Consider the following 114,592-nt stretch of genomic DNA (forward strand, 5'->3'; position numbering starts at 1 on the left):
GGTGCTCGGCGGCGAGCCGCCAGGCGAGCCGGGCCGGCCCGCGGCCGAGCGCCGCCGACGCCTCGCGAAGGGCCGGGCTGGGCGTGCGCGCGGCGAGCGCGGCCTGCACCGGGCCGTAGTCGGCGGGGGCGGAGCGGGCCGCATGGAGCGCGGCGACCGCGGCGGCCGCCTCGGTGACCGCGATCGAGGCGAGCCGACCCCGCAGGTACTCCGGGATCCGCTCTTCGGACAGGCCCGCCTCCAGGGCGGCCTCCAGCGTCGCGGAGTGCGCGTGGCCGCCCGTGGGCAGCCGCGCGTCGGCCAGCAGCAGGGTGCCGAGCGCTCCGGTATCGGCGGGGCGGGCCGTGCCGTCGGTGCCCACGGGTGCTCCTTTCTCTTCGGTCGGCGGGCGCACAGCCCCGGCCCGGGTGCCGCCGATGGCGGCTGTCCCCCGGGCCGAGCGGGCGAGGCTGCGCGGAAACCGCGGCGCGGGGGCGGCCCCGCGCCGTCGTGCCGGGCGGGTTCCGTGCGCGGCAGGGGGCTGCCGGTGCGGGGCGCGGCCCCGGTCAGAACAGCGAGTAGCGCTGCGCCAGCGGCAGCTCGGAGACGGGCCCGTCGGCGCCGTCCGGGTCGACATCGCGGCCGTCGATGGCCACCCGGAAGGTCTCCGGGTCCACCGTGATCTCCGGGCACGCCGTGTTGTTGGGCATGTCCGCCTTGGTCAGGCCGCGGGTGTCGGCCAGCGGAACGAGCCGCCGGCGCAGCCCGAGCCGGTCGGCGAGGCCCGCGTCCAGGGCGGCGGGCGCCGCGAAGGAGACCGACAGGTCGGCTGCGGCACCGGCGGCGATGCCGGGCCGCAGCAGCATCGGCTGGCCGGTGGGGATGGAGGCGTTGAGGTCGCCCTGGGGGGCGATGAGCACCGCACCGCCCTTCACCACCGCGGCCGGGCGGATGCCGAAGTAGGCGCGGTCCCACAGCACCAGGTCGGCGAGCTTGCCCGGCTCGATCGAGCCGACCTCGTCGCCGATGCCCGCTGCCACGGCCGGGCAGACGGTGTACTTGGCGACGTAGCGGCGGGCCCGCTCGTTGTCGGCCGGCAGCGGCGAGCCGGCCCGGCCGTGCCGCGCCTTCATCACGTGGGCGACCTGCCAGGTGCGGGTCACGACCTCGCCGGACCGGCCCATCGCCAGGGCGTCGGAGGAGGTCATGGAGATCGCGCCGAGGTCCTGGAGAAGGTCTTCGGCGGCCATGGTCGTGTCCCGGATTCGGGAGTCGGCGAACTGGACGTCGGCCTCGACGTCGGGGTTGAGGTGGTGGCAGACCATGAGCATGTCGTGGTGCTCGGCCACGGTGTTCACGGTGAACGGCAGGGTGGGGTTGGTCGAAGAGGGCAGGATGTTGTCCTCGCCCGCCACGACGATCATGTCCGGTGCGTGCCCGCCGCCGGCGCCCTCGGAGTGGAAGATGTGGATGCCGCGGCCGCGGATCGCCCCGAGGGTGTCGCCGACGTAGCCGGCCTCGTTGAGGCTGTCGGCGTGCAGCGAGACCTGGATGCCGAAGGCGTCGGCGGCGCGGAGCGCTGCGTCGATCGCGGCGGGCGTGGCGCCCCAGTCCTCGTGCACCTTGAATCCGCCGGCGCCGGCCATGACCTGCTCGCGCAGCGCCGGGAAGCCGACGGTGTTGCCCTTGCCGAGGATGACCGCGTTGACCGGCACGTCGTCCAGGGCGCGGTGCACCAGCTCCAGGTTCCACGGCCCCGGGGTGACGGTGGTGGCCTTGCTGCCTTCGGCCGGTCCGGTACCGCCGCCGATCACGGTGGTGACGCCGCTCGCGAGGCCCTCGATGAGCGCCTCGGGGTTGAGGAAGTGCACGTGGGAGTCGATGCCGCCGGCGGTGAGGATCCGGCCTTCGCCGGCCAGAACCTCGGTGCCGGGGCCGATCACCAGGTCGGGGTGGATGCCGTCGGCGGTGTCGGGGTTGCCGGCCTTGCCGACCGCGGTGATGCGGCCGCCGCGCACCCCCACGTCGGCGCGGACGATGCCCCAGTGGTCGAGCACCACGACGTTGGTGATGACCATGTCGAGGGCGCCCTCGGCGCGGGTGGCGGCGGACTGCAGCATGGATTCGCGGATCGACTTGCCGCCGCCGAAGACGGCTTCGTCGCCGCCGGCGCAGCGGTCCTCCTCGACCTCGATCCACAGGTCGGTGTCGCCCAAGCGCACCCGGTCGCCGGTGGTGGGGCCGTACAGCGCCGCATACTCGGTGCGGGGGATGCCGGTCACAGGCTGCCGCCTTCCGCTGCTGCGGCGGCGACTGCGCCGTCGGCGGCGATCACCTCTCCGGCGCTGCGCACCCGGATGCCGGGCACCATGCCGCGGCCGCCCAGGCGGACCGCCTGGACCATGCGCTCGTCGCCGGGCTGGAGGCGCAGCGAGGTGCCGGCCGGGATGTCCAACCGGAAGCCGGTGGCCAGCGAGCGGTCGCCGTCCGACCCTGCCCCGTCGGTGCTGGTGACGGCGACGGCGCCGTTGATGTCGGCGAGGTGGATGTGCGACCCGATCTGCACCGGCCGGTCTCCGTCGTTGCGCAGGACCACCGTGCGCACCTCGCGCCCGGTGTTGATGGGCACGTCGCCCTCGCCGAGGTGCAGGGCGCCGGGGGCGTCGGCGGGGTCCCCCGCCTCCGTGCCGTCCGCCGGGCGGATGGCGTGGCTGAGCGTCACGAGCTTGCGGCCGTCCGGGAAGGTGGCCTCCACCTGGACGTGGTCCACCATCTCGGGCACCCCGGGCATGACGCGGTCGGCGGTCAGCACGTGCTGGCCGTCGGCCATCAGCTGCTCGACGGTCGCGCCCTCGCGGGCGCGCTCCACCGCCCAGCAGGACAGCAGGGCGACGGCTTCGGGGTAGTTGAGCAGCACCCCGCGCTCCATCCGGTCCCGCGCAACCATTCCGGCCACGCTCAGTAGCAGTTTCTCCCGATCTGACGGGGTCAAGAACATCGATCCTCCACAGCGCACGAATAGCGCACAACGACACAGCGCACAACGAAGGCAGCCGTCGGCCAGGATGGCCGACGGAGGCGATACGGCGTTTCGAGCCGATGACAGCGGTGTGAAGACTCGTCGGAGCACGGGTACGGCTCGTCCGAGGCGTGCGGGCGTAGTGGCGGCGGCGGCACAGATCGGCGCGCGAACGGCCACGTCACAGCGGGCACGCGGGTCATCGGATCATCGGCTGATACGGAAGATAGCATGACGCCCGCGCGTGCGCGCCCCTGACCGTGTGTGACACGGCGCCGGCCACACACGACGGCGCCCCGCACACCGGTGCGGGGCGCCGTGGCCGGGTTCGGGCGGGTCGTCTCAGTCCAGGCCGAGCAGCGGCTCCAGGCCGAGGGTGAGCTGCTCGGGCAGGTCGGCCACGCGGCGCACGCCGAGCAGGACACCGGGCATGAACGAGGCCCGGTTCATCGAATCGTGGCGGATCTTCAGCGTCTCGCCGTGCGTGCCGAACACCACTTCCTGGTGCGCGATCAGGCCGGTCATCCGCAGCGCGTGCACCCGCACGCCGTCGACGTCGGCGCCGCGGGCGCCGGCGATCTCGGAGGTGGTGGCGTCGGGCATCGGTTCCGCCCCGGCGTCGGCGCGCGCCTGGGCGACCAGCTGCGCCGTGCGGTAGGCGGTTCCGCTGGGCGCGTCCGCCTTGTTCGGGTGGTGCAGCTCCACGATCTCGGCGGACTCGAAGTAGGGGGCCGCCTTGGCCGCGAAGTTCATCATCAGCACCGCGGCGATGCCGAAGTTCGGCGCGATCAGCACATGCACGCCGGGGTGCGCGGCGAGGATGTCACGCACCTCGCTGATCCGCTCCTCGTCGAAGCCGCTGGTGCCGACGACGGCGTGGATGCCGTTCTCAGCGAGCCAGCGGAGGTTGCCCATCACCGCGTCGGGGTGGGTGAAGTCGACGACGACCTCGGCTCCGCGGACCGCGTCGCGCTCGCCGGCCGCGTCGGCCATGCCGGCGAGCTCGGTGTCGGCGGCCTCGTCGACCGCCCGGACGATTTCAGACCCCATGCGCCCGCGGGCGCCGAATACTCCTACCTTGATCACGCGCCCAGCCTAGAGGACCGGCCCGCTCTGCTCAGCGGCTCCGCCGGGCGCGTGCCCTGTTGCCCTCCTCCCACTCGGCTGCGGCGGCCCCGGCGGCGCAGCCGGGGCCGGCTTGGGCGCGGCGGCACCCGTTCCGGCCGGTCCCGCTGACAAGATCCCAGGTGGAGGCATGCGGGGGCGGCCCGCGGCAGGCGAGCGAACGGAGGAGTGTCGATGCTGCAGGGGCACGGGGCGCTGCGGTCCGGTCCGACCGCGGCGGTGGCCGGCGCGCTGGTTCTGGCCGCCGCGGGCTGTTCGGGCGCGGGCGGCGGAAGCGCCGGGGGCGCGCAGGACGCCGCGATGGACGCGTCCCCTTCCGCGGGCGGCGGAAGCGGGATGGTCTACGTCCTGGACAACGCCGAGGAGAACACGGTGACGGCGTACAAGCCCACCAACGACGGCAGCCTGCGGCCGGCGGGCAGCACGCCGACCGGCGGCGCCGGAACGGGCGAGCCGGCCGAGTCGCAGGGCGCGCTGCAGCTGTCGCCGGACGGGAAGTGGCTGTTCGCCGTCGACGCGGGCAGCCGCGAGGTGTCGGTGCTGCGCACCGGCGACGGAGCGCCGGAGGCGGTACACCGGGTGCGGATGGACGAGGGCACCCCGGTCAGCATCGACGCGACGGCGAGCCGGCTGGTGGTGCTGACCGCGGGCGGCGGTGCGGACCCAGCGGTGCACTCCTATGCCGTGGACGGTGAGGGCAAGCCCGCACCCGCCGGCCAGCCGCAGCCGATCAACGCGGCCGACGCCGAGCCGACGCAGGTGGCGCTCTCCTCGGACGGGCGCAGCGCGGTGGTCGCCGAGCGCGCCACGGATACGCTGACGACCTACGACGTGGCGGAGAACGGCGAACTGTCCGCTCCCCGGACGCTGCCCTCCAGCGGCAGCGAGCCCTTCGGCCTGGCGTTCTCGCCCTCCGACCCGGAACTGCTGGTGTCCACGGCCGGAGCCGGTGACGGCACCGCTGCGGCCTACACGGTCCGGGCCGGCTCGCTGGAGTCGCAGGGCGAGGCGATCGGCGCAGGCGTGCGCGACCCGCGCGGTGCCGCCCTCTCCTCGGACGGGCACGTCTACGTGGCAGGCCACGGCAGCGGAACGCTGGCCCCGATGGAGGTCACCGCAAGCGGCCCCGAGCCGATGGGCGACCCCGTCGAAGCGGGTCCGAACACCTTCGACGTCGCCCTCAACGAAGAGGCCGGCTCCGTCTACGCCCTCGCCGACGACGGCATCCACACCTACGCCGTCAACCCCGACGGCACCCTGACCGGCGGCGGCATCACCGCTCTGGCCGCCCCGGCGGCCGGCATCGCGGCCGGGCAGTAGAGAGGCGGCGCAGGGCCCCGGGAGAACGAACTCGCGACATAAAGAAATGGACGGCTTCGCCGGCCGCCTTTCCGCGATGTCCCGGCGCTTCAGGATGGGTGCGCGGCCAGAGTTCCTTCTGGTCGCGGGCTCGGACGGCTGAGACCGCAGGCTCCCGCTTCTCGGTAGCCGGCCACCGATGATCAGTGCGTCGGACAAGCGTAGAAACGACAGCAACGGCGCGGCACAGCTGGGGCCCGGGCGGGCCGCGTGGCGGGCGCGGGGGCAAATGCCAGGAAAACGAACACCGCAACGGGGGCCTGCAAAACACCGCCCAGTCAGAAGACGCCCTGCCCCTACAGGCCCTGCGCGGCGAGCCCGATCTAGCGCCACGCCGACCTGCACAAACACGGAGCCACACAGCGCGGCGCTGCCCGGTTCCCGCCCACCCGCCTTTTCCGCGCCCGGTCGACGCGAAGGCGCGGGCCGTGGCGTCGCATTGGCCGCTTTTGGGCGATATGGGGCGGGAGAGGCTGCACCGCCCCGCACAAAGGAACGCGATGCCCTCCTGCGCGTGGGCTCCCACGCCGGACACCCGGGATCCGTCAGTGATCGGCGACCGGTTGGGGCCGATATCTCGCCACGCAGAGTGAAGATGGCCCGGTGAATGGGCCGCGGAGCGGTCACGCCCCCGGATTCCGCGCATCCGCCCTCGAAAAGGCGGGAGTCGTGGCCCCGGTGCGGTGCTACCAGCGGTTCGCGGACCACCCACCCGCACCCGGCCCGCCAGCCGCGGCGCCTGCAGCCCCTGCGGCCCCCCACTGTTCACACCCGTCACACCAGCCCCGACTGGCACCCGGCCTCCCTCGCACGGGAGGCCGCAACCTCTCCCGCCTCTGCAAGCACACCCGCCCCGCGACACGCCCGCGCCCGGCCGCCGACCGAGGGCCCGGGTCCCCGCACCGTCGCTGCCGCCTTTCGCCTCTGCGACGCGCTGACCAGCGGACAGCCGGCTACCGAGGGGCGGGAGCCCTCGGTCTCAGCCGATGCCCCGCGACCAGCAGCACACCAGGCCGCACACCGGTCCCGCAGCGGCGGGACGGAGTGAGAGGGACTACCGGCGCAGCCTCCGTTGCCTTGATGCAGCCGTCACTCCACCGCGGGGCGGGCGAGGAGGAGGGCGAAGTCGCCGTCGGGGTCGGTCCACCAGTGGGTGAGGGCGAGGCCGGCGGCGGCGAGGTCGGCGGACAGGGTGGTGCGGCGGAACTTGGCGGAGATTTCGGTGCGCATCTCCTCGCCGTCGGCGAAGGCGGCCTCCAGGTCGAGGTCCTTGACCCGGACGCGCTGGGCGCCGCGGGCGCGTAGGCGCATTTCGATCCACTCGCGCTCGGCGTCCCAGACGGCGACGTGGTCGAACCGGTCCGGTTCGAAGTCGGCTTCCAGCTCGCGGTTGACCACCCGCAGCACGTTCCGGTTGAACTCCGCGGTGACGCCGCGCGCGTCGTCGTAGGCGGCGACCAGCCGCGCCGGGTCCTTGACCAGGTCGGCACCGAGGAGCAGGGCGCCCCGGCCGCCGGATCCAGGGGTGATGAGGCGCCGGAGCCGGGACAGGAAGGCGATCCGCGGCTGCGGCGGCAGGTTGCCGATGGTCGACCCGAGGATGGCCACCGTCTGCGCTCCGGGCGGGAGCACGTCCAGCTGCGTCTCGAAGTCGGCGGCGTGGCCGGAAACCTCCAGGCCCGGATAGTCGGCCGCGATCCGGGCGGCCGCGTCGGCGAGGAAGTCGCCGCTGACGTCGACCGGCAGGTAGCGGGCGCCCGGGCCGGCGGCGGTGAGGGCGTCCAGCAGCAGCCGGGTCTTCTCGCCGGAGCCGGCGCCCAGCTCGACCAGGACCCGGTTGCCGGCCGCCGCCATGATCTCCGCTGCGCGCTCGCGCAGGATCCCCGCCTCAGCGCGGGTCGGGTAGTACTCGGGCAGCCGGGTGATCTCGTCGAACAGGACGCTGCCCCGCTCGTCGTAGAACCACTTCGGCGGCAGCTCCTTCGGCTCCGCTGCCAGGCCGGCCGCGACGTCGCGGCGGAGTGCCCGGCCGAGATCGTCCGGGGTCAGATGGCGCGCGATGTCGGCCACGGGTCCTCCGATGTCGGGTGCGGGTGCTCGGTGTCCGCCGGCTGTCCGTCCAGCTGTTCCGTGCGCTGCGCTGTACCGCTGCCGCCGGCGGGATGTTCCGGTGCGCTGGGAGGTTCCAGACCGACCGCTGTCCACGGGGGCGCGGCGCCGGCGGCCAGCGCGGACAGCGGCGCCCAGCGCACGCCGCCGGCGTCGGCGACGACCACCGAGCCCTCGGGCAGCCGACGCCAGGCCGAGTGGTTGTCGAGCGGCTCCGAGGAGAGCACGGTGCCGCCGGCTCCGTCGCCGGAGGGGAGACCGCCTGGTCCGGACGCGGCCGCCCGGGACTCCACGCCGGAGGGCTCCAGCCGGCCGGCGTAGAGCGTGTCGCCGCTGACCACCGCGGCGAGGCGGGCGCCGTCCGCGGCGAGCAGGGTGTACCGGCCGCGCGCCGCGGCCGCGGCGCGCACCGCTGCGCGCGCCAGCCCGGCCGCCGTGTCCGCGCCCGCCAGCCAGCACCGGACCGCCTCGGCGAACACCGCAGCCGAGTCGACCGGCGCGCGGGTATCCAGCACGTCCGGCACCGGAGCGCCGAGTGCGGCGAACAGCGCGGCGTCGTCGTCGGCCGCGCCGTTGTGGCTGAAGAGCCGGCCGGCGCCGCGGAACGGCTGCGCTCCGGACTCGTCGGAGCCGAACCCGGGGGTGGCGTCGCGGACGGCCGCCACCGCACACTGCGCGGTCAGCGCGCTAGCCGCGTCGGCGAACGACGCGTCCCCCCAGATCGGAAGCGACCGGCGGTACCGGAGCGGGGCGCCGGGGGCCGGCGGCGGACCGGGGTACCAGCCGGCGCCGAAGCCGTCGGCGTTGACGGTGCCGTTCCGCTGCTCGCGCGGCGCGTACGCCTGGTGCTCCAGCGCGTGCGGCCGGCCGTACAGCAGTGCGGCCAGGGACGCCGGCGGGCCGAGGTAGGCCAGGTGGCGGCACATCAGCCCGCCTCCGCTTCGCCCGGAGCGCCCGCACCCGGCGGTGCCGTGCGGGCGAGCCGGAAGCCGCTGAAGATCTGGCGGCGGATCGGCAGGTCCCAATTGCGGAAGGTGCCCCGCACCGCGGTGGGATCGGTGGCCCAGGAGCCGCCGCGCAGCACCCGGTAGCCGTCGCCGAAGAACACTTCGGAGTACTCGCGGTAGGGGAACGCGGCGAAGCCCGGGTAGCCGTCGAACGCGGTCGCGGTCCACTCCCAGACATCGCCGATGAGCTGGCGGACGCCGAGCGGCGAGGCGCCGTCCGGGTAGCAGCCGGCCGGTGCGGGGCGGAGCCGCCGCTGACCGAGGTTGGCCTGGTCGGGCCCCGGGTCGGTGTCGCCCCACGGGTAGCGGCGGGACCGGCCGGCAGCGGGGTCCCAGCGCGCCGCCTTCTCCCATTCGGCCTCGGTGGGCAGGCGGCGGCCGGCCCAGCGGGCGTGGGCCTCGGCCTCGTAGAAGCTCACGTGCTGGACGGGCTCGCCGGGCGGCAGCGGTTCAATGCGGCCGAAGCGGCGGCGGAGCCAGCCGCCGCCGTCGCGGCGCCAGAACGCGGGGGCCTCGGCCCCCCGCTCGCACCGCCAGGCCCAGCCGGCGGTGCTCCACCAGCGGCGGTCGGTGTAGCCGCCGTCGGCGATGAAGGCGGCGTGTTCGGCGTTGGTGACCGGGCGGACGGCCAGGTAGAACGCCGGCACATGCACGGTGTGGGCGGGCCGCTCGTTGTCGTAGGCCCACGGGTCGGCGGTGGTGCCCATGGTGAACGGCCCGCCCGGCACGAGGACTTCACCGGGGCCGGCCGGGTCTGCCTGGCCGGGCGCCGGCCCGGGGGCGGCCTCGTCCAGGACGGGTGCGCCCCTGCGCAGCTGGTGGGTGGCGAGCATGGTCTCGTCGTGCTGGTGCTCGTGCTGGATCACCATCGCATAGACGAAGCCGCCGGCGCTGAGGCCGCCGCGTTCGGCGAGCGGCGCCCGCTCCAGGGTGCCGAGGACTTCGCGGCGCACCCGCGCGTTGTACTCGCTCGCCTCGCCGGGCCGCAGCAGCGGCAGCTGGACCCGGTCGGCACGCGGGTTCTCGAAGGCGTCGTAGAGGACGTCGATGTCCGGCCGGAGCGCGTCCCGGCCCGCGGCGGCGCGCAGCAGCCACTGCTCCTCGTAGTTGCCGACGTGGGCGTAGTCCCACACCAGCGGCGACATGAGCGGCGAGTGCTGCGCGGTGAGCTCGTCCTCGTCGAGCGCGTGCACGGTGAGGCCCTCGCTGCGGCGGCGGACGCCCTCCAGTTCCTCGGCCAGCCGCGCTCGCAGCTGTTCGGGATCCTCGGCCGGCGCGATCGCGCCGAGCAGCTGTTCGGACGGTTCAGTCATCGGCTCCTCCTCGATGGGCGGACGGATTTCCGTCCACCGCACGCACGGGTCGGGTTCGGCGCGGCCGGATCCACGGGCGGCCCGTGGCGGTAACCGCCGGCGGGTTCGTTGCGCACGCCGCGGACGGCGGGGCCGCTCCTGCTCCGGCCGCCGCAGGCGGCTGCGGGAACCGCGGGACGCGCCCGGCACGCGGGATCGGCGGCCAGGCGGGGCCGCTGGCCGCGCAGCCGCGGCACCGCCGGCCCGCCGGTCCGCGCCCGGATGCCCGCGGTGGCGGGGGTCCCGGCTGCCGGGCCGCGGAGCGTCGGCCGGTCCGGGGATCTTCGGGCAGCGCAAGCGGGCCGCTGCGGCGGATGGGGCAGGCGGTGAAGCTGGTTAGCCATGGGGCTCCTCGGCGGAGTGCGGGGCGGCGGAGTGCGCCGGTCAGCTGGCACCCAGAACGCTGGGCGCGGGCACGCGGTCCGCGTCGTCGGCCGGGCAGCGGGACCGCTCGGTGTAGCGGTCCCGGTAGGCGTCGACGAGGGCGGCCAGTGGCAGGGCTCCCGCGCGGGACAGGGCGGCGGACGCGGCAGCGAAGCAGGTGCGGGCGGCAGCGGCCAGCGGCGGGTCGCCGAGTGCGTCTCGGGCGGCCCGCAGCCATAGGCCGGTGCTGCCGTCCGCCGCCCCCGGGCCGTGCAGCAGGTGTACGGCCCGCTCGGCCTCTTCAGCGGCTGCAGCGTCGTCGAGCAGGGCCGCGGCGACGGCCAGCGGCACCGGCCACCAGGGCGCCGGCAGGGCGTCGATCATGCGCAGCTCGTACCAGCCGCGCGGCCGAACCGGCGGGAAGAGCATGCTCAGGTGCAGTTCCAGGTCGTCGGTGCCGGGCGGCCGGGGGCCGCCGCCGGCGATCCACTCGGCGAGCGTCATGCCGCCGGGCAGCCACGGGCCGTCGTCGCTGCGGACCGCCATGACGCGGGCGCGCAGCGCGTAGTCGGTCCAGGCCGCCACCGGATCGGTGCCGCCGACGGGGCGGGTGCGGTCCGCGTCGATGCCGGCCCACACCGCCCACCGCGCGGAGCGCCAGCCGGTCGGGCCGCCGCGCCAGACCGGGGAGTTGGCGAATGCTGCGGTGAGCACCGGCCCGAGGCGGTGCAGCAGCCGCCAGCGCCGCGCGGCGTCCGCCGGGTCGGCGCCGATATCGAGGCAGACCTGCAGGGACGCGGTGGAGCACATCATGGTGCGGCCGCTGGGGCCGCCGGCGTCGAAGTAGCGCTCCATGGCGGTGTAGCGCTCGACCTGGAGCTGGCGGTGCGGCGGGCGCAGCGGGTCGAGGCCGCAGCCTTCGAGGCGCAGGCCGGCTCCGGTGAGCGCTGCGGTGAGATGGGCGAGGTCCGCGTCGAGGGCGGCGTGCGCCGCGGCGGGCCCCTGCAGCGGCGGGGAGCTGAGCTCGACCTGGCCGCCGGGTTCGAAGGTGACGGTGCTCCCGGCCGGAGGTGGTCCGGCCGCCTCGACGAGGGTGCGGAGCAGGGTGAGCGGAACGGGGCGTTCGGGTGCGCCGGGGTCTCTGACCAGCCATTCGGCCTCGGCTCCGACGAGCCCCGGAGGGCCGTTCTTGAAGCAGATGCCCTTGATGTAGTCGTGGACGTCGCTCTCGGTCAGCCGGTGCATGACCGACTCCCTTCGCTGGAGTGCCGCGCGCGCTGCCTGCGCGGACGGATTCGCTGCGCCGGGTCCCCCGCTTGCGCCGGAAACGTCCATGCCCGGGCGCGGGCCGGCGAGAACCTCGCCGGCGGCGGAAACCGCCGGAGCGGCGGCCCGCCGCTGTCCGCTTCTGTTACGCGAGCGGCGCGTGGTAGGTCTCGGCAGCCAGCGTGAACCCCGAACCCCAGAGGAACGCCTGCTGCTGGGCGTGGCCGGGCGCGACGCTGACGACGAGCCGCTGCGCCCCTGCCTTGAGCAGCCTCCTGCGGGCGCTGTGCAGCAGCGCGGAGCCGACACCCGCCCAGGGCGCGTCGTCGGCGAGCACGAGCGCGTCGATGCGGCCGACGGGCCCGGGTGCCGGGTATCCGGCCGGCGGCCTGCCGATGCCGGCGCTGAGGTAGCCGCCGACGGCGCCGCGGTAGAGGGCCAGCAGGACCAGCACCGAGGCGTCGGCGACCTGCGCGGAGATGCGCGAACGCCAGGTTTCGGCTCCGTCGGCGAGCGCGGTCCCGTGCAGTGCGAGGCGCGCCAGCGCCCCGGTGTCGCCCGCGCTCGCCCGCCGCACGGTGATCCGGGTTTCGGTCGTCATCGTCGACCCCGTTTCTCCCAGCCGAACCACATACAGTCCGGTTTGTCCCCCAATGGGGCGTCTTTCACCCCTCCGGCTGCCGGCGCCTCCCCGACCCGCCGCGCCCGGACCAGCGCAGACCCGCGCCCGCGGCGCGCCGCCCGGGCTTCACGCCGAACCTGCCGTGATGCTTCAGAACGGCGGCACGCGCCGCGCTTCGGCCGGATCTTCCACGGGACTTCTCGTCCGCCGCACCGACCACCGCCGTCCTGCTGCCAGCGGCGAAAGGCCAGCCCGAGCGTCCGCCTGCCGACCGGACTCCGGCGGCAGGGCGACCCCGGCGTCCTCGTCCAGCACCCCCCGCACCGGATGGTGCACCCGCCGCAGGCACTGCCCCGGCCTCGGAGGCCAGGTCACACCGGACAACGCCGCTGCGCTCAGATCCCGCGGACACCCGGGCCGGATGGCGCCGGCCCCGCCGCGACGCTCCGGAAGGACCGGCCCCGCACGCTGCGGACCGATCCGCCGCCCCCACGCAGCCTTGCACTCCGTCGTCCGCGCGCTCGCTCCGCTCCGCGGCCCCCGCCCAGCACTCCGCCTGCCGCTGCGCTGCCGAGCGGCCGTCACCTCCACGCGCCGGAGCCGAGCCACGGGGACACCGGTGAACCAAGGCCGGCGAAGGGAGTCAGGGCGGGTTTTCCTGCCGAGGAGAGGAGAACGCCGCGAGGGGCGTGCCAGGGCTCCGCGCAGCAGGACAGCTGCTCACCAAACACGCCCTGGGGCAGGCGGGAACGGCGGGAGGCGGGGCACGGGGAGAATGGGTCTCGGGTGCCGCACGTGCAGACTGGGGCGCGTCACCGGACTACTTACGGAGGGGCGATGTCGGAGGGGCTGGAGCCGCGCGACGGAGGCGCGGCACTGCGGGCACTGGTGGACGGCCGCTGGGGCGGCGTGCGGGCGTGGGCGCGGGAGGCGCTCACCGGCGAGGAGTTCGCTCCGGTCGCCGGGCTCGGGATGGCGGAGCACCGGGAACGCGTGTCCGGGCAGTTGGCGGCGCTCGCGCAGACGGAGATGCCCGCCTTCGGCTTCCCCGAGCGCGTCGGCGGGAAGGACGACGTCGGCGCCTCCGTCGTGGCGTTCGAGATGCTGGTGTGCGACCTGTCGCTGATGGTCAAGGTCGGCGTGCAGTGGGGCCTGTTCGGCGGCGCCATCACCGCCCTCGGCTCGGACCGCCACCACGACGCCTACCTCCCCGGCGCCATCTCACTGGAGACGCCCGGCTGCTTCGCGATGACCGAGACCGGGCACGGGTCGGACGTGCAGGGGCTGCGCACCACCGCCGACTACGACCCGGACACCGAAGAGTTCGTCCTGCATACGCCGGATGACGCGGCCCGCAAGGACTACATCGGCAATGCCGCCCGCGACGGACGCGCCGCGGTCGTCTTCGCGCGGCTGCGCACCCGCGGCGAGGACCACGGCGTGCACGCCTTCTACGTGCCGATCCGCGACGCCGGCGGCGCTCCGCTGCCCGGGGTCGCCATCGGCGACTGCGGGCCCAAGGGCGGCCTCAACGGCGTCGACAACGGACGGCTCTCCTTCGACCGGGTGCGTGTTCCGCGCGCCGATCTGCTCGACCGCTACGGCGCGGTGGCGGCGGACGGCACCTACTCCAGCCCGATCGAGAACCCCAGCCGCCGCTTCTTCACCATGCTCGGCACCCTCGTGCGCGGCCGCATCAGCGTGGCCGGCGGCGCCGGCACGGCCGCCCGTACGGCGCTGGCGATCGCGGTCCGCTACGCCGAGGAGCGGCGCCAGTTCGACGGGCCCGGCGGCGAAGTCCCGCTGCTCGACTACCGGGCGCACCAGCGCCGGCTGCTGCCCCGGCTGGCCCGCTCCTACGCGCTCGGCTTCGCCCAGGAGGAGCTGGTCGCGGCGCTGCACGACCACTCCACCGGCGCCCGTCCGCTGTCCGAGCACGACCGGCGCGAGCTGGAGTCGCGCGCGGCCGGCCTGAAGGCGGTCGCCACCTGGCAGGCGCTGGACACCCTCCAGACCTGCCGCGAGGCGTGCGGCGGCGCCGGCTACCTGGCGGAGAACCGGCTGACCGGCCTGCACGCCGACACCGACGTCTTCGCGACGTTCGAGGGCGACAACGTGGTGCTGCTGCAGCAGCTCGCCAAGGGCCTGCTCACGGACTACCGGGACGCGTTCGGCGACCTGAACACGCTGCGGATGGCCCGGTACGTGGCCGGCCAGGTGCTGGAGGGCGTCGTGGAGCGCACCGCGGCGCGGTCGCTGATCGAGCGGCTGGTCGCGGCGGCGCCGGGCCGCGGCGACGAGGCCGACCTGTACGACCGCGGGTGGCAGCTGCGGCTGCTGGAGGACCGCGAGGAGCACACCGTCTCCGGACTCGCGCGCCGCCTGCGCCGCGCGTCCGGCGGCGGCGAGCAGCAGGCGTTCGACGTGTTCAACGAGGCGCAGGAGCACGTGCTCAAGGCGGCGCGGGTGCACGTGGACCGGGTGGTGCTGGAGGCGTTCGTCGCGGCGATCGACCGGTGCACCGACCCGACCACGGCCAAGCTCATGGCGCGCGTCTGCGACCTGTACGTGCTGAGCATCGTCGAGGAGGACCGCGCCTGGTTCCTCGAGCACGAGCGGCTGTCGGGCACCCGCGCCAAGGCGGTCTCGGCGGCGGTGGACGAGCTCTGCCGCGGGCTGCGCCCGCACGCGCGCACCCTCGTCGACGGGTTCGGGCTGCCCGACGCCTGGCTCGCGGCGCCGATCATCCTCGGCGACGAAGCCGAGCGCCAGCGCGTCCAGCGCGCCAACAACGCCGCTGACCCGCTCGGCACTTCCTGACCCACCGCACGTCCCGGCCCGCCGCCCGCCTTCGCGGCGGCGGGCCCCGCGGCGGCCGGGCCGCCCGCGACGCCCGCTCCCCGGCCGGGCTCAGAGGGCCGCACCGGCCCGCTCTCCCGGCGCACGGACGACAGGCCTGCCTGCTCAGCCGCTCGTGCGCGGCGAGCCGGCAGCACCGCCGCACGGAGCGGGACAGCCCCGGTCCGCCACCTGGACTGCGGCGGGCCGCGCAGCGGTCCAGGCGCGCGCCACCCGGCCGCCCGGCCGACCCCAGCCCACTCAGCCCGCCGCGGAAACGCCTCGCGGCCGGACGGCTCCCGACCCGGCCGCCCCCGGGCACGCCAGCGATCGCAGGACCGCTCCTCCCCCGCGGCGACCGGCCGTGCCACGGGGCCGGCAGCGCCACTGGGCGCTGCGCGGACCGCCCCGCCTGCGGACCCGCCGCGGGGGACCGCGGTGGGCATGCCGCCGCCGCTGGCCCGGGGGCGGCCGGGGGCTCCGCCTCCCTGTACGACTGGAGGTTCTTGCCCGCCGCGCCGCCTCCGGCCGAAGGCCCGCAGGTGCCGCAGCCCGGCCGGGAGGCGCCCGGCCCCGGCACCCGCCGGCGGCGCGCCCCCTCAGCGGATGCGCTCCGGCTGCGGCGCCGTTCGCCCCGGCGCACCGCTCAGCGCACCGGGGCTCGCCGCCGGCCTCCGTCAGCCCTCCAGCACGGTGCGGACACCGCGGGCGATCTCCAGGTCTTCGCGGGCGGTGATGACGAGGGTGCGCACGGCGGCCCCCGGAGCGGTGATGTCGGCGTCGCCCTGGGCGGCCTCGTTGGCGGCGGTGTCTAGGTGCACGCCGAGGAAGCCGAGGGAGTCGGCCGCGCCGGCGCGGACCCGCGGGTGGTGCTCGCCGACGCCCGCGGTGAACACCAGGGTGTCCAGGCCGCCCAGCGCCGCGGCCATCGCGGCGATCTTGGCGCGCAGCCGGTGCAGGTAGACGTCGAGGCCGAAGCGGGCGTCGGCGTCGCCGGCGTCGATCCGCTCGGCGACCGCGCGCATGTCGGAGTCGCCGGTCAGCCCGCGCAGGCCGCCGCCGCGGTTGAGGCCCTCCGACACTTCGGCGGCGTCCAGGCCGCCGTACTCCAGCAGCCACAGCAGCATTCCCGGGTCGGCGTCGCCGGACCGGGTCGCCATGACGAGCCCTTCGGTCGGCGTGAAGCCCATGGTGGTGTCGGTGCTGATGCCGTCGCGCACCGCCGCCAGCGAGGCCCCCGCGCCGAGGTGGGCCACGACGAGCCGGCCCGCGCTGGGCCGGCCGAGCAGTTCGGCGGAGTGCCGCGCCGAGTAGGCGTGCGAGAGGCCGTGGAAGCCGTACCGGCGGAGTCCGAACCGCTCGCTCCAGGCGGCCGGCACGGCATAGCTGCGGGCGGCCTCCGGCAGCGTCGCGTGGAAGGAGGTGTCGAACGCGGCGACGTGCGGCACGTCCGGCAGCACTGCGCGGGCCGCCTCGATTCCGGCGAGCGACTTGGGCAGGTGCAGCGGCGCCAGGACCGACAGCTCCCGCAGCCGGCCGACCACCGCGCTGTCGATCAGGGTGGGCCCCTGGTAGTCGGGGCCGCCGTGCACGACGCGGTGTCCCACGGCGTCGACGTGCGGCAGGTCGGACAGCGCCGCGTGCAGCTGCTCCTCGGTCAGGTTGCCGCCGCTCAGTTCGACGGTCTGGCGGCCGATCTCCTCGTCCCGCGGGTCCAGGACGGACAGCTTCACGCTGCTCGACCCGGTGTTGATGATCAGCACCTGCAGTCCCATACCGTTGGCCTCCGCTTCCGTGCCCGTGCCGCCCTGGCGCTCCCCTGCTGCTGCGGCACCCCTGCCGCGTCCGCGAGGCGGGCGCTGCGGTGCCGCTGCTCCCGCGCCGTCCCTACGTTGCACGGGCGGGGCCGTCCGGGCGAGGGACGCGCCGGTGCGCCCCCATCCCCTGATAGCCGACCCCGGCCGCCCTGCCCAGGGCTCCCCGGCCGGTGCGCAGTCCCCCCGAGCCCCGCGCTTCCCCTCCGGGACGTGCGCCCCGCACGCACCGCGGTGGGGCGGCCCCGCCCGGACCCGCCCCACCGCTCCCCCACTGCCCGAAGTCCGGGCTAGCGCTGCCGGATGCAGCCACGCACATCACGCATGCGCTGAACAGAGACACCGCGCCGCCTCCGCCCCCTAGCCCCGCCACGTCCAGTCACGCACATCCGGAGCATCCTCACCGAACTCCCGGGCATAGGCCCCGGCACCGCAACCGCTCGTCACGCATGCGCTGGAACAGAGACACCGCGCCGCCTTCGCCCCCTAGCCCCGCCACGTCCAGTCACGCACATCCGGAGCATCCTCACCGAACTCCCGGGTGTAGGCCCGGCACCGCAACCGCTCGTCATGCATGCGCTGGGACAGGTGCGCCGCCTTCGCCGCCAGCCCGGGAACGCGGTCGATGACGTCCATGACCAGGTGGAACCGGTCGAGGTCGTTGAGCATCACCATGTCGAACGGCGTGGTGGTGGTGCCCTCCTCCTTGTAGCCGCGGACATGCAGGTTGCCGTGGCCGTTGCGCCGGTAGGTGAGGCGGTGGATGAGCCACGGGTAGCCGTGGAACGCGAAGATCACCGGCTTGTCGGTGGTGAACAGCGCGTCGTAGGCGCGCTCGGTCATACCGTGCGGGTGCTCTTCGGCGGGCTGCAGCCGCATCAGGTCGACGACGTTGACCACGCGCACCCGCAGCTCCGGCAAGTGGGTGCGGAGCAGGTCGGCGGCGGCGAGGGTCTCCAGCGTCGGCACGTCGCCGGCGCAGGCGAGTACGACGTCGGGGTCGTCGCCGCCGTCGGTGCTGGCCCACTCCCAGATGCCGGCGCCGCGCGTGCAGTGCGCGATGGCCTGCTGCATGGGCAGGTAGCTCAGCTGCGGCTGCTTGCCCGCGACGACGACGTTGATGTAGTCGCGCGAGCGGAGGCAGTGGTCGTAGGTGGACAGCAGCGTGTTGGCGTCCGGCGGCAGGTAGACCCGGATGATCTCGGGGTCCTTGTTCATCACGTGGTCGATGAAGCCGGGGTCCTGGTGGCTGAACCCGTTGTGGTCCTGGCGCCACACGTGCGAGCTCAGCAGGTAGTTGAGCGACGCCAGCGGCCGGCGCCACGGAATGTCGCGGCAGGTCTTCAGCCACTTGGCGTGCTGGTTGACCATGGAGTCGACGATGTGGATGAACGCCTCGTAGCTGTTGAAGAGCCCGTGCCTGCCGCTGAGCAGGTACCCCTCCAGCCAGCCCTGGCACTGGTGCTCGCTGAGCACCTCCATGACGCGGCCGCCGGGCGCGAGGTCCTCGTCGGTCGGCAGCACCGGCATGTCCCAGGCCCGGTCGGTGGCCTCGAAGACGGCGTTGAGCCGGTTGGACTTGGTTTCGTCCGGCCCGAAGATGCGGAAGTTGCTGCCGTTGGCGCGGACGACGTCGCGCAGGAACCCGCCGAGGACGCGCGTCGCCTCGTGCTGCACCGCTGCGGGCTCGGGCACGTCGACGGCGTAGTCCCGGAAGTCGGGCAGGGTGAGCTCCTTGAGCAGCAGCCCGCCGTTGGTGTGCGGGTTGGCGCTGATCCGGCGGTCGCCCTCGGGCACGAGCTCCAGGCATTCGGGGCGCGGCGCGCCGTCGGAGTCGAACAGCTCCTCGGGCCGGTAGGAGCGCATCCACTCCTCCAGCTGGGCGAGGTGGCCGGGGTTGGTGCGCACCTCGGCCAGCGGCACCTGGTGTGCGCGCCAGGTGCCCTCCACCGGCAGGCCGTCGACCTCCTGGGGCCCGGTCCAGCCCTTGGGTGTGCGGAACACGATCATCGGCCAGCGGACGCCGCCGGCCTCGCCGTCGGAGCGGGCGCGGCGCTGGATCTCGGCGATCTCGGTGAGGGCGCGGCCGAATACCTCGGCGGCCTCCCGGTGCAGGACGCCGGGCTCGCTGCCGGACAGGAAGTAGGGGCGGTAGCCGTAGCCCTCCATCAGGGACGTGAGTTCGCGGTCCGACATCCGCGCAAGGACCGTCGGGTTGGCGATCTTGTAGCCGTTGAGCTGCAGGATCGGCAGGACGGCCCCGTCGGTCACCGGGTCGAGGAACTTGTTGGAGGTCCAGCTGGCCGCGAGCGGGCCGGTCTCGGCCTCGCCGTCGCCGACGACGGCGGCGACCACCAGGTCGGGGTTGTCGAACGCGGCGCCGTAGGCGTGCGAGAGCGCGTAGCCGAGTTCGCCGCCCTCGTGCAGGGAGCCCGGCGTCTCGGGCGCGTAGTGGCTGGGCACTCCGCCGGGGAAGGAGAACTGGCGGAAGAGCCGCCGCATGCCCTCGGCGTCCTGGGTGACCTGCGGGTAGACCTCGGTGTAGGTGCCGTCGAGCCAGGCGGCGGCGACGCCGGCCGGGCCGCCGTGGCCGGGCCCCATGATCCAGATCAGGTCGGTGCCGCGCCGTGCCACCTGGCGTGACAGGTGCGCGTAGATGAAGTTGAGACCGGGCGTGGTACCCCAGTGGCCGAGCAGCCGCGGCTTGATGTTCTCCGGCCGCAGCGGCTCGCGCAGCAGCGGGTTGTCCAGCAGATAGATCTGCCCCACCGACAGGTAGTTCGCGGCCCGCCAGTAGAGGTCGACCGCCCGGAGGTCCGCCTCACTCAGCGGGTCCTGGGCCGGAACCTCGATCGTGGTCATTGCTCCCCCTTCGCTCGCGGCATCGGCGTCGCGGCTCCCGCTGTCCTACCCGCACGACCGCGCGCGTATGGTCGGCCGAAGGTCATCGCATCACCGGCCCGAGATGTTGGAATTGCCGCCTTTCGACCAACGGGCGGACGCGACACGCCCGGCGCCCCGCACCGGCGCCAGACCCGGGCCGAATTCCGCCGCCGGCACCGCGCCGTGCCGCTTGACCCGGAGCACACACCTGCGGGGGTAGGTTGGCGGGGGATGAGTACCGATCCCGAATCCAACGACACCCGCGCCAACGGCAGCGCCGCCGCAACCGACGTGGACGGCGCCGCGCCCGGCAGCGGCGACACCGCAGCCCCGACCGCCGGCGGATCGACCGCCGCGGGCTCGGCAGCGAACGGCTCGCCGTCGTTCGCCGGCCCCGCCACCGCGGTCGACGACCCGCCGGCCGAGAGCCGGCTCGCCCCCGAGGACTCCGCCGCCGACGGCGACGCTTCCGCAGCGGCCGAAGGAGCAGAGGAGGGCGCCGTCTCCGCTCCGGCGTCCGCCGCCCGCCGCACCCCGGGGGTGCTGTCCGCCGAGATGTTCTCCATCGCCGGCGCGTTCGCGCTGCTCGGCTCGCTGATCGGCACCCGGGTGGTGGAGCTGGCCGCCTCGGTCACCGCCGCCTCGCAGGAGGGCATGATCAAGACGATGGCCGCCGGCGACGGGGTGTTCGCCCTGGTCGCCGTTGTGCTGTCCGGTGCATCCCTGATCGCGGCCGGTTCCGGCACCCGCACCTGGACCCGCTGGCTGGCCGGGGCCGTGCTGCTCGTCGGCGTGCTGCTCGTCGCGACCGCCGCGGCCACCTACCTGCTGGTGCCGCCGCCGGCGCCGCCGCAGCCGATGGTGCCCGGCATGGGCGGCTGATCTGCCCGGGCTGCGGCCCGGATCCGACTCTGACCTGCGCGGCGGGCGCCTTCGGGCGCCCGCCGCTCCCGTGTCCGCCCCCTGGCGCGGCCGGGTCAGTAGGACTTGGGCAGGCCGAGCGAGTGCTGCGCCACGTAGTTGAGGACCATTTCGCGGCTGACCGGCGCGATCCGGGCCAGGCGCGCGTTGGCAACGGCCGCCCCCAGACCGAACCCGGACGCCAGCCCGTTGCCGCCGAGCGTCTGCACGGCCTGGTCGACGGCGCGCACACCGGCCTCGGCCGCGGCGTACTTCGCCATGTTCGCGGCTTCGCCAGCCGCCTCGTCGTCCCCGGCGTCGTAGAGCGCCGCGGCCTTCTGCGTCATCAGCCGTGCCAGTTCGATCTCCACCTTGACCTGTGCCAGCGGGTGCGCCAGCCCCTGGTGCGCGCCGATCGGGCGGCCCCACACCGCGCGCTCGCGGGCGTAGCGCACCGCGGTGTCCAGTGCGTTGCGGGCCGATCCGGTGGACAGCGACGCCACCATGATCCGCTCCGGGTTGAGGCCGGCGAACAGCTGGGGCAGGCCGGATCCCGGGTCGCCGACGAGGGCTTCAGCGGGCAGCCGGACCCCGTCGAAGAACAGCCCGAACTGGCGGTCGGGGCTGATCAGGTCCATCTCGATGCGGCGCGCTTCGAAGCCGGGAGCGCCGGTCGGCACGAGGAAGAGGGCCGGGCGGAGCCGGCCGGTGGCGGCGTCCTCGGTGCGGCCGACGACCAGCACCGCATCGGCAACGTCGGCGCCGGAGATGAAGGTCTTCTGCCCGTGCAGCACCCACCCGCCGCCGTCGCGGCGCGCCGTGGTGGTGATGTTGTGCGCGTTCGAGCCGGCGTCGGGCTCAGTGATGGCGAACGCGAGGATCACCTGTCCGGAGGCGATCCCCGGCAGCCACCCCTTCTTCTGCTCCGCGGTGCCGAAGCGCGCGAGGACGGTGCCGCAGATGGCGGGTGAGGCCACCATCATCAGCGTGGGGCAGCCCGCGGCGCCCAGCTCTTCGAGGACGGCCGCAAGGTCGGCGATGCCGCCGCCTCCGCCGCCGTACTCGGCGGGCAGGTTCACCCCGAGGTAGCCGAGCGCGCCAGCCCGCTCCCAGAGTTCGCTGAGGTAGGCGCCCTCGCGGGCGCGGCCGCGGTAGTACTCGGGCCCGTACTCCGCACCGAGGCGGGCCACCGCGGCCCGCAGCTCGGTGCGTTCGGCCGGTTCGGCGAAGTCCATCGGGGGCTCCTCGGTCCTGGGGGTCGGGGGAGGGCGGCGCAGCGGACCACGGCGCCACCACGTCGAGGGTCGCGGCTGGACCGCACCTCGCAGCGAAGGCGCGCCGAGACGGGGTCCGAACGCGCTGCTGGAATCGGGGACCATGCGGCGGGCACGGCCGGCGTTCCCCCGTCCGGCACGTCAGCGGGGCGCCGGACCCGGGGGCTTCGGGGCAGTGAGCGCGCCGGCGCGGACGCCGGCCCGCCGCGCAGCCGGGCAGGTTCGGCGGCTCCGGGCGGGGCCGCGGACCTGCACCCGGACGCCCCGTCCCGCCGCGGCACCGCGGCCGCCAGGCGGCATGGCCGAAGTCAGCGGCCCGCTCCCCCGGTGCCGCGGGATGCCCGGCTCTCGGCGGCGTGCACCGATCCGGCGGCGGAGGCCGCTGCGGCGCGCCGTCTCGGCGATCCCGGCGAGCTCTGCAGCGTCCGGTCGGAGGCGCGGAGCGGATGCGGTGCCGCCCCCGCGGGTGCAGCCACGGAGGCGGGCAGCGCCGGACCGGGCTGCGCGGCCGCCGAGCGCCGGACCGTCCGCGCCGGACCGGCGGGCGCGGTGCCGGGAGGGCGGGCGGGACCGGCGGCCGCGGTGGCGGCGGCACGCTGGCCGCACCGTTCCGTCCCCGGCCTCCACTCCAGCCGGCCGCACCGCGCGAACCGGCCGCCGGCAGGGCGCGGGCCATGCCGCGCGGCCGACCGCACCGCCCCGATGCCCCCTCGCACGCTGGCGGCCGGGGGTGCGCTCAGGAGACCCGGTCGATGATCAGCGGCAGCGGCGCCGACGGGGATGCGGTCGTAGCGGCCCCGGCCAGGGCCTCCGCCGCGGCGTCGAAGCGGTCGGGGTCGTCGGCGTGCAGGGTGAACAGCGGCCGGCCGGCGCGCATCTCGTCGCCCGGCTTGGCGTGCAGGGTGATGCCGGCGCCCGCCGACACCGGGTCCTCCTTGCGGACCCGGCCCGCGCCGAGGCGCCGGGCCGCCACACCGATGCGGTAGGCGTCCAGGCCGGCCAGGGTGCCGGTCTCGGTCGCGAGCACCTCGCGCCGCTCCGCGGCACGCGGCAGCGGCGCGTCCGGGTCGCCGCCCTGGGCGCGCACCAGCGCGCGCCACGCGTCCATCGCCGTGCCGTCGGCGAGTGCGTCCGCGGGATCTTTCGCGCCCCCCATCCCGGCCGCCGCGAGCATCTCCCGGCCCAGCTCGACGGTGAGCCGCACCAGGTCGGCGGGGCCCCCGCCGGCCAGCACCTCCAGCGCCTCGGCCACCTCCAGCGCGTTGCCGACGGCGCGGCCCAGCGGGGCGTCCATCGCCGTGATGAGCGCGCGGGTGGCGACGCCGTGGTCGGTACCGATGTCGACCATGGTGCGGGCCAGCTCGCGGGCGGAGCCGGCGTCCTTCATGAACGCGCCGGCACCGGCCTTCACGTCGAGGACCAGCGCGCCGGTGCCTTCAGCGAGCTTCTTGGACATGATGGACCCCGCGATCAGCGGGATCGACTCGACCGTGCCGGTGACGTCGCGCAGCGCATACAGCCGCCGGTCGGCCGGCGCGAGTCCGGGCCCCGCCGCACACACGGCCCCGCCGGTCTCGCGCAGCTGGCGGATCAGCGCCGCGGGCGCCAGGTCGGCCCGCCAGCCCGGGATCGACTCCAGCTTGTCCAGGGTGCCGCCGGTGTGGCCGAGGCCGCGGCCGGACAGCTGCGGCACCGCGGCGCCGCACGCCATCACCGCGGGCGTCAGCGGCAGGGTGGTCTTGTCGCCGACGCCGCCCGTGGAGTGCTTGTCGGTGGTGGGCCGGTCCAGTCCGGACAGGTCGAGCCGCTCACCGGAGGCGAGCATCGCGCCGGTCCACGCCGCCACCTCGGCCCGGGTCATGCCGCGCCACACGACGGCCATGGCCAGCGCCGCCATCTGCTCGTCGGCGATGCCGCCCTCCGGGCCGAGGGCGTAAGCGCCGATCAGCCAGTCGATCTGGTCGCCGGTGAGCTCAGCGCCGTCGCGCTTGGCGGTGATGATGTCGATGACGTCCATGGCGCCTCCCGGGGGTGCCGGTACTCGAATGTGTCCCGCGGACCGGGGCGGCCGCGGCTGCCGCCGGAGGTGCCGGTCAGCCTGCTTCGCCGGGCGCCGTGCCGAGGTGCTCCGGCCCGAACGGCTGCGGCAGCACCGCCGACAGCGGCAGTACCCCTTCGGGCGTCGCCAGCAGCAGACCGGGGCCGCCGTGCTCGTACAGCAGCTGGCGGCAGCGGCCGCACGGCATGAGCGGCGCCCCTGCGCCGTCGACGCAGGCGAACGCCTCCAGGCGGCCGCCGCCGGTGGCGTGCAGCGCGGAGACCAGTCCGCATTCGGCGCACAGCGTGACGCCGTAGGACGCGTTCTCCACGTTGCAGCCGACGACGGTGCGGCCGTCGCTGGTGAGCGCCGCCGCACCCACCCGGAACCCCGAGTAGGGGGCATAGGCGCGGGCGGCCGCGGCGCGGGCCGCCTCCCGCAGCGCAGCCCAGTCGGCGGTGCCGCCCGGTTCCGCCGGCGCTCCGCTCATCCGCTCCTCCTCCGCCACTGGGCGCCCACCGCCCCCGGCGCCCGCAACCGCTGCGACGCCAGTGCCAGGACCAGGAGCGTAGCGATGTAGGGGCTGGCGATCACGACTTCCCGCGGCACCGTGTCGACCAGGGCGAACCACACCCCGAGGGCCACGGCGGTGCCGAGCGCCGCTGCGGCCGGGCCGATCCGGCCCCGGCGCCACTGCCACACGGCGAGGACCGCCAGGGCGAGCGCGAGGAGCAGGAGCAGCGCGTGGACGGCCGGGCCCTGTCCGCGGACCTGGAGGGCGTCGGTGAAGCCGAACAGCCCGGCGCCCATGGCGAGTCCGCCGGGGCGCCAGTTGCCGAAGATCATCGCGGCGAGGCCGATGTAGCCGCGGCCGCCGGTCTGGCCCTCCTGGTAGACCGAGGAGGCCACCATCGCGAGGAACACGCCGCCCATCCCGGCGAGGCCGCCGGAGACCAGCAGCGCCGCGTACTTGTAGCCGTACACGTTGACGCCGAGGGACTCGGCCGCGTCCGGGTTCTCGCCGCAGGAGCGCAGCCGCAGGCCGAACGGGGTCTTCCAGAGGATCCAGTACGAGGCGGGCAGGAGCAGGAGCGCGAGCAGGGTGATCACCGACATGCCGGTGGTCAGTCCGATGGCGATACCGGCGAGGTCGGCGGCAAGGAAGACACCGCTCTCCTGCACCGGCTGCAGGACGTCGGCGACGTAGGGCAGCCCGACCCGGCCGAACTCCGGCAGCGGGGGCGACTGGCCGGCGCCGCCGCCCGGCGCGTCCATGAAGTACAGCACCGACAGGTAGCGCATCGCGCCCACCGACAGGATGTTGATGGCGACGCCGGACACGATGTGGTCGACGCCGAAGGTGACGGTGGCGACCGCGTGGATCAGGCCGCCCATCACGCCGCCGAGGATGCCCGCCGCCAGCCCGGCCCACGGGTTCCCGGTCGACCAGGCGGCGAACGCGCCGAACCAGGTGCCGAACACCATCATGCCTTCGAGGCCGATGTTGATGATGCCGGACCGCTCCGCCCACAGGCCGCCCAGGGCGGCCAGTCCGATCGGAACGGCGAAGGCGAGCGTGGTCTGCACGGTGCCGGCCGAGGTGAGCGCGTCCTGGCCGGTGAACAGGCGCACCGCCGACAGCGCCGCGAAGGCCGCGGCAACGATGCTGAGGATGCGCCACCGGGCGCGGGACCGGCGGACCGGGGGCGGCGCCGCCTCGGGCGGGGCCACGGTCATCTCCTGGCTCATGCCGACACCTCCGCGCGGCCCAGCTCACGGCCGACCTGCTGCTGTTCGTACCTGCGCCCCCAGCGGTGCACGACCTCGTAGACCACGACGACGGTGAGGACCACGGTCGCCTGCGTCACGACAGCCATCTCCTTGGGGATGCCCTGGAAGTCGAGGACCTGCGCGGACTGGTCGAGGAAGGACCAGAACACGGCCGCAAGGGCGATCCCCGCGGGGTGGTTGCGGCCGAGCAGGGCGATCGCGATGCCGGTGAAGCCGAGCCCGACCGGGAAGTCGAGCGCGTAGTTGTGCGAGTCACCGAGCAGCTGCGGCATGCCGACCAGGCCGGCCACCATGCCGCTGAGCACCATGGCGAACAGCACCATGCGCTTGACGTCGACGCCGCCCGCGGTGGCGGCGCTGGGCGCCTGCCCGGTCGCGCGCAGCTCGAACCCGAACCTGCTGCGGTTGAGCACCCACCAGTAGCCGACGCCGACCGCGGCGGCGAGGAAGACCAGGCCGAACAGGTCGACCCGGGCGCCCATGAACTCCATCGGGATGCCCGGCACCCAGCCCGACTCCGCGATGTCGGGGGTGCCGATGTTGTTGGTGCCGATCGAGACGGCGAGCCGGTCGGTGCTGAGCAGGTAGGCGATGATGCCGGTGGCGATCGAGTTGAGCATGATCGTGGAGATCACCTCGGACACGCCCCGGGCGACCTTCAGGTAGCCGGCGATGCCCGCCCACAGCCCGCCGACGGCGACCGCGACCAGCAGGATCGCCGCCTGGTGCAGAACCGGCGGCAGCGGCACCGCCGCGCCGAACGCGGCGGCGCACAGCGCGGCGAGCCGGTACTGGCCGTCCACACCGATGTTGAACAGCCGCATCTTGAAGCCGATCGCGACCGCGACCGCCGACAGGTACAGCGTCGCGCCGTTGTTGGCGATGGCGACGATGCTGTCCGGCTTGACGCCGTGCTTCAGCATCTCGCCGAAGGCGAAGAGCGGATTGACGCCGGTCACCAGCAGCACGGTCGCGGTGACGGTGAAGCCGAGCACCACGGCGGCGGCGACGGCGGTGATCGCCAGTGCCAGCATCCGGTCCAGGCCGCGGCGGAGCAGCGCGGCGATGGCGCCGCCGGCGGCGGCACCGATGGCGTAGGCGACCGGTTCGATCAGCCACAGGTCGCAGACCGCGGCGGTCACGATGCCGAGGGCCGCGCCGAGGACGGGGGCGATCACCGTGACGGCGCCGCGGATCAGCGGCGGCTCGGGGGCGCGGCGGCCCACCGGCGACCCGCCGATCGGCGCGAACAGCGGCACGGCGTAGGAGGCGAGCACACCCAGCGCACAGGCCGCCCAGGCCAGCAGCCCCAGGTCGAGGAGGACCGTGACGCCGGCCGCCACCGCAGCGGTGGCGGCGAGCGCTGCCCAGGCCGTCCCGGTGAGCGGAACCGCGCCGCTCCCGCCGGCGCCGGGCGGGTCCGGGGGCGGAGCGCCTCCGATGCCGGCGTCTCCCGCGCCAGCGGAACCGCCCGGTCCGCTGCGGCCGGCGGCGCCGTCCCCGGGACCGCTGCCGCCTGCGGCGTCCGGCGGGCCGCCGGCGCCTGCCGGATCCTTCCGGTGACCGGGGGTCGGGGGACCGTCCGTCATGGTGCCCCTCCGTTCTCTGTACGGGGGCCGCCGGTTCCGGGCGCCGCGGCGGGCCCCTGGTCCACCGGGCGGACGCAGTCGTCGTCGGTCGCGGCGCCGGTCATCGCCGAGCCGAGGCCGACCGGGGTCACCTCGCGCGGGTCGGCCTCGCCGACGATCCGGCCGCGCAGGATCACCAGCAGCCGGTCGGACATGCCGATGAGCTCGTCCAGGTCGGCCGAGACGAGCAGTACTGCCAGCCCGCTGGCGCGGGCCGCGCGCAGGTGCTCCCAGATGGCGGACTGCGCGCCGACGTCGACCCCGCGGGTGGGGTGCGCCGCCAGGAGCACCGCCGGGTCGCCGCTCATCTCCCGGCCGACGATCAGCTTCTGCTGGTTGCCGCCGCTCAGCGCGTCGGCGAGCACGTCGACCCCGGGGGTGCGCACGTCGTAGGCGGCCACGATGCGCTCGGTGTCGGCGCGCGCTCCGGACTCGTCGATCACCGCCCCGCGCGCGTTGGGCGGCCCCCACTGGTGGCCGAGGACCCGGTTCTCCCACAGCGGGGACTCCAGGAGCAGGCCGTGCCGGTGCCGGTCCTCGGGGATGTAGCCGACGCCGGACCGGCGGATGGCGCGGGTGCCGGACCCGGTGATGTCGGTTCCGGACAGCAGGACGCGGCCCTCGGCGGCGGTCCGCATGCCCATGACGGCCTCGATCAGCTCCGCCTGCCCGTTGCCCTCGACGCCGGCGATGCCGACGATCTCGCCGCGGCGGATGCTCAGCGACACCCCGTCGACGGCGGCGCGCCCCCCGGAGAGCACGCGCAAGCCGTCGATCTCCAGGGCCACCTCGTCGGTCGCGGTGGACTCGCGCAGCTCCGGCACGGGCAGCGTGCCGCCCACCATCAGGGTGGCGAGCTCGCTCGCACTGGTTCCGGCCGGGTCGACGGTGGCGACGGTGGTGCCGCGGCGGATCACCGTGATGGTGTCGGCGACCCGCAGCACCTCGTCGAGCTTGTGCGAGATGAAGATGACGGTGAGCCCCTCGCGCTTGAGCTCGCGCAGGTTGGCGAAGAGCTCCTCGACCTCCTGGGGCACCAGCACCGCGGTCGGCTCGTCGAGGATGATGACGCGGGCGCCCCGGTAGAGCACCTTGAGGATCTCCACGCGCTGGCGGTCGCCGACGCCGAGGTCCTCCATCAGCAGGTCGGGCTGCACCCCCAGGCCGTAGGTGTCGGACAGCTCGCGCACCCGGGCGCGGGCGCGCCCGCCGATGCCGTGGGCGCGCTCGGCACCCAGCACGATGTTCTCCAGCACGGTGAGGTTGTCGGCCAGCATGAAGTGCTGGTGGACCATTCCGATGCCGTGCCGGATGGCGTCGGCCGGCGAGGAGAGCGCGACCTCGGCGCCGCTGACGGCGATGGTGCCCTCGTCCGGCCGGTGCAGCCCGTACACCGTCTTCATCAGGGTCGACTTGCCGGCGCCGTTCTCGCCGACGATCGCGTGGACCGTCCCGGCCGCGACGGTGATGTCGATGTCGTGGTTGGCGACGACGCCGGGGAACCGCTTGGTGATCCCCTGCAGTTCGACCGCCGGCGGACCCCCGGGGCGGGGAGGGTCTCCCCCGCCGGGCGTCGGCTCGTTGTCCATCTCGCTCCTGTCCGCATCCGCGCAGCGTGCGCACGGCGCCGGTGGGTGCCGCGCCGCTGGTCGTGCCATGCCCGCCGGCAGGGCGGCGGTGCACGCGCGGCGCCGCGCCGGGGTCGTCCGGCGCGGCGCCCCCGGCCCCGCGGCCGGGTCCGGCGGCTGCCCGGTGGGGGAATCCGGGCAGCCGCCGGGGACTTCTGCACTCGGGCGTGTTCGGCGGGCCCCCCGCAGCGGGCGGTGCCCCGTGCGCGACAGGGGGTCTCCCGGTCGGCCGAGGCGAGCGCCGCGGGGGCGTGCCACGGCAGGGCAGCTGCCCGCCGAACATGTCCTAAGGCTCGGTCGGCACCTCGATCTCGCCGTCGATGATCTGCTGCTTGGCCTCGTCGACCTCGTCGGTGACGTCGGCGATCTCCTCCTCGTTGGAGGTCGCGTAGTCGACGCCGCCGTCGGTGAGGTCGAAGCGCTGGATCCCGGCTTCGGCTCCGCCCTCCCCGACGGACTTGACGAACTCGAAGACCGCGGTGTCGACGCCCTTGGTCGCCGAGGTGATGATGTACGGCTTCTCCTCGTCGTCGGCGCCCTCGTACTGGTCGCTGTCGACGCCGATGAACATCGCCTCTTCGGCCATGGCGGCCTCGAGGACGCCGGCACCCGAGCCGCCCGCAGCGTGGAAGACGACGTCGGCGCCCTTGTCGTACTGGCTCTCGGCGGCCGCCTTGCCGCCGGCCGGGTCCTGGAATCCGGAGGTGTCGCCCTGCTGGCTGAGGTACTGGGACTCGATCTCGATGTCGGGGTCGACGTGCTCGACCCCGGCCGCGTAGCCGGCCTCGAACTTGCGGATCAGCGGGCTCTCCACGCCGCCGACGAAGCCGACGTGGTCCTCCTCGGTCTTCAGCGCGGCGGCGACGCCGACCAGGAAGGACGCCTGCTCCTCGGCGAAGACGAGGCTGGTGATGTTGTCGACGTCGTCGATCTCCTCGTCGACGATGGCGAAGTGCGTGTCGGGGAACTCCTCGGCGACTTCGCGGAGCGGCTCGGCGTAGGCGAAGCCGACGCCGATGACCACGTCGAAGCCGTCGTCGGCCATCAGCCGCAGCCGGTCGACCTTGGCGCTGTCCGGCTCGTCGGGGTTGGGCTCCAGGTCGCGGACCTCGGCCACGCCGAGCTCCTCCTCCACCTGCTGCAGCCCGCGGTACGCGGAGTCGTTGAACGACTTGTCGCCGCGCCCGCCGATGTCGTAGGCGATCCCGACGCGGAGGTCCTCGGTGCTCGCGGCACCGCCCTCCCCTTCCTCGCCGCCGGCGCCGTCGGGGTTGTCGCACGCGGTCAGCGCGAGCACTCCGACACAGGCCGCGGCGGTGATCCGGGCCGCGATTCTGCTTCTCACTGGCATCTCCCCTTCGAGAACCGGCGCGGTCCGCGGTCGGCGGAGGCCGGGGTTATCCAGCGGGACGATATCCGTGCGGGAGAATTGCCACCAATGCCCGGGGAAAGGTTGTTATGAAGGCGAGAGGCGACCGTTGTCGGACTCTCCGGTCCGGGCACTTCCCTGCGGCGCGGCATTCCCGCTGATTCGGTGATTCCCCGACCCGGCCGCGACACGCCGGGGCGGCACACCGCAGCGCGGCGGACACGCGCCGTATTCGCGGCAGGACCCGATATTCGGACACGGGGCCGCGTTTACCTCCGCGCCGGATTTCAGATTCGGTCCCGCTATAACCGCAGCCCGCCCTGCGGGCGGCAGGCCGCGCCCATCGCTCCGCCGCCCCGAGCGCGGCGCGCAGCGCGCCCCGGGGCGCGCAGCGGTGTCGGCAGGTGCGCCCGCCGCCCGCGGCGAGGGAGCCGGTTCGGGCCTTAGGGCGGGCCGAACCCGAGGAATGCCGCCGCAGCCTCCTTGAATGCGCGCGCCGCGGGCGCCGACACGTGGGAGCGGCGCGGGATGCGGACGAGCCGCGCACCGCAGGCGCGGGCGAGGGAATCGGCCCCCTCCGCGATGGTGTCGCGCTCCCCCGCCGCGAAGAGGAGCGGCGCCGCCGGGACGGGCTCGGGCGCGAAGGGCTCGGCGGCCTGGCCCCGTGCGCAGGCCGCCAGCGCCTCCGGGTCGGCGCCGGGCCGGCCTGCCGCAGCGCGGTAGAGCTCCCCGAAGGGGGACGGGTCGGTGTCGAGCCGGCGCAGGTCGGCGCCCGCGAACGGGTCCCGCGGCCCGAACCCGCCGAGCACCGCGCTGCGCACCCGGGACGGTGCGCGCAGGGCGAGTTCCCAGGCGTTGCGGGCGCCCATGGAGTAGCCGACCACGTCCACCGCGCCCGCGCCGAGTGCGTCGAGCAGTTCGGTGAGGCGGGCGCAGACGGCGCTGGGCGTGCAGGCGGCCTCGGCGGCACCGCCGCTTCCGCCGTGTCCGGGGAGGTCGGCGCCGATGAGGGTGCGGCCGGGCAGGGCGGCCGGCCAGCCGGACTGCTCCCAGGTGGCCGCGTGGTCGGAGCCGAAGCCGTGCAGGAAGAGCACCGGGGGCGCGGCAGGCGCGGCAGGACCGTCCTCGCCGGGGGTGAGCAGCGTGCAGTGGAGGGGGAGCGAGCCGATGGCGCGCTCGGTGCGGATGCGTTCGCTGAGGCGTTCCATGGTCCACCGATTCCGTGGGGGTGCGTCCGTCAGTTTCGGTCGTTCACTCGGGTTCCGGACTATGTCCCGCGTGCAAACGGAGAGAAACACTGCCGGGCACTCCGTTCCCTGCCGCACCGCCCGCGGGGCGCCCCGGCAGAACCCCTGCCGGGAGGGCGGAGCCGACCGCGAATAGCGGACCGGGCGGCCCCGGCACCGGACCGGGGAATCCGTCGCCCATTGCGGGGCGGTTCCCGGCGCATTGCGGCGGAATTTCCCGGCGGCCTTCCGCGGCCAAACCGCGGCAGGCGCGGCCGTGATTCCCACTGGTTCGATGCGGAACCGTCCGGGGCGCGGGAAATGCGGCCCGCGGCCGGCCGGACAGCCGACAGGATTGCGCCCTTTTCTGGCTCTCTTTCGCCCAATGACTGGTTTACGACTCCGTGTCGGTTTCTTGCGGGCAGCGCGGTCCGCACTCCGCACAGCCGGCGGGCCGCCGCAACCGCTCCGCTCCGGCCGTGCTCCGCGCCTGCGCCGCTCAGCCGAGGTCCTCCGGAGGCCGCAGCCGCACGCGCCGCGCCGGCTGCGCCCCGTCGTCGGGCACGGTCCCCACAATCCCGGCGGCAGGTGCGCCTGCCGCGGCGGCGCCCCCGGCCCCGTCCGGGCTGCCGTCCGCCGTGACCGTCACCAGGGGCGCGCCGACGGCGACGACCTCGTCGAGCTCGGCGTGCAGCCGGGCAACGGTGCCGGTGAACGGCGACGGCACCTCGACGGCCGACTTCGCGGTCTCCAGCTCGACCAGCGGCTCGTCCCGGGCGATCCGGTCGCCCGGCGCCACGCGCCAGTCGAGGACGGTCGCCTCGGTGAGTCCCTCGCCGAGGTCGGGGAGGAGGAAGGTCTGCTCGCGGCTCATCGGCGTCGGTACTCCAGGGTCCTCTGGACGGCGGACAGGATGCGGTCGGCGGAGGGCAGGTACTGCGGCTCCAGCGGTCCGGCCGGGTAGGGCACGTCGAACCCGGCGACCCGCTCGACCGGAGCGGCCAGCGCCCCGAAGGCGCGCTCGGTGACCAGCGCCGCGATCTCCGCTCCGAGGCCGGCGGTGCGCGGCGCCTCGTGCACCACCACCACCCGGCGGGTCCGCTCCGCCGAAGCGGCCAGGCCGTCGGCGTCGATCGGCTTCAGCCAGCGCAGGTCGAGCACCTCCAGCTCCACGCCGTCCTCGGCGGCGAGCTCGGCCGCCTGTACACAGCGGTGCACCATCGCCCCCCAGGCCACCAGGGTGCCGTGCCGGCCCTCGCGGACCACCCTGCTGCGCCCTTCCGGCGTGTCGCCGGCGGCGTCGGCGCCGGTGCCAGTGCGGACTGGGCCGCGCGCCCAGTAGCGGGCCTTGGGCTCCATGAAGACGACCGGGTCATCGCTGCGCACCGACTGCAGCAGCAGGCGGTAGGCGTCGCCCGGGTCGGACGGCGCGGCGACCTTCAGCCCGGGCACGTGGGCGAAGAGCGCCTCCAGGCTCTCGCCGTGGTGCTCGGGCGCCTGGATCCCGCCGAAGCTGGGCAGCCGCAGCGTCACCGGCATGGGCAGGGCACCGCGGCTGCGGTAGTTCATCCGGGCCAGCTGGTCGATGATCTGGTCGACGGCCGGGTAGGCGAACCCGTCGAACTGCAGTTCCGGAACGGGCCGCAGGCCGTTCATCGCCATGCCCACCGCCATGCCGACGATCGCCGACTCCGCCAGCGGGGTGTCGAACACGCGATGGGCACCGAACGCGTCCTGCAGGCCGTCGGTGACGCGGAAGACGCCGCCGAGCCGGCCCACGTCCTCGCCGAAGACGGTGACCGCGGGGTCCTCGGCGAGCGCGGTGCGCAGCGCGGCGTTGACGGCCTGCTGCAGCGTCATCTCCTGCGGGCCGGGGGGCTGCGGCTGCGGGCTCCCGGCGCCCGGTCCGGTCGCGGTGGCGGTTCCGCTCACGGCTGCTCCACCTCCTCGCGCCACTGGCGGCGCTGCCGGGCGAGCTCCTCGGTGGGCTCGCGGAAGACGTGGGTGAACAGCTCGGCGCCGCCCGGCTCGGGCAGCGCGGCCACCGCGTCCCGCACCGCCTCGGCCTGTTCGGCCGCAGCGCGCTCGGCGGCCTCGAAGAAGGCGGTGTCGCCGGCGCCGCCGGCCGCCATCCGGTCGCGCAGCGCGGGCAGCGGGTCGCGGGCCCGGGCCGCGTCCTCTTCGGCGGCGTCCCGATAGCGGCGCGGGTCGTCGGAGGTGGAGTGCGGCTCCAGCCGGTAGGTGAGCGCCTCGATCAGGGTGGGGCCGCCTCCGGCGCGGGCCCGCTCCAGCGCCTCGGAGACAGCCGCGTGCACTGCGGCGGGGTCGTCGCCGTCGACCGCCGCACCGGGCATCCCGTAGCCGGCGGCGCGGGCGGCGACGGAGCCGCCGGCGACCTGCCTGCCGTTGGGGACCGACAGCGCCCACCGGTTGTTCTGGCAGAAGAAGACGACCGGGGCGCCGTAGACGCCGGCGAAGTTCATCGCCTCGTGCACGTCGCCCTGCGAACTGGCACCGTCGCCGAAGAACGCGACGGCCGCGCCGGTGCCGCCGCGCAGCTGCTCGGCGACGGCCCAGCCGACGGCGTGCGGCACCGGTCCGCCGACCACGGCGTTGACCGGGGCGAAGCGCGCGGCAGCCGCGTCGTACAGGCCGCCGTGCCAGAGCGCCCGGTGGCTCGCCATGTAGCCCGGCATGTCGACCCCCAGCGCCAGGGCGACGGCCATCTCCCGGTAGGTCGGGAAGGCGAAGTCGCGCTCGGCGTCCATCGCCAAAGCGCAGCCCACCTGCGCCGCCTCCTGGCCGCGCAGCGAGACGTAGGCGGGAAAGGTGCCCTGGCGCTGCAGGGCGATGGCGCGCTCGTCGATGCGGCGCGCGGCCAGCATCAGCCGGTAGCAGCGGCGGAGCCAGTCGGCGCCGGAGCTCTCGGGGGTGCGCGGCGCCGCCTTCCGGCCGAAACCGGACGGTTCGCCCGTCCCATCCGGCACGCGGCCGTTCGGCGCGGGCGGCACGGCCGCACCGTGCGCCGGGGGCTCCGCGGGACGGGGCCCGGGGCTCGTGATCGCCATGCGGATCGACTCCGTTCTCCAAGCGCGGCGGGGGCCCGGAGCCGACGGGGCTCCGGAGCCGGCTGCGGCTGAGCGGAGCGGCACGGCGCCGTTGCCGAGCCGCTCCGGACCAAACAGGAGGATCCCGCCATCCGGACCGGAACCCCGCTGCGCAGTCGTCTCGCCCCGATTCTGGACAGGAGATGGACAATTGCGCTAGATATCGGAGAAAAGACGATACATTCGAGCACCGCACGTGGAATGATGTCCGTGTTCGTCTAATTAACTCAGCGGTTTTCCCGGCAGAACAGAGCCCGGGTCCGGACACCCGCACCGGGTGGGAGGGCGGTGGACCGATGGTGGAGCGCACCGCCCGCCGCACCCCCGCGCGTCCGGCGCCGCGGCTACAGGTCCGGGAACGGGTCCTCGGGCAAACCGCCGTGGCACTCGGCGTCGCAGGCGTTGATCACCGGAACGTACTCGTCGTCGACCTCGAAGGCGTGCCCGCCCAGCTCGAACACCGGGATCAGCCCGGTCTCCACGGGTCCGATCCGGACCGAGCGCGGGAACACGTGCCAGATGCCGCGCGGCCGGGTGCGGCTCCAGAAGCGGTTGGAGATGACGGTGATCGCGGAGTCGGTCACCGCGACCAGGAAGAACACCGTCTCGTTCCAGGAGGCGGGGAAGAGGTAGCGGATCTCCTCGCCGGCGGGCAGGAAGCCGCGGACCCGTCTGCGGACCGCCTCTTCGACCGGCATCGGCGCCTCCTCCCGCTGGCGCCGGCCGCACCGCGCGCGGTGGCCCGGCGGATCCGGGGGCCTCATCCTAGACCGGCGGCGCCGGGCTGCTCCGCGCCGCCTTCCGTCCCGCCGTCCACAATGAAAATGGACCCCTGCGGTTCACCCTTGTAACACTGCAGTACTGGTAATCCATTACTTGCCGCCAGCAGAACCAGGAGACGCCGCATGGCTCACGGGGACCCCCGACCCGGAACGGACGCGTCGTCCGCGGACCCGGCACGCGACCGGGCGGATGCACACCGCCCAGCGGACGGGACCGACGGGCGCCGCGGCCGCCGCGGCGCGCGGCTGCCGGACGCGACCGACGACGTCATCATCTCCGCGCTCGCCGACGATGCGCGGACCGGCATCACCGAGATCGCGGCGACGGCGAACGTGTCCCGGGCCACCGCCTACAACCGCATCAAGCGCCTCACCGACGACGGCATCATCCGCGGCTACTCGGTGATCGCCGACCACGCGCGGATGGGCCTCGGCGTCACCGCGCTGGTGCTGATCTCGGGCAGCCAGCCGGACTGGCGCGCCAACCGCGAGGTGCTCTCCTCCTACGAAGAGGTCGAGTACTGCTGGTACGTCGTCGGGTCCGCCGACATCGTCCTGCTGGTCCGCGTCTCCGACACCGACCAGCTGCGCGACCTGATCCTCACCCGCCTCCAGTCGCTCCCGGGCGTCACCGCCACCCAGACCCTCACCGTCATCGACGAGGTGGTGCACCGCCCCGTCGTCCGGCCCCAGTAGCGCTCCGCCGCCGGCCCCGCCGGTGTCCGGGAGCCCCTCCCCACCGGCGGCGTCCCGGCGCCGCGCCTCCCCGCCTTCCTCTCGCAGCGGAGCCGGCCGCACCGCTCAGGTGCCGAGCAGCTCGCTGACAGCCGTGCGCAGCGCTCGGAGGGCGCGGTCGGCGGCCGGCCGGGCGGCGGCGGGGTCGGCGACCGGCGGGAGGGACACCTCGACGTAGGCCTTGAGCTTGGGTTCGGTACCCGACGGGCGCAAGGTGGCCCGCCCCTGCACGGGGTGCCCCTCCGCGTCGCCGCTGAGCAGCAGCCTCAGGGCGTCGGTGGGCGGCAGGCCGCGGAGGCCCGGGGCGAAGTCCTCCGCGCCGTCCACCGCCAGTGCGCCGAGTGCTGCGGGCGGCGCCGCCCGCAGCCGGCGCATCACCGCCGCGATGCGTCCGGCGTCCCGGGTACGCAGCGACACCTGCCCGGTGGCGTGCAGTCCGTAGGTGCGCGCCTGGTCGTCGACGAGGTCCAGCACCGTGCGGCCGCGGCCCTTGGCCTCGGCGGCGAGGGCCGCGGCGGCCAGCACCGCGCCGATCCCGTCCTTGTCGTGCACTGGGCGCCCGGCGTCCCCGCCGACGCAGTAGCCGAGCGCCTCCTCATAGCTGAACACCTGCCGCTCCCCCGGCCGCTCGGCGCGGACCAGCCACTTGAAGCCGGTCAGCGTCTCGGCGCAGCGCACCCCGTAACGCGCCGCGATCTTCGGCAGCAGCCCTGCCGACACGATCGTCGTGGCCACCGAGCGCGGCCCCGACGTGCGGGCCAGGACCCAGTCGGCGAGCAGCCCGCCGAGCTCGTCGCCGGTGAGCATCCGCCGGCCGGGGACGCCGATCGCGGCCCGGTCGGCGTCGGGATCGTTGGCGACCACCAGGTCGGCGCCGATGCGCTCGGCCGCGCGCATCGCCGCGTCCATGACGCCGGGCTCCTCGGGGTTGGGGAACGGCGTGGTCGGGAAGTCCGGGTCGGGTGCGGCCTGCTCGGCGACGGTGTGCGGGGGCGCGAACCCGAAGGCCGCCAGCGCGCGGGGCAGCACGGCGCCGCCGACGCCGTGCAGCGGCGTGTAGCAGACCGACAGTCCGCGCTCCGTGCCGAGCGGCAGCGCGCCCAGGGCCGCGACGTAGTCGCCGGTGATGCTGTCCGGCGCCCACCGCCAGTCCGCCGAGCGGGGCACGGCGTCAGCGGCCGGCGCGGCGTCGATGGCGGCGGATATGGCGGCGTCCGCCGGCGCGACGATCTGCGCGCCGCGCTCCGCCCCGCCGCCCCCCGGGCCCATCGCGCCGCCCTGGTAGACCTTGTAGCCGCTGTCGCGGGCGGGGTTATGGCTCGCCGTCACCATCACGCCGGCGTCGGCCTCCAGCGCCCGCACCGCATAGGCGAGCACCGGCGTGGGAAGGGCGGACGGCAGCAGCACCGCCTCGCATCCGGCGCCGGCCAGGACCTCCGCCGTGTCGCGGGCGAAGTCCGCGGAGCGGTGCCGGGCGTCATAGCCGATCACGGCGCGCGCCCCCGGGCCGATCCAGGCGGCCACCCCGGCTGCGGCGCGGATCGCCGTCGCCCGGTTCATCCGGTTGGGACCCGGCCCCAGTTCGCCGCGCAGGCCGGCGGTGCCGAACTCCAGGCGGGCGCCGAAGTGGTCGGCCAGGGCTTCCGGGCCGCCCTCGGCTGCCAGCGCGCGGGCCTGCTCCGCGGTCTGGGGATCGGGATCGTGCGCGGCCCAGTCGAGGGCGCGGCGGCGCAGCTCTGCCGCTGCGCCGTCCGGGGCTTCGGGAGCGCCGCCGGCCGGGGGGCTGCCGGCTGCGGGGTGACCTGCGTCCGCCATGGGGGGTGCGGCCTTTCTGCCGGAGGGGTGCGCCCGCCCCGTGCGGAGCGGGCGCCGTTCGGGCGGCTAGGGCGTGTGTGGTGGGTGGCGTTCGTCGCGCAGCAGGACAGGTGCCCACCCAGCACGCCTAGAGCTTGGCGACGACGCCGGCGAGGAGGCGGCCCAGGTCGGGGGCTGACGCGCGGCCGGCCGCGAGCACGTCGGCGTGGTCGAGCCCGCCCTCGGCGAGCCCTGCGGCGACGTTGGTGACCAGGGAGACGCCGAGCACCGACGCGCCGAGCGCGCGGGCGGCGATCGCCTCGAGGGCGGTGGACATGCCGACCAGGTCGGCGCCGAGGGCGCGCAGCATCCGGATCTCCGCGGGCGTCTCGAAGTGCGGTCCGTGCATGGCGGCGTAGACGCCCTCGGTGAGGGACTCGTCGACGCTGCGGGCCAGCGCGCGCAGCCGCGGGTCGTAGGTGGCGGTGAGGTCGACGAAGTCGGCGCCGTGCAGCGGCGAGCGGGACGTCATGTTGATGTGGTCGCTGATCAGTACCGGCGTGCCCACCGGAGTCTCGGGGCGGAGGCTGCCGGCCGCGTTGGTGAGGATGATGCTCTGCGCACCGGCCGCGACCGCAGTCCGCACTCCGTGCACGACGGCGTCGGTGCCGTGCCCCTCGTAGAGGTGCGTGCGGCCGAGGAAGACGAGCAGGTCGGCGCCGCCGGAGCGGACCGCGCGGACGGCACCGGTGTGGCCGCTCACCGACGGCGCGGGGAAGCCGGGCAGCTCGGTGACCGGGAACTCCTCGTGGACGTCGCCGAGCTCTTCGGCGGCCGGGCCCCAGCCGGAGCCCAGCACGACCGCGGCGCGGAAGCCGTCCTTTCCGGTGCGGCGGCGCAGTTCGTCGGCGGCTTCTCGGGCCAGGGCGGTGGGGTCGGTCGTCACGGATCGCCTCTCTTGAACGGGGGACGGTTCAGGTCCGCCCCTGGTGCCGGCGGCCGGTCGGCCGCGGAGCCGGGCAACTGCCCGGCACGGGAGGTCCGCGGCGCTGCCGCGCAGCCGGATGTGCCGCCGGTGCCGCGCAGTCCGCGCCGGCCGGGAACACGGTGCAGGGCGATCCTTCCCCCAAGAGGCTGCCCGCCGCAATGGTGAACCGCTGGTGCCGGGGCCTCGGGCGTGTTGGGTGGGTGGCGTTTTGCCGCGAGCGGTGTCGGCGGTGCACCCGTCGCACGGCCGACGAATGAGTCAGGCCGGGCTATTTCCTCCTCGATTGAGGAGAACGCCGCGAGGGGCGTGCCAGGGCGCCGCGCAGCAGGCGGTTGCCCACCCAGAACGCCCTCGTCTGCGGGCGGAGTCCGCCGCGCAGGAGGACCGCTACGGGAGCTCCATCCGCAGGATCTGCTGCGGTCCGGCGGGGCCGCCGAGGTAGCGGCGGCCGGTGTCGGCGAAGCCCCCGGCGGTGTAGGCGCGCAGCGCGGCGGGGTTGGCCTCGTTCACCGTGAGCAGGACTTCGCGGGCGGCGGGCGCGACCTCCCGCGCCAGGCCGGGCAGGGCGCGGCAGGCGGCGCGGGCGGCCCCCTCGCCCTGCCGGGCCACGGTGATCAGGAACGACCGCAGCAGCACGGCGCCGTCCCGGGCCAGTTCGCCGACGCCGCCGGGGACGATGCCGCCCGCCGCGGGCTGGGCCGCGTCGAGGATGCCGAAGCCGATGGTGCGGCCCTCGGCGAGCACCGCGAAGGGGTACTGGTCGGGGTCGGCGTCGGCGGCGGGGAGCGTGGCGGCCGCGGGCTGGACGAACCGGCGCTGGCCCGGCGCCAGCCGCAGTCCGCCGACCGCCGCCCGCGCCCGCTCGGCGCGCGCCCCCGGCTGGTCCAGCCGGACCAGTTCGACGCCTGCCGCGCGGGGGATGGGCGGGTTCAACGTTCCTCCTGGGCGGGTTCAACGTTCCTCCTGGGCGTGTTCGGGGCGCACCCCGGACCCTCCACCGTCCCATCCCTGCCCGCCCCGATGCCCGGCGGCACCGCTTCCGGCAGCCAAGCCCCGGCAAAACCCTGTCCGGCGGAGCGCCGCCCCTCGCAGCGGCCTGCGCCGGCGGGCCGCGGCCGGCAGGTGCGCCGGGGCGGGCGGCCCCGCCGATGCGCCACCGCAGCGGCAGCACCGGTCCGATCCCGTGCGGCGCAGCCCCGGCACCTGCACGGCCACCGCGGGACCGAAGGGGGCACCGGGCAGCGCCGGCCCCGCCGATCCGGCTCGCCACCGCTTCCGGCTCCGGCGGCGCATCCGGGCCGCCCCGGTGGGGCCCGCGGCCTTCCGGACGGCAGGATCCGCCGAACGGAGGAGCCGGCGCCCGGCCCCTCCTCCGGCGCGGGCCGGGGACCGTCCGGCCCCCGCCGTACACGCCGCCCGTGCAGTGCGGACCGCGGCCCCGCATCCGGGCCCGCGCCCCCGCCGTGCGGGCACGCACCCGCGGAGGACGGGCGGCCGGTGTGCGGACCGGGCCGCGGCTCAGATGCCGACCGGGTGCCAGACCGTCTTGATCTCCAGGAAGCGGGCGAGGCGGGACAGCCCCGGGTCGGCGGTCCAGTCCTCCGGGGCGGGGCGGACGACGCGGGTGAGGGTGTCGGCCGCGGCCTCCTCCAGATCCGCGGCGAGGGGCCCGGCGCCCGCGAGGTCGACCGCGTCGATGTCGGCGTGCGAGGCCAGCGGCGGCGCCAGGTCGGCCGTCCGTCCGGTCAGCACGTTGACCGCGCCGGCGGGCACGTCCGAGGTGGCCAGCACCTCGGCGAGTGCCACCGCCGGCAGCGGGTGCTCTTCGGCGGCGGCCACGACCGCGGTGCAGCCCGCCGCCAGCACCGGAGCCAGCACCGACACCAAGCCGAGCAGCGGGGCGTCGCGGGGGGCCAGGACCGCGACCACGCCGGCCGGCTCCGGGGTGGAGCGGTTGTCGTAGGGCCCCGACACCGGGTTGGTACCGCCGATGACCTGGGCGGCCTTGTCCGTCCAGCCGGCGTAGTAGACCCACCGGTCCACGGCGGAGTCGGTCTCCGCCTCGGCCGCCGCGCGGCCCGCGCCGGTCGCCGCGGCGACCTCGTCGGCGAACTCGGCCCGGCGGGCCTCCATCATCTCCGCGACCCGGTAGAGGATCTGCCCGCGGTTGTAGGCCGCCCTGCCCGACCAGCCCGCGAACGCCGTGCGCGCGGCGGCCACCGCGTCGCGGGCGTCCTTGCGCGAGCCGAGCGCGGCGTTGGCCAGGTGGGTACCGTCGTGGGCGCTCACGGGGTAGGACCTTCCCGATTCGGACCGCGGGAACGCCCCGCCCACATAGAGCTTCCGGGTCTTGAGCACCGGCAGCCGGCCCGGCCCCGCCGCACTGGCCAGGCGCGTCCCCAGCGCCGCAACCGCGGCGCGGGCCACCGCCGATGCCTTGCCGCTGCCCGCGGCGGTACCGCCGCTCTCGGGGGGCGCCGGTGCAGCAGGCTCCGGAGCGGCCCCGCCACCGGCGCCGCTCCCGGGAGCTGCGCTTGCGCCGGCGCCGCCGGTGTCCTTCCGGCCGCTGCTGCCGGGCGTGCTGCTGCGCTCAGGCAAGGTAGCCCTCCAGTCCGTGCCGGCCGCCCTCGCGGCCGTAGCCCGACTCCTTGTAGCCGCCGAAGGGGCTGGCCGGGTCGAAGAGGTTGAACGTGTTCGACCAGACGACGCCGGCGCGCAGGCGCTCGGCGGTCCACAGCATGCGGGAGCCCTTCTCCGTCCACACGCCCGCGGACAGCCCGTAGGGCGTGTTGTTGGCCTTGGCGACGGCCTCTTCCGGCGTGCGGAAGGTCAGCACGCTCAGCACCGGGCCGAAGACCTCCTCCCGCGCGATCCGGTGCGCCTGGGTCACCCCGGTGAACACCGTCGGCGGGAACCAGAAGCCGCGGTCGGGCAGCCGGCAGGGCGCGGTCCACGCCTCGGCGCCCTCGGCTGTGCCGGCCCCGGCCAGCGTCCGGATCCGCTCCAGCTGCTCGGCGGAGTTGATCGCGCCGATGTCGGTGTTCTTGTCCAGCGGGTCGCCCATGCGCAGCAGCGCCGCGCGCCGGCGCAGCCGCTCCAGGAAGTCCTCGGCGATCGACTCCTGCACCAGCAGCCGCGATCCCGCGCAGCACACGTGGCCCTGGTTGAAGAAGACGCCGGTCACGACCCCTTCCACGGCCTGGTCGAGGGCGGCGTCCTCGTAGACGATGTTGGCGCCCTTGCCGCCGAGTTCCAGACTGAGCCGCTTGCCGGTGCCGGCGACGGCGCGCGCAATGCCGCGGCCCACCGCTGTCGACCCGGTGAAGGCGACCTTGTCCACGTCCGGGTGCTCGACGAGGAGCCGGCCGGTCGCGCCGTCGCCGGGAACGATGTTGACGACACCGGCCGGCAGCCCCGCCTCGGCGCAGATCTCGGCGAAGACCAAGGCGCTCAGCGGAGTCGTCTCGGCCGGCTTGAGCACGACGGTGTTGCCCGTGGCCAGCGCCGGCGCGATCTTCCACGCCAGCATCAGCAGCGGGAAGTTCCACGGCACGACCTGGGCGCACACCCCCACCGGCTGAGGGTCGGGCCCGGCACCGGCGTAGGCCAGCTTGTCGGCCCAGCCCGCGTGGTAGAAGAAGTGCGCGGCGGCGAGCGGGATGTCGGTGTCGCGCGTCTCCTTGATCGGCTTGCCGTTGTCCAGCGTCTCCAGGACCGCGAGCTCGCGGGAGCGCTCCTGCAGGATGCGCGCGATGCGGAAGAGGTACTTGCCCCGCTCGGCGCCGGACAGCCGCCGCCACTCCCCCGCGAAGGCGCGCCGTGCGGCCGCGACGGCGCGGTCGACGTCCTCGGCGCCGCACTCGGCGACGTCGGCGAGCGGCTCCTCGTCGGCCGGGTTCACGGTGGTCCGGTAGGCGCCGCTCTTCGCCGGCGTGAACGCGCCGTCGATGAAGGGCTCGTAGACCGCGCGCAGGGCGGCGGCGGAGCGGGACTCCGGCGCCGGCGCGTACTCCAGCGGGGCTCCCGCTGCGGGCGACTGCCCGTCCACGGCGTCCCCCTTCCTCTGAACAGGGCCTGCGATCGGCCGGTGGTCTCAGTCGTGTGCGGCGGGTTCGGTGGGCGCGGTGCGCCCGGGCTCGGGCCGGCTCAGTCGAGGGAGAACCGGTCCGGCCCGGAGTAGACGCCGGTGCGCTGCCGGGTGCGCTGCATGAGCAGGTCGTTGAGCAGGCTGGAGGCGCCGATGCGGAAGTACGCCGGGTCGAGCCAGGCGGGTCCGGCGACCTCCTGGACGAGCACCAGGTTGCGGATGGCCTCCTTGGCGGTGCGGATCCCGCCGGCCGGCTTGACCCCCACGCGGCGCCCGGTGGCGGCGTACAGGTCGCGCACGGCCTCCAGCATGACGAGGACGGCCACCGGGGTGGCCGCGGGCGCGACCTTTCCGGTGGAGGTCTTGATGAAGTCGGCGCCGGCCCGCATCGCCAGCCAGGACGCGCGCCGCACGTTGTCCAGCGTGGCGAGCTCGCCGGTCTCCAAGATCACCTTGAGGTGGGCGCCGCCTGCGGCGCACTCCGCCTTCACCGCGCGGATCTCCTCGTCGACCTTGAGGTAGTCGCCGGCGAGGAAGGCGCCGCGGTCGATGACCATGTCGACCTCGGCCGCGCCGTCGGCGATCGCGCGGCGGGTGTCGGCAAGCTTGGCCTCCAGCGGCGCACGCCCGGACGGGAACGCGGTGGCCACCGACGCGACCGCCACCCCGCTGCCGCCGAGCGCCGCGACGGCGTCGGCGACCAGGTCGGAGTAGACGCAGACGGCCGCGACGGGCGGCGCGGACGGGTCGTCGGCGTCGGGCCGGCGGGCCTTGGCGGCCAGCGCCCGCACCTTGCCGGGGGTGTCGGCGCCCTCCAGCGTCGTGAGGTCGATCATCCGGATCGCCAGGTCGAGCGCCGCGGCCTTCGCCGTCGTCTTGATCGAGCGGGTGGCCAGGTCAGCGGCGCGGCGGGCCGCACCGACCGCGTCCACCCCGGGCAGGCCGTGCAGCTCCTCGCGGAGCGACCGCGCCGTCGCCGTCCCGCCGTCCTCACGCACCTCGGTCACACGGTCACCTCAACCGGTTGGAGTCTGGACCACATTTGGGGTGTAGGTCACAATCGCCCGCGCCACCCTACCGGGCCGCGCCCGCTGGAGATCATTCCCCGGATTGCGGCTCCCGCACGCCCCGCACCCCCGCAGGCACGGGCCCGCCCGGGCGCCCGTGCCGCCGGCGGCGACTCCCCCGGCGGCCGCCGTAGAGTGGAGCGGACCAGTGGCGGCCGGGCCGGCCGCGGCACCGGAGGAGGGGGACGCCATGGCGGAGATCCGGATCGCCTCATCCGACGGGGTCGACCTGCGGCGGCTGGCGTGGTCGCTGGCCGAGGCGCAGGGCTGGCCGCGGGACCGGATCGGCATCTGGGAGAACCGGCGCGAGGGCTACGTGACGATCACCCTCGAGGACGGCCTGCTCGCCCCGCCCAGCGAGCCCGATCCGCTGACGCTGCCCATGCACACCGGCCGGGACGTGCACCGCGCCTGCGAGCTGATCCGCACCCGCGACTCCTCGCTGCGCGGCGTCGACTTCGCCGAACTGCGCTCCGAGGCCGCCCGGTTCTTCTCAGCCGGCTGGTCGGTCGCCGACCTGCTGCACGCGCTCAGCCACCGGCCCGACTCGGTGCCGTGGCCGCGCGGCGAGGGCTACGAGGGCATCGACTGGCTCCGCCACCGGCTGCGCGCCTGGCGCACGCCGTCCGGCGACATCCGGCCGTCGGTGTCGCAGGAGTCGGTGCAGATGCGGGTGGTGAGCCGCGCCGGTCTGCCGGACGGCATCGGCCTGCCCCCGGAGCCGGAGGAGGGCGCGGCTGCGCCGCGCGGCGCTGCGGCGCCCGCGGAGGTCCGGGCCGCGGCCGACGACGCCCGCCGCTACATCCGCGCCGCGGCGCGCACGACCGGCGACGGCCTCGCCCACCAGGAGCGCACCGCCGACCGGATCCCCCGGTCGGAGGGGTAGCGGCGGCCGCACTGTCGGCCATGCGGGGGCAAAGCACCGGCTAAGGGCCCGAAACCACCCCCCGGAATCCGTTGCAATCCGGCAGTCCCGGCATACCGTGTTCATGCGGCCCGCCCGTCGGGCCGCGCACGCGTTCCGATGGCGGGAGGACCCATGGCCGAAACGTCCCTGTCCCAGCTGCTGCCGGTGGAGGCCATCGTCACCGGTATCGATGCCGAGGACTGGCGGGCGGCGGTCCGGGCGTCCGGCGAGCTGCTCGTCGCCGACGGCGCCGCCACGGACGCCTACATCGGCCAGATGCTCGGCGCCATCGAGGAGTACGGGCCCTACATCGTGATCGCGCCGGGCCTGGCGCTGGCGCACGGGCGCCCGTCGGCCGCGGTGCTGCGCACCGGCATGTCGTGGGCGGGCCTGGCCCGGCCGGTGCTGTTCGGGCACCCGCAGAACGACCCGGTGGAGCTCGTCATCGGGCTCGCCGCCGTCGACCACGACGGCCACTCCGGCGCGCTCTCCCGGCTCGCCCGGATGCTGGGCGACCAGGACCGGCTGCGGGCGCTGAAGGAGTCCCGCGACCCGGCGCAGATCCACCGCCTCATCGAGGGCTACGAGAAGGCCGAGGCCGGCGCCTGACCACCGCGGGAGCGGCCTCCCGCGGTGCGGCACCGCTGCCGCACCGCCGCCGGCGGCCGATCCGCGGCACCGCCGCCCACCCCACCGCGGTGCCGGCCCGGCACCCACCTGACGGACCTGGAAGGGGCGTCGTATGAAGATCCTCGCCGTGTGCGGAATGGGCATCGGCACCAGCGTGCTGCTCAAGTCCAACGCCGAGCGGGCAGCGCAGGACCTCGGCATCGACGCCGATGTGGAGGTCGCCGACATCGGCACCGCCCGCGGCGCCGCGGCAACCGCGGACCTGGTGCTCACCTCGGCCGAGCTCGCCGACGAGCTGGGCCCGGTCGGCGCGCAGGTCGCCATCATCACCAACTTCGTCGACGCCGAAGAGGTCAAGCGGGCGCTGGCCGACGCCACCGCCTGACCGGCGGCCGGTCCGCCCGCAGGGTGCGCCCCTCGTCGCACCACTGCCGCCCGCCGCCGGGCGCGGCGGCTCCCCCACCCGTGTGACATCCGACCGGACACGAGGAGCGGCCCATGGACGCGCTGTTCGCGATCGCCCAGTTCATCGTCAACGAGATCCTGAGCGTGCCGGCCTACATGGTCGGCCTCATCACCGCGGTCGGGCTGATCGCGCTGCGCCGCTCGGTGGGCCAGATCGTCGGCGGCGGTCTCAAGGCCGTCCTCGGCTTCCTGCTGATCGGCGCCGGTGCCGGGCTGGTCACCGCGGCGCTCGATCCGCTGGGCGCCATGATCCAGGGCGCCGCGGGCGCGCAGGGCGTGGTGCCCACCAACGAGGCGATCGTCGCCATCGCCCAGGAGGAGTTCGGCGCGCAGGTGGCCTGGACCATGATCGCGGGCTTCGCGCTGAGCCTGGTGCTGGCGCGGTTCACGCCGCTGCGGTACGTGTTCCTCACCGGCCACCACACGCTGTTCATGGCGACGCTGCTGACCATGGTCCTGGCCACCACTGCGCTCAACACGGTGCTGGCGGTCGCCCTCGGTGCGGTGCTGCTCGCGGTGCTCATGGTGGCGCTGCCGGCGCTGGCCCAGCCGTGGACCCGGGCGGTGGGCGGTGACGGCAAGATCGCGATCGGCCATTTCGGCACCCTCGGCTACATCGCCTCCGGCGCGACGGGCCAGCTGGTGGGCGGCCGCAGCCGCAGCACCGAGGACATGAAGCTGCCCGAGGGGCTGCGGTTCCTGCGCGACTCGATGGTGGCGACCGCGCTGTCGATGGTCCTCATCTACGTCGTGGTGGCCCTGCTGTTCTGGGCGCGCCAGGGCACCGGCGCGGCGCTGGACATGTTCCCGCCGGCCGAGGGCGTCGACCCGACCGTCGGCCACTTCCTGATGCAGTCGGTGATGCAGGGCCTGCAGTTCGGCATCGGGGTGGCGGTCATCCTCTACGGCGTCCGCACCATCCTGGGCGAGCTCGTGCCGGCCTTCCAGGGCATCGCCGAGCGGGTGGTGCCCGGTGCGGTCCCGGCGCTGGACGCCCCGATCGTGTTCCCGTTCGCGCAGAACGCCGTGCTCGTCGGCTTCCTGTCCAGCTTCGCCGGCGGCCTGGTGACGCTGGCGGTGATGGCCAGCGCGGTCAATCCGGCGTTCGGGCTGGCGCTGATCCTGCCCGGCCTGGTGCCGCACTTCTTCACCGGCGGGGCGGCCGGCGTCTACGGCAACGCGACCGGCGGGCGGCGCGGTGCGGTGTGCGGTGCGTTCGTCAACGGCGTCATCATCACCGTGCTGCCGGCGCTGCTGCTGGGCGTGCTGGGCGACTTCGGGTCCGCCAACACCACGTTCGGCGACGCCGACTTCGGCTGGTTCGGCATCCTGATCGGCTACTCGTTCGGCGCGGGCGACGTGCTCGGCGCCGTGCTGGTGCTCATCGCTGCGGCGCTGCTGTTCGGCGCGGCGGTGTGGGTGCAGCTGCGCGTGGTCGGCGGCGGCTGGGACCCGGCCGCCCGGCGCACCGCGGCGCTGCAGGAGGAAGCCGGGTCAGACGAGGAGCAGGGCGGCGGGAAGAAGGGGTAGGGAGCGCACGGCACGGCGCAGGGACACATGACGGGCGGCGCGGGGCGGCGTAGCGTCGGCGGCATGAGCCACGACCGCGTCCTCGTCGACCGCTCCGGCGCCCGCGCGCAGATCACGATGAACGTTCCGGAGCGCCGCAACGCCCTGTCCCGCGCCCACATGCTCGACCTCACCGCCGCCTTCGAAGAGGTCGGCGCCTCCGACGCGACCGGCATCGTGCTGGCGGGCGCGGGCCCGGTGTTCTCCGCCGGGCACGACTTCGCCGACGTCGCTGCCGCCGACCTGGACGGCGTCCGCGACCTGCTCACCGTCTGCACCCGGCTGATGCGTACCATCCAGAGCGTCCCGCAGGTGGTGATCGCACAGGTGCACGGGCTGGCGACCGCGGCCGGCTGCCAGCTGGTGGCCTCCTGCGACCTGGCCGTCGCCAGCTACAACGCGGGCTTCGCCGCTCCGGGCGGCAAGGGCGGCTGGTTCTGCCACACGCCGATGGTGCCGGTGGCCCGCGCCGTCAGCCGCAAGCGCGCCATGGAGATGGCGCTGACCGGGGACGTGGTGGACGCCGGGACCGCCGCCGAGTGGGGGCTGATCAACAGCGCCGTGCCAGAGGCCGACCTCGTCGATGCCACCCGCGACCTGCTGGCCCGGGCCACCCGCGGCGCGCCGCGCAGTACCGCGCTGGGCAAGCAGACGCTGTACGCGCAGTTCGACCGGCCTGAGGACGACGCCTACGCCATCGCACTGGAAGTGATGGCGGCCAGCAGCCAGACGCCGGAGGCGCGCGAGGGCATGGCGGCCTTCCTGGAGAAGCGCGCACCGCAGTGGCCGGAGCAGCCGGCGCCGGCGGGCCGGGAAGCGCCGGGGGCCGCTGAGCGCTGAGGGTGCGGCGAGCGCAGGCGCATGCGGGTACCGGGACGACGCGGCGCGGCGCGCCGGGCGTCCTGAGGGCGCGTTTTGGCGGGTGGCGTTCGGACAGTTGCCCACCCGACACGCCCTAACCGCGGCGGGCCGCGGCGGGCTCGTCCGGAACGAGGGAGGCGCCCGAGTCGGCCATCGCCCCCAGGGCGCGCTCCAGCGGCCCGCGGCCCAGCAGCAGCTTCCACAGCGTGCACAGCACCAGCGCGCTGAGCACGAAGAGCTCCCACCGGAACGGCGCGAAGTCGGTGGCGGACATGCCTTCAGCCGCGATGACCAGGATGTGGCCGACATAGACCGACAGCGCCATCGAGCCGGCCGCGCACAGCGGGTACATCGGAACGGCCAGCCGGTCCGCCAGCACCAGGCAGGCGGCCAGGGCCAGCAGCGAGGTGCCGACCGCCCCCACCGCCTCGAACGAGGTGCCGCTGTGCGGCGAGGCGGCGAGCAGCCACAGCGGCGAGTCGGTGGGCACCTGGCCGTGCAGGTCGCCCATCTCCTGCTCGACGCCGGCCCGCACCGAGGCGAGCAGCTCAGCGGGGAGCGCGGCCGAGCCGGACGCACCGCCCGGGAAGGGGGTCGTCGACAGGGCCAGCCGGTCCAGGGCGCCGAGCGGGTGGAGCAGCAGCCACGACCCGCCGTAGCCGGCCGCGGCCGCAGCGGCGCCGGTGCCGGCCAGCCAGGCGCGCACCCGCGGCGCACGGAGGTCCAGCCGGCCGACCGCCATGCCGGCGACGACGAAGGCCATGAACGTGAACGCCGGATAGTAGCCGGTCAGCAGCAGGTCGGTGATCCCGCCGATCGAGTTCTCCCGCAGCCCGTCGTCGCCGATCGCGGAGCGGAGCAGGAACGACGCCTGCGGCCCGACCACCGCGATGGCCGCGGCAGCGCCGGCCAGCGGCCCGGCGCGCAGGCCGAGCAGCGGCAGCGCCAGCAGGAAGAAGCCGCCGTAGTAGGTGAGGATGATGGCGATCGGCGCGCCGAGCAGGTCGAGGAAGGCGCCGAGAACGGCCAGCGCCAGCGCCCGGACGAGGATGCGGGCGACGGTGCGGCGCAGCGCGGTGCCGCGCCTGGGCTGGGTCCCGCCGGACATGAGGGCCAGCGACACCCCGGCGAGGAACGCGAACAGGGCGGAGGAGCGGCCGCGTGCCAGCGCGTGCAGCGTGCCGGTCCAGCCGCCGTCACCGCCGTCGGACGGCGGTGCGGTGGCCAGGGCGGCGGTGCCGCCGTCGGCCAGCTGGGCGAAGCCGAGAGCGCCTGCGCCGAGGTGGACCGCGATCATGCCGAAGACGGCGAGGGCGCGGGCGGCGTCGACTCCGCCGATGCGGCCGGCCGGCGCTGCGGGCCGGACGGCCGTGCTGCCGCCTCCCGCTGCGCCGGACGCGGGGGGTTCCGTCGGGTGCTGCGTCACGTTCGACAGCCTACGGCCCGCCGGACCCGTACGCGTTCGCCCGTTATGCCCGCCCGGCCGAACCCCTCTGGCCGGTGCACGCCCCCTGCCCCCCGGGGGCCGCCCCACGGAACCGCGGCCGAACGGGCGGTCCGGCGGGACACACCCACCCTGCACTGCCAGGGCTGCCCCCCTTGGGTCCTCCTCCGCCCGAGGGCGGGTTCGGTGGGTGGCGTTGGTCGCGAGCGGTGTCGGCGGTGCGCCCATCGCACGGCCGGCGAGGGAGTCAGGGCGGGTTTTCCCTGTCGAGGAGAGGAGAACGCAGCGAGGGGCGTGCCGGTCCCAGCCAGCACCGCCACCGCATGCACCGGCAGCAGGCAGGGCCCACCGATCGGCGAGCACCGGACCTCCTGGGCCCCGGGCGGCCAGCCGTGCCGCTCCCCCGGGGCCCAGGAGTACACCGGCTGCAGCGCTGCCGGCCCGGGTCCAGGGGCCGCGGGTGCCGAGCCGCGCCACCGGAGCCGGCCAGCGCTGCGAGCGCACCACCGGCCGAGGTGCAGAGCACCGGCTGCCGGGCCTTCTGCGGCCCAGCCCAGAGCTGCATGCCGGCACGGGCCGCCGCAACGGCTGCGGCGGAGGGACCGCGAAGCCGCCGCCGAGCTGCTCTTCCGCCCTCCTGGAGGGGGAGCCCGAGGGCGGAGGCGCCGTGCCCGCCTCGGGGCACCGGCACGTGCGGAGTGCCCGCGGGAGACGCCCCGCGCAGCGCGCACCGGCGCACGCTGCGCGGCCGGCCCGCGGCCGCCGGAGAGCGGAGCGGGCCGGCCGCGCAGTGCGCCGTCAGTTCCCGCGGGCGAGCTCAGTGAAGTAGTCGAGCGCCTCCGGGTCGGCCAGCGCGTCCCGGCTGGCGACCTTGTCGGCGGACTCGCCCATCAGGATGCGCTTGACCGGCACCTCCAGGACCTTGCCGGACAGCGTGCGCGGCACCTGCCGGATGGCGCGGACCGCGTCGGGCACGTGCCGCGGCGAGCAGTCTTCGCGGATCCTCCGGGCCAGCGCCTTGGTCAGCGCACCGTCGAGCTCGGCGCCCTCGGCGAGCACCACGAACAGCTCGATGCGCGATCCGCCGTCCTGCTGCGGCACGTCCACCACGAGCGCGTCGGCGACAGCATCCAGCGCGAGCACGGCGCGGTAGATCTCGCTGGTCCCCATCCGGATGCCGCCGCGGTTGATGGTGGAGTCGGAGCGGCCGTAGATGACCGCCGTGCCGCGCTCGGTGATCTCGATCCAGTCCCCGTGCCGCCAGATCCCCGGATAGACGGCGAAGTAGCTGTCCCGGAGCCGCTCGCCGTCCTCGTCGCCCCAGAAGAACAGCGGCATCGACGGCGCCGGCTCGGTGACCACGAGCTCGCCGACCTCGCCGGTGTGCGGCTTGCCGTCCGGGTCCCAGGAGGCGACGGCCATGCCCAGCGAGCGCGCCTGGATCTCGCCCTCGTACACCGGCAGCGTGGGCACGCCGCCGACCAGGCAGCTGCACACGTCGGTGCCGCCGCTGGTGGAGAAGAGCCACAGGTCGCCGCCGAACTCGGCGTAGCACCAGTCGAACGCCTCGGGGCTGAGCGGCGACCCGGTGGAGCCGATGGCGTGCAGCCGCGACAGGTCCCGGCCCTGCCGCGGGTGGACGCCCTGCTTCATGCAGGTGGACAGGAAGCTGGCGCTGGTACCGAAGACGGTGACGCCGGCCCGCTCGGCCAGGTCCCACAGCGCTCCCATGTCCGGGTGGCCGGGGTTGCCGTCGTAGAGCACGATCGAGGCCCGGGTCAGCAGCACGCTGACCAGGAAGTTCCACATCATCCACCCGGTGGTGGTGAACCAGAAGACGCGGTCGTCCTCCTGGGCGTCGAGGTGCAGGTGGAGGTTCTTCAGCTGCTCCAGCAGGATGCCGCCGTGGCCCTGCACGATCGCCTTGGGCAGACCGGTGGTGCCGGAGGAGTAGAGCACCCAGAGCGGGTGGCCGAAGGGCACCGGCTCGAACTCCAGCACCGCGCCGTCGCCGCCGGCCTCCAGCTCCGACCAGTCGAGCGCGCCGGGAACGGTCCCGCTGCCGAGGTAGTCGAGGACGACGGTGTGCTCCAGCCCGGGGAGCTGGTCGCGGAGTTCGGCGACGGTGCCGGTGCGGTCGAAGTCCTTGCCGCCGTAGCGGTAGCCGTCGACGGCGAGCAGCACCTTCGGCTCGATCTGGGAGAACCGGTCGACGACGCTGCGCGTACCGAAGTCGGGCGAGCAGGACGACCACACGGCGCCGATGGCGGCGCAGGCGTAGAACGCGGCGGCGGCCTCAGCGATGTTGGGCAGGTAGGCGGCGACCCGGTCGCCCTTGCCGACGCCGAGGCGGCGCAGCCCGGCAGCGATGGCGGCGGTGCGGCGCTCCAGCTCGCCCCAGGTCCACTCGCCGAGGACGCGCAGCTCCGAGGCGTGCCGGATAGCCACCGCTTCGGGGTCGCGGCCGGTGAAGACGTGCCGGGCGTAGTTCACCTGCGCGCCGGGGAACCACTGCGCGCCGGGCATGGCGCGCTCACCGAGGACGGGCGAAGGGGCCGGCCGGGACTCCACGCCGTAGTAGTCCCAGATGGCCGCCCAGAAGCCGTCGAGGTCGGTGGTCGACCAGCGCCACAGGGCCGCGTAGTCGTCCTCGGGCACGTCCACCCCGCGGTCTTCGCGCACCCACCGCGCGAACGCGGTGATGTTGGCGCGCTCCTTCCGGTCTGCTCCGGGGGTCCAGAGCACCGGGGGCGGTCCCTGCGTCATTCTTGCGCCTCCTCGCGACGGCACCGCGCGGCCGGAGCGTGCCGCACCGGCCGCCGTGATCGAGGTTATTGAACAACACCGCAGCTGTGGGGCGCATCACCGGGGTGGGCGCGGAGCGACATCGGCCCCCATACGGAGCATTCGGTCGCAAAGCAGGCGGCCGGGTGCGGACGCGGGCCCGTTCCGCGCAACCGGCGGCCGGAGCGCTCCCGCAGGCGCGGGTAGTCTTCGGGCAGACGGGCCGGAACGGGTACCGCAGCGCCCCCGCGCGCCGGATCCACTGGCCGGCATCCCCGCGGGAGGCCCGTGCCCGAGGGAGCGAGCGACGATCGGCGCGTCCCGCGGCGGACGCCGGAGGGGGGACTGTGCCCAGGGCGTTTTTGGTGGATGGCGTTCGTCGCGAGCGGCGCCCCGGTGCACCCGCCGCAAGGCCGACGAAGGAGTCAGGGCGGGTTTTCCTGTCGACTGAGGAGAACGCCGCGAGGGGCGTGCCAGGGCGACGCGCAGCAGGACAGTTGTCCACCCAACACGTCCGAGAGCCGCGATGAGCCGCCGGGCCACCGCGGCCGCTATCACCGCCGCCGCGCTCGCCGTCCTCGCCATCACCGTGCTGGCCGTTCCGGTGACCCGCGCCGGACTCGCCGACGCCTGGTGCCGCGCCACCGGCCAGGGCTGCACCCCGGCGCCGCCGGTGGGCCGTGCGCCCGGCGGCGCGCAGGACTGGCGGCTCCTCCTCGATCCGGTTGAAGCCGCCACCTGGGGCCACTACGCGGCGCTCGGCGACTCCTACTCCTCCGGCGACGGCGCGGGCGACTATCTGGACGACACCACCGGAGACGAGGGCTGCTGGCGCTCCGCGAACGCCTACCCGTCGCTGACGGCGGACTCCTTCGACTTCGCCGGAGCCTTCGCGTTCGAGGCGTGCAGCAAGCAGAAGGCCGCCGACCTCCTCGGCGAGGACGGCGCGGAGTCCCAGCTGAGCCGGATCACCGAGTACACGTCGCTGGTCACCCTCGGCGTCGGCGGCAACGACCTGGGCTTCACGCCGGTCCTGCGCACCTGCATGGTGCGGATGCCGCTGGTGTCCGGCGGCGTCTGCCAGGGCCAGGAGGACGACATCCAGAACCGGATGGACTCCTTCGACGGCGCCCTCGACGACATCCTGGCCGAGGTGCGCGGCCAGGCTCCGGACGCTCGGATCCTGCTGGTCGGCTATCCGCGGCTGTTCCCGGAGAAGCCGCCCGGCATGTACTATACGCTGACCGCCGAAGACCAGCAGTGGCTGAACACCGTCGTCGAGCGGTTCAACGGTCGGCTGCAGGACGCGGCTGCCGAGGCCGACGCGGAGCTCTCCGCGACCGGCGACACCGGCAGCGTGGAGTTCGCCGACGTCTACGACGCGCTGGACGGCCACGAAGTGAGCGTGGAGGACGGCTCCTGGCTGAACGGGGTGGTCCTGCGCGACCTGCGCGAGGGCATCCGGGTCGACCGCAGCAGCTTCCACCCCAACGCGGCGGGCCAGCTGGCGTTCAGCGCCCACCTGGAGCAGCAGATCCGCTCCGGCCCGGACCGCGACCTCTTCGCGGCCCGCGAACGGGTCGCGGGTGCCGAGCCCGACGTGCTCGCCCGCGACGTGGAGTAGCGCAGGCCCGCTGCGGAGCGCACGGGGACAGGCCGCAGCGCTGCGGCGGCCGCCCCGGTTCCGGGACAGGCCGCCGCAGCAGCGGAGCGGCTGGGCCGCGGTGCAGCGGCCGCTCAGCGGCTGCTGCGCGCCCGCAGCTCGGCGAGGACCGCGCCGACCTGGTCCAGACCCCACTCCAGGTCTTCCTCGGAGATCACCAGCGGCGGCGACAGCCGGATCGTGGAGCCGTGGGTGTCCTTGACGAGCACGCCGCGCTCGGCGAGCCGCTCGCACATCTCCCGCCCGGTGGCCAGCGCCGGATCGACGTCGATGCCCGCCCACAGGCCGATGCTGCGAGCCGACGCGACGCCGTTGCCGGCGAACTCCTTGAGGCGCGCGGCCAGGCGCTCGCCGAGGACGCGCGCGTTCTCCAGGTAGGGGCCCTCGTTCAGCATCCGCACCACGGTGGATCCCACCGCACCGGCCATCGGATTGCCGCCGAAGGTGCTGCCGTGCTGGCCGGGCTGGATCACGCCGAGCACCGACTCGTCGGCGACCATGGCCGACACCGGCACGATGCCGCCGCCGAGCGCCTTGCCGAACAGGTAGGCGTCGGGCACCACACCGAAGTGCTCGCAGGCGCGCACGGTGCCGGTGCGGCCGAGGCCGGACTGCACCTCGTCCGCGATGAACAGGACGTTCTCGCGGTCGCAGATCTCGCGGACCCGCGGCAGGTAGTCGGCGGGCGGCACGATGACGCCGGCCTCGCCCTGGACCGGCTCGATGAGCACCGCTGCGGTGGTGCCGTCGATCGCCGCGGCCAGGGCGTCGGCATCGCCGAACGGCACCGAGCGGAAGCCGGGCGTGTAGGGACCGTAGCCGCCGTAGGCGTCCGGATCGGAGGAGAAGGAGATGATCGTGGTGGTGCGGCCGTGGAAGTTCTCGCCCGCCACCACGATGGTGGCTTCGCCGTCCGGCACGCCCTTGACGTCGTAGGCCCAGCGGCGGGCCACCTTGATGGCGGTCTCCACCGCCTCGGCGCCGGTGTTCATCGGCAGCACCCGCTCCTTGCCGGCGAGGTCGCCCAGCGCCGACACGAACGGAGCGAACTGGTCGTTGTAGAACGCGCGGCTGGTGAGGGTGACCCGGTCCAGCTGCTCGTGGGCGGCGGCCAGCAGCTCGGGGTTGCGGTGGCCGAAGTTCATCGCCGAATAGCCGGCGAGCATGTCGAGGTGGCGCCGGCCCTCGACGTCGGTGACCCACGCGCCGTCGCCCTCGGCGATGACCACCGGCAGCGGTGCGTAGTTGTGGGCCGATCGCTCCTGCGCAAGCGCGATGTGCTCGGACGCTGAGACGGGGGGCCGGGAGGGGTCGCCTCCGGTGGCCCGGCTGCCCAGAACGCGGGTGTCGCTCATCCAGGTGTCCTTCCGATCAGCATTGATCGATTCCGCTGTGTGAATACCCCCGGGCCGCACCCCCGAAAGCAGCGCGGCGACCCCCAGCAGAAGAACAGACCCCCCAGAGGCCTGCAAGGGCCCCGTGGACACGGCGGCGCGCCCCCAACGCCGTCAACCAGCGGTTCCGGGGCCGCTCCGCAGTGCCCGCCTCCGCGGTCCGGCCCGGCGCGGAACGCCGCAGGTACCGGTCGCGTTAGCGTCGGAGAGGGCGCCGGCCGCGGCCCTGTCCGCGCCGCCGTGTCCGTGCACGTGCGGCTGCAGCCCGAGCACGGGCCCTGCACCGCACCTCCCAGGGGCGGCTGTGCACATTCTGCGGCGGCTGCCGCCGATCGCCACCGCCCCCTGTCCCGCGCGGCGCCCGGAGCACTGCACCGCGCATCCCCCGATCCAGCGAAGGCACACCATGGAACACGCCTCCAGCACCCCGCCCGGGCACCCGGGAGGAGCGCCCGCCGGCGCCCCCGCCCCGGCTCCCGCGGCTCCGCCCGGCGCCGCGGGCACCCGCCGCCGCACGCCGGCGCGCACCCCGATCGGCACCCACGCATTCAACGTCGTCCGCGGCGGGCTGATCGGAACGGCCGAGGTCGTTCCGGGGATCAGCGGCGGAACGGTGGCGCTGATCGTCGGGGTGTACGAATCGATCATCACCTCGGCCGGGCATGTGGTCTCCGGCATCCGGCACACCGTCACCGACGGCATCCGCGGCCGCGGCATGGGCGCGGCGGCGGCCGAGTTCCGCCGGGCCGACTGGGGCACCGTCGCAGCGGTCGCCATCGGCATGGTGGCGGCGGCGATCGTCGCCGCCCGCGTCGTGGCGCCGCTGGTGGAGGCGCACCCGGAGCACTCCTACGGCCTGTTCTTCGGCCTGGTCCTGGCCTCCCTGTGGGTGCCCTACACCGCCGCCGGCGGCCGCTGGCGGCCTTGGCACTACGCCGTGGCGCTGGCGGCGGCCGTCGCGGCGTTCTTCGCGACCGGCATGCCGCCCGCCCAGGTCGAGCCGACCCCGATCGTCGTCGCCGCGGCCGCGGCCATCGCCGTCTCCGCACTGGTCATGCCGGGCATGTCCGGGTCGTTCATCCTGCTCACGCTCGGCCTCTACACGACCACCATGGCGGCGCTCAACGAGCGCGACCTCGGCTACATCGGCACCTTCCTGCTCGGCGCGGCGATCGGCGGCGCACTCTTCGTGAAGCTCCTACAGTGGCTGCTGGAGCACCACCGGATGATCACGCTGGTGGTGATGACCGGCGTGATGGCCGGCTCGCTGCGGGCGCTGTGGCCGTGGCAGGACGCCGACCGCGGGCTCTCCGGGCCCTCCGCCGACGCCGGCACCACGGTGCTCTTCGCCGCCGGCGGCTTCTGCACCGTCGTCGTGGTGCTGCTGCTGGAGCACGCGGTCAGCAGGCGCAGCGCCCCGCACGTCCCCGACTGGGACGCCGACGGCGGCTCCGGAGCTCCCGGCTCCGCCGCCCCTGGCCGCGGCGGGGGCCGGCATACCCGCCCCGCATCCCGGCGGTGAGCCGGGGGATGGCACTGTAGGAGCGGCCCGCGCGGATGTGACCGCAGCGGGCCGCACAACCGCATACGGCGCGGGGTGCCGGTGCCAGCACCGGCTGAGATGACACCCGTAGAACCTGCACTAGCTCGCACTAGCGAAGGGACGCCATGGGCTCCTTTACCGTTCTTTCCATCGCCGGCACCGATCCCAGCGGGGGCGCCGGCGGCCAGGCCGACCTGAAGACGTTCTCGGCGCTGGGCGCCTATGGCACCAGCGTCGTCACGGCGCTCGTCGCGCAGACCACGACCGGCGTCGCCGAGGTGCTGCCGGTCCCGCCAGCGTTCATCAAGCGCCAGCTGGCGGTGCTGCTCGACGACGTCCGGGTGGACGCCGTCAAGATCGGCATGCTCGGCGACGCGGACGTCATCGCCGCGGTCGCCGAGGTGCTGGACTCCTACCGCCCCCCGCACGTCGTCCTCGACCCGGTGATGGTGGCCAAGAGCGGCGACCGGCTGCTCGCGGAGGAGGCGGTGGCGGCGCTGCGCGAGGTCCTGCTGCCGCGGGCCGACCTGGTCACCCCCAACCTCCCCGAGGCGGCGGACCTGCTCGGGGAGAAGGAGGTCGGCGATCTCGCGGCGATGGAGGAGCAGGCGCGCCGGCTGCTCGCCGCGGGCGCGCGGCGGGTGCTGCTCAAGGGCGGGCACCTGGACGGCCCGGAGTCGGCCGACCTGCTCGTGGCGGACGGCGCAGCGGCGGTGCCGTTCACCGCGCCGCGGGTGGCCACCCGCAACACGCACGGCACCGGCTGCACGCTGTCTTCGGCGATCGCCGCGCTGCTGCCGCAGCGCCCGGACTATCCGGCCGCCGTCGGCGCAGCGAAGGAGTACCTCACCGGCGCGCTGCGCCGGGCCGACGAGCTCGGCATCGGCCGCGGAAACGGGCCGGTACACCACTTCCACGCGTGGTGGTGATGGTGCTGCAGGCGTGTGCAGCAGCAGCGGTGCAGCGCCGGGAGCCCTCGAACGGCTGGGCGCCGCCCGCAGTGCGGACGGCGCCCAGGGGCGGTGTGCGGCCGAGGCCGCGAACGGCAGCGGTCAGCTGCCGGTGCCGCTGACCTCGCGGTCGGGGTGGCGCCAGTCCGGGTTCGCGAAGTACTTCTTCGTCTCCACCACGATGACGCTGCCGAGGATGACCAGGCCGATCAGGTTCGGAACGGCCATCAGCCCGTTGGCGACGTCGCTGAACGACCAGGCGAGGGTGAGCTCGGTCGTCGCGCCGACGTAGACCACCAGGACGAACAGGATCCGGAACGGGAAGACCGCCTTGCGGCCGACCAGGTAGTCCAGGCACCGCTCGCCGTAGTAGGACCAGCCCACCAGCGTGGTGAAGGCGAAGAACATCAGCGAGATGGCGACGATGTAGCCGCCGAACGGCGCCAGGCCGGGCGCGATGTCCCCGAACGCCTGGCTCATCGCGTCGTTGGTCATGATCGCGCCGTCATCGGCGTTGCCGGTCTGCCAGACGCCGCTGACGATGATCACCAGGCCGGTCATCGTGACGACGATGATCGTGTCGATGAAGGTCTGCGTCATGGAGACCATCGCCTGCCGCACCGGCTGCGCGGTCTTCGCCGCGGCAGCGGCGATGCCACCGGTGCCCAGGCCGGACTCGTTGGAGAACATCCCGCGGGCCATGCCCTGCTGCATCGCGATGATGAACGCGGCGCCGGCGAAGCCGCCGACCGGCGCGGTGCCGGTGAAGGCGTCGCTGAAGATCAGCCCGAACGCCGCCGGGATGGCGTCCACGTTCACCACGAGGACCAGCAGGGAGGCGAGCACGTAGGCGATGATCATGAACGGCACGACGCCGGCGGCGAACCGGCCGATGCTCTTGATTCCGCCGAGGATGACCGCGCCCACCAGCAGCACGAGTACCGCACCGGAGAGCCAGGTCGGCACGCCGAAGGTGGAGTCGAGCTGCCCGGCGACGGCGTTGGCCTGGGTCATGTTGCCGATGCCGAAGGAGGCGATGAACCCGAACAGGGCGAAGAGGGTGCCCAGCACCAGCCCGACCTTCGCCCCGAAGCTGCCGGGGCCGAACTTCTCAGCGAGCCCGTGCCGCAGGTAGAACATCGGGCCGCCGCTCATCTCCCCCTTGCTGTCGGGGCGGCGGTACTTCACGCCGAGGAGGGCCTCGCTGTACTTGGTGGCCATGCCGAGGACGCCGGTGACCCACATCCAGAACAGGGCGCCCGGACCGCCGACACCGATCGCCAGCGCGACACCGGCGATGTTGCCGACGCCGACGGTGGCGGCGAGTGCGGTGCTCAGCGCCTGGTAGTGCGAGATATCGCCCTTGGCACTGCCCTCTGACTCGGTCCGGCGCACCAGCGCGAGCCACAGGGCGTGGCCGAGAACGCGGAACTGCAGCCCGCGGAGCCGGATGGTCAGGTAGATGCCCACGAAGAGCAGCAAGGGGATAAGGAACCACGGGCCCCAGATGAAGCCCGAAGCACCGTCGAGAATGCTTTGTAGTTGGTCCATGTGTTCGCGGTCCTCGTTGGTTGTTCCAGGACGCGGCGCTCGGCCGGTGCCGGGGGGAGGGTTCCGGTGCCGACGCACCCCTGTGGCGCCCTTCGCGGGTTCGGACGCGCGCCGATTCAGGGTGCAGGCCAGGATTGCACCGGTTCATTACATGCGTGTCACTATTCCACCCCGGCCGCACAGCCCGGGAACGTTCGCTCCCGGCGCGCCGTTCACCGGCGCACCCGCCCGTGCCGCACGCCGCGCGCTGCGCTGCCGGCCGTCCGGCGGGCCCGAGGCGGCGCCGGGGCGGGCGCCGCGCTCACGCGCCGGCGTCTCCGCCCGATTCCTGCGGCGCGTGGGAGAGCGCCAGCCGGCTGAGCGCCGCGGCGGCCTCCGCCGGGTCGGCGCCGCGCCCCACGGCGATGCCGAGCAGGTAGGCGGTGAGTGGCGCCGCCGGCCGCGCCACCGAGTGCGCGGCGTCGCGCGCGAGGTCGAGGATGCGGTCCACATCGGCCTTGGTGGCCTCCTCGTCCAGGCCGAGTTCGGCGCTCACCTCGCGCGCCCATTCCACCAGTGTCACGGCAGCCTCCCGGTGTCGCCCGTCGCAGTTGCTCCGGCGATCCTAGGCGCGCCCGGTGGATGGCGCCCGCTGCACGCGGTGCCCTGGTGTGTCGGCGCGGCGGGACCCGCGGAACCTGCCGACTCGCTCACCGCAGCCCGGCCGAGGCGCAGGGCGCGCCGGGAAGACCGCGGGTCCGGAGCCGCAGGAAGCCGGCCGTACCCGGTGCGGCGCGCTGCCGTCCACGGGCGTGTTGGGTGGGTGGCGTCTGTCGCGAGCGGTGTCGGCGGTGCACCCGCCGCACGGCCGACGAGGGAGTCGGGACGGGTTTTCCCTGTCGGGGAGGGGAGAACGCCGCGAGGGGCCGCGCCCGGGCGGTGCGCAGCAGGACCGGTGTCCGCCGAACACGCCCGAAGCGGGCTCCGCGCCCCCGGCGTCCCGAGGGCGGCGGCGGGGGCGTTAGCGTAGCCCGGGCGGTCGGACCGGCCCGGCACCCTTCCGCGTCGGCCGGGTGGTCCGGCCGTACCCGCCTCCCGCAGTGCGGCCGCGCCCCGCTGCAGGCCGCGGAGCCGGTGCACCGGCGTCCGCTCCCCCGCTGCCCGCGGCTCTGACCGCCGAGGAGGGGGCTGCCTCCCCGCCCTGCTCCCCTGCCCCATCCGCCCCGCGAACACCGGCGACCCGGCGGCCGCGCGGCAGCGGACTGCGGCGGGCGACCGGGTCGCGGGGCCGGCGGCGCCGCGGGCCGCCGGTGGATCAGATCGCGGCGGCCACCGGCGCGGCGACCTCGGCGAGAACCTCCTCCAGCCGATCCAGGTGCGCCTGGATCCACGGCAGCCGGGTCGGGTCGTCAACGGCCAGGGCCGCGTAGCGCTCTGCCTCGGTCTCGCCGTAGAGAAGGCTGGTGGCGACCCGCATCCGCAGCGCATCGGTTCCCTCACCGAACTCAGCCGCCGGCAGCACGCCCAGGCCGTGCCGCTGCAGCAGCAGGCCGGTGAGCTCGGGGCCGGTGGTGATGCCGTGCTCAGCGGTGAGGCGCTCGCGCAGCGGCTCGAAGTCGGGGTAGAGGTAGAACGCCGCCTGCGGCGCGGCGACCTCGGCCCCTGCGGCGGCGAACCGGTCGGCGACGGCGCGGGCCACCGTGCCGTGCAGGCGGCGTGCTCGGTCGACGTACCCGGTCAGCTCGGCCGGCTCGGCGAAGGCCACGGCGGCGGCGCGCTGCACCGGACCGGCCGGACTGGACCAGATTTCGCTGGCGATGCCGAGCAGCTCAGCGCGGATCCGCTGGCCGATCGGGCCCTCCGGCAGCCGGGTGACACCGAGCCGCCAGCCGCCGAGCGCGAGGCTCTTGGACAGGCCGGAGGTGATGACGGTGCGCTCCGGCGCGAACTCCGCCGGGCTGTGCACCGCGGTCGCGGGGTCGTGCACCAGGTCGCGGTAGATCTCGTCGGAGATGACCACCAGGTCCAGGGCGCGCGCCACATCGGCGAGGCGGCGCACGGTGTCCTCGGGGGCCACCGTGCCGGTCGGGTTGTCGGGGAGGGTGACGATGACGGAGCGGACGTCGCGGCCCTGGCTGCGGGCGTCGGCGACCGCTTCGGCGAGCAGGTCCGGCTGCGGCACCCCGCCCTGGCCGCGCGCGGTCGGCACGAACAGCGGCTGGTGGCCGGCGAGCCGGCTCTGCGCCGCGTAACTGACCCAGCTGGGGGCGGCGATGGCCGTGTCTCCGCCGATGCTGAGCAGCAGCGCGTACAGCAGCGGCTTGCTGCCCGGCCCGGCGGCGACCAGGTCGGGGTCGGTGGGCAGGCCGCGGCGGCCCCAGTAGCCGGCGGCGGCCGCGCGCAGCTCAGCGCTGCCCGCGACGGGTCCATAGGCGTTGTCGGCGCCGCCCGCCGCGAGGGCGTCGCGCATGCTCGGGTGGACGGGAAGCCCCGCTTCTCCGAAGCCCAGCGGCAGCACCGGCAGCCCGTGGCGGCGCTTCTCGGCGAGGGCTTCGTTGACGGCGAGTGTCGCTGATACGGCGACGGTCATGGAGAGATCAGCTCCGCATACGTCCAGGTGGCTGGCGAGGCGAGGTGAGTTCCTGCGCCTCTGTGACTCAAGCCTGCCCCGTCTATGCCATCAGTACAAGCGACTCTTAGCGATGCTCAGCGTAAGCTATTCGCATGCTCGACCTGCGGCGACTCCAACTGCTCCGCGAATTCGCGGTGCAGGGCACCATCGCGCGGGCCGCGGATGCGCTGGGATATACGGCATCCGCGGTCTCGCAGCAGCTGTCCGCACTGGAGCGGGAGGTCGGCGCGCAGCTGCTCGACCGCACCGCGCGCAGTGCCGAACTCACCGAAACCGGCCGGCTCCTGGTGGAGCAGGCGGAGCAGATCCTGGCCATGGTGGAGGCCACCGAGGCGGTCCTCGCCGAGCAGCGCGGCGCCGTGACCGGGCCGGTCACCGTCGCCGCGGTGCCCACCACGGCGGTGGCGTTCGCACCGCGGCTCGCCGAGAGCCTGCGCCGCTACCGCCAGATGCAGCTGATCCTGCGCCAGACCGCGGAGTCAGCGGGGGTGCGGCAGGTGGCGGCGGCCGACGCCGACATCGCCCTGATCGACGACTGGACCGGCCGGTCCCCGAGCGGCGGCAGCGCCACCATCCGCCACGAGCACCTGCTGCGCGACCCGCTGGTGCTTGCCGTGCCCGCCAACCACCGGCTGGCCGACCCGGAGCGGCCGGTGCGGCTGGACCGGCTGCTCCACGAGTCGTGGATCGCGGCGCCGCGTGGCGAGCCGTCGCGCACCGGCACCGACGCGCTCCTCGCCGACGTGGGCGGCGCGCCGTCGGCCGCCTGGGAGTTCGAAGGGCTGGGCACCATCCTCAGCCTGGTCTCGCGCGGTATCGGCATCGCGGCGGTGCCGGCGCTGGCGCTGGCGGGGGGCGTGGGCGGCCTGGCGTTCCGCCGGCTGCCGGCGGATGCACCGTCCCGCGACGTGTACGCCGCGGTCCGCGCCGCCAGCGTGCGCCGCCCGGCGATCGCCGTCACCCTGCGGGCCCTGCGCTCCGCCGCCGAGGACGTCCAGCGCGACGTGGCGGCCATCCTCGACAGCGCCGCATCCTGACCGCGCGGAAACCGGACCGCTGCGCTGCGGCGGCGCCGGTTCCGCGGCTGCGGCCTCAGCCCTTCTTGCGCCGCCGATCGAGCCGGCGGCGGAGGCGCCGGGCGACGAAGCGCGCCCGGTCTCGGTCTTCTCGGCAATTGAACCAGCGGGCGAACGCTTCGAGGCGCGCCCTCTTCGCCTCGGCCAGTTCGCTTTCGAGGTGCTCGACCCTCTCCTCTAGGACCCGGTGGGCGCGATCGAACTCGCTGAGACGCCCGTGGTGCGTCTCGGCTTCCGTTTCGGCCTGCTGCAGACGGAGGGCCACGTGATCCACGTACGCCGCTGCGTCCATCCGGCCAGTCCCCACGAACCACACACAAACGGTCTTTCCGCCCACATCACACATGCATCGGATCGTGACGCAAAAATCACGGAAAGTAGTTAAAAGGGTTCGACCGAAACCCGCCGCCGGGCTGCCCGGGTGCGCCGCCGTGAGCAACGTCGGGCAGCCCGGCGGCCGGCTCCGCGCAGTGCGCGGGGCCGGCCGCCGCTTCGGTGCATCGGGGCCCGGCGGTCAGACGCCGACCGGCTCCCGCTCCGCTGCGGCCGGGTGCGAGCGTGCGGGCTGCTGCGGAACGGCCGGCCGCGGGAGTCCGCGGGGGCGGACCGCCCGGTAGATCTCCTCGAAGCGGTCGAGCGAGCGGCGGTGGTCGTGGGTCAGCGCGATCTCCCGGGAGGCCGCGCCCATCGCCTCGCGGCGGCGGCCCGACTCCAGGACCGCCAGCAGGTGCCCGCTGAGCGCGTCGACGTCGCCGGGCGGGTAGAGGTAGCCGTTGCGGCCGGACTCCACCAGGTGCGGCAGCGCCAGCGCATCCGCGGCGACGACCGGCAGGGCCGTGGACATCGCCTCCAGCGTCGCGATGCTCTGCAGCTCGGCGACGCTGCCGATCGCGAACAGGTCGGCGGCCACGTAGACCAGCGGCAGCAGGTCATCGGGCACGAACCCGAGGAAGTGCACCCGGTCGGCGACGCCGAGCTCGTCGGCGAGCGCCTGCAGCCGCTCCTGGCGCTGCCCGGTTCCGGTGAGCGCCAGGTGCAGGTCGCGGTGCTCGTGCACCGCGGGCAGCGCACGGATCAGGTCGTCGATCCGCTTCTCCTCGTCGAGCCGGCCGACGAAGGCCATCGTGTCGGCGTCGGGCAGGCCGAACCGGGCGCGGGCCGCACTCCGCTCCGCGGGGCGCGGGTGGAACCGCTCCAGGTCGATCCCGCAGGACACCGCCTCGACGGGCCGCGTGTAGCCCTTCTCGGCGAGCAGGTCGGCGGCACGCCGGGTCGGCGTGGTCACGTAGTCGGCCTCCTCCGCGACACCCACCATGTCCCGCCAGGCCAGCCGGCCGCTCAGGCCGTGCAGCGCGGCCGGGATATGGGCGTGCGCGAAGAGGTTGTCCGGCATGAAGTGGTTGGTCAGCACCACCGGGGTGCCGGATCTGCGGCCCTGCCGGAGCACCGCCCGGGAGAGCGTGAAGTGGCTCTGGGCGTGCACCACGTGCGGTGCGAGGCGGTCCATGAGCCGCGCGATGTGGCCGTCCAGGCCCAGCGGCACGGCGGCCCGCATGGTCGGGTGGACCAGCAGCGGCGCCGAGCGCATCCGGTGCAGCGTCACGCCCGCCTCGTAGCGGATCCCCGGCCGGCCGTCCGGCGACGGGCAGACGACGTGCACGTCGTGGCCGCGCTCGGCGAGGCCCGCGGCGAGCCGGTAGGTGAAGTAGCCGGCGCCGTTGACGTCCGGCGGATAGGTGTCGGTGCCGATCAGGATCCGCAGGCGGCGCTCAGGCCCGGTCGTCGGCTGGGAGGTCCGATCGGTCCGCTTTTTCGCTGGGGACATCCGTGTTCTCCTGTCCTCGTTCGCCGTCGCGCTGCTGGTCGGTCTGTGCTCCGCGGTCCGGCCCGGTGCCGCCCTGGCCACCGGGGCCGGTCTCGGCCGCGTCAGCGCGCGCGGCCGGTCCGCGGCGCGCGGCGCCGTGTTTCCCCTCGGCCCCGCCCGATGCGGAGCTCCGGGTCCTGGCTGCTTCGGGATTCTGGTTCTTCGACCTCGCCAGGACGGCGATCCCGGCGGCGGCGACGGCGGCGCTCAGCGCGGCCAGGGCCTGCTCACCCGGCGAGGAGGGCAGCCCTTCGCCCAGCAGCAGCGCACCCAGTCCGGCGCCGACCACGGGGTCGGCGACGAGCAGGATTGCGTAGGCCGCGGCGAAGTGGCCGGTGCGGTAGGCGTTCTGCATCATCAGTCCGCCGAAGAGGGCGACCGCCGCCGCGATCAGCGGCAGCCAGCCGACGACGGACATCGGGTCGGCGACCGCTCCAGCGGCCACCACGCGGGCGATCGCCGAGGTGGTGCCGAGCGCGGCGCCGCCGATGGCGGCGAGCGCGACTCCGCGCGCGCCGGCCGAGAGGTGCCGCGCGGACGCCAGCCCGGCGATGCCGAGCGCGAACACGCATCCGGCGAGCAGGAGCGCGGTCAGCACCGTCATCCGCGGCGGCGTCGACGTGTGCGGGAACAACAGCAGCACACCGGTCAGGCCTGCCATGACGGCGACGCCGGCGGCGATCTGCCCGGGCCTGACCCGGCGCCGGGTGAACGCCATCGACAGCACGATGGCGAACAGCAGGCCGGTCACGCCGATCGGCTGGATGATGGTGAGCGGCGCGCCGCTGAGCGCGATCAGGTGCAGGGCCACGCCCGCACCGGCCGCCAGGGTGCCGAAGATCCACCGGGGCCGCTGCACCAGGTGCAGCAGCAGGCCGAAGCGGGCGACCCGGCGGCCGGGCGCGCGGACGGCGTCGCGCTCCTGCAGCGCGGAACCGAGCGCCATGAAGAACGCGCCCGCGAGGGCGATGAGAACCGGCACGATCATCGGCCCACCCCCGCGTCTCGGCGTCCGCCCTCGTCCTGGGCCACGCTGCCTCCTCCACTCGGAGCTCCCGCCCGCGGCGGAGGCTCCCCCGCCGCGGGCCGGCGCCCGGCCGTTCGTCTGCAACGCTACGGATCGCGCGCCGTCCAGCACGATGGCGACACCACCCGCAGTCAGGTAGTGGCCGCCGCACCCCCGCAGGAGAAGCGCGCCCCACCCCCTGGTCTGCCCTGCACCGCCCGTCCGGCCGCGGCCCGGTGCCTGCGGCCGGCGCGGCACCGCTGCCTGCCCGGGCCTCCCGGCAGCCCCCGGCCCCCTTTCGCCCGCGCCCGGCACCGGTGGTGCGTGCGGCCCGCCGCGCACCGCTCCCCGTCTGCACCCCTTTCCCAGGCATCCGCGGCGGCACCCTCCGAAAACCATAGAAACCCACCCCACCTGCTGCGTTGATCAGCGGTGCAGAGCACGGAAATGATTGGTCAAAACTCCGCGCCGCCCGGACGCTCCGGCTCCCCGCCGCGCTCGCTCTCCGCCGAGTGCGGCGGCCACCGCGGCCGCACCCGCAGCGGCCGGAAGACAGCCGGCCGGCCGACCCTGGCCTCCGCGCCGCTGCCCGGCGGTCCGGAGCACCGCGCATCCGGCTGGCACTCCGCGCCGGTGCGTTCGCCGTGCCCGCACGCCGGCCGCCCCGCCCGCCCGACCGCGCGGAAGCCTTCGCCCCCGACGCTCCGAACCGGGGCCGCCGCCGGCGCCCGGGACCCGGCCCGCTCTCCCGGCGCGGGTCGGCTCTCGCCCTGCTCCGCCCGGCAGGGTGCGTGCCCGCGCGGGGTACCCGGCCCCGTGCGCAGGCGCGGAGAGCGCCGGTCCAGCTCCGGCGGGCAGCCCAGGCCCGTGCCCGCGGTGGCCGGCGGGCAGCAGCCGGGCCCCGCGAGTGCCGGTGCGCTCCGCGGCCGCGGCCGCTCTCGGCCCGCAGGGATACAGAAAGGGGCTCCGTGTCAAATCAGCGGCGGCCCCACCCCGTGGGGGAACGCCCCCGCCGCGAACTGATCTTCGGCACAATTGGGAAAAATCCCCCCTTTAGGTAGGTGAGCGCAGATGGGCGCCGAGGAATTGGACGGGATCGACACGGCGATCGTCGGCGAGCTCCAGGCCGACGGCCGCATCCCGTTCGAAACGCTCGCGGCGCGGGTCGGGCTGTCCCGCGCGGCGGCCCGGCTGCGGTTCCGCCGCATGCAGGAAGGCGGACGGCTTGCAGTGGTCGGCATCGTGCACCCGGCGGTGCGCGGCACCACCGCTCTGGCCCACGCCTGGCTCTCGGCGTCCGGACCGGCCGCCGAGGCCGCCCGCGCGGCGGCCGCGGTGCCGGGCACCCGGGTGTGGCAGACGGCCGGACGCCACCCGCTGTTCGCGGAGATCCGCGGCAGCAGCCTGGACGACCTCTCCGCAGCGGTGGAGCGGCTGCGGGCCGCACCCGGTATCGCGGGCGGTACCGCCGCCGTGTGCACGCAGGTGCTCAAGGACCCCCGCCTCGCGGCGGCCGACCCTCCCGATTCGGAGCCCGACCACGTCGACCGCGTCCTGCTCGACCTGCTGGAAGCCGACGGCCGCCGGTCCTTCGCCGAACTCGCGGCGGCGGTCGGGCTGTCGGCCGGCGCGGTCCGCGCCCGGGTGCTGCGGCTGCTCGGCAGCGGCGCGCTGCGCATCACCGCCGTGCTCGAACCGTTCTCGGCCGGGCACAGCCGCGAGGGCGGCTTCGCGCTGCGCGCGGACGGTGCGGCCCGAGCGGTGGCCGCTGCCGCCGCCTGGCCGGAGATCCGGTTCCTCTGCCGCAGCCTGGGTCCGCACGACCTGGTCGGAATCGCGGCCGCCCCGACGGTCGACGGCCTGCACGAAGTGTTCGAGCGGCTCCGCGGCCTGCCCGGGGTCCGCCTCGACGAGACGTGGATCCGGCTCACCGCGCCGGACGTCCCGCCGGAGCCCCCGCCCGCCGCTGCGGCTCCGGCTGCCGAGGCCGGCTAGACACTGCTGGTGCGTGCCGGTCAGCGGCCGCCTGACCGGGGCGCCGGTCATCCGCAGCTGCGCCGCCCGCACCCGGCCCGGACGCGATCGGGGTTGTTCGGGGGGCGCCGTCCGCAGGGCGGCAGCCCGCCGGACACGGCCTCGCGGTGGAGACCGGTGTGCCGGCCGGCGCCCCGGGCGAGCGGTCACCCGATCGGCCGGGCCGCGGCGATCCGGTTGTGCTGGCTCGCAGCGTTCAGCGCCGCGGACCGCTCGGTTCCGGCCCCTGCGGAGCCTCCGCGGCACACGGTCGGGCACGCACCCGGTGCGACGGGCGAACGCGATGCAGGTGCGCGGCCCGCGTGCGTTCACCAGGTCCCCTCGGCGGTCGGGCCCATCGCGTTGCCGGGGGCCTGCCGCACCTGCTGCGGACACCGCGGGTCTTCCCATAGCGGGGGCGGCATACCCGGACGCTCTTCGGGCCGGGCTCTGCGTCACCGCAGGACAGGCGCTTGCGGGCTGCGGTGCCGAACGCCGCTGGCTGCTCCGGCTCAGCACACGATCGGGCACCTCTGTCCGCGTCCGCCGGCCGCTCGGAGTGCAACCGCCGCCCCGGGCGCGCCTGGTGGGCGGCGTTCGCCGCGAGCGGTGCCCCAGGTGTGATCGGCTCGGCCGGATCCAGGAGCGGCCCCACGCGCACCGCTTCACTCTGCTGCCGGAGGCGTACGCCGCGCGGGGCGGGCCAGGGCACCGCGCAGCAATCCGTCGGACATCCCCCGCTCGCTGCTCTCCGGAGCGCCGGACCGCCGGCGGGGAGCCCTGTTCCAGGCCGCTTCCCGAGCGATCCGGGCCCCGCCGGGCACTGCGGAGCTGCGGTGGCCGGACTCGGCCGCGGGACGGCCTGTTCCGGCCACGGCCTCCGCCGGCGGCGGGCGCGGCCGCCGTCCCAGGGCAGCGGCGGATACAGGGCTGCGCAGCGGAGGGGCCGCATGGCACCATGGACCCAGCATTGGTCTAGACCGCGCACAGAGGAGCCCCCTTGGCCGCACTCCCCCTCGTTCCGCGCCCAGTCCATGCCGCGACCGCCGACGGGACCGGTCTGGCACTGGACGCCGCAACCCGCATCGACGCCGACGCTGCGGCTGCCGGGACCGAAGCCTGGCTGCGCGCAGAGCTCGGCGCCGCCACCGGCTTCCCGTTCCCGCCCGGCCGCGGCGAGGACGCCCGCATCCGGCTCAGTGTCGACCCCGCGGCCGGCCTCGGCGGCGAGGGCTACCGGCTCATCGTCGACGGCGAGGGCGCGGTGGTGATCGGCCACGACGCCGCCGGCGTCTTCTACGGCGCGCAGACCCTGCGCCAGCTGCTGCCGCCCGGCGCCTACCGCCGCGCGCCGGCGGGCGGCACCGCGGAGTGGACGCTGCCGCACGCGGACATCACCGACCGCCCGAGGTTCGGCTGGCGCGGCTGCCACCTGGACGTCGCCCGCCACTTCATGCCCAAGCAGGACGTGCTCCGCTTCATCGACCTGCTCGCCCTGCACAAGCTCAACGTGCTGCATTTCCACCTCTCCGACGACCAGGGGTGGCGGGTCCAGATCCGGCGCTACCCGAGGCTCACCGAAGTCGCGTCCTGGCGGCACGGCAGCCAGGTCGGTGCGGGGCCGGATGCGGCCGACGACGGCCGCCCGCACGGCGGCTTCTACACCCAGGACGACATCCGCGAGATCGTCGCCTACGCCGCCGCCCGGCACATCACCGTGGTGCCCGAGATCGACATCCCCGGCCACTCCCAGGCCGCGATCGCCGCCTACCCGGAGCTGGGCGAGGGCGACCCGGTCGAGGTGGGCCGCACGTGGGGCATCATCGAGACCGTCCTCAACGTGAGCGACACCGCCGTCGACTTCTACAAGAACGTGTTCGACGAGCTGATCGAGCTCTTCCCGAGCAGCTACATCTGCGTCGGCGGCGACGAGTGCCCGAAGAAGCAGTGGCAGGAGAGCCCGATCGCGCAGGCCCGGATGGACGAGCAGGGGCTGGCCGACGCCGACGAGCTGCAGAGCTGGTTCATCCGCCAGTTCGACGCGCACCTGGCCGCACGCGGCCGCCGGCTGCTCGGCTGGGACGAGATCCTGCAGGGCGGGCTGGCGCCGGGCGCGACCGTGCTGTCCTGGCGCGGCACCGAGGGCGGGATCGAGGCGGCGCGGGCCGGCCACGACGTCGTCATGTGCCCCACCCGCACCTCCTACCTGGACTACCGGCAGTCCGACAGCCCGGACGAGCCCGTCCCGGTCGGCACGGTCCTCACCCTGGAGGACGTCTACCAGGCCGAGCCGGTCCCGCCGGAGCTCGCCGACGAGGGCGCCGAGCACGTCCTGGGCGCGCAGGTGAACATCTGGCGCGAGCACCTGGACTCCACCCGCACGGTCGACTTCGCGGCGTTCCCGCGGCTTTCGGCGTTCGCCGAGGTCGCGTGGAGCCCGGCGGAGCGCGACCTCAGCGAGTTCCTGCCGCGGCTCCGCCGCCATCTGGAGCGGCTCGACGCAATCGGTGTGGAATACCGGCCGCTCGACGGCCCGCTGCCCTGGCAGAAGCGCCCCGGGGTGCCCGGGCGGTACTAGCGGTACTAGGCGTCCGCAGCGGGGCAGTCATCCGCCGAGCATGCCCCGGGTTCGCCCGGCGGGCGGCCCGCATGCTCGGCGCCGCCCGCCGGAGCCCCGGGGCGGGCTGCGCGGGCCGCAGCAGCGCCGCGGGCCGGCGCCCCCGCAAGGGCGCCGGCCCGGGTTCCGGTCCGGCGGGCGGCGCGGCTCTGCCCTGCGCCGAGTAAGGGCGTCCGGCCGCCCGCCCGGGCCGCGGTTCAGACTGCGGCGCGCTCCTGGCTGTGCTCTTCGATCGCCCGGCGGGCGATGTCGGGGTAGTCGGAGATGAGGCCGTCCACGCCCTTGTCAAGGGCGGCGTCCATGTCGGCCCGCTCGTTGACCGTGTAGGTGACCACGGCCAGGCCCTCCTTGTGGACCGCGTCCACGTAGGCCTCGGTGAGGCCGTTGTGGTTGGGGTTGATCTGGTCGGCCCATTCGGCATAGTCGGCGATCTCCCCCTCGGGGACCTCGCCGAGCAGGCCGTGCGGCACGTCCGGCAGCAGCCGGTGCGAGCGCTCCGCCGAGTCCCACTCGAAGCTCTGGATGATGAGGCGGTGCTGCCCGTCCCCGCCGACCGGGGCCAGCCACTCCGGGTTGCGGGAGAGCGTCTGGGAGATGTCGGACTCGATGCCCGGGTAGAGCACCGGCGACTTGATCTCCAGCAGGAAGTTGAGTCCGTGCTTGCGCATCCGGTCGAGCGCCTCCTGCAGCGTGGGCACCTGCTCCCCCGCGAAGGAGTCGCCGAACCAGGCGCCGGCGTCGAGGCGGCGCAGCTCCTTGAGCGTGTAGTCGCCGACGTCGGTGCTGCCCCGGTCGGGGAAGACCTCCTCGACGTCGGTGGTGCGGTCGAGGGTGGTGTCGTGGATGACGACGAGCTTGCCGTCCTTGCTGCGCTGGACGTCGAGTTCGACGGTCGAAGCACCGCGCGACTCGGCGGCGTCGATCGCGGCGAGCGTGTTCTCCGGCGCGTACCCGGATGCTCCGCGGTGCGCGACGTCGAGCACGGAGAGCGCCTCGGAGCCGCTGCCCGCGACCGGGGAGCGGAGTGCGTCGGGGTCCTGATCGGCCGCGGCGGTGCCGGCGGCGCCCGACAGGGCGAACACCAGCGCGGCGGTGGTGGGGCCGAGCCGTCGGATCATGGAACTCCATTCATCTGCACAGGCCGTATTCACCGACAGCTTCAGCGTCGGCGCGCACGGTTACCGGCGGGTGTCGCCGAAGCGATCCCCGCATGCCGCCCCTCCGAACACCCGCGGTTGCCCTCAACCGGGCAAAGGTTTTCTCGACACGTGTCACTCCTTGTGACCGATTCACTCCTCCGTGTGCGATTTTTAGTCGGGACGGCCACTTGTCGCGCACATCCGATGCGCGCACCGTGCACACGTCAGTTCTCTACGTAGCCGAACGAGGGGTTTGAGCATGCGCAAGCACCAGAGGTGGTGGATCGCCGTCGCGGGCTCCACCGCGATGTCCCTGAGCGGGTTCGGCCTGCTCGGCGGCGCGTCGGCGCTGGCCGACGAGCGGGACGAGCTGGCGTGGCCGGTGGTGGAGCAGCGGGCCTCCACCTACGCGCTGGACGGGTTCGAGATCGCGGACCTTCCGGCCGGCCTGGACAAGTACGGCATCAACGCGCGCTCCTCCACCGGGCAGCAGGGCGAGCGCCACTCGCACATCGCCTGGGTCCAGGGGCCGGACGCGACCTACGGCAAGGTCGCCGTGATCCGGGCGGACTCGCTGACCACGCTGGACGAGCTCCGTGACCGGCGCTACGACCACCTGGACCCGGCTTCGCTGGAGAAGGTGCAGGTCAACGGCAAGGACGCCTACCTCTCCGCGGAGACCGGCGATCTGTTCCGGCTGGAGGAGGAGGGTGTCGCGGTGACGACGTACCTCCAGCCGCAGACCTGGGACACCGAGGAGCTGAAGGCGTTCGCCGCCGCGGTGCAGCCGCAGGAGGCCGAGCAGGACACCGCCGCGGCCCAGGAGCAGCCGGCGGAGAAGGACACCGCGGAGAAGGACGCCGAGAAGCCGGCTGAGGACCAGGCCGCCGAAGAGAAGGCAGCCGAAGAGAAGGCAGCGGAGGAGAAGGCCGCTGCGGACGAGGCCGCCGAGCAGGAGGCCGGGCAGGACTCCGCCGAACAGCAGCAGGACGCACAGCCCGACGCTGCGGAGCCGGCCGGGGAGCAGGCCCCGGAGCAGGATGCGGCCGGGCAGGAAGAGCAGCAGGACGCCGCGGAGCAGGAGCAGGCTCCCGCCGAGGACGCCGGCTCGGAGGCCCCCGAGGGCTCCGAGCAGGAGCAGCAGGACGCTGACGCTGCCCAGCAGGAGCAGGAGGGGTCGGAGGCCGCCCAGCAGGAACAGGACGCCGCCGAACAGCAGCAGGACGGCGCTGAACAGGAGGCCCCGGCGGAGGAGGCGCCCCAGCAGGACGGGGCTGCCGGGGACGGCGCCGGCCAGGGCGGGGCCGCCGAGAACGAGGCGGCCCAGGACAGCGCAGCGGCCGAGTCCGAGCTCGCCCTGCCGGAGGGCACCACGGCCGAGGACGTCCGCGTCTGCCTGCTGGAGAGCCTGCACGGCCGTGCGCTGGAGCCGCAGGAGCGCGAGGACGCCCGCGACGCGGCCGCGTTCTCCGCGGTCTGGTCGGAGGCGGACGCGGTCCAGCGCGGCAACGCCGTCGACGCCTGCACCCAGCAGCTGGAGACCGAGCGCGCGCAGATCGACGCCGTGATCGCGCTGCCCGAGACCGGCACCGAGCCGGCGCTGACGGGCCGCACCGACACCGCGTGGGACGCCGCTCCCTGGGTTCTGCCGTCCGAGCGCGTGGATGGCTGACACCCGCCTTTCCGGCCCCGGCCCCGCACCTGCGGGACCGGGGCCGCTCTGCTGCGCCGGCCCGTAGGCGGCCGCGGCGGCGGCCTCCGCGCCCTCCGGACCGTTCTCGGAGCGGTACCGCCGGCAGAGCGGAGCACGGCCGCCCGGTCAGCGGTCCCGCCGGCCCGAAGCGCCGCTGATCGGCGCCGCCGAAGGATCCAGTCCCGGTGCGCGCACCGCTCCCCCGCTCACCAGCGGCCCGCGCCCTCCGCGAGCAGGCTTCCGCTGAGGCCCCGGCCGTGCGGCAACGGCGGCGCCGGCGAGTGGCGGGAGGCGCCCCGCCCCGCAGCGGCGCGGCGCGACGGCTGCCGCCGGCCGTGCCGCGGCACCACTCCCGGCCTCCGGAGCCTGCGTCCCGCGGGACAGCGCTGCCGGTGCGCCCTGCAGGCAGCTGCCCCGCCGCTTCCCGCCACCGCGCCCTCCCGCGCTTCCCCCTCTTCGGAGGGGAAGGCCGGGGGTGCCCCACCAGCGGAGCCGCACCGCCCCGACGCCCTGGTCAGGACTCCCACGCGGCGAGGAGACCCAGGGCTGCGGCGTCGCGGACGGGCTCGGCGGTGCTGCGCGCGGGCGCGGCCGTGAGGATGCGGCGGGCGCGCGCCGCGGCGGCAGGCCGGACACGGCGCAGTCCGTCGGCGATGCGGCGCCCGTCCGGGCAGCTCAGGACCTCTTCGGCCGCCGCCGCGCCGGCGCCGGCCGCGGCGCAGGCGGTCGCCAGCAGGATGTTGAAGACGCCGTAGTAGGAGCGGCCCTGCACTGCGGGCCCCCGGGTGACGGCGGGGTGGTCGTCGGCCGGCAGGCGGAACGGGACGTCGGCGCGGACGCAGCTGCAGATCACCTCGGCCAGGGCCGACCCGCGCGGCATCGCCCCCGTGCCGCCCGGCCGGCAGGCCAGCAGCAGGCCGAGCGGACGCGCGCCCGCCAGCGCCGCGACGGCGTCCGGCCAGTCGCGCGGCTCGGTCTCGAAGAACACGGTGCGCGGACCCTGCACGCCCGCGGTGGCCGGAGCGCGCGCGACCGCCGCAGCCCGGGCGATCTCCGCGGGCCCGGCGGGGACCTCCGCGTGCACGAGTGCCGTGCCGGCCGGCGGGGCGGCTCCGAGCAGTTCGGCGTCGGCCAGGGAGTCCAGCACGACCCCGATCTCCAGCAGTGGCGCCCCGACGTCCACCCCGCTCAGCGCGCCGAGCGGTCCCGAGGCCGGGCCGCCCAGGGACGAGCGGCCCTGGGCGAGCGCGGGAAGCAGCCGGACCGGGCAGAGCAGGCGCAGGCCGTGCAGCGAGTGGCCGACGATGCGGTCGGACCGGTTGCGCTGCAGCGCTTGGAAGAGCGTCAGCGGTGCGGGCGGAAGGAGCCCGCCGTCGTCGATGAGGCCGGCGAGGAGCAGGCCCGCGGCGGGGGCGGCGGCAGAGGGGAGGACTGCGGCGGGGCCTGCGGCCGGGACGGGGCGGGCGGTCATCGCGTCTCCCCCTTCGGGCGGGCTCGCGAGCGGTGCGACTGCCCACCGGGACGGGGCCCGGACCGGAGGGCAGTCCGGTCATGCCGGGTTCCTACCCGCGGCGGGACGCCGCGCCCCCGGCTGTCCGGGTCCGGGCGCAGCGCGGCGGGATGCGAAGGCGGCGGCCCCGCCGCCTTCGGTAAGAACGCCGGTTTCCCCGTGCAGGACGGCGTTTTCCGCTACCTTGGGCTATATGGCGGTGCTGCCGGAGCCCGACCCCCGCTCCCGCAGCGGTGCGCACCCGACGCTTGCCAACGGGCACCGGCACGGCTTACGTTGACCTGGTGCAGAACGGGCCGAACCGGCAGATTCGCCCGTCCCACATCGGAATACGCAGACCACACACAGGGCCGCAGTTCGCTGACTCCCCCTCCCTCAGTGAAGGGCCCTGTTCCCCCTCCTGCGGCGTCCAGCCCTCCCCTCCCGGCTGGCTTCGGCGCCAGGAGATGAGAAGGGGCGGTGCCACCGGCACCGCCCCTTCGCCGTTGCTCGCGTCCTAGGCGTGCACCCGGACGACGCCGGCCAGGTTCTCGGTCCGCACGTCGGTGGTGCGGACGTCGAGGCCGGTGCGCGGCGCCTCCAGCATCTTGCCGTCGCCGAGGTAGATGGCCACGTGCGAGATGTAGTCGGGGGCCGTGGGGTCGTTGCGCCAGAAGATCAGGTCGCCGCGCTGGGCGTCCTCGAGTCCGAGGTGCTCGCCGGCGTGCCACTGGTCGTGCGTGACGCGCGGGATCGCGACGCCCTCCTCCGCGAACGCCCACTGCAGCAGGCCAGAGCAGTCGAAGCCGCCCTCGTCCAGGGACTCGCCGCCCCACACGTAGGGCACGCCCTCCATGGACTCGGCGTGCGCGATGACGCGCTCCATCGTCTCCGAGGCGAGCGGCTCCCCTTCGGCCGACGACGGGCGCGGCTCGGGCTCTTCGGCGAGCAGCTGCAGCGAGGCGTCCTCGCCGAGCACGTCCTGCAGCTCCTCCTTCAGCTCCCACAGGTCGGCGTCGGGCGCCGAGACGACGACGCCGTTGCCGCGCGGGAAGCCGAGGTCGGCGGCCAGGTCGCGGGAGACCAGCGCGTCGATCCCGGCGACGCCGGAGGTGGCGTGCGTCCAGACCTCGCGGGTGACGGTGCCCTCGGCGCCGGCGATGTCGACGTCGCTGCCCACGTCCAGGCCGCGCTGGGTGCCGGCATCGTCGGAGAGCGCGATGCGGCCCTCGGCGACGCCCTGCCAGATCGCGTCGGACTTGGCCGAGGGCGCGGGAGCATAGGCGCGGAATCCGGAGGGGTCGACACCGAGGACCGAGGTGTCCTCGCCGCCGACGCTGATCCGGGCCGCATCGACCGTCTCGGCGGATTCGACGCCGTCCAGGCCGCGCAGCTTCTTCAGCTCTTTCGCGCCGATGGAGTCCGGCAGCACCGCGAAGTACTCGCGCGATCGGGGCTCGCCGAGCGGAGCGACCTCCACGTCGCGGTCGAGGGCGCCGGTGTCGGCGACCTCCGGGCCCGCCGCGGAGGGCTGCCCTGCCCGCTCACCGGAGGGCGCGGCGTGCGGGGCATCCGCGGCGCGGGTGTCGACCGGCGGCCGGTCGGCGACGTTCGGCTCGGGCTCGGCCCAGGCGGGCGCCGCAAAAGCGCTGAACGCCACGGTGAACGCGGCTGCCGTTCCCGCACAGGTTCCCCGCACGAATCTCCTCGCTTTCCCGCGCCCGGTGAATATCGCGTCCAAGCATGGGTGTCCGTGGTCGCGTTTTCAAGCGCCCTTGGTGTGAACTTCCCGAGAACCGAATCCCCACCGCCTGGCCGAAACCGGCCGACCCGGCATTCCCCCAGTTCCGCGCCGGGGCCCACACTTCCGTCCATTTCGGCCAGGCCGGCACCGCTTCTCCGGCCGTCCCTCTCGCCGACCGAGGATGCCCGAAAAACGGGGGCGCGCGGCCCACCTATCGCGGCGTTCTCTGCGCCCGCCACCCGCCCGGATACGCGCCGCGCGGCATTCTCCATCCGCCCTTCCGTCCACTTCCCGCCTCCGCTGCAGAAACGACGGCGGCCAACCGGCGCCGGTCACGGCGGGGCGGCGCTGTGCGGCCCCGCCTCCTCCACCGGGTCCTCGCCCACAGCATCCGGATCGACGTCTGTGCTGGTGCCGGCATCGGCGTCCGCGTAGCGCTGGACCGCGGCGATATCGAGGGGGAAGCGGACCGGTGTCGCACCGAACATGACCTGCCCGGCCTCGTCCGCCGCCGCGGTGAGCAGCGCTACTGCGCCGTCCACCGCGTCCTCCGGAACGTGCAGGAGGAGCTCGTCGTGCTGGAAGAGGACGAGTTCGGCGCCGGGGACCCCGGCGAGGGAACGGCGGACGGCGGCCATGAACACCAGCGCCCATTCGGCGGCGCTCGCCTGGACGACGAAGTTGCGGGTGAACCGGCCGCGGGAGCGCGCGGCCGGCCCCGCACCCGGCCCGCCGCCGACGACCGCTGCGCTCCACTGCTCAGACGGCGGCGGGCCCGCGCGGCCCAGCCAGGAGCGGACGGTGCGCCCGCGCTCGCCGTCGGCGGCCGCCCGCTCCAGCAGCGCCGACGCGTCCGGGAAGGTCCGGTAGAGCGTGGTGAGCAGCGGCGCCGCGTCGCCGCCGGTCTGCCCGTACATGGCGGCGAGGAGCCCGATCTTGGCGCGCTGCCGGTCGCCGAAGTCGGCGCCCAGCGTCGCGTAGAGGTCGTCGGCACCGGCCGCCCGGGCCAGCCCGGGGTCGCCGGAGACCGCGGCGAGGATGCGCGGCTCCAGCTGGCCCGCATCGGCGGTGACCAGCCGGTGTCCGGGCTCGGCGGCGATGGCCGACCGCAGCGCCTTGGGGATCTGCAGCGCCCCGCCGCCGCGTGTCGCCCACCGCCCCGAGACGACGCCGCCGACCACGTAGTCGGGGTGGAACCGGCCGCCGCGGACCCAGGTGTCGAGCCACTGCCAGCCATGTGCGGCGTGCAGCCGGGCGAGTTCCTTGTAGCGCAGCAGGAGCGGCACAGCGGGGTGGTCGATCCGGCGCAGCGCGTGCGCCCGGGTGCTCGCCAGTTCGACGCCGGCGTCGGCGAAGGCGGCGATGAGCTGGGCCGGGGAGTCCGGGTTGACGTCGCGGCCGAACTCCGCGGCGATCGCCTGCGCGAGCCGCGCGAGCTCGGGCGGGCCGGCGCCGCCGGCCGGGCGCGCACCGAGGTGGGCGGTGAGGATGCGGTCGTGCTCGGCCGGGTCCCAGGGGACTCCGGTGCGGTGCATCTCCGTCGCAGCCAGCGCGCCGGCCGACTCCACCGCGCACAGCAGCGCGAACGCGCCCGGATCGGGGAGGGCGGCGCAACGCCGGCGCTGGTCGGCGTGGACCTCGGCGAGGGCGCCGAGGCGGTCGGCTCCGGCGGGCAGCGTCGAGGTGTCGGCGGCGAACAGCGCCGGCTGCTCGTCCCCTCCGGCGGCGCGCGGCAGCCGGTCGTCGGGGACGGCGCGGCCGTGCAGCCGCGCCCAGGCGGCGCCCAGCCCGCGGGGCTCACCGAATCGGTCCTCGCGGCCCAGCAGCAGCGCCTCGACCAGGGCTGCGTCGTGGCAGCGGTCGACGCGCACACCGGCCGCCAGCAGCTCCGGGTAGACGTCAGCGGTGTCGGCCCACACCCAGCGGACGGGACCGTCCGCGACGGCCGACCGCTCAGCGACGGCGGAGGCGAGGTCACCGGTCCGGATCTCGGGCCCCGGACGGTCGTCCGGGCGGTCGCCGAGCTCACGGTAGCTCCCGCCCCCGCTGCCGTCTGCCACCACCGCGATCCGCACGGCCCCACTCTCCCCCGGCCCCGGCCTGCTCCGCCCCCCAACACCCCGGATGCGGCGCCCGGGGGACCCGGACTCCGTCCGCACCGCCGTCCGGCCGCCGACGCTCCAGCGCACTGCCTTCTGCCCGCATCCTGCCCGGGACCACCGACAGGTGCCCCCTGGAGCCCGCCATCCGCACAGCGGCCCCCACCGCCGCACACGCCGCGCAGACCAGCCGGCCCGCCAGCGCACTGCCTTACGCCAGGCACCTGCACGACTCCGCCCCCGCCGCCGCGCCGGACTGCGCGCCCTCAACCGCACCTCCGCGCAGGTCAGAGCGGGTCCGGGTCCGACCTCGGCTGGGGCGGTGCCCTCGGCCTGCAGACGCGTCGGCACCCCCTGGGGGCGCCGACGGGCGGCCCCTCCACCCGCAGCGGAGTCCCCGAGACACACCACTGCAGGCCAACCCCAGCGGCCGACCCCTGATTCAGGAGTGGCCTCGGGGCGCGACACGCGGTTCCCGGCCGGCCTGCCACCGGCCCGCCGACCGACCAGCGCCGAGACGGCGCCGCCTGTTCCGCCCGCAACCGGCACCGCGCCGAGGCGCAGTGACGGCAGCCCCGCTCCGTCCGTCTGGGCAGCGGCTCCACCAGGAGCGCCGTGCAGGTCGATCCGCATCCCCGTGCAGGCTCCGATTCGGCGGTCGCGCCGGTCCGCAGGAGCGCCGGGGAGACTGCGCTCGGGCCCGCCGACAGGCCAGGCGCCGAAGAGCGCCCCTCCTCCCTCCGCACCAATAGCAGGCGACGGCTGCCCATCCGCACAGATCAGCCTCCGTTCGCGGACTGGCCTGACGGTTCGCCGCTGGCCGCTCTGCCTCGCTACGCCCCACCCGAATCAACCGCCGCCCGCCCACCGGCCGACCGGCGCTGTTCGGCACGCTCCACCTCGGCCCTCGTCCTGCGCGGCGCCGGCGATCCGGTGCCGCGCCGAAAGCAGCCCGGCGCACGCGCATCTGAAGCGCAGCTGCGCAACCGCCGCGCAGATCAGCCCCCGTCCGCGGGCCGGCCCTCCAACTCGGCGGTGGCCTCGGTCTGCAGGCGCGCCGACTCTTCGAGGAAGCCCGCGATCAGGGTGAGCTCGGTGTCGGAGTAGCCGGAGCAGAGGGCGTCGAGGCGGCGGAGCAGGCCGTCGAAGGCACCGTCGGCCTGCGGCAGCGCGCCGATCTCGACGAGGACGCGCCTGCGGTCGGCGCCGTCCCGGTGGCGGCGGAGCAGGCCGCGGCCCTCCAGGCGGTCGAGGACACCGGTGATCGAGGCCGGCTTCAGGCCCGAGCGGCGGACCAGCTCGCCGGCGGTGAGCGGGCCGTGCGCCTGCACCAGGCCCATCACCTTCCAGTCGCTGGCGCCCATGCCGAGCCGGGAGCTCAGGGCGGTGTGGAAGAGGACCGCGGCGTCGCTCATCCCGCGCCCCGCATCCCTGATGCGCGCCAGGATCTCGTCCCGCTCCCCTGCTGGGCCGCGCTCTTCCGCTGCACGGCCCGGGCCGCTCGCCGGCCGGTCGGATTGCTCCATTGACGGTTGCGCCCTTCGCGATTATATTTCTTTCGTACGAACTAAATAATACAGGAGTCGCCATGAAGGTCCTCATCGCCGGCGGCGGCATCGCCGGACCGGTCACCGCCACCGCACTCGCCCGAGCCGGGATCGACGCCCGCGTCGCCGAAGCCCGGCCGGGGCCCGACGCCGGCGGCAGCTTCCTCACCCTCGCACCGAACGGCCTCGCCGTCCTCGACACCCTGGGCCTGCTGGAGCCCGTCCTGGCGGCGGCCGTCTGCCCCACCAGCGCCATCGAGTTCAGCAACGGCGCCGGGCGCCGCCTCGGCACGATCGACGACGGGTCCGCCGAGCTCGGCGCCGACCTGCAGTCCCGGACGCTGATGCGGAGCGCGCTCAACGCGCGCCTCGCCGAGGGGGCGGCCGCCCAGGGCGTCAGCATCGACTACGAGCGCCGGCTGGCCGGGGTGGAGGACCACGGCCCCGACGGGGTCACCGCCGTCTTCGCGGACGGCTCCCGCGAGCACGCCGACGTGCTGCTCGGCGCCGACGGCCTGCACTCCCCCGTCCGCCGTGCAATGGATCCCGGAGCGCCGGCGCCCTCCTACACGGGCCTGCTCAACTTCGGCGGGACCGCGCCGGCCGACGGGGTACCGCCGACGCCGCCGGCCACCACCCGGATGATGTTCGGCCGCCGCGCGTTCTTCGGGCACTTCGTGCACGGCGGCACCGCCTACTGGTTCGTCAACGCGCCCCACCCGGAGCTGGACCGGAGCGACCCCACCGGCCTGGAAGAATGGCGCGCCCACCTGCTCGGGCTGTTCGACGGCGACCAGCCCGCGGTCTCCCGCATCCTGCGCGCGGCCCCGGACGACAGCTTCACCCCGTTCGGGGTGTACGACATCGCAACGCTGCCCCGCTGGAGCAGCGGGCACATCGGCCTGGTCGGCGACGCCGCGCACGCGGTCTCCTCCTCCAGTGGGCAGGGCGCTTCGCTGGCCCTTGAAGACGCGGTGACCGTTGCGCGCTGCCTGCGCGACATCGGCGACCCGGCCGAGGCCCTGCGCACCTACGAGGGGCTGCGGCGCGACCGGGTCGAGCGCATCGTCGCCGAAGGGCGCCGCCGGGGCAACGACAAGCTCGCCGCCGGCCGTGTCCAGGTCTTCCTGCGCGACCTCATGCTGCCGCTGGTGTTCCGGCTGATCGCGGCGCGGAAGGGCCACGCATGGATGTTCGACCACCGGACCGACTTCGACGCCCCGGTGGCCGCGGCATCCGCCGCGCGCTGACCGGGCGCCCCGGTGCCGCACAGCGGCAGTGTCCTCGGCGCCCCGTCCCGCGGCGGCCGCCTGAGTCAGGCATCGCTCCGGGAGGGGGGAGCGGCGCAGGCCGCCGGGCCCCTGGGCCCGCAGCCGGGCCGCCCCCGGAGGCGGCCCTCTTCAGCGGCCGCCGGACACCACGTTCGCGAGCGGTTCGCCCGCGCCCCAGCGGCGCAACTGGGCGTCGACGAAGGAGCGCGCAGCGGGATAGAAGGCGTCCGAGCCGCCGGCCACGTGCGGCGTGACGAGGACGCCCGGCGCGTTCCACAGCGGGTGGGACGAGGGCAGCGGCTCGGGTTCGGTGACGTCCAGGGCCGCGCGCACCCGCCCCTTCTCGGCGAGCAGCGCGGCGGTGTCCAGGATCGGTCCGCGGCCCACGTTCACGACGAGTGCGTCATCGCGGAGAAGCGCCAGTTCCGCCGCGCCCATCAGTCCGCGCGTCTGCTCGGTCAGCGGCGTCACCAGCACCACGATGTCGGCCTCCGGCAGCAGCCGGTGCAGGTCGCCGATCGCGTGCACGTCCTCCTCCGGGCGCGCGCGGCGCGCCACGCGCACCACCTCGCACTCGCTGGCCAGTAGGCGCCGCTCGATCGCCGCGCCGATGCTGCCGTAGCCGACGATCAGCACCCGCGACCCGGCGAGCGAGCGCGTGTAGTGCGGGTTCCACGCGTGCGCGGCCTGGTCTCGGGACCACTGCGGGAAGTCGCGCTGGGAGGCGAGCATGAGCGCGAGGGCGTGCTCGGCGGTGCTGGCGTCGTGCAGGCCGCGGCCGTTGGCGAGCACGACGCCCTCGGGAAGCACGTCGAGCACGTTCTCGTAGCCGGCCGTCAGCAGCTGCACGGTCTGCAGCCGGGGCATGCGCTCCAGCAGGTCGGTCCGCTGGCCGAGGCCGTAGGGCATGACGTAGAAGACCACGTCATCCAGGCCCTCCGGGTCGCCTTCCCCGTCGAAGAGCACCCCGTCCATCCCCGCGGGGACGCTGCTGAGGTTCTGCTCCCAGGGCACCAGTACCCGGTCCGCCATATCCGCCTCCTGCTCTGCTGCACGCGCCGTTGCGCGGCCCGGCCGTGCCGTTGCACGGCTGACCGGCCGCGCTGGGAAGTTACCAGGAGCGCCGGAGCGCGCCGCCGGTCAGGGGCGCACCGAGCGGCGCCTCAGCTCACGCCGCCTGCCCCTGATGCCGCACCAGTTCGTAGCAGGCGATGGCCGCCGCGGCGGTCACGTTGAACGAGTCGACGTCGCGCCCGGCCATCGGGATCCGCACGCGCTGCCCGGCGGCGGCCATCCAGTGCGGCGAGAGGCCGTCGCCCTCGGTTCCCAGCAGCAGCGCGGTGGGCGCTCCGGGGGCCTCGGCCAGCGCCGGCCCGATCGGCACCGAATCGGGCGCGGGGGTGAGGGCCAGCGTGCGGAATCCGCGTTCGCGCAGCCGGGCGGGCCCGGTGTACCAGTCGTCGATCCGGGCGTAGGGCAGCGTGAACACCGCCCCCATGGCGACCTTCACCGAGCGCCGGTAGAGCGGATCGGCGCACCGCGGCGACAGCAGTACCGCGTCGACGCCGAGCCCGGCGGCGCTGCGGAAGATCGCGCCCACGTTGGTGTGGTCCACGATGTCCTCCAGCACCACCACGCTGCGCGCACCGTCCAGGACGGCGTCGACTGGCGCGGGCGCGGGGCGGTGGAACGACGCCATGGCGCCGCGGTGCAGGTGGAAGCCGACCAGGCCGCGCGCCACGTCCTCGGACACGATGTAGAGCGGAACACCGCTGTCGGCGAGAACGTCGTCCAGCAGGTCCCTCCGCCGCTCGGTCAGCAGCACCGACCGCGGCGCATACCCGGCCGCAAGCGCCCGCCGGATCACCCGGTCCCCCTCGGCCATGAACAGCCCGCGCTCACTCTCCAGGCTCTTGCGCAGGCTCACGTCCCGCAGCCGGACATAGTCGTCCAGCCGCGGGTCAGCGGGATCCTCGATCACGATGGGGTGCATGACCCCCCATTCTCCCCGATGCCTTGCGCCGGGCAGACCGCGCCGGTATTCCGGTGTGCAGGCAGACCCGCCTGGAACGGGGTCCAGAACGAGCAGCAGTGGAGGCGGAGCTTGCACCGGAACGGCCCGCACGGTCAGCAGTGGCCGGACTGCGATGCCGAGGCCCGGGAGCGGGTGGCGGAGGTGGCCGAGGCGGCCGCATCCCTCACCCCGGACTCCTACCTCGGCACGTATCTCCACGGCTCACTGGCGACCGGCTGCTACTACCCGCCGAAGAGCGACATCGACCTGCTCGTTGTGGTGTCAAGACCGCTGTCCCCAGCCGAGCGCAGGCACGCGGCCCTGTCCGTCGCAACGAGCGAAGAGGCACGCCGCCCGGTCGGAGGCATCGAGATGACCGCCATCACGGCCGATACGGCTGCCACCCCTCCGCAGACCCCGCCGTATGAGGTGCAGTACTCCCCCGGCTGGCACCGGCGCATCCTGTCCGACAGCGTCGACTGGACAGCGGCCGGAGAGGACGGCGACCTCTCGGCGCACCTGGCCATGGCGGGCCGCCGCGGCATAGCGGTCGACGGCCCGCCGGTCTCCGAGGTCTTCGGCCCCGTTGCGTGGTCTGACTACACCGCCGCGGTCCTCGCGGACTTCGACTGGATCACCGCGGAGCAGGGCATCCTCGAATCGCCGTTCTACGGCATCCTCAACATCTGCCGGACGCTGGAACTGCTCTCGGGAACAGACCGCAACGTGCTCAGCAAGGAGGAAGGCGCCCTCTGGGCCCTCTCCCACCTGCCCGAAGAACACCACCCCGCCATCCAGCAGGCCCTGCGCGCCTACCGCTCAGCACTGCCAGTGCCACCCGAGCAGCGCATAACCAACGGCGAGTCCTGGGACCGCAACGCGCTGCTCGCCCTGTGCCGCTTCGCCCGATCGGCTGCACCGCGCGCCTAACGGCAGCAGCACGTACCGGTGCATAAGGCTCGCGCACACATTCGCCCGCCGAAGCTGTCCGCGGCCGGTGGGTCCGGCGGGAAACGCTGACTACTCCATCGGGTCGGTCAGCGGGCGGAGGCGCTGCCAGCGGGCCTCTTCGCAGGAGTCTTCGCGGGTGAGGGCGGTGTCGACTTCTTCGCCGTCCCACTCGCCGGAGATGACGGCCTCGCCCGGGCCGTAGACGCGGTCGTCCTCGCAGACGGCGCCGCCCGGCACCTCGTCGAAGAGGCCGCCGGACTCCTCGGCGCGCAGTTCGTCGGCGACAGCGGCCAGCTCGCGGCAGAGGTCGGAGTCGTCGACGGCGTCGCCGGTGCAGGTGAGGTTCTGGATGTAGGCGCGGTCCTCGGAGGAGACCTGGATCTGGAGGCGGCCGGTGGGCGCGTCGACGGCGCTGGGAGCAGTGTCGGCCACCGTGTTGGGGCCGCCCGCAGCGGAGGGCTGCGCCGCCGCCTGCGGCACTGGGGAGGACACCAGTGCTGCACCCGCGACGAGTGCCCAGGTGAGCGCGCCGCCGGCGCACAGGCCGGCGAGCACCGTACTGCTATGGGCCCGGGAGGACCAGGAACGGGGGTTCCGCTTCGCCATATCCGCCACTCTAAGAAGTCGGCTCTTTACTCGGCTCGTCGTACGGCGGAGGGGCCGCCGCAGCCCGCCTCATCGCGGATCTCCCCCTTGAGACGCCGTATGTGCGGCTGCCGTTCGCGTCCGTTTCGAGGGGCGGACACGCGCGGCGCCGGTTACGGCGCTCTCTCCGCGAGGTTTGGGCATGGACCGATCACGCATCTTAACCACGATCACCGCGGGCGGTCACACTCGCGCCCCGGCTGCCGCGTGCGGCCCGGTGGCCGCACCGGGTGACCCGGTCCTCTTCTCCCCTTGGCTACCAGGCAGTAAGGTCGCGTCGAACACGCGCAAACCGCCGGTTTCTGTACCCCCCGGAGAAAATGTGTCCAGCGGCCGACACCGTATCGAGCGGCGCCCATGGCGCAACCGCTCCCGCAGCAGCGCCCCCGCTCCCCCCGCGGAAGGGCGCAGTGTGCTGCGCTCCCCGATGGGGATCGCCGCGATCGCGGTGGCCGCAATCGTCGCGCTCAGCATCGCCGTGCCGCTGGGGCTGCGCTGGGCCGGCTGCGGCGAAACCCGCTACCTGCGCGTCTCCAGCACGCAGAGCATGGCGCCGATCGTGCGCGAGGCCGCCGAGGAGTTCAACTCCGCCGGCCACTCCTACGGCGGCGTGTGCGTCTACGCCCAGGCCGACGAGACCGCGCCGCACCGCATCATGACCGAGCTCGCCGGCGGCGGCGTCGCCGGGAACACGGCCAGCACCAGCGCGGTCCGCCCCGACGTGTGGATCCCGGAGTCCTCGGCGTGGGTCGAGCTGACGCGCGTCTCCGAGACCGGCGCGCAGAGCATCGAGACGGCGCCCCGCTCACTGGCCAGCTCCCCCGTCGTGCTCGCCGCACCCGAGGACGCCAAGGGGATCCCGGCGCCGGACGAGGCCGACTGGGACCTGGTCCTGCCCGGTGAGCGCGAGCCGGAGCGGCCGCTGGTGATGGTCGACCCCAACCGCGGGGTGGAGGGCATGGCCGCGATGAACGCGGTCCGCTCCGCGCTGGGCACCGGTGACCAGGCCGACGCCGACGTCACCGACTTCGTGCGCGACGTCCAGCTAGACACCGCGTTCGGTGAACTCGACCCCGCCGCGGCCTTTCCGTCCTCCGGCGCCGGCACGGCGCCGCTCGCCGTCCTGCCGGAGCAGGCGGTGGCCGACTTCAACGGGCGCTCCCCCGAGACCCCGCTGGAGGCCCTCTACCCCGAGGACGGCACCGTCCTGCTCGACTACCCCTACGTCAGCACCGGCGAGGAGGAGTGGTCCCGGGCGGCAGCCGACGACCTCTATTCCGTCCTCACCGGCGACCAGTACCAGGAGCGGTTGCGCGACTCCGGCTTCCGCGCCCCCGACGGGACCGCGCCGGCCGCGCTGGAGGAGCGCCCCGGCATCGACCCGGATGTCCCGGAGACGCACGACCGGCTCACCGGCGACGCGCTTTTGGCGTCGCTGGACGACTGGAACCGGCTGTCCATGCAGTCGCGCACCATGGTCCTCGCCGACGTGTCGGCGGCCATGGAGGCCGACCTGAACGGCGGCCCCTCCCGGATGGAGGTCACCCGCGACGCCGCGGAGCTGGGCCTCCAGCTCTTCCCCGACGAGACCGACATGGGCCTGTGGCTGATGTCGGACCGCAACGGCGCGGAGGGCCGGGAGAGCGGCGCCACGCTCGGCCCGCTGGGCGACGCCCCCGGCGAAAGCGGGCAGACCCGCCGCGAGCAGCTGCAGAACGTCGCCGCGGACATCGAGGCCGCCGGCGGCGGCTCGCGGCTCTACGACAACATCCTCGACGCCTACCGCGAGGTGCAGGAGGGCTACGACGAAGACCGCATCAACTCCGTCATCGTGCTGACCGCCGGCGAGGACGGCGGCTCCAGCGACATCAGCCACGACGAGCTCGTGGCCGAGCTGCAGGACCGCTTCGACCCCGAGCGCCCGGTCACCATGTTCATCATCGCCTTCGGCGAGCAGGCCGAGCGCGCCGAACTGGAGCAGATCGCCTCCGCCACCAGCGGCACGCTGTCGGTCACTGACGACGCGGCCGAAATCGGCGACATCTTCCTCAGCTCGATCTCGCGCCGCCTGTGCGTGCCCGACTGCGACGGGTGACGGCCGCCGCGGCGCCCCTGCCCCGGCGCCGCGGCACAGCACCACACCCCGGCCCCTGCCCCGGCCGCCCCCACCAGCACTGACGACATCCCCTGCGCGGCAGGGACCGCGGCTTCCGGCAGGGGCCGCAGACCGGTCCGGCCGCCGGGCAGCTCCGGCCTCCCGGGGAGCGAACTGCACCGAAGCCCCCGTTTCCCCCCATTTCGGCCTCCGCTACCCTTCCGAAACACCCGATTACGGCTCCATCCTCCCCCGGGAGCCCTCCGACCGGACCCGCCTCCCGATCGAGTACACGACGAGGACCACCTTGGGACGCCATCGCGGAAACCACGAAGACGACAGCGCTTCAGCCCCTGACGCCGCCGGCGCCGCCTCCTCCGGGGCGTCCGGCGGAGGCGGCGCGGGCCGATCCCGCCGCGCCGCCGGCGCGGGCGGCGGGCGCCCCGAGGGCCGCACCCGGCGCCGGCGCCGCGGAGGCGCCATCGCCGCGATAGCGGCGGCCTGCGCCATAGTCCTCGCTGTCGGCCTGACCGGGACCTACATCTTCATCAGCGAGAGCGGCTGCAGCGGCACCGACATCACCCTCGACGTCGCCGTCAGCCCGGAGATGGCCGCGCCCGCGCAGGCGGTCGCCCAGAGCTTCAACGAGGCCGACCACGCGGTCGACGGCCAGTGCGTCCGCGCCGAGGTGAGCGGCGCCGAGCCGGCCGACGTCGCCTACGGCATCACCGGCGGCGGCCCCACCATGGGCGACACCGATTCCCAGGTGTGGATCCCCGACTCGTCGCTGTGGGTCTCCTTCGTCCAGGAGCAGGCGGGCAAGGGCGGCGTCACCGACACCGGCACCTCCATCGCGTCCTCTCCGCTGGTTCTGGCCCAGCCCGCGGACAGCGAGGGCGGCGGCGAGGACAAGGACAAGGCGTCCTGGTCGACACTGGTGCCCACCTCGGCCCCGTCCGGCGGCTCCGGCGGCACCGACGTCCGCCTCGTGGATCCGGTGCGCAGCTCCTCCGGTCTGGCGACGCTCGCGCTGATCTCCGCCGCCATCGACGACGGCGACCAGGAGGGCCGCCCCCAGCTCGTCGCGGCGCTGCAGTCCCTGCAGAAGGGCGCGACGCCGAACGAGGAGGCCGCGTTCGAGGCGTTCGCCAAGCAGAGCGCCAAGGGCGGCGACGACCCGGTGCTGGTGCTGTCCGAGCAGGCCGCGCTGCGCTACAACGCCGCCCACACCGACGCCCCCGCGGAGGTCGGCTACCCGGAGAGCGGCTCCTACAACCTCGACTACCCCTACGTGACCCGCACCGACGACCCGCTCACCACGCGGGCCGCCGAGGTGTTCCGCGCCGCCCTCACCGACGCCTCCGCCCAGGACCGCTTCCTGGAGGAGGGCTTCCGCACCGCCGACGGCAGCGCCGACCCCGAGGTCCTCACCGAGGACATGGGCTTCTCCGAGAAGGCACCGGAGAGCCTGCCCACGCCGAGCAGCGGCACCATCCAGAGCCTCACCCAGGCCTGGAACCAGTTCAAGCTCGGCACCCGGCTGCTCACCATCATCGACGTGTCCGGATCGATGCTGGAGCAGGTGCCGGGCACCGGCGCCACCCGCATGCAGGTGATGACCAGCGCCGCGCAGGAAGGGCTCACCCTGTTCCCCGAGGACACCGAGCTCGGGATCTGGGAGTTCTCGGTGGGCCTCGACGGCGACCTGGACCACCGCGAGCGGCTGCCCATCGCCGAGCTCGGCAGCGAGGGCTCCGGCGGCGGCACCCACGAGCAGGACATCGCCGGCGACCTCTCCGAGATCGAGCCGGTGTCCGACGGCGACACCGGCCTGTACGACACCTACCTGGCGGCGTACCGGGAGATGATGAACTCCTACAAGTCGGACCGGGTCAACGCGATCCTCATGCTCACCGACGGCAACGACGACGACCCCGACGGCATCTCGCTCAAGCAGCTCGCCTCCGCCATCGAGGAGGAGGGGTCGCCGAACCACCCGATCCCGGTGTTCACCATCGCCTTCGGCCCCAACATCGACCTGGAGCCGATGAAGAAGGTCGCCGAGCTGACCGGCGGCGAGGCCTACCAGACCGAGGACCCGTCCAAGATCGGCGACATCTTCCTGCAGGCGTTCTCCCAGCGCCTGGAGGGCGCCGGCGGAACCGCGGGCGCAGGCGGCTCCTGAGGGGCCGTGCCCCCCGGCGCGGCCCGGGGCGGCGCGCAGCACGGCCCGCAGCGGCGGCGCCGTGCCGCTCCGCCGCCGCGGGCCGGCGCCGTTCCGGGCGCGGAGCCGCACGGAACCCGTTCTGCTCCCCCGCCGCCGCCCGTCCCGTGCGTTTGCGCAGCCCCGTGACGCATCGGGGCCGCCCGGAAGCCCTGGGTGAGCGCCCGCTCCGTCCGCATCCGTAGAGATCCCACCCGATACAACCCCCTTCCCCCCGTCATCGGGCCTATGGACTTTGCCCGCGCGCTCGCGTACCCAGAAGGTTGGTTGTGCTGTGGATTGAAGGGTGGCGGCCGTGGCCGACGCATGGATGCCGGGGGCGGGACGGGTCAAGCATTCCTTCACCCCCGGCGGACCTTTCCTCGGGGGCGCTCCGCGCGCGGTGTGGCGGACCACCGGCACCGACCCCCGCTCCCTCTCCGCCCGGTCCGTCGCCCAGCGCCTCGACGGCGACGGGCGGTCCGCCCACATCGTCTGGAACCCCCTGCACGGCGACGTGGCCCAGCTGCTGCCGGCGACCGCCCCGGCCACCGGCCAGCTCGCCTCGTTCGCGCCGGCCAGCGCCGCGCTGCCCTCGGACCGCAGCACCGACGCCGCCCGCGAGGGCCGCACCTGCCTGGTGATCGTGGTGATCGGATACGTCTCGGCGCCGTTCACCGACGGCCCCCTGGAAGGCGCCGGAACCCTGCTGGAGTGGCTGGACAGCTGGGGCGTCCCGCGCACCTGGCCGGCCGGACAGCCGCCGGCGGCCGCGCGGGTTCCGGATGCTCCGCGGATCGAGCACTCCGATCCCCATGCGGTGGCGCACTGGAACCGCGGCGGACATTTCGGCGCGTCGCAGGTGCCTGGATGTCCCGATTCCGGACCTGGCGCCATCGACACGGAGCGTCTCCTCGCCGCCACTGCCGAGCACCGGGAGCCGCCCGTCCCGCCTGCGCTCCGGCCGACGCTGTCGGCCCGGCTCCCGATCGGACTGCCGGCCGTTGTCGCGCAGAGTGAGAACGGCGCACCGCCCTCGGCCCAGGCGCTCCCGTGACGGCCCGTTCCGGCTACAGCGCCGGTCCGAAAACCCCTTAGTCTGTCGGCCATGGGTGGATCGATCGAGCCAGGCTGGTACCAGGACCCGCACGGGGGCAGCGGCCTCGTCCGATGGTGGAACGGCGAGGAGTGGACGCAGCACGTCCGCGACCTCGCCGAACTCCGGGCGGCCGCCGAACCGGAGCAGAGCGGCGCCGGCGCTGACGCCGCCGGCGGCGGCGAGGACAGCGACGCGACGATTCCGCGGCACGGCGGTCTCGGCGGGGACGGATTCGGCGACGAACCGAGCACCGTCCGCATCGCGCCGTCCGCACCCGGCGGCGCTGGGAGCACCAGCGGCCCGGACGCCGGCGCGGTCGGCGACGAGCCGAGCACGATGCGCATCGACCCGGCGGACCGCGCCGCGGCCCTCCGCGGCGCCGCCGGCCCGCCGGCCGAGCCCGTCGACGAGCCCACGATCCCCCGCAGCGGCGGATTCGAGGACGGCCCCGGCACGGTCCCCGTCGCACCGCCCGCCGGCGGCGCCGCGAACCCCGGCGACGACGAGCCCAGCACCATGCGCATCGATCCCCCAAGCGCGGGTGCCCCGGCGGGCCGGCCGGAGCCGGCCGCTGCGGCGTGGTCGCCGTCCGGGCCCCAGCCGCCCGCGCAGCCGGAGACCGACGAGCCCAGCACCGTCCGCATCGACCCCGCGCAGGCGCAAGCCGGCCAGGGCACCGGCGCGGTCCCCTACGAGGACGGCCCGGCCACCGCCCGCGTCTCTCCTGGCGCCACGCTCAACGTCGACCCCTTCGCCGACAACGACGAGCCCACCAACGACCTGACCGACCAGTCGCCCTCCGCGGGTGCGGCCCCGTCCGGCGGCGCGCCGGGTACCGCGGTCTACGACCCGAACGACCCCGATATCGCCGCGGCGCTCGGCGGCGCCCGGCCGGACGCGCAGGAGAGCGGCGGCAGCGGCGACGGTGAGCGCAAGGCCGGGTTCAACCGCCTCCTCGGCGACCTGCGCGAGGGCATCTCGGAGTTCGCGGGAGAGCGCAAGCAGCAGAAGGAGGAGCAGCGGCAGAAGGAGGCCGAGGAGCGGGCGGCGCAGGAGCAGCGCCGCCAGGAGGAGCAGCAGCGGCAGTACGAAGAGCAGCAGCGCCGCTACGAGGAGCAGATGCAGCAGGGCCAGGCGCCTGCGCCCGGCCAGCCGGGCGCGTTCCCGGCCGAGCCCGGCGCCGTGCCGCCCGGGGCCCCCGGCGGCCCCGGCTCGCCCGGCGGCCCGGAGCAGGCCCCGGCCGACCCGTACAGCGCTCCCTACGGCGCTCCGCAGGCTGCCGGCCCCCAGGACGCTCCCCCGCAGCCCGGCCCGCCGCAGGGGCCCGGCCTGTACCCGCCCTTCGGCGCTCCCGAAGGCCCCGGCGGCCCGGGGGCGCCCAACCCGTACGCGCCCTCCGGCCCGCAGCAGGCCGCCCCCTATGCCCCGTCCGGTCCGCAGCAGCCGCCCTTCCCGCCGGCACCGCAGCCCGGGGCGCAGTCGGGCCCCCAGCAGCCGCCCGTCCCCGGCCCCCAGTACGGCGGCCCTCCGCAGAACTTCGGCCCCTCCGGCCCGCAGCCGCCCTTCCCGGGCCCTGCGCCGCAGGGGCCGCCCGGCGGACCGGACCAGCCGCCGTTCCCAGGCGCACCCGGCCCGATGGGCCAAGGCCCCGGGTGGCCGCCGGCGAGTCCGGAGCAGCCCTACCCGGGCCCGCAGGCCGCCGGCCCCTACGGGCCGCCCGGCGGCCCCGGCCCCGGCTTCCCGCCCCCTGGTCCGGACGGCCCGCCGCAGCCCTACGGCCCGCCGGGCGGCGACCCCGGCTACGGCCCGGCTCCGTACGGGGGCCAGCCCGGAGCGCCGGGTATGCCGGGCCCCGGGGCGTCCGCCGCCAAGCCGCGCAAGAAGAAGAAGGGCGGCTGCGGGTGCTTCGGCTGCGGGCTGATGATCGTGGTGCTGGTGATCATCCTGTTCGTCGCGGCCGTGGTCCTGCAGTACACCGACACCGTCGACTTCATGTGGCTGCTGTTCGGCATCGACGTCTTCCAGTACCAGTAGCCGCACGCCGCCGGTAGCGCGCAGGCTCCCGCCGCACGGAGCCCCGCAGCATCCGGCCGCCGGGCGCGCAGAAGCCCCGGTCCCCGCACCGCTGATGCCGGGGGCCGGGGCTTTGCGCATCCCCGGCGGCGGGGCGGCCGGCGGCAGTCCCTCCGGCCGGGCCGGGTCGGGCCCGGTCAGCGCGAGTGCCGCCGCCACCGGCAGCAGCGGCCGGACCCCTTGGGCACGTCGTCGCCGACCGACAGGCTCAGCCCGGCCGCGAACAGCCAGACGTCCTTGGCCAGCGGGAGCCCCTCCTGGGTCGGGCCGAGGCTGCGGGGCTTGCGCATGCCGGGCGTGCGCAGGTACATGCCGAGCAGCCCCGCGGAGAACGCGGCCAGGCCCGCGCCAGCTGCGCGGCTGGGCACTACGGGCAGCAGCAGCGCGCTGCCCAGGGCGATCTCGCCGGCCGACAGCAGGCGCACGAACGCGGCCGGCTGGATCTTGTTCAGGAACGGGTAGGTGTTCGCCGCCATCCCGTGCAGACCGGCTGCGGTCTCGGCGTCGGCACCGCGCTTCTCTAGTCCGGAATTGAGCAGGAACGCGCCCGCTGCGGCGCGCAGCGGCACGTCCCGTGCGGAAACCGGCAAGTCCATGGGTCCTCCACTGCAGGTCGGGGCGGCGCACGACCCCTCACTGTCCGTGCACACGCCGGAACCCTGGGCATGCTAGCCGCGGAGTGCCCGTGCAGCCGAGCGACCTGCCGGTACCGCCCGGCAGAGCCGCCGGAACCGGCACCGGCCAGCGCAGCGGCCGCGCCCTCCGGCGCCGGTGCCGGCGCAGCACCCGCCAGGTTGGCCACCACCGGCCCCGGTACGGGGAGTCTGGGCCCCTGAGCGGAATAAGCTGGCCGGTATGAACGACTGCCTGGTGTGGATCGACTGCGAGATGACGGGGCTGGACCTCTCCAAAGACGCGCTGATCGAGGTCGCGTGTCTCATCACGGACGGCCAGCTCAACCAGCTCGATGAGGGGATCGAGGTGGTCATCAAGCCGCCGCAGCAGGCACTCGACCAGATGGGCGACTTCGTCACGAAGATGCACCGCGACTCCGGGCTCACCGACGTGCTCGACAAAGGGGTCTCGCTCGCGGAGGCCGAGCGCCTCGTCCTCGACCACATCAAGCGCTACGCCCCGGAGAAGACGCCGCTGTGCGGCAACTCCATCGCCACCGACCGCACGTTCATCGCCCGCGACATGCCCCAGCTCGACTCCTACCTGCACTACCGCATGGTGGACGTGTCCAGCATCAAGGAGCTCGTGCGCCGCTGGTACCCGCGGATCTACTTCAACAGCCCGCCCAAGCACGGCGGCCACCGCGCCCTCGCCGACATCTCGGAGAGCATCCAGGAGCTGCGCTACTACCGCGCCGCCGCCTTCGTCGCCCCGCCGGGCCCCGACACCTCCAGCGTCCAGTCCCTCGCCCGCTCCATCAGCGAGTCCGGTACCCCCGGCGCCACCCCGGCCGATAACTGATCGAAGCACTCCGCCGAGTCCGCTAGACTCATACCGGAACGCGGGAGCACACCTCCCGCCCCATGGTGGGTGTAGCTCAGCCGGTAGAGCACTTGGTTGTGGTCCAAGAAGTCGCGGGTTCAAGTCCCGTCACTCACCCCACCCCGAAGACCCCGGAGCCCAGAGCCCGGGGTCTTCTGCTGTGCACGGCGTGACGGGCGGCCGCCGGGGAGGGCTGGCGTCCGGGCCGCGTCCTGGGCAGGAGTGCGGTTCCGCCGCGCGGGGGATGTGGCCGGCAGGGTCGGGGCGTAGCGTCGAGGCATGCTGATCGTCGAAGAGTTGTATCTGCTGCTGACGAAGGCCGAGGGGACGCAGGAGCGGCCGGGCACCCCGCGTGCGTACGGTCTCGTTGCCGCGGTCGTGACCGACCTGATCGTCGCGGAGCGGGTGGCTCTCACCGAGGAGAAGCGGCCGCGGGTGATGGTGGCGCTCAACCAGGCGACCGGCCATCCGGTGCTCGACACCGCCCTGACGCTGATCGGACAGAAGGACGGCCGCCGGCTGGAGAGCCTGGTCACCTGGGGCAAGCTCGACCCGGAGGCGCAGGTGGTCGACTCCCTCGTACGCGCCGGTGTGCTGGAGATGGGCGACCGCACCTTCCTCGGCCTCGGGCGCCCCCGGACCCCCGAGGCGAACGCCGGCCCCGAGCAGATGCTCCGTGCGCGCCTGGCAGCGGTGCTCGCCGGCCAAGCCTGGCCGACTGCCGCCGACGCCACCCTGCTGTCGGTCCTGCAGGCGCTGGGGATCGCCCGGCCCATCCTCGCCGCGGAGTCGGGCGGGATGAAGGCGCGCGAGCTGAAGCACCGCATCAACGAGGTGGTGGCCGCCTCCCCCGCCGGCACGGCGGTGGAACGCGCCGTGCAGGCGATGAACACCGTCATCGTCACGGCCGCGATCATGCCGGCGATCGCGGCCGGCGGTGCAGCAGGAAGCTGACCGTCAACGGTGGCCGGCACCTTCCCGCCGGAGCCGGTTCCGGTAGCGTTCCGGGCGGTCAGACGCCCGCGCGCCACTCCCGGATGATGGCCGCAACGTCGTCCAAGTGGGACTCCAGGAGGAAGTGGCCGCCGTCGAGCAGTTCGATCCGGGCGTGCGGCGCGTCGCGGCGGAACGCAGTGGCGCCGGCGGGGCCGAAGATCTCGTCGTTCTTCCCCCAGACCGCCAGGACCGGGGTGCCGGAGGTGCGCAGCCACTCCTGGACCTGCGGGTACAGCGCGCGGTTGCTGGCGTAGTCGGCGAACAGGGCGAGCTGTGCGCGGTCGATACCGGGCCGGGCCATCAGGGCGATGTCGTGCTCCCAGGCATCGGGGGCGACCGTGGCCGCGTCGGGCACCCCGTGGGTGTACTGCCATTCGATCGCCGCGCGCCCGAGAGCGGGGCGGAGCGCCGCCTCGTTGGCGGCTGAGGGGTCGGCGCCGTACGCCCAGATCGGCGCCCAGAACTCCGGGACGAAGCCCTCCTCATAGGCGTTGCCGCTCTGCGAGACCACGCCCTTGACGGATTCCGGGTCCGCCAAGGCCAGCCGCCAGGCGATCGGAGCCCCGTAGTCCTGGACGTACACCGTGTACGTGGTGACCCCGGCGGCCTTGAGGAACGCAGCGGTGACGTCGGCGAGGACGTCGAAGGTGTAGGGGAAGTCCTCCGCCGAGGGGGCCGACGAGCGGCCGAATCCGATGTGGTCCGGGGCGATGACGCGGTACCGGTCGGCAAGGGCCGGAATGAGGTGCCGGAACATGTGCGAGCTGGTGGGGTAGCCGTGGAGCAGCAGCATCACGGGGGCGTTCCACGGCCCGGCCTCCCGGTAGAAGACCTCCAGGCCGTCGACGGACACGGTGCGGTGGCGGACAGTCGGCATGACTAACCCCTATAGCTAGTTTTATTGGTTAGCTGCACGCTAGCATGGGTTCCGCCGGCGAGCGCCGAGGCGATGTGGCGGACTGCGCGAAGGGGTGGCGATGGCCGAAGACGAAGACCTGCTGATAGCCGTGCTCAACAGCGCTCCGGTGGCCGACGGGGTGCGCACCGAGCAGCTCACCGGTTCGACCGGCGCAGAGCTCGCCAGCAGGTTCGGCGGCGCCGGCACCGAAGCCGAACTGCTGCATCTGCAGCGGACGCGCAATGCCCTGCAGAGCGTGATCCGCGAGGAAGGCCACGCTGCGGAACAGCTGGCCGAAGCCGTCAGCGGTGCGGCGCTGCTGCCGGAGGTCACCGGCGACGGCGTCGAGTGGCACCTCGATGCCCCTGCCGACCAGCTCCTCTCCGCTCGGACCGTGCTGGCGTGGTCGCGGGTCGTGGAGGAGCATCCGGGCCGCCTGCGCGCGTGCGCCAACACCGAGTGCAACCTCTTCCTCGTCGACCGCAGCCGGCCGGGCACAGCGAAGTGGTGCTCCATGGCCACCTGCGGCAACCGGATGAAGGCGCGCGCCCACAGCCGGCGCAGCCGGGCCTCCTGACCGACTCCGCCGGCCAGGACCTGAGGAGGCGCAGAGCCGGCGGACGGCTGCGCACCCGCGGTACGCCACCGGTCTGCACGGCTCAGTCCCGGGCCAGAAGGGCGCGGTCCTCGGCTGCGTCCACAAGGCGCTCCTGGAACTTCGCCAGAATCCCGCGGTCGGCCTTCGGAGCGGCACGGAGCATTCTGCGCCGGCCGCCCCGGCGTGCAAGGGCGGCTGCCTCACCGGGGTCCAGACCGGAGCTGCCCGCCTCGTCGGCAAGCGCCGCGCGCACGCGGCGGCGGAAGCAGTGGCGGAGCACGAAGTAGACGGCCGTCACCACCGCGAAGTTGAACAGGGCCTTGTACCCGACCCCCATGCCCGCGGTGAACACAGGGGCGTTCACGGACGTGTGCAGCACGATGGCGGCGAGCACCAGGAGCAGCGCGGTCGGCACGCGCCAGCCGTCGATCCGCCAGGCGTTGGCGGCCATCAGCCCGACCGCCGTTCCCGCGAGCGCCGAGAGCGCCCAGTGGGTGCCGACCCCGGTGAGCACCACCCGGAGGAGCACACTCCCCACCGCCGCGCCCATTCCGCCCACTCCTCCGCCGTCCACCACGGCCGTGATCGCGAAGTAGAAGTTCTCCGCGACCTGGAACCCCAACCCGACCAGGGCGCCGATCACGAACCCCTCGATCGGGCCCCGGAGCGCCCGCGCGAACGCGAGCGCGAGCAGCACGATCCCGGCGAGCTTGAACAGCTCCTCGGTGACCGGCCCGCGCAGCAGGACGCCCCACCCCTCGGCCGCGCGGCCGTTCAGGCCGGAGTTCGCCAGCAGGGCGTCGATCGCGTTGTTGGTGGGCAGTGCGAGACCGGTGGCGCCGAAGAGCCCCCAGGCCACCGCGGCCAGCGAAACCGCGGCCCCGGGCGGGCGCACCGGCCTGGCGCGGCGCAGCAGCCCGTAGCCGAGGAGGAGGGTGAGGGCGCACAGCCCGAATGCGGTCGCGGCAGCAGCGGGAAAGACGGCGGCGATGCCCGCCTCATCGATGGCCACGATGGTGAGGCCGCCCGCGCAGATGAGGCCGATGGCCGCCAGGGCAGCGCGCGCGGTAGCCGAACCTGCGGGCGGGTCAGCATCTGCTCGGACGGCCGTGGCGCCGTTCAGCGCTACGGCAGCCGGGCCGCGCGGGGTGGGGACCGCGGCGGTGTCCTCGGTGCGCGTGGACGCGCGGCGGTCTTTAGTCATGCGCCTTGCCCTTCGGGGTGAAGACCACTGCCGTGGCCGCCAGAGCGTCCGCTTCCCCGCCCAACCCCGCAGCCCCCTGTTCCGAGCTGATGAGCAGCTGCGCGGCCGAGGTGTGGGACGGCGAGGGGTAGATGACGGCCAGGTAGTCCCGTTCGCCGCCCGACGTGGCCCCCATCAGTCCCTGGACGCCCTGCTCCGACCGGACCGGCGCCGGTTCGGCCAGCCGGATTTCGCGGTCCCGTGTCCGCAACACGTCCCCCAGCCCCGCCCAGAGCTCCCGGGCATCGGCCCGCCGGTCTCCGGGCGGTTCCACCGACATGGCCTCCAGCCGGGTTCCCCCGCGCGTGAAGACCTTGCCGTCCGATGTGGCAGCCCTGCTGTGCAGCTCCTTCGACCACCCCTCCCCCGGCAGGCGGACCGATGTCCGGTACATGGGCCCATCGTCGATCTCCACCGCGCCGCCCCCGACCGCCTTCTCCCCCGGCAGCGCCGCACTGGCCACCTGCACTCCCCCGAACAGCAGAACCACCGCGGCCAGCGTCGCCATCAGCACCCCCCGCCGCCGCGCGGCCAGCGATCGCTCCCCTCGCGCAGGTCCCCCCATCCCCTCCCCCTCCGGCCAGGATCCTTAAGCCCCAGCAGACATTCACTGCAGGCGGATAGCGAGAAGACGCGCGTCCGTTGTGTTGATTTTTAGGGAGTTGGCGCCAGCGGGCCCAACAGTGGCCGACCCATCCGGGCACCCTCGGAGCCCCGAGGGCGGAAAGCCTTCTGACCGAGCCCAGTTTGTTCCGCACACCCTCCGCATCCGTGAGGGCATCGCCGCGGTAGGAGGCCGTGGTTTGATCGCAGTCCCCACTTCCCGCGGCCCGCCGAACGCCGCGTAGCGCGTGCCACGGCCGCGCAGCCAGTGAAACGGAGCACCATGGACCTCGGACTGCAGAACCGCACGGTGAACTCGATCGACCTGAGCTGGGCTGTGTGCGTCGGTGTGGAGGGCGACCTGCTTCTGACGGTGGAGACCCCGGCGGTGCTGCGCCTGCCCGATGGGGGCCGGATCGCCTTCGATCCAGTGGACAGGCACACGTGGGCCACCCAGTTGCACCGCCTTGTCGGCCAGCGAATTGCCGCCGCCGAGTACGGGTGTGACGGGACGCTCACCGTCGCGTTCTTCGCGGCGCCGCCCTCTCAAGCGGATGGGGACGACGTGAACAGCTCTGCCGAACTGCTGTTCACCCGCCTCACAGTGCCTGCAGACCCGGACTTCGAGGCGTGGGACCTCTCCGATGCGTCTGGTCCTCGCTATACCGCGATACCGGGCGGCGAAGTCGCCGTCTGGGGGCGGTGAAGGTCAGCTCAGGATGTACTGCTGGCGGGGCCCGGCCGGTTGCCCGCCTTCGCCATGCGGCCAGAGCGCCAGGAGGAGCGCGTCCGTGTCGCGGGCTTCGATCAGGCCGTGCGGGGTGGCGGCCCAGTAGGACTGGGTGGCTTCGCCGAAGTAGACGATGAGGTGCCGGTGGCGGCGCTGGATGGCGGCGGCGCGGGCGTGTTCGGCGGCGTACTCGGCACGGTGGCCGCCGAGGCGCGGCAGGGCGGCGGCGCGGTGCGTGCGGCAGGTGGAGTGCGCACAGTGCAGACAGGTGGGGCCTTCGGAACTGTCGGGCCTTCCGGGTCGAAGCGGCACCGGGGCCCAGGCGTGCTGGCCGGTCCGGGGCGGGGCGCGGTCGGGGAACTGGAGAGGGCACCGGGCGAGGGCTGTGTCCCCGCTGCAGAAGCCTGGGCGCAGCGGCCTGCCGGGCGGTAGTGTGCAGCATCAGATCCTCATTCGTTCTTGATCGTGTTCGGTGGGATTGGGGCCCGGGAAGCGTTGCCGCGCTTTCCGGGCCGTTTTCGTGTCGGAGACCTGACGGGTCAGTGCACGTCAGACGCTGCTCCACGCGCTTCCGGACAGGTCGAAGTCGAGCGCGAACCAGACGTTGCGGAAGTCTGCGCGGCCGTTGTCGCCCCACTCGCTGGCGAGGGAGTCGACCAGCGCGCTCACCGCCTGCAGATCGCCAGTGGCGCCGGGTCGGGACATGTCCCGTAGGAAGACATCGAGATCTGTGGGCTCCAGGGGATGGTCTCTGCTGCCAGGCATACCCGGACGGGACCGACCTCCAGAGGCCGCTGGCGGCCCAACCGGGCAGAACCGACGGGTTCAGTGCGACCGCGGGCCGAATACGCGGAACTGTGACCGCGCCGCCAGCACCAGAGCGGGGAGTCCCGCGTCTCAGAGGAAGCGGCTGTCGCACGCGCTGCGGCCTCTGTCCCTGCCCGGGATCTGATCGACACAACTGCAGCCCCACGAAAGGCACGCCATGCCAGAACATCCCCGCCACCCCGGCCAACCCGGCCCATACAGCCAGTACGGCCAGTACGGATACGGGCACCCAGGCCAGCACGGGCAGCCTGACCAGTATGGACAGTACGGGTACGGCCACAATCCGTACGGCAGCAACGGCTACCAGGCCGGGCATCACGGTGGCGCTGCCAACGTCCGACAGCCTCCCCCTGCGCAGTGGCAACAGCCTCCGGCACACGCAGACCACACCGCCTCAGCAGGCGTCCACCCCGACGCTGCCGGCGAAGCAACCAAGAAGAAGTCGCGCCCCCGCGGCACCACGCGAGCGATGCTCGGAGCCATCGGCGATTTCTTCCTCGAGCTCTGGACGGCCGTCGGGAAGGTCGGCGGTCTCATCGCCTCGTTGGTGAAGGACTGAACGCACCAGACCGGGCCGCCGCGATCACGAGGGGTTGTTCCTGCTGGTGGCCCCGCGCTCTCCCTGGCTGCGTCGCGGGTTAGGGACCGGCGCTGTCAGACACTGCCCCACGCGCTTCCGGACAGGTCGTAGTCGAGCGCGAACCAGACGCTGCGGAAGTCGGCGCGGCCGTTGTCGCCCCACTTGCTGGCGAGGGAGTCGACCAGCGCGAGCCCGCGCCCGGTCACGGCGTCGGCCGCGTCCCAGCCGGGGACGGGCGCGAAGTGCTTTGCTCCGGGCGATCCGTGGGGGCCGCTGCGCGGGCTGCCCCGGTCCCGGCAGGTCAGCCGGAGCCGGCTTGTGCTGCGGGTGACTTCGAGGGTGTAGCTGCCGCCGGGCTGCCCGGACCGGCTGTGCCGGATGGCGTTGGCGGCCAGTTCGGACCCGAGCAGGGTGAACAGATAGCGGTAGTCGCTGTCGCGGTCGGCGGCGCAGGTGTCCAGGAACGCGCGGGCCAGCGGCAGCAGCGCGGTGTCACCGGCGAAGTCGTACCGGCGGACGCGGTAGCGCGGGCGCTCGGCACGGCCGGAGAAGTAGTGGTGGAACAGCGGCCGGACGAAGCTGGTCAGCGGCACGGTCACGTGCTGGCGCTGCAGCACCGGCAGCCGCGCTTCAACGGTTTCGGGCATGGCGGACACACTCCTCGGCAGAGCAGGGGTGAGAGGGAGCCCGCCGGATCTCATTCAGTCGGCACAGCAGGGGCGGGCGACAGTAGCCTGGCTGGGATTCCTTCAGACTGTGACTGGCTACACATTCAAAGTAACTCGCAATCGTAAAGTTTTCAAGTCGACAACTCTATGTCTCCGATTTTTCGCTAAGGTGCCAGCATGACCGAATCCCGAAGTCCTACACTCCGACTTCGGCGCCTTGCGACAATGCTCCGCCGAGCCCGCGAGGCCACCGGACTCACCGCCAGCCAGGTAGGCACTCAGCTCCAATGGAGCTCGGGCAAAGTCACAAAAATGGAAACAACCGAGAGCAAGAGGATCAAACCGGATGATCTAGACAAACTGATGACCCTGTATAAGATCGACGACGCGGAGACGCGCGCGGCAATGCATGCGCTTGCCCGCGATGCGCGACTCCGCGGGTGGTGGTCGAAGTACAAGGATGTCTTCGAAGACCGAGCTCTTCCGGATTTCGAAGCTGAAGCATCTACAATCCGGACTTTCGAGTCGCAGATAATTCCGGGCCTTCTTCAAACGCCCACATATACAGAGTCTCTACTCAAAGGGGGCCGACTTGAAGACAGGAAGACCCTCGAAGCGAAAGCAGCGGCTCGCAGTCAGCGGAAATCAGTGCTCAACCCGCCGTCGCCAGCGCGCCTTCGAGCCGTCATCGAGGAGAGTGCGCTTCGCAGGCCGATCGGAGGGCCCGACACGCTCCGTGAGCAGCTGGCATATCTTCACTACATGGCACAGATTCCTACCATCGACATCCAGGTCATCCCCCGGAGCACGGGATCGCATGCTGGCTTCTGTGCACCATTCGCCATCCTCGAATTCCCAGACCCCATCGACCGTCCAATCGTTTACATCGATACAGCCTCCAACGGAATCTTCCTAGAGGACCCCGATGAGGTAGAAGCCCACGTATCAACTTTCGGTGACATCCAAGGGTCCGCGCTTAGCACCGCACAATCCGCAGACCTGATACTCGACATCATGAAGAATCTCGAAAGCCAGTGATGAACACCTCCCTCAATTTCAATAAGAGCAGCTACAGCGGGCACGCACAAAATTGCGTCGAGGTCGCCCACATCCCCACCGGCTTCCGCACCAGCACCTACAGCGGCGTCAACGGTGATTGCGTCGAAGTCGCCGACCTCCCCTGCGGCGCGACCGTCCGCGACTCCAAGCACCCCGACGCCGGCCACCTCCCCTTCCCCGCCCCCGAGTGGATCGCCTTCCTCCGCACAACCACCCAGTAACCCCCCCGACACATGACGGCCCGGCCGTATCCCGCTGCATAGACTGCCCCCATGCAGATCGAGGTGCTGGGGCCCATCCGTCTCAGTGCCGATGACGGCTCGGTAGTCGAGGTGGCCGAGCGGCAGCTGCGGCTGCTGCTCGCCTCGCTCGTGGCGGCGGATGGGGAGCCGGTCTCCGCGAGCACGCTGGTGGACCGGCTGTGGGACCGCGAGGCGCCGGCCAATCCGCGGAAGGTGCTGCAGGCCAAGCTGTCCCGGCTGCGCACCGCGTTGGACGAGGCGCAGCCGGGCGCCCGCGCACTGCTGGAGCACACACCCGCCGGGTACCGGCTCGCCCTCCAGCCCGGCGAACTCGACGCGGCCCGCTTCGCCGGTGCCGTGGCACGTACTCGGGCGATGGCCCCGTCCACGGAGAAGACCGAAGCGCTCGCCGGCGCACTGGACCTGTGGCGCGGCGAACCCTTCGGCGACGCGGCCGAGGAGATCTGGCTGCAGCCGGCCGTCACCGCACTGCACGACGGGCGCATCGATGCGCTGGAGGCCCTGGTCGAAGCGCTCGTGGAACGGGGCGACCCGCACACGGCGCTCAGCGTGGTGGGCGGCACCGTCGAGGACTGCGCCGCACGCGACGGGCGCGAGGGGCTGGTGGGCTCCACCATGCTGGCGCTCTACCAGGTCGGCCGCCAGCACGAGGCACTGGAGCTGTTCGAGCGGGTGCGCCGGCGGCTTGCGGACGAGCTCGGCGTCGATCCGAGCCCGCACACCCGCGAGCTGCACGGCCGGATCCTGCGCCAGGACCCCGAGCTGGCGGTCCCTGCGACCAGACCCGCCGAACCGGTGCCGGCACCCGACCCCCCGCTGCGGCGGTCGAACCTGCCCGCGCAGGCGGGTCCCCTGATCGGACGCGCACACGAGAGCGGCCAGCTCGCGGAGCAAGTGGCCGGAGCGCGCCTCACCACGGTGACCGGGATCGGCGGCGTCGGCAAGACCCGCCTGGCGCTGCACGTGGCGCACGAGCACGCGTCGGGGTTCGAGCGCGGCACCTGGTTCATCGACCTGGCCGAGCTGGCCGCGGCCCCGCAGGACGGGCCGGCTTCAGCCGCACGCGTCGCCACCCTGGCGGTGAACGCGCTCGGCCTGCCCGACCGCTCCCCGCAGACGGACATGTTCGACCGCCTCAGCGAAGCGCTGGGGTCGCGGCCGTCCCTGCTGGTGCTGGACAACTGCGAGCACGTGATCGCCGAAGCGGCCGCCTTCACCGCCGAGCTCCTCCGCCGCGCGCCCGAGGCCAAGGTGCTGGCCACCAGCCGGGAACCGCTCGGGCTCGCCGAGGAGCAGCGCTCCCCCCTCGGCACCCTGCCGACCGAGCCGGCCGCGGGCGAGGACTGCAGCGAAGCGGTCTCCTTCTTCCTCGCCCGCGCTCAGGCCAGCGATCCGCACTTCCAGCTGGACGTTGAAACCGCCGAAGACGTCGCCGAGCTGTGCCGGCGGCTGGACGGCCTTCCGCTGGCCCTGGAGCTGGCGGCCAGCCGCGTCCGCGGCCTCTCCGTCCGCGACCTGCTCGACCGGCTCAGCGAGCGGTTGAACCTGCTGCGCCGCCCCGGCCATGCGGCGCCGCGGCGCCAGCAGACCCTGCGCGCCATGATCGACTGGAGCTGGTCGCTCCTGGACGGGGCCGAACGCGCTGTGCTGCGCCGGCTCGCCGTGCATCCGGGGACCGTCGGCCTGGAGGCCGCCGAGGCGGTCTGCGGCGGTCCGGTCGACCCCGCGGTTGCGGCGCCGGCGGAGCCGGAGCAGGTGGCCGACGTCCTGGCCGGACTGGTCGACCGCAGCCTGGTCACCACCTCGCGCGCCGCCGGCGCCGTGCGGTACGGACTGCTCGAATCCATCGCGACCTACGCGGCCGAGAAGCTCGCCGACGCCGGTGAACGCGACGCGGCCGCCCACCGGCACCTGACCTTCTATCTCGCCCTGGCCCACCGCGCCAACCAGGAGCTCCGCGGCCCGGGACAGCGGCACTGGCTGCCGCGCATGGAAGCCGAGCACGCGCAGCTGCAGCACGCCTTCTGCGAAGCGGTCCGCCGCTGCGACGGAGGCGCCGCGGTGCGGATGGCGGTGGCGACCTTCTGGTTCCACTGGATCAGCGGGCACCACACCCGCCTGGGCGAGCGCCTGGAGACCGCGGCCCGCCTCCCCGGCCCGCGGGACGACCACCGCGCCACCGCCGCGACGCTCGCCGCCGCGATGGGGCTCGCGGCCCGTCCCGACCACGCCGACCAGCAGGTGACCGAGGAACTGAAGCCGTTCCAGGACCCGGGCGCCCGAGCCCGCGCCCAGTGGTTCGCGGGCACGTCGATGCTGGCCTCCGGGCTCCGCGAGGCCGGCAACCGCCACGTGGACCAGGCGGTCGGAACGCTGCTGGCCACCGGGCAGGACTGGGACGCCGCCATCGCCGCGAGCCAGCGGGACTGGTTTGCCATGACCCAGTGGGACGCCGCCGCGCAGGGCCTGCCCGGCGGCCGGGACCCCGCGGCGATCATCCGCGCCTCGGGCGACGGCTACGGCATGTCGCAGGTCTTGGCCGTCGACTACTGCGCCGCGGAGGCCCGCGGCGACCATCGGGAGGCGGCCCGCACCGCCGAGCGCGCCTTGGAGCTCTGCCTGGACCTGTCGCTGCGGGCCGAAGCGAGCTACTGGTTCACCACCACCGCGATCGCGATGCTGCGCACCGGCGATGCAGACGGCGCGGCCGACCGCCTGGCCGAAGCCCGCGTCTTCGCCAGCGGCATCGGCGACGAGGGCGGCGTGCGCTTCGCCGGCTTCGGCGCCGCCATGGTGGCGCGCTACCGGGGGGAACTGCGTTCGGCGCGCACACTGCTGGAGAGCTGGCTCGCCCACGCCCAGCCCCCGCCCGCCACGGAGGCGGCGGAGGCGCCGGCGAACACCGCAACCCTGTTCGAGCAGGGCTTCCTGGCAGCGCAGGAGGGCGACCCGGCCGGAGCCCGGGACGCCATCGAGCGGCTCCGTTCTCCCGTCCGCCAGACCGCCCGGCCGCCCGCGATCGCGCGGCTGCTGGAGCTGGCGGCCGCCTTCCGCGCTGGCCGCGGCGACGCCCTGTTCGCCGCAGAGCTGCTGGGGACCGCCGCAGCGGTGCGCTCCCAAGCACAGATCGAACCCTCCGCGCCCGAGCACGCCGACCTCCAGCGCGTCAAGGAGCAGCTGGCCGCGCGGCTGTCCGACTCCGAGCGGGCCGACGCCGCTGCACGCGGACGCTCCGCCGCCCCGCTCGATCAGCTGGAAGCGGCCACCGGCACCGCGTCCGCGGCGCCCGGGTGATCCGCCGGGCCGGCTCGGATACGGCCAGCCGAGCGGAGCCACCCGGGACGGCGACTCATCGCGGGGACCTCAGCGCGGCTGCTGCGGGTCGGGGTCCTGCCCGCCGCCGGAGCCGGGTACGGAGGCGGCTTCCGGATCGGGCCCGCCGGCGTCCTCGCCGCCGAGACCGGGCAGCGCCATGCCGCGGAGTCCGCGCAGGGTGAGGAGGATCGCGCCGATGCCGACGACCGCGGCCGCGGCGTAGGCGGCGACCGCCCCCCAGGTCAGTGCATCCTGCGCGGCGGCGAGCAGCCGCTGCCCGTCCAATCCGCCGAGCCCTTCGGCGACCGACACCGCGCCTCCGGGGCTCTGCTCAGCGGCACCGATACCGGCGTCGGAAACCCCCGCGGGCGCGGTGGCCCCGAGCATCCGGCCGTAGACCGACATCGAGATGCTGCCGATGAAGGCCATGCCCACCGCCCCGCCCATGCCCGCGCTGATGTCCTGGACCGCGACCGCTGATCCCGCCCGCTCCGGCGGGACGGAGGTGACGATGAGCTGGGCGCCGAGCAGCATCAGCGGGGCGATGCCCAGGGAGACCAAGGTGGTGCCGGCGATGATCACCGCGATCAGGTCCTCGCCCGCGGGCAGTGCCGCGATGATCGCGAACACGCCGAGCAGCGAAATGCCGAGGCCGGCGCTGATCAGCGGACCCGGAGCGATCCGCCGCGCCAGGACCGGCGCCAGGGCAGCACCCAGGATCGCGGCGGCGCCCGGAGCGGCGAGCATCAGCCCCAGGCGCCCGGTGGGCACGCCGACGACGATCTGCAGGTACTGCACGAGGACGAAGTCCACTGCCACGAACGCGATCGCGGCCAGCACGAACGCCGCCGCGGCGACCCGCAGCGCGGGGACCGCGAACAGCCGCAGGTCCAGCAGCGGGTTGTCGACGCGCCGCTGCCGGATGATGAACCACGCCCCCAGTGCGACCCCCGCCAGCGCCGCCAGGAAGTAGGGCAGCGCAAAGCCCCGGTCGGCGATCTCCTGCAGCCCGAAGACCACCAGCATCACCCCCGACATCGACACGGCGACGCTGACCGTGTCGATCCGGCCGGTCGTCGTCCCCCGCGTCCGCGGGAACACCCACAGCCCGACCGCCAGGACCAGGGCCGCAACGGGCACGTTGATCAGGAACACCGATCCCCACCAGAAGTGCTCCAGCAGCAGCCCGCCCATCGGCGGCCCGAGCGCGCTGCCCGCGGGGAAGGCGCCCATCACCGCGGCGAACGCGATGCTGAAGTGCTTCGTGCTGGTGAACATCGAGCGCAGCAGGGAGATCGCGGCCGGCGAGGCCGCGGCAGCCGCCGCGCCGATCAGCACCCGCGCGCCCAGCAGCACCGCCGCGTCGGGGGCGAACGCCGCGAGCGCCGAGGAGCCCAGATAGAGCGCCATCGCCGCCATGAGCAGCCGGCTGGGGCCGATCCGCGCGGTGAGCCAGCCCATGGTGATGACGAGGCCCGCGGCGACGAACTCCCCCACGTGCATGATCCACAGGACCTGTGTCGTGGTGGGCGTCAGCGCCTCGGTCACGGCGGGCACCGCCATGAACATCACGGTGAAGTCGGAGGCCATCAGGAACAGCGTCAGCGCCAGCAGCACTGCGGCCGTCCACGCATGCCAGGCGGGGCGGGCCGAGGTGCCGCTGACCGCATCGGTCGTCGTCATCGTTCCTCAGCTCGCAGAGGCGGGGGGCGGTCCGGTGCCTGCGCCGTCATTCGGAGCCGCCGAAGGGGTACGGGCGGTCGGCGAGCCCCTGGCGCAGGGTCTGCGCCCACCAGACGAGCTGGCTGAGGAAGCCGTCGGCGAGCCGGGTCGTGCCCGGCACGTCGGTCGGCCGCCCGTCGTGGTCGAAGGCGTTCCAGAAGTCGGCGAAGGTGATCGAGTCGCGCAGCGGGACACCGTGGAACTCGGTGAAGACGTTGCGCAGGGCGTCGATCGACTGGAGGCCGCCGGTGATGCCGCCGTAGGAGACGAACCCGACCGGCTTGAGCTGCCACTCGGTGTAGAACCAGTCGATCGCGTTCTTCACCGAGGCCGGGTAGGAGCGGTTGTAGACCGGGGCCACCACCACGAACGCGTCGGCGGATGCCAGGCGCCGGCCGAGCTCAGTCACGGGCTCGGGCTCCGGTGCGGACTCGTCGTTGCCGCCCAGCACCTGGGGAAGGTCGTAGTCGGCCAGGTCGACCAGGTCGACCTGCACGCCGTCCCGCTTGCGGGCCTGGTCGGCGATCCAGTTGGCCGGCGCCGGGCAGAAGCGATCGGTGCGGATGCTGCCCACGATCACCGCGATCCGGACGGCGGGGGCGGCAGCGCGTTCGGCGGAAGCATGTTCGGCGGAAGCGGCAGCGGTGGAGGTGGTCATCGCAATCGACTCCTGTGCGTCGCGTCTTCGTCGGTCGGTACCGACCCTGCGGCGCACCGGATTCGGGATGGCTTCGCAAAGTACGCGGCCCCGGCGGCCGAGCACCGAAACCTGCCGGGGATGCGGTCGGCCCGGACCTCGCATGGCGGCGCAGCCCCGGCGTTTCCAGCCAGGGCGGCGCCGTGATGCATACCGGCGCTCTCCCATGCGCGACCGGATGCGGCGCCGGCGAGCCGGCCTGGTCCCGGCCAGCGCCCGCCGCGGCCGGCGCGTGGGCCGCGCCGCTCGCTTAGGGCGTGTTGGGTGGACAACTGCCCTGCTGCGCGTCGCCCTGGCACGCCCCCCGCGGCGTTCTCCTCAATCGAGGAGGAAAACCCGCCCTGACCCATTCGTCGGCCTTGCGACGGGTGCACCGCCGACACCGCTCGCGACGAACGCCACCCACCAAATACGCCCTACCGGAAGTCGTCGGCGTGGTCCCGCGCCCACTGGGCGAAGGTCCGCGCCGGGACGCCGAGCGCGTCCTCAAGCGTGGGCTGCGCGGCGAAGTAGCCCGGATCGAAGTCCGCGGCGGCCTCCGGGTCGGACGGGTCTCCGTCGTAGTCGGTGAATCCGAGGAGGAAGTCGGCGTTCTCCGCGGCGAATCCGCCCTGCAGCAGGTACAGCCGCTTGGCCTCGTGCGGCGTGACCTTCTCCAGCAGGATCTTCTCGCCGATGGCCGCACTGATCGCCTCGACCTGCTCGCGCAGGCTGATCATCTCCGGGCCGTTGAGCGTGTAGGCGCTGCCGGTGTGCCCGTCGTCGAGCAGGGCGGCCACGGCAGCGTCGGCGACGTCCCGTTCGTGGACGGGGAACCAGGCGGCGTCGGGATTGGCGTCGCGCACCGTGCGCTCCGCCCGGATGGACGGCCCCCACAGCTCGGTCTTGTTGGCGGCGAACTCGCCCGGGCGGATGTGGGTCCACTCCAGCCCGGACTCCTCAACGGCCTGCTCCACCGGGAGGTGGAAGGTGGTGTCGAATCCGCCCGTCACGGCGCCCGAGGAGAGGACGGTGATACGGCGCACGCCCGCTGCGCGCGCCATCGCCACGGTCTCCCGCGCTGTCTCGGCGACCGGGAAGAGGTACATCCGCTCCACGCCTGCGAGCGCCCCGTGGAGCGTGGCCGTGCTCTCCAGGTCGCCCTGCACGAGGTCCACGCCCCGCGGCAGAAGGGTCCGCGCGCGCTCCGGGTCCCGCGTCAGAGCACGCACGGGCACACCCCTCCCCACCAGGCCCTCGACCACATGCCGGCCGACCTTGCCCGTCGCCCCCGTCACCAGAACCGTCATCGGCGCACCTCTCTCTGCGTGGGTTCGGGGCAGCATCGCCCGCACCTTTTCCGTATCGCATACGGCTTTAATTTTTACCGTACCCTATACGGGAAAAGTGGCGATCGGATCGGGGCCAGGGCGTTGGAACGGAACGAGAGCGGGCAGGGCGACCCCTCGACCACACTGCGCCTGCTCTGGCGCGGCCAAGCGCAGGACAGCGCGCGGCCGGCGCGGGGCCGCAAGCCGCGGGTCGGGGTCGACCAGATCGTCGCGGCCGCCATCGCCACCGCCGACCGCCACGGCCTCGACGCCATGACGATGGGCAAGGTCGCGCAGGCGCTGTCCGTCGGCACGATGTCGCTGTACAGCCACGTGCCGGGCAAAGCGGAGCTGGTCGAGCTGATGGTCGACGCCGCCTGGACCGAGCTGGACCTCCCCACCGAAACAGGGGACCCGGAGCACTGGCGCGCCAGCGTCGAGCTCTACGCGGAGCGGACGCTGGCGCTGTATCGGCGCCACCCGTGGCTGCGCGCGGTCTCCACCGTGCGCCCGCCGCTGGGCCCGGGGCTGCTCGCCCGCCACGAGTACCTGCTCGGGGTCCTGTCCGGCGCCGGACTCGATGCCCCCAGCGCCGACGCCGCCACCTACGCCATCGTCACTTTCACCGACGCCGCTGCCGCCGCCCAAGCCGACCGCGCACACGCGGAGGCGGCGAGCGGACAGTCCGACCGCGCCTGGTGGGAGAGCCGCCAGGAGTTCTGGGAGACGATCTACGACCCGGCGCGCTACCCCGCCACCACCCGCGCATGGAAGGAAGGGGCGCTGACCCGCAGCGGCGCCGATGCCGCGGACACCGCCCGGGAGCTCGGCCTTCAGTGGCTCTTGGACGGCATCGCGGGGCGCCTCACCGGAACCGGTTCCGCGGGCTCCCTGCCGCGCCAGTAGGTTGGACCGCCGACCGGCGCCGATGCGGCGCGCGGGAAGGCCGGCAGCGGGTACGCCTCAATCAGGACCGCCATGCGAAGGGGCACCGATGAGCACCGAAGACGACGTCCGCCGGCTGGCCACCGCGCTGCCGGAGGTGAGCGAGCGGACCTGCTACGGCACACCCGCGTTCTACGTCGCCGGCAAGATCTTCGCCCGCTTCCACGAGCAGCCCGGCGTTCTGGTGTGCTGGCTCCCCGACCTCGACGACCGGGAAGCCCTCCTGGCCGCAGACCCGGAGAAGTTCTTCACCACCGACCACTACCGCGGCCACGCCAGCGTTCTGATCCGGCTCGACCGGGTGGACGCCGGCGAGCTCGGCGAGCTCCTCGCCGATGCATGGGAGTCCCGCGCCCCCGCACGCCTGCGGACGCCCTCCGAGTAGGCGGCTACAGCGTGCCAGGCCAGCAGGCATTCAACGGCCCGCCCCGCAGAAGTCCGGCGCAGCCTTCGGCCCGCTCCCCCGCGTTCGCGGAGCATCCGCGGCGCCGCTAGCCTGGCGGCCCCCCATCCCCCGGAGTCTGCTGTGAACCGCACGACCGCGACCGTGCTGATCGTGCTCGCCATCGCCGCCGCTGTCCTCGCTACTGCCGTGGCCGTGTTCCTCATGATGCACGCCAACCTGCAGTACGAGACCGAGTTCTCCTGATCCCTGCCTCTCTCCTGTGGAGCCCCTTCGTGACTCGCCGGGCCAAGACCGCCCTTCTCATGCTCGCCCTCACCGTCGTGGCCCTCACGGTCGGCCCAGTGCTGGCCGCGATCGTGAACGCCCTCGCGTGACCGCGGCGCGGGCCGTCGGGGCGCACGGCTGATCAGGGCCGACACCGCAGTGGACGCGCACGGTCCTTGGCGCCCGATCGCGGCGATTGCCACCGTCCCCACCGCCGCCCTTCTCTTGGGCCGCTGTTCGCGGTGGTGGACAGGCAGACATATCCTGAATTCCTGACCAGTTAAGTAGGCATCCTGCCCCGGCGCCCCGCCGCGGGCGGACTCTCTGAGCAATCGAGGAGCCCTTCCCGATGAGTGCCACCATCGACACTGCCGACGCGCAGGCGCTGCCCGCTGGCACAGCCGTCTTCCTCGACGTGCGGACGGCCGGGGAGTTCGAGTCGGCGCATATCGCCGGCGCCGTGAACCTTCCGGTGGACAAGGTCGGCGCACACTCGGCCGAGATCGCCGGTGCGGAGCGGCGCATCGTCGTCGTCTGCCAGGCCGGGCCGCGCGCGGAGCAGGCTGCGGCGGCGCTGTCCGCCGCGGGGGCCGCCGACGTCGCGGTGCTCGCGGGCGGCATGAACGCCTGGACCTCCTCCGGCGCGCCGGTCGAGCTCGGCACGGAGCGCTGGGCGCTGGAGCGGCAGGTGCGCCTCGTCGCCGGCAGCATCGTCCTGGTGGCGGTCCTGGCCAGCATCGCCTGGGAGCCGGCCAAGTACGTCGCCGCGTTCATCGGCGCCGGCCTGACCTTCGCGGCCCTGTCCAACACCTGCGCCATGGCCCTGCTCCTGTCCAAGCTCCCCTACAACCGGCCCGCCGCCGCGACCGACCCCAAGGACGCCGTCGCGGCAGTCACCGGAGCCTCCGCGCCCGCGCGCGCCTGAATCGCGCCGGTCCGGCCACGGTCCCGAACGCTCGGCGGTCGGGGCCATCGCCATGCTGCGGAAGCGCCTACCGGGCGCGCTCCTCGGGGCGGCTGTTCGGACCGGAGCCGCCGAGACCGATCGCGAGGGCGACGGCCGCAAGGGCAGAGGTGGTCCATAGGAGGGGAACGATGCCCGCGCTCTCCACCACGAGGCCGCCAATGAAGGCGCCCAGGGCGATAGAGGCGGTGAAGACGCCGACGTAGAGTCCGGTGACCTGCTCGATCCGGTCAGGGGCAGTGGTACTCATCCAGAGCCCTTCACCGCCGTCCCCGAAGGCGAGGTCGATGCGGTGATCGCCGAACTGCCCGTGCACAAACCCGAGCTGACCACGGGCTTCCGCTCCCCCCCCCAGGACCAGTTCGTCGTCCTCAGCGCAGGCCATCCGCTCGCCGAGCGCAGCGCACTCGACGTGGAAGACCCCGCCGAGGTCGACCTCCTGCACCGCCCAGGCGACGCCCCCGACTACTGGATGGCCGCCCGGACACCGCCGACCACCCCGTCGGGCGCAGCGATCCCCTCCACCACCGGCATCGCCTCCATCCACGAAGGCACGGTCCTCGCCGCCTCCGACCGCCACACCCGCACCGACCTGCGGTTCATCCCGGTACGCGGGCTGGAGAACACCAGCCAGCTCGGCCTCGTCTGGCGCACCGGCGCCACCACGCCACCACTCACCGCACTCGGCGAACTGCTCCGCGCCGGCAGACCAGGGCAGGCGGCCGGCCGCCCCGCCGGGGAACCCCCAACCTCTTCGCACTGCTGAGCACACTCCGCTACAGCGCGGCACTCGTCTCCTGGACGGCGCGGACCGCGCATCCGGAGCCAGCACCCAGCCCCTGCACTCGCCCCCGGCCGAAAACGGCCAGTCAGCGCGCTGTGCCAGAGACTGATTCGCGACCCGCGGCCGTTGTCGGAAGCAGCTCTCCCTCTCTCCGCTGCGCGCAATGCGGGACCGTCCCGGCGGCAGGTCCGGTCCCCGCACTCCCCGCTGCAGCGCCCGGATCCGCTGCACTGCCCCGGGACACGGGGGAGCCTCCGGGCTGCGGCCGGCCCGTCGGAACGCCGCAGGCGACGGCCGCCATGATCCGTCCCCGGGCGGCCCGGTCGCTGATCGGCCGTGTCAACCCCGCTAGCAGGGTGTCCCCCGCAAGCCCCTCCGCCCGAGGGCGGGGTTTGGTTACGATGCTGGGAACAGCCACCCGACCAGCGCCGCCCCCGCTCGCGGTTCCGCCCCCAGCCGCCACGTTCAGGAGTACGCCGGTGCCGTCCTCCTCGCCCGCCCTTGCCGCCTCCGACCCGCCGCACGCGACCGAGCCCGCAAGTGCGCAGCGGACGCCGCCCCCTGCCAGCCCATCCGCGACGCGTGTGGTGCTCCTCGCCGACCTGCCCCCGACCGGCCTGCTCGGCGATGACCGCGCCGACCGGTTCCCGATCGACAGCAGCGAACCCGAGGACCCGTTCCGCGCCTTCGGCCCGTTCGTCGAATTCGCCGGTGCGCGCACCGGCGCCGGCGGGAAGATCGTGGCCCTCTATCCGGCGTGGCGGGAAGAGGCGGCGTCGCGCTGCATCCGGTTCGCCCGCGCCCGCGGCCTCACCGACGACATCGCCGCGGTCGGCCTCGGACTCGGCCCGCTCGCGCTGTCCTTCCTCGCCGACCAGCTGACCTACCTGGCGCGCTTCCTCCCGCCGGGCGCCGTCGCCGCAATGGCCCGCGAACTGCCCCACCACCTGCTCTCCGGCGCCTGCCTCAGCAGCGTCGCCGGGCTGGCCGCCCTGCCCGTCACCACGGCCCAGCACTTCGGCTCCTACCTGCCCCGACGCGCCTTCCTGGGCCTGTGCTCGC

The 114,592-nt window shown here is 74.4% G+C and carries 91 protein-coding genes, 1 tRNA gene, 1 pseudogene and 1 riboswitch (1 of these 94 cut by a window edge); of the genes and pseudogenes, 36 read left to right on the forward strand and 57 right to left on the reverse strand.

Going from position 1 to position 114,592, the window contains the following annotated elements:
* From ACYVGT_RS03445 to dapB, 4 genes are all read right to left on the reverse strand, one after another.
* Positions 1-361, reverse strand: a 361-nt coding sequence (locus ACYVGT_RS03445; protein ID WP_460854899.1) for an urease accessory UreF family protein, incomplete at its 3' end; no start/stop codon positions are given.
* A gap of 184 nt (positions 362-545) precedes the next feature.
* Positions 546-2,261, reverse strand: coding sequence for an urease subunit alpha (locus tag ACYVGT_RS03450; protein ID WP_460854900.1), 1,716 nt, complete (start codon positions 2,259-2,261; stop codon positions 546-548).
* A complete protein-coding gene (locus tag ACYVGT_RS03455; protein ID WP_460854901.1) occupies positions 2,258-2,977 on the reverse strand; it encodes an urease subunit gamma in 720 nt (239 codons plus the stop codon). Before ACYVGT_RS03455 ends, ACYVGT_RS03450 begins: the two co-directional genes overlap by 4 nt.
* 363 nt (positions 2,978-3,340) lie before the next feature.
* Positions 3,341-4,084 (reverse strand): 4-hydroxy-tetrahydrodipicolinate reductase, encoded by a 744-nt coding sequence (dapB, locus tag ACYVGT_RS03460; protein WP_460854902.1) that lies wholly within the window; start codon positions 4,082-4,084, stop codon positions 3,341-3,343.
* Between the two features lie 213 nt (positions 4,085-4,297).
* Between dapB and ACYVGT_RS03465 the strand changes: the two genes are divergently transcribed.
* A complete protein-coding gene (locus ACYVGT_RS03465) occupies positions 4,298-5,443 on the forward strand; it encodes a beta-propeller fold lactonase family protein (RefSeq protein WP_460854903.1) in 1,146 nt (381 codons plus the stop codon).
* Positions 5,444-6,571: 1,128 nt separating this feature from the next.
* On the opposite strand, the gene egtD is transcribed toward ACYVGT_RS03465, so the two are convergent.
* From egtD to ACYVGT_RS03490, 5 genes are all read right to left on the reverse strand, one after another.
* A complete protein-coding gene (gene egtD, locus ACYVGT_RS03470) occupies positions 6,572-7,552 on the reverse strand; it encodes an L-histidine N(alpha)-methyltransferase (protein WP_460854904.1) in 981 nt (326 codons plus the stop codon).
* Positions 7,528-8,517, reverse strand: a complete 990-nt coding sequence (locus ACYVGT_RS03475; RefSeq protein ID WP_460854905.1) for a class II glutamine amidotransferase — start codon at positions 8,515-8,517, stop codon at positions 7,528-7,530. The genes egtD and ACYVGT_RS03475 overlap by 25 nt, the downstream gene beginning before the upstream one ends.
* Positions 8,517-9,911: an ergothioneine biosynthesis protein EgtB gene (egtB, locus tag ACYVGT_RS03480; RefSeq protein ID WP_460854906.1), complete on the reverse strand. Its 1,395-nt coding sequence runs from the start codon at positions 9,909-9,911 to the stop codon at positions 8,517-8,519. The genes ACYVGT_RS03475 and egtB overlap by 1 nt, the downstream gene beginning before the upstream one ends.
* Before the next feature lie 423 nt (positions 9,912-10,334).
* Positions 10,335-11,558, reverse strand: coding sequence for an ergothioneine biosynthesis glutamate--cysteine ligase EgtA (gene egtA / locus ACYVGT_RS03485; protein WP_460854907.1), 1,224 nt, complete (start codon positions 11,556-11,558; stop codon positions 10,335-10,337).
* A gap of 166 nt (positions 11,559-11,724) precedes the next feature.
* Positions 11,725-12,180: a GNAT family N-acetyltransferase gene (locus ACYVGT_RS03490; RefSeq protein WP_460854908.1), complete on the reverse strand. Its 456-nt coding sequence runs from the start codon at positions 12,178-12,180 to the stop codon at positions 11,725-11,727.
* Positions 12,181-13,038: 858 nt separating this feature from the next.
* Between ACYVGT_RS03490 and ACYVGT_RS03495 the strand changes: the two genes are divergently transcribed.
* Positions 13,039-15,021 carry an acyl-CoA dehydrogenase family protein gene (locus ACYVGT_RS03495; RefSeq protein ID WP_460854909.1) on the forward strand — a complete coding sequence of 661 codons (1,983 nt, stop codon included), beginning with the start codon at positions 13,039-13,041 and terminating at the stop codon, positions 15,019-15,021.
* Positions 15,022-15,716: 695 nt separating this feature from the next.
* On the opposite strand, the gene ACYVGT_RS03500 is transcribed toward ACYVGT_RS03495, so the two are convergent.
* Both ACYVGT_RS03500 and ACYVGT_RS03505 read right to left on the reverse strand, forming a co-directional pair.
* Positions 15,717-16,808 (reverse strand): acetate/propionate family kinase, encoded by a 1,092-nt coding sequence (locus tag ACYVGT_RS03500; protein ID WP_460855124.1) that lies wholly within the window; start codon positions 16,806-16,808, stop codon positions 15,717-15,719.
* 531 nt (positions 16,809-17,339) lie between these two features.
* Complete coding sequence (locus tag ACYVGT_RS03505) at positions 17,340-19,715, reverse strand: phosphoketolase family protein (RefSeq protein WP_460854911.1); 2,376 nt, start codon at positions 19,713-19,715, stop codon at positions 17,340-17,342.
* Between the two features lie 252 nt (positions 19,716-19,967).
* Here ACYVGT_RS03505 and ACYVGT_RS03510 point away from each other — a divergent pair, with 252 nt between their 5' ends.
* Positions 19,968-20,618 (forward strand): hypothetical protein, encoded by a 651-nt coding sequence (locus ACYVGT_RS03510; RefSeq protein WP_460854912.1) that lies wholly within the window; start codon positions 19,968-19,970, stop codon positions 20,616-20,618.
* Positions 20,619-20,713: 95 nt separating this feature from the next.
* Here the strand turns inward: ACYVGT_RS03510 and ACYVGT_RS03515 are convergent, their stop codons facing one another.
* The 12 genes from ACYVGT_RS03515 to ACYVGT_RS03570 form a co-directional block, all read right to left on the reverse strand.
* Positions 20,714-21,871: an acyl-CoA dehydrogenase family protein gene (locus ACYVGT_RS03515; protein WP_460854913.1), complete on the reverse strand. Its 1,158-nt coding sequence runs from the start codon at positions 21,869-21,871 to the stop codon at positions 20,714-20,716.
* Between the two features lie 775 nt (positions 21,872-22,646).
* On the reverse strand, positions 22,647-23,927 hold the full coding sequence (locus tag ACYVGT_RS03520; protein ID WP_460854914.1) for a thymidine phosphorylase: 1,281 nt from the start codon (positions 23,925-23,927) through the stop codon (positions 22,647-22,649).
* A 76-nt stretch (positions 23,928-24,003) separates the two neighbouring features.
* A complete protein-coding gene (locus ACYVGT_RS03525) occupies positions 24,004-24,438 on the reverse strand; it encodes a cytidine deaminase (RefSeq protein WP_460854915.1) in 435 nt (144 codons plus the stop codon).
* Entirely contained in the window at positions 24,435-25,697 is a 1,263-nt protein-coding gene (locus ACYVGT_RS03530; protein ID WP_460854916.1) for an ABC transporter permease, read from the reverse strand. The genes ACYVGT_RS03525 and ACYVGT_RS03530 overlap by 4 nt, the downstream gene beginning before the upstream one ends.
* On the reverse strand, positions 25,694-27,328 hold the full coding sequence (locus ACYVGT_RS03535) for an ABC transporter permease (protein ID WP_460854917.1): 1,635 nt from the start codon (positions 27,326-27,328) through the stop codon (positions 25,694-25,696). The genes ACYVGT_RS03530 and ACYVGT_RS03535 overlap by 4 nt, the downstream gene beginning before the upstream one ends.
* Positions 27,325-28,956 (reverse strand): ABC transporter ATP-binding protein, encoded by a 1,632-nt coding sequence (locus tag ACYVGT_RS03540; RefSeq protein ID WP_460854918.1) that lies wholly within the window; start codon positions 28,954-28,956, stop codon positions 27,325-27,327. Before ACYVGT_RS03540 ends, ACYVGT_RS03535 begins: the two co-directional genes overlap by 4 nt.
* Before the next feature lie 325 nt (positions 28,957-29,281).
* The gene (locus tag ACYVGT_RS03545) at positions 29,282-30,340 is read right to left on the reverse strand and encodes a BMP family lipoprotein (RefSeq protein ID WP_460854919.1); all 1,059 of its coding nucleotides are present in this window, start codon (positions 30,338-30,340) and stop codon (positions 29,282-29,284) included.
* A gap of 467 nt (positions 30,341-30,807) precedes the next feature.
* A complete protein-coding gene (locus ACYVGT_RS03550; protein ID WP_460854920.1) occupies positions 30,808-31,572 on the reverse strand; it encodes an alpha/beta fold hydrolase in 765 nt (254 codons plus the stop codon).
* A 517-nt stretch (positions 31,573-32,089) separates the two neighbouring features.
* Complete coding sequence (locus tag ACYVGT_RS03555) at positions 32,090-32,464, reverse strand: biotin/lipoyl-containing protein (protein ID WP_460854922.1); 375 nt, start codon at positions 32,462-32,464, stop codon at positions 32,090-32,092.
* Positions 32,461-33,450 carry an alpha-ketoacid dehydrogenase subunit beta gene (locus tag ACYVGT_RS03560; protein ID WP_460855125.1) on the reverse strand — a complete coding sequence of 330 codons (990 nt, stop codon included), beginning with the start codon at positions 33,448-33,450 and terminating at the stop codon, positions 32,461-32,463. The genes ACYVGT_RS03555 and ACYVGT_RS03560 overlap by 4 nt, the downstream gene beginning before the upstream one ends.
* A gap of 68 nt (positions 33,451-33,518) precedes the next feature.
* Positions 33,519-34,475 carry a thiamine pyrophosphate-dependent enzyme gene (locus ACYVGT_RS03565; protein WP_460855126.1) on the reverse strand — a complete coding sequence of 319 codons (957 nt, stop codon included), beginning with the start codon at positions 34,473-34,475 and terminating at the stop codon, positions 33,519-33,521.
* A 566-nt stretch (positions 34,476-35,041) separates the two neighbouring features.
* Positions 35,042-35,395 carry a hypothetical protein gene (locus ACYVGT_RS03570; RefSeq protein WP_460854923.1) on the reverse strand — a complete coding sequence of 118 codons (354 nt, stop codon included), beginning with the start codon at positions 35,393-35,395 and terminating at the stop codon, positions 35,042-35,044.
* Between the two features lie 207 nt (positions 35,396-35,602).
* Between ACYVGT_RS03570 and ACYVGT_RS03575 the strand changes: the two genes are divergently transcribed.
* Positions 35,603-36,175, forward strand: a complete 573-nt coding sequence (locus tag ACYVGT_RS03575; protein ID WP_460854924.1) for an Lrp/AsnC family transcriptional regulator — start codon at positions 35,603-35,605, stop codon at positions 36,173-36,175.
* A gap of 105 nt (positions 36,176-36,280) precedes the next feature.
* Here ACYVGT_RS03575 and ACYVGT_RS03580 read toward each other — a convergent pair whose 3' ends face one another.
* The 6 genes from ACYVGT_RS03580 to deoC form a co-directional block, all read right to left on the reverse strand.
* On the reverse strand, positions 36,281-38,029 hold the full coding sequence (locus tag ACYVGT_RS03580; protein ID WP_460854925.1) for a phospho-sugar mutase: 1,749 nt from the start codon (positions 38,027-38,029) through the stop codon (positions 36,281-36,283).
* Positions 38,030-38,156: 127 nt separating this feature from the next.
* The gene (locus tag ACYVGT_RS03585; protein ID WP_460854926.1) at positions 38,157-38,954 is read right to left on the reverse strand and encodes a purine-nucleoside phosphorylase; all 798 of its coding nucleotides are present in this window, start codon (positions 38,952-38,954) and stop codon (positions 38,157-38,159) included.
* A 429-nt stretch (positions 38,955-39,383) separates the two neighbouring features.
* Entirely contained in the window at positions 39,384-39,929 is a 546-nt protein-coding gene (locus ACYVGT_RS03590; RefSeq protein ID WP_460854927.1) for an N-acetyltransferase, read from the reverse strand.
* A 585-nt stretch (positions 39,930-40,514) separates the two neighbouring features.
* Positions 40,515-41,399 carry an aldehyde dehydrogenase family protein gene (locus ACYVGT_RS03595; protein WP_460855127.1) on the reverse strand — a complete coding sequence of 295 codons (885 nt, stop codon included), beginning with the start codon at positions 41,397-41,399 and terminating at the stop codon, positions 40,515-40,517.
* A 187-nt stretch (positions 41,400-41,586) separates the two neighbouring features.
* Positions 41,587-43,044, reverse strand: a complete 1,458-nt coding sequence (locus tag ACYVGT_RS03600) for an aldehyde dehydrogenase family protein (RefSeq protein WP_460854928.1) — start codon at positions 43,042-43,044, stop codon at positions 41,587-41,589.
* Between the two features lie 98 nt (positions 43,045-43,142).
* The gene (gene deoC, locus ACYVGT_RS03605) at positions 43,143-44,090 is read right to left on the reverse strand and encodes a deoxyribose-phosphate aldolase (protein ID WP_460854929.1); all 948 of its coding nucleotides are present in this window, start codon (positions 44,088-44,090) and stop codon (positions 43,143-43,145) included.
* A 250-nt stretch (positions 44,091-44,340) separates the two neighbouring features.
* Between deoC and ACYVGT_RS03610 the strand changes: the two genes are divergently transcribed.
* The 5 genes from ACYVGT_RS03610 (at position 44,341) to ACYVGT_RS03630 (ending at position 48,561) form a co-directional block, all read left to right on the forward strand.
* Complete coding sequence (locus ACYVGT_RS03610; RefSeq protein WP_460854930.1) at positions 44,341-45,036, forward strand: hypothetical protein; 696 nt, start codon at positions 44,341-44,343, stop codon at positions 45,034-45,036.
* 153 nt (positions 45,037-45,189) lie between these two features.
* Positions 45,190-45,666, forward strand: coding sequence for a PTS sugar transporter subunit IIA (locus ACYVGT_RS03615; protein WP_460854931.1), 477 nt, complete (start codon positions 45,190-45,192; stop codon positions 45,664-45,666).
* 133 nt (positions 45,667-45,799) lie between these two features.
* The gene (locus ACYVGT_RS03620; protein WP_460854932.1) at positions 45,800-46,072 is read left to right on the forward strand and encodes a PTS sugar transporter subunit IIB; all 273 of its coding nucleotides are present in this window, start codon (positions 45,800-45,802) and stop codon (positions 46,070-46,072) included.
* A 113-nt stretch (positions 46,073-46,185) separates the two neighbouring features.
* Positions 46,186-47,682, forward strand: coding sequence for a PTS ascorbate transporter subunit IIC (locus tag ACYVGT_RS03625; protein ID WP_460854933.1), 1,497 nt, complete (start codon positions 46,186-46,188; stop codon positions 47,680-47,682).
* A 63-nt stretch (positions 47,683-47,745) separates the two neighbouring features.
* Positions 47,746-48,561, forward strand: coding sequence for an enoyl-CoA hydratase-related protein (locus ACYVGT_RS03630; protein ID WP_460854934.1), 816 nt, complete (start codon positions 47,746-47,748; stop codon positions 48,559-48,561).
* A gap of 115 nt (positions 48,562-48,676) precedes the next feature.
* Here ACYVGT_RS03630 and ACYVGT_RS03635 read toward each other — a convergent pair whose 3' ends face one another.
* Both ACYVGT_RS03635 and ACYVGT_RS03640 read right to left on the reverse strand, forming a co-directional pair.
* Positions 48,677-50,008, reverse strand: a complete 1,332-nt coding sequence (locus tag ACYVGT_RS03635) for a heparan-alpha-glucosaminide N-acetyltransferase domain-containing protein (protein ID WP_460854935.1) — start codon at positions 50,006-50,008, stop codon at positions 48,677-48,679.
* Between the two features lie 816 nt (positions 50,009-50,824).
* Entirely contained in the window at positions 50,825-52,792 is a 1,968-nt protein-coding gene (locus tag ACYVGT_RS03640; protein ID WP_460854936.1) for an acetoacetate--CoA ligase, read from the reverse strand.
* Between the two features lie 544 nt (positions 52,793-53,336).
* Here ACYVGT_RS03640 and ACYVGT_RS03645 point away from each other — a divergent pair.
* Positions 53,337-54,434 carry an SGNH/GDSL hydrolase family protein gene (locus ACYVGT_RS03645; protein WP_460854937.1) on the forward strand — a complete coding sequence of 366 codons (1,098 nt, stop codon included), beginning with the start codon at positions 53,337-53,339 and terminating at the stop codon, positions 54,432-54,434.
* A 113-nt stretch (positions 54,435-54,547) separates the two neighbouring features.
* Here ACYVGT_RS03645 and rocD read toward each other — a convergent pair whose 3' ends face one another.
* Positions 54,548-55,828 (reverse strand): ornithine--oxo-acid transaminase, encoded by a 1,281-nt coding sequence (rocD, locus tag ACYVGT_RS03650; protein ID WP_460854938.1) that lies wholly within the window; start codon positions 55,826-55,828, stop codon positions 54,548-54,550.
* 445 nt (positions 55,829-56,273) lie between these two features.
* On the opposite strand from rocD, the gene ACYVGT_RS03655 reads away from it, so the two are divergent.
* Both ACYVGT_RS03655 and thiD read left to right on the forward strand, forming a co-directional pair.
* Complete coding sequence (locus tag ACYVGT_RS03655) at positions 56,274-57,389, forward strand: DUF368 domain-containing protein (protein WP_460854939.1); 1,116 nt, start codon at positions 56,274-56,276, stop codon at positions 57,387-57,389.
* A gap of 61 nt (positions 57,390-57,450) precedes the next feature.
* Positions 57,451-57,548, forward strand: a riboswitch (TPP riboswitch).
* Positions 57,536-58,339 carry a bifunctional hydroxymethylpyrimidine kinase/phosphomethylpyrimidine kinase gene (thiD, locus tag ACYVGT_RS03660; RefSeq protein ID WP_460854940.1) on the forward strand — a complete coding sequence of 268 codons (804 nt, stop codon included), beginning with the start codon at positions 57,536-57,538 and terminating at the stop codon, positions 58,337-58,339. (Overlaps the previous riboswitch by 13 nt.)
* Positions 58,340-58,462: 123 nt before the next feature.
* On the opposite strand, the gene ACYVGT_RS03665 is transcribed toward thiD, so the two are convergent.
* From ACYVGT_RS03665 to ACYVGT_RS03675, 3 genes are all read right to left on the reverse strand, one after another.
* On the reverse strand, positions 58,463-59,911 hold the full coding sequence (locus ACYVGT_RS03665) for an alanine/glycine:cation symporter family protein (RefSeq protein WP_460854941.1): 1,449 nt from the start codon (positions 59,909-59,911) through the stop codon (positions 58,463-58,465).
* Between the two features lie 301 nt (positions 59,912-60,212).
* Positions 60,213-60,473: a DUF6457 domain-containing protein gene (locus tag ACYVGT_RS03670; RefSeq protein WP_460854942.1), complete on the reverse strand. Its 261-nt coding sequence runs from the start codon at positions 60,471-60,473 to the stop codon at positions 60,213-60,215.
* A gap of 732 nt (positions 60,474-61,205) precedes the next feature.
* Positions 61,206-62,480: a pyridoxal phosphate-dependent aminotransferase gene (locus ACYVGT_RS03675; RefSeq protein ID WP_460854943.1), complete on the reverse strand. Its 1,275-nt coding sequence runs from the start codon at positions 62,478-62,480 to the stop codon at positions 61,206-61,208.
* A 134-nt stretch (positions 62,481-62,614) separates the two neighbouring features.
* Here ACYVGT_RS03675 and ACYVGT_RS03680 point away from each other — a divergent pair, with 134 nt between their 5' ends.
* Complete coding sequence (locus tag ACYVGT_RS03680) at positions 62,615-63,559, forward strand: LysR family transcriptional regulator (protein WP_460854944.1); 945 nt, start codon at positions 62,615-62,617, stop codon at positions 63,557-63,559.
* 55 nt (positions 63,560-63,614) lie between these two features.
* Here the strand turns inward: ACYVGT_RS03680 and ACYVGT_RS03685 are convergent, their stop codons facing one another.
* The 3 genes and pseudogenes from ACYVGT_RS03685 to ACYVGT_RS03695 form a co-directional block, all read right to left on the reverse strand.
* Positions 63,615-63,890, reverse strand: coding sequence for a hypothetical protein (locus tag ACYVGT_RS03685; RefSeq protein ID WP_460854945.1), 276 nt, complete (start codon positions 63,888-63,890; stop codon positions 63,615-63,617).
* A 222-nt stretch (positions 63,891-64,112) separates the two neighbouring features.
* Entirely contained in the window at positions 64,113-65,423 is a 1,311-nt protein-coding gene (locus ACYVGT_RS03690) for a glycosyltransferase (protein ID WP_460854946.1), read from the reverse strand.
* A 168-nt stretch (positions 65,424-65,591) separates the two neighbouring features.
* Positions 65,592-66,450: pseudogene (locus tag ACYVGT_RS03695) on the reverse strand (DMT family transporter); the annotation flags it as partial.
* 1,089 nt (positions 66,451-67,539) lie between these two features.
* Between ACYVGT_RS03695 and ACYVGT_RS03700 the strand changes: the two are divergent.
* Together ACYVGT_RS03700 and ACYVGT_RS03705 are read left to right on the forward strand one after the other, a co-directional pair.
* Positions 67,540-68,463 carry an Lrp/AsnC family transcriptional regulator gene (locus ACYVGT_RS03700; RefSeq protein WP_460854947.1) on the forward strand — a complete coding sequence of 308 codons (924 nt, stop codon included), beginning with the start codon at positions 67,540-67,542 and terminating at the stop codon, positions 68,461-68,463.
* 1,018 nt (positions 68,464-69,481) lie between these two features.
* Positions 69,482-71,059 carry a beta-N-acetylhexosaminidase gene (locus tag ACYVGT_RS03705; RefSeq protein ID WP_460854948.1) on the forward strand — a complete coding sequence of 526 codons (1,578 nt, stop codon included), beginning with the start codon at positions 69,482-69,484 and terminating at the stop codon, positions 71,057-71,059.
* 236 nt (positions 71,060-71,295) lie between these two features.
* Here the strand turns inward: ACYVGT_RS03705 and ACYVGT_RS03710 are convergent, their stop codons facing one another.
* The gene (locus ACYVGT_RS03710; RefSeq protein ID WP_460854950.1) at positions 71,296-72,216 is read right to left on the reverse strand and encodes a glycerophosphodiester phosphodiesterase; all 921 of its coding nucleotides are present in this window, start codon (positions 72,214-72,216) and stop codon (positions 71,296-71,298) included.
* 280 nt (positions 72,217-72,496) lie between these two features.
* On the opposite strand from ACYVGT_RS03710, the gene ACYVGT_RS03715 reads away from it, so the two are divergent.
* Positions 72,497-73,909, forward strand: a complete 1,413-nt coding sequence (locus tag ACYVGT_RS03715) for a hypothetical protein (protein WP_460854951.1) — start codon at positions 72,497-72,499, stop codon at positions 73,907-73,909.
* Positions 73,910-74,444: 535 nt separating this feature from the next.
* Here the strand turns inward: ACYVGT_RS03715 and ACYVGT_RS03720 are convergent.
* The 4 genes from ACYVGT_RS03720 to ACYVGT_RS03735 form a co-directional block, all read right to left on the reverse strand.
* The gene (locus ACYVGT_RS03720; RefSeq protein WP_460854952.1) at positions 74,445-75,401 is read right to left on the reverse strand and encodes a hypothetical protein; all 957 of its coding nucleotides are present in this window, start codon (positions 75,399-75,401) and stop codon (positions 74,445-74,447) included.
* A gap of 535 nt (positions 75,402-75,936) precedes the next feature.
* A complete protein-coding gene (locus ACYVGT_RS03725; protein ID WP_460854953.1) occupies positions 75,937-77,118 on the reverse strand; it encodes a C40 family peptidase in 1,182 nt (393 codons plus the stop codon).
* 377 nt (positions 77,119-77,495) lie between these two features.
* On the reverse strand, positions 77,496-79,238 hold the full coding sequence (locus tag ACYVGT_RS03730; protein ID WP_460854954.1) for a bifunctional 3'-5' exonuclease/DNA polymerase: 1,743 nt from the start codon (positions 79,236-79,238) through the stop codon (positions 77,496-77,498).
* A 1,022-nt stretch (positions 79,239-80,260) separates the two neighbouring features.
* Entirely contained in the window at positions 80,261-80,788 is a 528-nt protein-coding gene (locus ACYVGT_RS03735) for a MarR family winged helix-turn-helix transcriptional regulator (RefSeq protein WP_460854955.1), read from the reverse strand.
* Positions 80,789-80,850: 62 nt separating this feature from the next.
* Between ACYVGT_RS03735 and ACYVGT_RS03740 the strand changes: the two genes are divergently transcribed.
* Complete coding sequence (locus tag ACYVGT_RS03740; RefSeq protein WP_460854956.1) at positions 80,851-82,059, forward strand: FAD-dependent oxidoreductase; 1,209 nt, start codon at positions 80,851-80,853, stop codon at positions 82,057-82,059.
* 150 nt (positions 82,060-82,209) lie between these two features.
* Here ACYVGT_RS03740 and ACYVGT_RS03745 read toward each other — a convergent pair whose 3' ends face one another.
* Positions 82,210-83,112, reverse strand: coding sequence for a 2-hydroxyacid dehydrogenase (locus tag ACYVGT_RS03745; protein ID WP_460854957.1), 903 nt, complete (start codon positions 83,110-83,112; stop codon positions 82,210-82,212).
* A 136-nt stretch (positions 83,113-83,248) separates the two neighbouring features.
* Positions 83,249-84,073, reverse strand: coding sequence for a TrmH family RNA methyltransferase (locus ACYVGT_RS03750; RefSeq protein WP_460854958.1), 825 nt, complete (start codon positions 84,071-84,073; stop codon positions 83,249-83,251).
* A 111-nt stretch (positions 84,074-84,184) separates the two neighbouring features.
* Between ACYVGT_RS03750 and ACYVGT_RS03755 the strand changes: the two genes are divergently transcribed.
* Entirely contained in the window at positions 84,185-85,024 is an 840-nt protein-coding gene (locus ACYVGT_RS03755) for an aminoglycoside adenylyltransferase domain-containing protein (RefSeq protein WP_460854959.1), read from the forward strand.
* Between the two features lie 90 nt (positions 85,025-85,114).
* Here the strand turns inward: ACYVGT_RS03755 and ACYVGT_RS03760 are convergent, their stop codons facing one another.
* Positions 85,115-85,651, reverse strand: a complete 537-nt coding sequence (locus ACYVGT_RS03760) for a hypothetical protein (protein ID WP_460854960.1) — start codon at positions 85,649-85,651, stop codon at positions 85,115-85,117.
* A gap of 361 nt (positions 85,652-86,012) precedes the next feature.
* On the opposite strand from ACYVGT_RS03760, the gene ACYVGT_RS03765 reads away from it, so the two are divergent.
* From ACYVGT_RS03765 to ACYVGT_RS03780, 4 genes are all read left to right on the forward strand, one after another.
* Entirely contained in the window at positions 86,013-87,785 is a 1,773-nt protein-coding gene (locus ACYVGT_RS03765; RefSeq protein WP_460854961.1) for a substrate-binding and VWA domain-containing protein, read from the forward strand.
* 307 nt (positions 87,786-88,092) lie between these two features.
* Positions 88,093-89,970 (forward strand): substrate-binding and VWA domain-containing protein, encoded by a 1,878-nt coding sequence (locus tag ACYVGT_RS03770; RefSeq protein WP_460854962.1) that lies wholly within the window; start codon positions 88,093-88,095, stop codon positions 89,968-89,970.
* Between the two features lie 334 nt (positions 89,971-90,304).
* Positions 90,305-91,045 carry a hypothetical protein gene (locus tag ACYVGT_RS03775; RefSeq protein WP_460854963.1) on the forward strand — a complete coding sequence of 247 codons (741 nt, stop codon included), beginning with the start codon at positions 90,305-90,307 and terminating at the stop codon, positions 91,043-91,045.
* 51 nt (positions 91,046-91,096) lie between these two features.
* Complete coding sequence (locus tag ACYVGT_RS03780; RefSeq protein WP_460854964.1) at positions 91,097-93,121, forward strand: hypothetical protein; 2,025 nt, start codon at positions 91,097-91,099, stop codon at positions 93,119-93,121.
* A 176-nt stretch (positions 93,122-93,297) separates the two neighbouring features.
* Here the strand turns inward: ACYVGT_RS03780 and ACYVGT_RS03785 are convergent, their stop codons facing one another.
* Positions 93,298-93,756, reverse strand: coding sequence for a hypothetical protein (locus ACYVGT_RS03785; RefSeq protein WP_460854965.1), 459 nt, complete (start codon positions 93,754-93,756; stop codon positions 93,298-93,300).
* Positions 93,757-94,015: 259 nt separating this feature from the next.
* Here ACYVGT_RS03785 and orn point away from each other — a divergent pair, with 259 nt between their 5' ends.
* The 3 genes from orn (at position 94,016) to ACYVGT_RS03800 (ending at position 95,611) form a co-directional block, all read left to right on the forward strand.
* Positions 94,016-94,636, forward strand: coding sequence for an oligoribonuclease (orn, locus tag ACYVGT_RS03790; protein ID WP_460854966.1), 621 nt, complete (start codon positions 94,016-94,018; stop codon positions 94,634-94,636).
* A gap of 65 nt (positions 94,637-94,701) precedes the next feature.
* Positions 94,702-94,777, forward strand: a tRNA-His gene (locus ACYVGT_RS03795).
* 159 nt (positions 94,778-94,936) lie between these two features.
* Positions 94,937-95,611 (forward strand): GOLPH3/VPS74 family protein, encoded by a 675-nt coding sequence (locus ACYVGT_RS03800; RefSeq protein WP_460854967.1) that lies wholly within the window; start codon positions 94,937-94,939, stop codon positions 95,609-95,611.
* 58 nt (positions 95,612-95,669) lie between these two features.
* Here the strand turns inward: ACYVGT_RS03800 and ACYVGT_RS03805 are convergent, their stop codons facing one another.
* The gene (locus tag ACYVGT_RS03805) at positions 95,670-96,530 is read right to left on the reverse strand and encodes an alpha/beta fold hydrolase (RefSeq protein ID WP_460854968.1); all 861 of its coding nucleotides are present in this window, start codon (positions 96,528-96,530) and stop codon (positions 95,670-95,672) included.
* Between the two features lie 100 nt (positions 96,531-96,630).
* On the opposite strand from ACYVGT_RS03805, the gene ACYVGT_RS03810 reads away from it, so the two are divergent.
* On the forward strand, positions 96,631-97,128 hold the full coding sequence (locus ACYVGT_RS03810; RefSeq protein WP_460854969.1) for a CGNR zinc finger domain-containing protein: 498 nt from the start codon (positions 96,631-96,633) through the stop codon (positions 97,126-97,128).
* A gap of 82 nt (positions 97,129-97,210) precedes the next feature.
* Here the strand turns inward: ACYVGT_RS03810 and ACYVGT_RS03815 are convergent, their stop codons facing one another.
* Both ACYVGT_RS03815 and ACYVGT_RS03820 read right to left on the reverse strand, forming a co-directional pair.
* Positions 97,211-98,353 carry a PrsW family glutamic-type intramembrane protease gene (locus ACYVGT_RS03815; protein ID WP_460854970.1) on the reverse strand — a complete coding sequence of 381 codons (1,143 nt, stop codon included), beginning with the start codon at positions 98,351-98,353 and terminating at the stop codon, positions 97,211-97,213.
* Complete coding sequence (locus ACYVGT_RS03820; protein ID WP_460854971.1) at positions 98,346-98,900, reverse strand: hypothetical protein; 555 nt, start codon at positions 98,898-98,900, stop codon at positions 98,346-98,348. The genes ACYVGT_RS03815 and ACYVGT_RS03820 overlap by 8 nt, the downstream gene beginning before the upstream one ends.
* A gap of 378 nt (positions 98,901-99,278) precedes the next feature.
* Between ACYVGT_RS03820 and ACYVGT_RS03825 the strand changes: the two genes are divergently transcribed.
* Positions 99,279-99,701, forward strand: a complete 423-nt coding sequence (locus ACYVGT_RS03825) for a DUF6188 family protein (protein WP_460854973.1) — start codon at positions 99,279-99,281, stop codon at positions 99,699-99,701.
* A 3-nt stretch (positions 99,702-99,704) separates the two neighbouring features.
* On the opposite strand, the gene ACYVGT_RS03830 is transcribed toward ACYVGT_RS03825, so the two are convergent.
* The 3 genes from ACYVGT_RS03830 to ACYVGT_RS03840 form a co-directional block, all read right to left on the reverse strand.
* Positions 99,705-100,037, reverse strand: coding sequence for a hypothetical protein (locus ACYVGT_RS03830; protein WP_460854974.1), 333 nt, complete (start codon positions 100,035-100,037; stop codon positions 99,705-99,707).
* Positions 100,038-100,274: 237 nt separating this feature from the next.
* The gene (locus ACYVGT_RS03835) at positions 100,275-100,430 is read right to left on the reverse strand and encodes a hypothetical protein (RefSeq protein ID WP_460854975.1); all 156 of its coding nucleotides are present in this window, start codon (positions 100,428-100,430) and stop codon (positions 100,275-100,277) included.
* A gap of 777 nt (positions 100,431-101,207) precedes the next feature.
* Complete coding sequence (locus ACYVGT_RS03840) at positions 101,208-101,780, reverse strand: ATP-binding protein (protein ID WP_460854976.1); 573 nt, start codon at positions 101,778-101,780, stop codon at positions 101,208-101,210.
* A 246-nt stretch (positions 101,781-102,026) separates the two neighbouring features.
* Here ACYVGT_RS03840 and ACYVGT_RS03845 point away from each other — a divergent pair, with 246 nt between their 5' ends.
* The 3 genes from ACYVGT_RS03845 to ACYVGT_RS03855 are packed head-to-tail and all read left to right on the forward strand — an operon-like array spanning position 102,027 to position 106,417.
* Positions 102,027-102,839, forward strand: coding sequence for a helix-turn-helix domain-containing protein (locus ACYVGT_RS03845; RefSeq protein ID WP_460855128.1), 813 nt, complete (start codon positions 102,027-102,029; stop codon positions 102,837-102,839).
* The gene (locus ACYVGT_RS03850; RefSeq protein WP_460854977.1) at positions 102,839-103,081 is read left to right on the forward strand and encodes a DUF397 domain-containing protein; all 243 of its coding nucleotides are present in this window, start codon (positions 102,839-102,841) and stop codon (positions 103,079-103,081) included. Before ACYVGT_RS03845 ends, ACYVGT_RS03850 begins: the two co-directional genes overlap by 1 nt.
* Positions 103,082-103,132: 51 nt before the next feature.
* A complete protein-coding gene (locus tag ACYVGT_RS03855) occupies positions 103,133-106,417 on the forward strand; it encodes a BTAD domain-containing putative transcriptional regulator (protein ID WP_460854978.1) in 3,285 nt (1,094 codons plus the stop codon).
* Positions 106,418-106,486: 69 nt separating this feature from the next.
* Here the strand turns inward: ACYVGT_RS03855 and ACYVGT_RS03860 are convergent, their stop codons facing one another.
* From ACYVGT_RS03860 to ACYVGT_RS03870, 3 genes are all read right to left on the reverse strand, one after another.
* Positions 106,487-108,121 (reverse strand): MFS transporter, encoded by a 1,635-nt coding sequence (locus tag ACYVGT_RS03860; RefSeq protein WP_460854979.1) that lies wholly within the window; start codon positions 108,119-108,121, stop codon positions 106,487-106,489.
* 46 nt (positions 108,122-108,167) lie between these two features.
* Positions 108,168-108,818, reverse strand: a complete 651-nt coding sequence (locus tag ACYVGT_RS03865) for an NADPH-dependent FMN reductase (RefSeq protein WP_460854980.1) — start codon at positions 108,816-108,818, stop codon at positions 108,168-108,170.
* A gap of 455 nt (positions 108,819-109,273) precedes the next feature.
* A complete protein-coding gene (locus ACYVGT_RS03870) occupies positions 109,274-110,146 on the reverse strand; it encodes an SDR family oxidoreductase (protein ID WP_460854981.1) in 873 nt (290 codons plus the stop codon).
* A gap of 123 nt (positions 110,147-110,269) precedes the next feature.
* Between ACYVGT_RS03870 and ACYVGT_RS03875 the strand changes: the two genes are divergently transcribed.
* The 4 genes from ACYVGT_RS03875 to ACYVGT_RS03890 all read left to right on the forward strand — a co-directional run bounded on the left by ACYVGT_RS03875 (position 110,270) and on the right by ACYVGT_RS03890 (position 112,707).
* Positions 110,270-111,073, forward strand: coding sequence for a TetR/AcrR family transcriptional regulator (locus ACYVGT_RS03875; protein WP_460854982.1), 804 nt, complete (start codon positions 110,270-110,272; stop codon positions 111,071-111,073).
* A gap of 88 nt (positions 111,074-111,161) precedes the next feature.
* On the forward strand, positions 111,162-111,497 hold the full coding sequence (locus ACYVGT_RS03880) for an MmcQ/YjbR family DNA-binding protein (RefSeq protein ID WP_460854983.1): 336 nt from the start codon (positions 111,162-111,164) through the stop codon (positions 111,495-111,497).
* Positions 111,498-111,638: 141 nt separating this feature from the next.
* Positions 111,639-111,761: a hypothetical protein gene (locus ACYVGT_RS03885; protein WP_460854984.1), complete on the forward strand. Its 123-nt coding sequence runs from the start codon at positions 111,639-111,641 to the stop codon at positions 111,759-111,761.
* Between the two features lie 370 nt (positions 111,762-112,131).
* On the forward strand, positions 112,132-112,707 hold the full coding sequence (locus tag ACYVGT_RS03890; protein ID WP_460854985.1) for a rhodanese-like domain-containing protein: 576 nt from the start codon (positions 112,132-112,134) through the stop codon (positions 112,705-112,707).
* A 67-nt stretch (positions 112,708-112,774) separates the two neighbouring features.
* On the opposite strand, the gene ACYVGT_RS03895 is transcribed toward ACYVGT_RS03890, so the two are convergent.
* Complete coding sequence (locus ACYVGT_RS03895) at positions 112,775-112,996, reverse strand: hypothetical protein (protein WP_460854986.1); 222 nt, start codon at positions 112,994-112,996, stop codon at positions 112,775-112,777.
* A 42-nt stretch (positions 112,997-113,038) separates the two neighbouring features.
* Between ACYVGT_RS03895 and ACYVGT_RS03900 the strand changes: the two genes are divergently transcribed.
* Both ACYVGT_RS03900 and ACYVGT_RS03905 read left to right on the forward strand, forming a co-directional pair.
* A complete protein-coding gene (locus ACYVGT_RS03900) occupies positions 113,039-113,512 on the forward strand; it encodes a type 2 periplasmic-binding domain-containing protein (RefSeq protein ID WP_460854987.1) in 474 nt (157 codons plus the stop codon).
* Between the two features lie 602 nt (positions 113,513-114,114).
* Positions 114,115-114,592, forward strand: the start of a protein-coding gene (locus ACYVGT_RS03905) for a hypothetical protein (protein WP_460854988.1). 824 nt of this gene lie beyond the right edge of the window; 478 of the gene's 1,302 nt are visible here — the first part of the coding sequence; it begins with the start codon at positions 114,115-114,117; its stop codon lies beyond the right edge, outside the window.

This window comes from Nocardiopsis coralliicola, assembly GCF_054779695.1.

Bases quoted from the DNA above. Each gene is read 5' to 3' on its own strand.
- ACYVGT_RS03455 (WP_460854901.1), bottom strand. From the start codon at position 2,977: ATGTTCTTGACCCCGTCAGATCGGGAGAAACTGCTACTGAGCGTGGCC.
- ACYVGT_RS03465 (WP_460854903.1), top strand. From the start codon at position 4,298: ATGCTGCAGGGGCACGGGGCGCTGCGGTCCGGTCCGACCGCGGCGGTG.
- ACYVGT_RS03475 (WP_460854905.1), bottom strand. From the start codon at position 8,517: ATGTGCCGCCACCTGGCCTACCTCGGCCCGCCGGCGTCCCTGGCCGCA.
- egtB (WP_460854906.1), bottom strand. From the start codon at position 9,911: ATGACTGAACCGTCCGAACAGCTGCTCGGCGCGATCGCGCCGGCCGAG.
- egtA (WP_460854907.1), bottom strand. From the start codon at position 11,558: ATGCACCGGCTGACCGAGAGCGACGTCCACGACTACATCAAGGGCATC.
- ACYVGT_RS03490 (WP_460854908.1), bottom strand. From the start codon at position 12,180: ATGACGACCGAAACCCGGATCACCGTGCGGCGGGCGAGCGCGGGCGAC.
- ACYVGT_RS03495 (WP_460854909.1), top strand. From the start codon at position 13,039: ATGTCGGAGGGGCTGGAGCCGCGCGACGGAGGCGCGGCACTGCGGGCA.
- ACYVGT_RS03505 (WP_460854911.1), bottom strand. From the start codon at position 19,715: ATGACCACGATCGAGGTTCCGGCCCAGGACCCGCTGAGTGAGGCGGAC.
- ACYVGT_RS03510 (WP_460854912.1), top strand. From the start codon at position 19,968: ATGAGTACCGATCCCGAATCCAACGACACCCGCGCCAACGGCAGCGCC.
- ACYVGT_RS03515 (WP_460854913.1), bottom strand. From the start codon at position 21,871: ATGGACTTCGCCGAACCGGCCGAACGCACCGAGCTGCGGGCCGCGGTG.
- ACYVGT_RS03520 (WP_460854914.1), bottom strand. From the start codon at position 23,927: ATGGACGTCATCGACATCATCACCGCCAAGCGCGACGGCGCTGAGCTC.
- ACYVGT_RS03525 (WP_460854915.1), bottom strand. From the start codon at position 24,438: ATGAGCGGAGCGCCGGCGGAACCGGGCGGCACCGCCGACTGGGCTGCG.
- ACYVGT_RS03530 (WP_460854916.1), bottom strand. From the start codon at position 25,697: ATGAGCCAGGAGATGACCGTGGCCCCGCCCGAGGCGGCGCCGCCCCCG.
- ACYVGT_RS03535 (WP_460854917.1), bottom strand. From the start codon at position 27,328: ATGACGGACGGTCCCCCGACCCCCGGTCACCGGAAGGATCCGGCAGGC.
- ACYVGT_RS03540 (WP_460854918.1), bottom strand. From the start codon at position 28,956: ATGGACAACGAGCCGACGCCCGGCGGGGGAGACCCTCCCCGCCCCGGG.
- ACYVGT_RS03550 (WP_460854920.1), bottom strand. From the start codon at position 31,572: ATGGAACGCCTCAGCGAACGCATCCGCACCGAGCGCGCCATCGGCTCG.
- ACYVGT_RS03555 (WP_460854922.1), bottom strand. From the start codon at position 32,464: ATGAGCCGCGAGCAGACCTTCCTCCTCCCCGACCTCGGCGAGGGACTC.
- ACYVGT_RS03560 (WP_460855125.1), bottom strand. From the start codon at position 33,450: ATGACGCTGCAGCAGGCCGTCAACGCCGCGCTGCGCACCGCGCTCGCC.
- ACYVGT_RS03565 (WP_460855126.1), bottom strand. From the start codon at position 34,475: ATGCTGGCCGCGCGCCGCATCGACGAGCGCGCCATCGCCCTGCAGCGC.
- ACYVGT_RS03570 (WP_460854923.1), bottom strand. From the start codon at position 35,395: ATGCCGGTCGAAGAGGCGGTCCGCAGACGGGTCCGCGGCTTCCTGCCC.
- ACYVGT_RS03575 (WP_460854924.1), top strand. From the start codon at position 35,603: ATGGCTCACGGGGACCCCCGACCCGGAACGGACGCGTCGTCCGCGGAC.
- ACYVGT_RS03580 (WP_460854925.1), bottom strand. From the start codon at position 38,029: ATGGCGGACGCAGGTCACCCCGCAGCCGGCAGCCCCCCGGCCGGCGGC.
- ACYVGT_RS03610 (WP_460854930.1), top strand. From the start codon at position 44,341: ATGGCGGAGATCCGGATCGCCTCATCCGACGGGGTCGACCTGCGGCGG.
- ACYVGT_RS03615 (WP_460854931.1), top strand. From the start codon at position 45,190: ATGGCCGAAACGTCCCTGTCCCAGCTGCTGCCGGTGGAGGCCATCGTC.
- ACYVGT_RS03620 (WP_460854932.1), top strand. From the start codon at position 45,800: ATGAAGATCCTCGCCGTGTGCGGAATGGGCATCGGCACCAGCGTGCTG.
- ACYVGT_RS03625 (WP_460854933.1), top strand. From the start codon at position 46,186: ATGGACGCGCTGTTCGCGATCGCCCAGTTCATCGTCAACGAGATCCTG.
- ACYVGT_RS03630 (WP_460854934.1), top strand. From the start codon at position 47,746: ATGAGCCACGACCGCGTCCTCGTCGACCGCTCCGGCGCCCGCGCGCAG.
- ACYVGT_RS03640 (WP_460854936.1), bottom strand. From the start codon at position 52,792: ATGACGCAGGGACCGCCCCCGGTGCTCTGGACCCCCGGAGCAGACCGG.
- ACYVGT_RS03645 (WP_460854937.1), top strand. From the start codon at position 53,337: ATGAGCCGCCGGGCCACCGCGGCCGCTATCACCGCCGCCGCGCTCGCC.
- rocD (WP_460854938.1), bottom strand. From the start codon at position 55,828: ATGAGCGACACCCGCGTTCTGGGCAGCCGGGCCACCGGAGGCGACCCC.
- ACYVGT_RS03655 (WP_460854939.1), top strand. From the start codon at position 56,274: ATGGAACACGCCTCCAGCACCCCGCCCGGGCACCCGGGAGGAGCGCCC.
- thiD (WP_460854940.1), top strand. From the start codon at position 57,536: ATGGGCTCCTTTACCGTTCTTTCCATCGCCGGCACCGATCCCAGCGGG.
- ACYVGT_RS03665 (WP_460854941.1), bottom strand. From the start codon at position 59,911: ATGGACCAACTACAAAGCATTCTCGACGGTGCTTCGGGCTTCATCTGG.
- ACYVGT_RS03675 (WP_460854943.1), bottom strand. From the start codon at position 62,480: ATGACCGTCGCCGTATCAGCGACACTCGCCGTCAACGAAGCCCTCGCC.
- ACYVGT_RS03680 (WP_460854944.1), top strand. From the start codon at position 62,615: ATGCTCGACCTGCGGCGACTCCAACTGCTCCGCGAATTCGCGGTGCAG.
- ACYVGT_RS03685 (WP_460854945.1), bottom strand. From the start codon at position 63,890: ATGGACGCAGCGGCGTACGTGGATCACGTGGCCCTCCGTCTGCAGCAG.
- ACYVGT_RS03690 (WP_460854946.1), bottom strand. From the start codon at position 65,423: ATGTCCCCAGCGAAAAAGCGGACCGATCGGACCTCCCAGCCGACGACC.
- ACYVGT_RS03700 (WP_460854947.1), top strand. From the start codon at position 67,540: ATGGGCGCCGAGGAATTGGACGGGATCGACACGGCGATCGTCGGCGAG.
- ACYVGT_RS03710 (WP_460854950.1), bottom strand. From the start codon at position 72,216: ATGATCCGACGGCTCGGCCCCACCACCGCCGCGCTGGTGTTCGCCCTG.
- ACYVGT_RS03715 (WP_460854951.1), top strand. From the start codon at position 72,497: ATGCGCAAGCACCAGAGGTGGTGGATCGCCGTCGCGGGCTCCACCGCG.
- ACYVGT_RS03720 (WP_460854952.1), bottom strand. From the start codon at position 75,401: ATGACCGCCCGCCCCGTCCCGGCCGCAGGCCCCGCCGCAGTCCTCCCC.
- ACYVGT_RS03735 (WP_460854955.1), bottom strand. From the start codon at position 80,788: ATGGAGCAATCCGACCGGCCGGCGAGCGGCCCGGGCCGTGCAGCGGAA.
- ACYVGT_RS03740 (WP_460854956.1), top strand. From the start codon at position 80,851: ATGAAGGTCCTCATCGCCGGCGGCGGCATCGCCGGACCGGTCACCGCC.
- ACYVGT_RS03745 (WP_460854957.1), bottom strand. From the start codon at position 83,112: ATGGCGGACCGGGTACTGGTGCCCTGGGAGCAGAACCTCAGCAGCGTC.
- ACYVGT_RS03750 (WP_460854958.1), bottom strand. From the start codon at position 84,073: ATGCACCCCATCGTGATCGAGGATCCCGCTGACCCGCGGCTGGACGAC.
- ACYVGT_RS03760 (WP_460854960.1), bottom strand. From the start codon at position 85,651: ATGGCGAAGCGGAACCCCCGTTCCTGGTCCTCCCGGGCCCATAGCAGT.
- ACYVGT_RS03780 (WP_460854964.1), top strand. From the start codon at position 91,097: ATGGGTGGATCGATCGAGCCAGGCTGGTACCAGGACCCGCACGGGGGC.
- ACYVGT_RS03785 (WP_460854965.1), bottom strand. From the start codon at position 93,756: ATGGACTTGCCGGTTTCCGCACGGGACGTGCCGCTGCGCGCCGCAGCG.
- orn (WP_460854966.1), top strand. From the start codon at position 94,016: ATGAACGACTGCCTGGTGTGGATCGACTGCGAGATGACGGGGCTGGAC.
- ACYVGT_RS03800 (WP_460854967.1), top strand. From the start codon at position 94,937: ATGCTGATCGTCGAAGAGTTGTATCTGCTGCTGACGAAGGCCGAGGGG.
- ACYVGT_RS03805 (WP_460854968.1), bottom strand. From the start codon at position 96,530: ATGCCGACTGTCCGCCACCGCACCGTGTCCGTCGACGGCCTGGAGGTC.
- ACYVGT_RS03810 (WP_460854969.1), top strand. From the start codon at position 96,631: ATGGCCGAAGACGAAGACCTGCTGATAGCCGTGCTCAACAGCGCTCCG.
- ACYVGT_RS03815 (WP_460854970.1), bottom strand. From the start codon at position 98,353: ATGACTAAAGACCGCCGCGCGTCCACGCGCACCGAGGACACCGCCGCG.
- ACYVGT_RS03820 (WP_460854971.1), bottom strand. From the start codon at position 98,900: ATGGCGACGCTGGCCGCGGTGGTTCTGCTGTTCGGGGGAGTGCAGGTG.
- ACYVGT_RS03825 (WP_460854973.1), top strand. From the start codon at position 99,279: ATGGACCTCGGACTGCAGAACCGCACGGTGAACTCGATCGACCTGAGC.
- ACYVGT_RS03835 (WP_460854975.1), bottom strand. From the start codon at position 100,430: ATGTCCCGACCCGGCGCCACTGGCGATCTGCAGGCGGTGAGCGCGCTG.
- ACYVGT_RS03840 (WP_460854976.1), bottom strand. From the start codon at position 101,780: ATGCCCGAAACCGTTGAAGCGCGGCTGCCGGTGCTGCAGCGCCAGCAC.
- ACYVGT_RS03845 (WP_460855128.1), top strand. From the start codon at position 102,027: ATGCTCCGCCGAGCCCGCGAGGCCACCGGACTCACCGCCAGCCAGGTA.
- ACYVGT_RS03850 (WP_460854977.1), top strand. From the start codon at position 102,839: ATGAACACCTCCCTCAATTTCAATAAGAGCAGCTACAGCGGGCACGCA.
- ACYVGT_RS03855 (WP_460854978.1), top strand. From the start codon at position 103,133: ATGCAGATCGAGGTGCTGGGGCCCATCCGTCTCAGTGCCGATGACGGC.
- ACYVGT_RS03860 (WP_460854979.1), bottom strand. From the start codon at position 108,121: ATGACGACGACCGATGCGGTCAGCGGCACCTCGGCCCGCCCCGCCTGG.
- ACYVGT_RS03865 (WP_460854980.1), bottom strand. From the start codon at position 108,818: ATGACCACCTCCACCGCTGCCGCTTCCGCCGAACATGCTTCCGCCGAA.
- ACYVGT_RS03870 (WP_460854981.1), bottom strand. From the start codon at position 110,146: ATGACGGTTCTGGTGACGGGGGCGACGGGCAAGGTCGGCCGGCATGTG.
- ACYVGT_RS03880 (WP_460854983.1), top strand. From the start codon at position 111,162: ATGAGCACCGAAGACGACGTCCGCCGGCTGGCCACCGCGCTGCCGGAG.
- ACYVGT_RS03890 (WP_460854985.1), top strand. From the start codon at position 112,132: ATGAGTGCCACCATCGACACTGCCGACGCGCAGGCGCTGCCCGCTGGC.
- ACYVGT_RS03895 (WP_460854986.1), bottom strand. From the start codon at position 112,996: ATGAGTACCACTGCCCCTGACCGGATCGAGCAGGTCACCGGACTCTAC.